The sequence below is a fragment of the Stenotrophomonas sp. TD3 genome (assembly GCF_001939825.1).
Lineage (GTDB): Bacteria > Pseudomonadota > Gammaproteobacteria > Xanthomonadales > Xanthomonadaceae > Stenotrophomonas.
In genome coordinates, this window is the sequence record NZ_MOYM01000001.1 from 3,464,427 (window position 1) to 3,575,708 (window position 111,282).

The 111,282-nt window shown below is 66.0% G+C and carries 109 protein-coding genes and 2 tRNA genes (1 of these 111 cut by a window edge); 77 read left to right on the forward strand and 34 right to left on the reverse strand.

Annotated features, from left to right (window positions below; all coding sequences use genetic code 11):
• Window positions 1-185: 185 nt before the first annotated feature.
• The 4 genes from BKE09_RS16100 to thiS all read right to left on the reverse strand — a co-directional run bounded on the left by BKE09_RS16100 (window position 186) and on the right by thiS (window position 3,943).
• On the reverse strand, window positions 186-2,033 hold the full coding sequence (locus BKE09_RS16100; RefSeq protein WP_075676403.1) for an SLC13 family permease: 1,848 nt from the start codon (window positions 2,031-2,033) through the stop codon (window positions 186-188).
• Window positions 2,034-2,060: 27 nt separating this feature from the next.
• Complete coding sequence (gene trmB / locus BKE09_RS16105) at window positions 2,061-2,795, reverse strand: tRNA (guanosine(46)-N7)-methyltransferase TrmB (RefSeq protein ID WP_008268324.1); 735 nt, start codon at window positions 2,793-2,795, stop codon at window positions 2,061-2,063.
• Window positions 2,795-3,589, reverse strand: coding sequence for a thiazole synthase (locus BKE09_RS16110; protein WP_005418798.1), 795 nt, complete (start codon window positions 3,587-3,589; stop codon window positions 2,795-2,797). Before BKE09_RS16110 ends, trmB begins: the two co-directional genes overlap by 1 nt.
• A gap of 153 nt (window positions 3,590-3,742) precedes the next feature.
• Window positions 3,743-3,943 carry a sulfur carrier protein ThiS gene (gene thiS / locus BKE09_RS16115; RefSeq protein WP_014038278.1) on the reverse strand — a complete coding sequence of 67 codons (201 nt, stop codon included), beginning with the start codon at window positions 3,941-3,943 and terminating at the stop codon, window positions 3,743-3,745.
• A 208-nt stretch (window positions 3,944-4,151) separates the two neighbouring features.
• On the opposite strand from thiS, the gene BKE09_RS16120 reads away from it, so the two are divergent.
• The 12 genes from BKE09_RS16120 (at window position 4,152) to BKE09_RS16180 (ending at window position 14,751) form a co-directional block, all read left to right on the forward strand.
• Window positions 4,152-5,987, forward strand: a complete 1,836-nt coding sequence (locus BKE09_RS16120; protein ID WP_075676404.1) for an autotransporter domain-containing protein — start codon at window positions 4,152-4,154, stop codon at window positions 5,985-5,987.
• 111 nt (window positions 5,988-6,098) lie between these two features.
• Window positions 6,099-6,172, forward strand: a tRNA-Gly gene (locus BKE09_RS16125).
• A gap of 124 nt (window positions 6,173-6,296) precedes the next feature.
• A complete protein-coding gene (locus BKE09_RS16130; RefSeq protein ID WP_075676405.1) occupies window positions 6,297-6,515 on the forward strand; it encodes a hypothetical protein in 219 nt (72 codons plus the stop codon).
• Between the two features lie 178 nt (window positions 6,516-6,693).
• Complete coding sequence (gene rimK / locus BKE09_RS16135; protein ID WP_005418651.1) at window positions 6,694-7,572, forward strand: 30S ribosomal protein S6--L-glutamate ligase; 879 nt, start codon at window positions 6,694-6,696, stop codon at window positions 7,570-7,572.
• 258 nt (window positions 7,573-7,830) lie between these two features.
• Entirely contained in the window at window positions 7,831-8,310 is a 480-nt protein-coding gene (locus BKE09_RS16140; protein WP_075676406.1) for a hypothetical protein, read from the forward strand.
• 95 nt (window positions 8,311-8,405) lie between these two features.
• Window positions 8,406-8,876 (forward strand): hypothetical protein, encoded by a 471-nt coding sequence (locus tag BKE09_RS16145; protein WP_075676407.1) that lies wholly within the window; start codon window positions 8,406-8,408, stop codon window positions 8,874-8,876.
• Between the two features lie 117 nt (window positions 8,877-8,993).
• Window positions 8,994-9,455, forward strand: coding sequence for a hypothetical protein (locus BKE09_RS16150; protein WP_075676408.1), 462 nt, complete (start codon window positions 8,994-8,996; stop codon window positions 9,453-9,455).
• A 163-nt stretch (window positions 9,456-9,618) separates the two neighbouring features.
• Complete coding sequence (locus BKE09_RS16155; RefSeq protein ID WP_005410804.1) at window positions 9,619-10,296, forward strand: response regulator transcription factor; 678 nt, start codon at window positions 9,619-9,621, stop codon at window positions 10,294-10,296.
• The gene (locus tag BKE09_RS16160) at window positions 10,259-11,629 is read left to right on the forward strand and encodes a HAMP domain-containing sensor histidine kinase (RefSeq protein WP_075676409.1); all 1,371 of its coding nucleotides are present in this window, start codon (window positions 10,259-10,261) and stop codon (window positions 11,627-11,629) included. The genes BKE09_RS16155 and BKE09_RS16160 overlap by 38 nt, the downstream gene beginning before the upstream one ends.
• 492 nt (window positions 11,630-12,121) lie before the next feature.
• On the forward strand, window positions 12,122-12,508 hold the full coding sequence (locus tag BKE09_RS16165; RefSeq protein WP_075676410.1) for a hypothetical protein: 387 nt from the start codon (window positions 12,122-12,124) through the stop codon (window positions 12,506-12,508).
• A gap of 786 nt (window positions 12,509-13,294) precedes the next feature.
• Window positions 13,295-13,939 (forward strand): hypothetical protein, encoded by a 645-nt coding sequence (locus BKE09_RS16170; protein WP_075676411.1) that lies wholly within the window; start codon window positions 13,295-13,297, stop codon window positions 13,937-13,939.
• 590 nt (window positions 13,940-14,529) lie between these two features.
• Entirely contained in the window at window positions 14,530-14,751 is a 222-nt protein-coding gene (locus tag BKE09_RS16180) for a hypothetical protein (RefSeq protein WP_139319667.1), read from the forward strand.
• A 4-nt stretch (window positions 14,752-14,755) separates the two neighbouring features.
• Here the strand turns inward: BKE09_RS16180 and coaE are convergent, their stop codons facing one another.
• Genes coaE through BKE09_RS16195 form a run of 3 tightly spaced genes read right to left on the reverse strand, consistent with a single transcriptional unit; the run spans window position 14,756 to window position 17,510 of the window.
• Complete coding sequence (coaE, locus tag BKE09_RS16185; protein ID WP_075676414.1) at window positions 14,756-15,367, reverse strand: dephospho-CoA kinase; 612 nt, start codon at window positions 15,365-15,367, stop codon at window positions 14,756-14,758.
• 11 nt (window positions 15,368-15,378) lie between these two features.
• Window positions 15,379-16,242, reverse strand: coding sequence for an A24 family peptidase (locus BKE09_RS16190; protein ID WP_075676415.1), 864 nt, complete (start codon window positions 16,240-16,242; stop codon window positions 15,379-15,381).
• Between the two features lie 8 nt (window positions 16,243-16,250).
• Window positions 16,251-17,510, reverse strand: coding sequence for a type II secretion system F family protein (locus tag BKE09_RS16195; protein ID WP_075676416.1), 1,260 nt, complete (start codon window positions 17,508-17,510; stop codon window positions 16,251-16,253).
• 354 nt (window positions 17,511-17,864) lie between these two features.
• Here BKE09_RS16195 and BKE09_RS16200 point away from each other — a divergent pair, with 354 nt between their 5' ends.
• The 3 genes from BKE09_RS16200 (at window position 17,865) to pilB (ending at window position 20,624) form a co-directional block, all read left to right on the forward strand.
• On the forward strand, window positions 17,865-18,281 hold the full coding sequence (locus tag BKE09_RS16200; RefSeq protein WP_075676417.1) for a pilin: 417 nt from the start codon (window positions 17,865-17,867) through the stop codon (window positions 18,279-18,281).
• A gap of 128 nt (window positions 18,282-18,409) precedes the next feature.
• A complete protein-coding gene (locus tag BKE09_RS16205; RefSeq protein ID WP_075676790.1) occupies window positions 18,410-18,829 on the forward strand; it encodes a pilin in 420 nt (139 codons plus the stop codon).
• 64 nt (window positions 18,830-18,893) lie between these two features.
• Complete coding sequence (pilB, locus tag BKE09_RS16210) at window positions 18,894-20,624, forward strand: type IV-A pilus assembly ATPase PilB (protein ID WP_075676418.1); 1,731 nt, start codon at window positions 18,894-18,896, stop codon at window positions 20,622-20,624.
• Between the two features lie 119 nt (window positions 20,625-20,743).
• On the opposite strand, the gene BKE09_RS16215 is transcribed toward pilB, so the two are convergent.
• Together BKE09_RS16215 and BKE09_RS16220 are read right to left on the reverse strand one after the other, a co-directional pair.
• Complete coding sequence (locus BKE09_RS16215) at window positions 20,744-22,117, reverse strand: sigma-54 dependent transcriptional regulator (RefSeq protein ID WP_075676419.1); 1,374 nt, start codon at window positions 22,115-22,117, stop codon at window positions 20,744-20,746.
• Window positions 22,118-22,171: 54 nt separating this feature from the next.
• Window positions 22,172-23,785, reverse strand: a complete 1,614-nt coding sequence (locus tag BKE09_RS16220; RefSeq protein ID WP_075676420.1) for an ATP-binding protein — start codon at window positions 23,783-23,785, stop codon at window positions 22,172-22,174.
• Window positions 23,786-24,190: 405 nt separating this feature from the next.
• Here BKE09_RS16220 and sucC point away from each other — a divergent pair, with 405 nt between their 5' ends.
• From sucC to BKE09_RS16235, 3 genes are all read left to right on the forward strand, one after another.
• A complete protein-coding gene (gene sucC, locus BKE09_RS16225) occupies window positions 24,191-25,360 on the forward strand; it encodes an ADP-forming succinate--CoA ligase subunit beta (RefSeq protein ID WP_004154430.1) in 1,170 nt (389 codons plus the stop codon).
• Window positions 25,361-25,380: 20 nt separating this feature from the next.
• A complete protein-coding gene (sucD, locus tag BKE09_RS16230) occupies window positions 25,381-26,256 on the forward strand; it encodes a succinate--CoA ligase subunit alpha (protein WP_005410793.1) in 876 nt (291 codons plus the stop codon).
• Window positions 26,257-26,493: 237 nt separating this feature from the next.
• Window positions 26,494-28,128 carry an NAD+ synthase gene (locus tag BKE09_RS16235; RefSeq protein ID WP_075676421.1) on the forward strand — a complete coding sequence of 545 codons (1,635 nt, stop codon included), beginning with the start codon at window positions 26,494-26,496 and terminating at the stop codon, window positions 28,126-28,128.
• A 142-nt stretch (window positions 28,129-28,270) separates the two neighbouring features.
• On the opposite strand, the gene BKE09_RS16240 is transcribed toward BKE09_RS16235, so the two are convergent.
• Together BKE09_RS16240 and BKE09_RS16245 are read right to left on the reverse strand one after the other, a co-directional pair.
• A complete protein-coding gene (locus BKE09_RS16240; RefSeq protein ID WP_075676422.1) occupies window positions 28,271-29,473 on the reverse strand; it encodes a lipase family protein in 1,203 nt (400 codons plus the stop codon).
• A gap of 190 nt (window positions 29,474-29,663) precedes the next feature.
• Window positions 29,664-30,551, reverse strand: coding sequence for an outer membrane protein assembly factor BamD (locus BKE09_RS16245; RefSeq protein WP_042358918.1), 888 nt, complete (start codon window positions 30,549-30,551; stop codon window positions 29,664-29,666).
• A gap of 113 nt (window positions 30,552-30,664) precedes the next feature.
• Between BKE09_RS16245 and rluD the strand changes: the two genes are divergently transcribed.
• Genes rluD through BKE09_RS16265 form a run of 4 tightly spaced genes read left to right on the forward strand, consistent with a single transcriptional unit; the run spans window position 30,665 to window position 33,363 of the window.
• Window positions 30,665-31,654, forward strand: coding sequence for a 23S rRNA pseudouridine(1911/1915/1917) synthase RluD (gene rluD, locus BKE09_RS16250; RefSeq protein ID WP_014038257.1), 990 nt, complete (start codon window positions 30,665-30,667; stop codon window positions 31,652-31,654).
• Window positions 31,654-32,424, forward strand: a complete 771-nt coding sequence (gene pgeF / locus BKE09_RS16255; protein ID WP_075676423.1) for a peptidoglycan editing factor PgeF — start codon at window positions 31,654-31,656, stop codon at window positions 32,422-32,424. The genes rluD and pgeF overlap by 1 nt, the downstream gene beginning before the upstream one ends.
• 20 nt (window positions 32,425-32,444) lie before the next feature.
• Window positions 32,445-32,951, forward strand: a complete 507-nt coding sequence (locus tag BKE09_RS16260) for a DUF4166 domain-containing protein (RefSeq protein WP_083663103.1) — start codon at window positions 32,445-32,447, stop codon at window positions 32,949-32,951.
• Window positions 32,926-33,363: a thiol-disulfide oxidoreductase DCC family protein gene (locus BKE09_RS16265; RefSeq protein WP_075676425.1), complete on the forward strand. Its 438-nt coding sequence runs from the start codon at window positions 32,926-32,928 to the stop codon at window positions 33,361-33,363. The genes BKE09_RS16260 and BKE09_RS16265 overlap by 26 nt, the downstream gene beginning before the upstream one ends.
• Before the next feature lie 124 nt (window positions 33,364-33,487).
• Here the strand turns inward: BKE09_RS16265 and otsA are convergent, their stop codons facing one another.
• The 4 genes from otsA to BKE09_RS16285 form a co-directional block, all read right to left on the reverse strand.
• Window positions 33,488-34,852, reverse strand: a complete 1,365-nt coding sequence (gene otsA / locus BKE09_RS16270) for an alpha,alpha-trehalose-phosphate synthase (UDP-forming) (RefSeq protein WP_075676426.1) — start codon at window positions 34,850-34,852, stop codon at window positions 33,488-33,490.
• The gene (locus BKE09_RS16275; RefSeq protein WP_075676792.1) at window positions 34,849-36,630 is read right to left on the reverse strand and encodes a glycoside hydrolase family 15 protein; all 1,782 of its coding nucleotides are present in this window, start codon (window positions 36,628-36,630) and stop codon (window positions 34,849-34,851) included. The genes otsA and BKE09_RS16275 overlap by 4 nt, the downstream gene beginning before the upstream one ends.
• Before the next feature lie 39 nt (window positions 36,631-36,669).
• Window positions 36,670-37,428 (reverse strand): trehalose-phosphatase, encoded by a 759-nt coding sequence (otsB, locus tag BKE09_RS16280; RefSeq protein WP_075676428.1) that lies wholly within the window; start codon window positions 37,426-37,428, stop codon window positions 36,670-36,672.
• Between the two features lie 165 nt (window positions 37,429-37,593).
• A complete protein-coding gene (locus BKE09_RS16285; protein WP_075676430.1) occupies window positions 37,594-40,029 on the reverse strand; it encodes a TonB-dependent receptor in 2,436 nt (811 codons plus the stop codon).
• Window positions 40,030-40,243: 214 nt separating this feature from the next.
• On the opposite strand from BKE09_RS16285, the gene BKE09_RS16290 reads away from it, so the two are divergent.
• From BKE09_RS16290 to BKE09_RS16310, 4 genes are all read left to right on the forward strand, one after another.
• Complete coding sequence (locus BKE09_RS16290; RefSeq protein ID WP_075676432.1) at window positions 40,244-40,726, forward strand: DUF3574 domain-containing protein; 483 nt, start codon at window positions 40,244-40,246, stop codon at window positions 40,724-40,726.
• A 36-nt stretch (window positions 40,727-40,762) separates the two neighbouring features.
• A complete protein-coding gene (locus BKE09_RS16295; RefSeq protein WP_075676794.1) occupies window positions 40,763-41,620 on the forward strand; it encodes an SH3 domain-containing protein in 858 nt (285 codons plus the stop codon).
• A 109-nt stretch (window positions 41,621-41,729) separates the two neighbouring features.
• Window positions 41,730-43,448, forward strand: coding sequence for a thiamine pyrophosphate-dependent enzyme (locus BKE09_RS16300; protein WP_075676434.1), 1,719 nt, complete (start codon window positions 41,730-41,732; stop codon window positions 43,446-43,448).
• Window positions 43,449-44,124: 676 nt separating this feature from the next.
• Complete coding sequence (locus BKE09_RS16310) at window positions 44,125-45,729, forward strand: hypothetical protein (RefSeq protein WP_075676438.1); 1,605 nt, start codon at window positions 44,125-44,127, stop codon at window positions 45,727-45,729.
• Window positions 45,730-45,808: 79 nt separating this feature from the next.
• Here the strand turns inward: BKE09_RS16310 and BKE09_RS16315 are convergent, their stop codons facing one another.
• Window positions 45,809-46,519 (reverse strand): glutathione S-transferase, encoded by a 711-nt coding sequence (locus BKE09_RS16315; protein WP_075676440.1) that lies wholly within the window; start codon window positions 46,517-46,519, stop codon window positions 45,809-45,811.
• Window positions 46,520-46,689: 170 nt separating this feature from the next.
• Between BKE09_RS16315 and BKE09_RS16320 the strand changes: the two genes are divergently transcribed.
• Together BKE09_RS16320 and clpB are read left to right on the forward strand one after the other, a co-directional pair.
• Window positions 46,690-47,511, forward strand: coding sequence for a DUF3014 domain-containing protein (locus BKE09_RS16320; protein ID WP_075676442.1), 822 nt, complete (start codon window positions 46,690-46,692; stop codon window positions 47,509-47,511).
• A 181-nt stretch (window positions 47,512-47,692) separates the two neighbouring features.
• The gene (gene clpB, locus BKE09_RS16325; RefSeq protein WP_075676444.1) at window positions 47,693-50,278 is read left to right on the forward strand and encodes an ATP-dependent chaperone ClpB; all 2,586 of its coding nucleotides are present in this window, start codon (window positions 47,693-47,695) and stop codon (window positions 50,276-50,278) included.
• Window positions 50,279-50,350: 72 nt separating this feature from the next.
• Here clpB and BKE09_RS16330 read toward each other — a convergent pair whose 3' ends face one another.
• From BKE09_RS16330 to BKE09_RS16340, 3 genes are all read right to left on the reverse strand, one after another.
• Entirely contained in the window at window positions 50,351-51,151 is an 801-nt protein-coding gene (locus BKE09_RS16330; protein WP_075676446.1) for a MipA/OmpV family protein, read from the reverse strand.
• Between the two features lie 140 nt (window positions 51,152-51,291).
• Complete coding sequence (locus BKE09_RS16335) at window positions 51,292-52,581, reverse strand: ATP-binding protein (RefSeq protein WP_075676448.1); 1,290 nt, start codon at window positions 52,579-52,581, stop codon at window positions 51,292-51,294.
• The gene (locus BKE09_RS16340; RefSeq protein WP_075676450.1) at window positions 52,578-53,315 is read right to left on the reverse strand and encodes a response regulator transcription factor; all 738 of its coding nucleotides are present in this window, start codon (window positions 53,313-53,315) and stop codon (window positions 52,578-52,580) included. Before BKE09_RS16340 ends, BKE09_RS16335 begins: the two co-directional genes overlap by 4 nt.
• Window positions 53,316-53,495: 180 nt before the next feature.
• Here BKE09_RS16340 and BKE09_RS16345 point away from each other — a divergent pair, with 180 nt between their 5' ends.
• Window positions 53,496-54,782: an aminotransferase class V-fold PLP-dependent enzyme gene (locus tag BKE09_RS16345; protein ID WP_075676452.1), complete on the forward strand. Its 1,287-nt coding sequence runs from the start codon at window positions 53,496-53,498 to the stop codon at window positions 54,780-54,782.
• A 420-nt stretch (window positions 54,783-55,202) separates the two neighbouring features.
• On the opposite strand, the gene ybaL is transcribed toward BKE09_RS16345, so the two are convergent.
• Window positions 55,203-56,900, reverse strand: a complete 1,698-nt coding sequence (ybaL, locus tag BKE09_RS16350; protein WP_049443065.1) for a YbaL family putative K(+) efflux transporter — start codon at window positions 56,898-56,900, stop codon at window positions 55,203-55,205.
• Between the two features lie 152 nt (window positions 56,901-57,052).
• The gene (locus BKE09_RS16355) at window positions 57,053-59,440 is read right to left on the reverse strand and encodes a TonB-dependent receptor (protein WP_075676454.1); all 2,388 of its coding nucleotides are present in this window, start codon (window positions 59,438-59,440) and stop codon (window positions 57,053-57,055) included.
• 336 nt (window positions 59,441-59,776) lie between these two features.
• On the opposite strand from BKE09_RS16355, the gene BKE09_RS16360 reads away from it, so the two are divergent.
• Entirely contained in the window at window positions 59,777-61,642 is a 1,866-nt protein-coding gene (locus tag BKE09_RS16360) for an ABC-F family ATP-binding cassette domain-containing protein (protein ID WP_075676456.1), read from the forward strand.
• A 74-nt stretch (window positions 61,643-61,716) separates the two neighbouring features.
• Here BKE09_RS16360 and ampR read toward each other — a convergent pair whose 3' ends face one another.
• Window positions 61,717-62,583, reverse strand: a complete 867-nt coding sequence (ampR, locus tag BKE09_RS16365) for a LysR family transcriptional regulator AmpR (RefSeq protein ID WP_049465574.1) — start codon at window positions 62,581-62,583, stop codon at window positions 61,717-61,719.
• Between the two features lie 175 nt (window positions 62,584-62,758).
• Here ampR and blaL2 point away from each other — a divergent pair, with 175 nt between their 5' ends.
• From blaL2 to BKE09_RS16385, 4 genes are all read left to right on the forward strand, one after another.
• Window positions 62,759-63,664 (forward strand): L2 family extended-spectrum class A beta-lactamase, encoded by a 906-nt coding sequence (gene blaL2, locus BKE09_RS16370; protein ID WP_075676458.1) that lies wholly within the window; start codon window positions 62,759-62,761, stop codon window positions 63,662-63,664.
• An 85-nt stretch (window positions 63,665-63,749) separates the two neighbouring features.
• On the forward strand, window positions 63,750-64,979 hold the full coding sequence (locus BKE09_RS16375) for a cation:proton antiporter (RefSeq protein ID WP_075676460.1): 1,230 nt from the start codon (window positions 63,750-63,752) through the stop codon (window positions 64,977-64,979).
• Window positions 64,980-65,083: 104 nt separating this feature from the next.
• On the forward strand, window positions 65,084-66,640 hold the full coding sequence (locus BKE09_RS16380) for a glycosyltransferase family 39 protein (protein ID WP_075676462.1): 1,557 nt from the start codon (window positions 65,084-65,086) through the stop codon (window positions 66,638-66,640).
• 59 nt (window positions 66,641-66,699) lie between these two features.
• Complete coding sequence (locus tag BKE09_RS16385) at window positions 66,700-67,341, forward strand: hypothetical protein (protein ID WP_075676464.1); 642 nt, start codon at window positions 66,700-66,702, stop codon at window positions 67,339-67,341.
• Window positions 67,342-67,439: 98 nt separating this feature from the next.
• Here BKE09_RS16385 and BKE09_RS16390 read toward each other — a convergent pair whose 3' ends face one another.
• Complete coding sequence (locus tag BKE09_RS16390; protein ID WP_075676466.1) at window positions 67,440-68,189, reverse strand: DUF3011 domain-containing protein; 750 nt, start codon at window positions 68,187-68,189, stop codon at window positions 67,440-67,442.
• A gap of 157 nt (window positions 68,190-68,346) precedes the next feature.
• Between BKE09_RS16390 and aspS the strand changes: the two genes are divergently transcribed.
• From aspS to queC, 18 genes are all read left to right on the forward strand, one after another.
• Window positions 68,347-70,098: an aspartate--tRNA ligase gene (gene aspS / locus BKE09_RS16395; protein ID WP_049442644.1), complete on the forward strand. Its 1,752-nt coding sequence runs from the start codon at window positions 68,347-68,349 to the stop codon at window positions 70,096-70,098.
• A 16-nt stretch (window positions 70,099-70,114) separates the two neighbouring features.
• Window positions 70,115-70,435, forward strand: coding sequence for a hypothetical protein (locus BKE09_RS16400; protein WP_014038230.1), 321 nt, complete (start codon window positions 70,115-70,117; stop codon window positions 70,433-70,435).
• 31 nt (window positions 70,436-70,466) lie between these two features.
• A complete protein-coding gene (locus BKE09_RS16405) occupies window positions 70,467-70,988 on the forward strand; it encodes a GNAT family N-acetyltransferase (RefSeq protein ID WP_014038229.1) in 522 nt (173 codons plus the stop codon).
• Between the two features lie 75 nt (window positions 70,989-71,063).
• Window positions 71,064-71,696, forward strand: a complete 633-nt coding sequence (locus tag BKE09_RS16410; protein ID WP_014038228.1) for an alpha/beta fold hydrolase — start codon at window positions 71,064-71,066, stop codon at window positions 71,694-71,696.
• A gap of 162 nt (window positions 71,697-71,858) precedes the next feature.
• Complete coding sequence (locus BKE09_RS16415; protein ID WP_075676468.1) at window positions 71,859-72,590, forward strand: YebC/PmpR family DNA-binding transcriptional regulator; 732 nt, start codon at window positions 71,859-71,861, stop codon at window positions 72,588-72,590.
• Between the two features lie 105 nt (window positions 72,591-72,695).
• Window positions 72,696-73,217: a crossover junction endodeoxyribonuclease RuvC gene (gene ruvC / locus BKE09_RS16420; protein ID WP_008268142.1), complete on the forward strand. Its 522-nt coding sequence runs from the start codon at window positions 72,696-72,698 to the stop codon at window positions 73,215-73,217.
• A 13-nt stretch (window positions 73,218-73,230) separates the two neighbouring features.
• Complete coding sequence (ruvA, locus tag BKE09_RS16425; RefSeq protein ID WP_005410756.1) at window positions 73,231-73,824, forward strand: Holliday junction branch migration protein RuvA; 594 nt, start codon at window positions 73,231-73,233, stop codon at window positions 73,822-73,824.
• Between the two features lie 118 nt (window positions 73,825-73,942).
• Entirely contained in the window at window positions 73,943-75,793 is a 1,851-nt protein-coding gene (locus tag BKE09_RS16430; protein WP_168356094.1) for a potassium transporter Kup, read from the forward strand.
• 533 nt (window positions 75,794-76,326) lie between these two features.
• Window positions 76,327-77,367, forward strand: a complete 1,041-nt coding sequence (ruvB, locus tag BKE09_RS16435) for a Holliday junction branch migration DNA helicase RuvB (protein WP_075676470.1) — start codon at window positions 76,327-76,329, stop codon at window positions 77,365-77,367.
• The gene (gene ybgC, locus BKE09_RS16440; RefSeq protein ID WP_014038222.1) at window positions 77,357-77,788 is read left to right on the forward strand and encodes a tol-pal system-associated acyl-CoA thioesterase; all 432 of its coding nucleotides are present in this window, start codon (window positions 77,357-77,359) and stop codon (window positions 77,786-77,788) included. The genes ruvB and ybgC overlap by 11 nt, the downstream gene beginning before the upstream one ends.
• A gap of 10 nt (window positions 77,789-77,798) precedes the next feature.
• A complete protein-coding gene (gene tolQ / locus BKE09_RS16445; protein WP_006438802.1) occupies window positions 77,799-78,578 on the forward strand; it encodes a protein TolQ in 780 nt (259 codons plus the stop codon).
• 24 nt (window positions 78,579-78,602) lie between these two features.
• On the forward strand, window positions 78,603-79,031 hold the full coding sequence (tolR, locus tag BKE09_RS16450; protein ID WP_006438804.1) for a protein TolR: 429 nt from the start codon (window positions 78,603-78,605) through the stop codon (window positions 79,029-79,031).
• Window positions 79,021-80,073, forward strand: coding sequence for a cell envelope integrity protein TolA (gene tolA / locus BKE09_RS16455; protein WP_075676472.1), 1,053 nt, complete (start codon window positions 79,021-79,023; stop codon window positions 80,071-80,073). Before tolR ends, tolA begins: the two co-directional genes overlap by 11 nt.
• Window positions 80,074-80,357: 284 nt before the next feature.
• Window positions 80,358-81,677, forward strand: a complete 1,320-nt coding sequence (gene tolB, locus BKE09_RS16460) for a Tol-Pal system beta propeller repeat protein TolB (RefSeq protein ID WP_014038220.1) — start codon at window positions 80,358-80,360, stop codon at window positions 81,675-81,677.
• 64 nt (window positions 81,678-81,741) lie between these two features.
• Window positions 81,742-82,260, forward strand: a complete 519-nt coding sequence (gene pal / locus BKE09_RS16465; RefSeq protein ID WP_005410748.1) for a peptidoglycan-associated lipoprotein Pal — start codon at window positions 81,742-81,744, stop codon at window positions 82,258-82,260.
• A gap of 3 nt (window positions 82,261-82,263) precedes the next feature.
• A complete protein-coding gene (gene ybgF, locus BKE09_RS16470) occupies window positions 82,264-83,082 on the forward strand; it encodes a tol-pal system protein YbgF (RefSeq protein WP_075676474.1) in 819 nt (272 codons plus the stop codon).
• A gap of 300 nt (window positions 83,083-83,382) precedes the next feature.
• Entirely contained in the window at window positions 83,383-84,084 is a 702-nt protein-coding gene (gene queE / locus BKE09_RS16475) for a 7-carboxy-7-deazaguanine synthase QueE (protein WP_014038217.1), read from the forward strand.
• Window positions 84,085-84,162: 78 nt separating this feature from the next.
• Entirely contained in the window at window positions 84,163-84,828 is a 666-nt protein-coding gene (gene queC / locus BKE09_RS16480) for a 7-cyano-7-deazaguanine synthase QueC (protein WP_014038216.1), read from the forward strand.
• A 142-nt stretch (window positions 84,829-84,970) separates the two neighbouring features.
• On the opposite strand, the gene BKE09_RS16485 is transcribed toward queC, so the two are convergent.
• Both BKE09_RS16485 and BKE09_RS16490 read right to left on the reverse strand, forming a co-directional pair.
• On the reverse strand, window positions 84,971-85,927 hold the full coding sequence (locus BKE09_RS16485) for a DUF2268 domain-containing putative Zn-dependent protease (RefSeq protein WP_075676476.1): 957 nt from the start codon (window positions 85,925-85,927) through the stop codon (window positions 84,971-84,973).
• A 70-nt stretch (window positions 85,928-85,997) separates the two neighbouring features.
• Window positions 85,998-87,121, reverse strand: a protein-coding gene (locus BKE09_RS16490; protein ID WP_240502874.1) for an IS3 family transposase whose coding sequence is annotated in 2 segments (ribosomal slippage) — window positions 85,998-86,881 and window positions 86,881-87,121 — 1,125 coding nt in all. Because the reading frame shifts where the segments join, the coding sequence is not laid out codon by codon here.
• A 211-nt stretch (window positions 87,122-87,332) separates the two neighbouring features.
• On the opposite strand from BKE09_RS16490, the gene BKE09_RS16500 reads away from it, so the two are divergent.
• Window positions 87,333-87,408: transfer RNA gene (locus BKE09_RS16500), tRNA-Lys, on the forward strand.
• A gap of 294 nt (window positions 87,409-87,702) precedes the next feature.
• Here the strand turns inward: BKE09_RS16500 and BKE09_RS16505 are convergent.
• The 3 genes from BKE09_RS16505 to BKE09_RS16515 form a co-directional block, all read right to left on the reverse strand.
• Window positions 87,703-87,933 carry a DUF2188 domain-containing protein gene (locus BKE09_RS16505; protein WP_034022813.1) on the reverse strand — a complete coding sequence of 77 codons (231 nt, stop codon included), beginning with the start codon at window positions 87,931-87,933 and terminating at the stop codon, window positions 87,703-87,705.
• Window positions 87,934-88,005: 72 nt separating this feature from the next.
• Window positions 88,006-88,968, reverse strand: coding sequence for a hypothetical protein (locus tag BKE09_RS16510; protein ID WP_034022810.1), 963 nt, complete (start codon window positions 88,966-88,968; stop codon window positions 88,006-88,008).
• A 2-nt stretch (window positions 88,969-88,970) separates the two neighbouring features.
• Window positions 88,971-90,206, reverse strand: coding sequence for a hypothetical protein (locus BKE09_RS16515; protein ID WP_034022807.1), 1,236 nt, complete (start codon window positions 90,204-90,206; stop codon window positions 88,971-88,973).
• 234 nt (window positions 90,207-90,440) lie between these two features.
• Between BKE09_RS16515 and BKE09_RS16520 the strand changes: the two genes are divergently transcribed.
• The 22 genes from BKE09_RS16520 (at window position 90,441) to BKE09_RS16625 (ending at window position 106,633) form a co-directional block, all read left to right on the forward strand.
• A complete protein-coding gene (locus BKE09_RS16520) occupies window positions 90,441-90,782 on the forward strand; it encodes a helix-turn-helix transcriptional regulator (RefSeq protein WP_034022805.1) in 342 nt (113 codons plus the stop codon).
• A gap of 84 nt (window positions 90,783-90,866) precedes the next feature.
• On the forward strand, window positions 90,867-91,715 hold the full coding sequence (locus BKE09_RS16525) for an ImmA/IrrE family metallo-endopeptidase (protein ID WP_034022803.1): 849 nt from the start codon (window positions 90,867-90,869) through the stop codon (window positions 91,713-91,715).
• Window positions 91,654-92,583, forward strand: coding sequence for an OST-HTH/LOTUS domain-containing protein (locus tag BKE09_RS16530; RefSeq protein ID WP_240502921.1), 930 nt, complete (start codon window positions 91,654-91,656; stop codon window positions 92,581-92,583). Before BKE09_RS16525 ends, BKE09_RS16530 begins: the two co-directional genes overlap by 62 nt.
• 88 nt (window positions 92,584-92,671) lie before the next feature.
• Window positions 92,672-92,887: a hypothetical protein gene (locus BKE09_RS16535; RefSeq protein ID WP_034022801.1), complete on the forward strand. Its 216-nt coding sequence runs from the start codon at window positions 92,672-92,674 to the stop codon at window positions 92,885-92,887.
• Window positions 92,884-93,354 (forward strand): DUF2924 domain-containing protein, encoded by a 471-nt coding sequence (locus BKE09_RS16540; RefSeq protein ID WP_034022798.1) that lies wholly within the window; start codon window positions 92,884-92,886, stop codon window positions 93,352-93,354. The genes BKE09_RS16535 and BKE09_RS16540 overlap by 4 nt, the downstream gene beginning before the upstream one ends.
• Window positions 93,351-94,754, forward strand: a complete 1,404-nt coding sequence (locus tag BKE09_RS16545) for a recombinase family protein (protein ID WP_046432152.1) — start codon at window positions 93,351-93,353, stop codon at window positions 94,752-94,754. Before BKE09_RS16540 ends, BKE09_RS16545 begins: the two co-directional genes overlap by 4 nt.
• A complete protein-coding gene (locus BKE09_RS16550) occupies window positions 94,751-95,218 on the forward strand; it encodes a hypothetical protein (protein WP_049244394.1) in 468 nt (155 codons plus the stop codon). The genes BKE09_RS16545 and BKE09_RS16550 overlap by 4 nt, the downstream gene beginning before the upstream one ends.
• A 173-nt stretch (window positions 95,219-95,391) precedes the next feature.
• Complete coding sequence (locus BKE09_RS16555) at window positions 95,392-95,655, forward strand: helix-turn-helix domain-containing protein (RefSeq protein ID WP_075676478.1); 264 nt, start codon at window positions 95,392-95,394, stop codon at window positions 95,653-95,655.
• A gap of 11 nt (window positions 95,656-95,666) precedes the next feature.
• Window positions 95,667-96,143: a hypothetical protein gene (locus tag BKE09_RS16560; protein ID WP_034022794.1), complete on the forward strand. Its 477-nt coding sequence runs from the start codon at window positions 95,667-95,669 to the stop codon at window positions 96,141-96,143.
• Window positions 96,144-96,148: 5 nt separating this feature from the next.
• Entirely contained in the window at window positions 96,149-96,430 is a 282-nt protein-coding gene (locus BKE09_RS16565) for a hypothetical protein (RefSeq protein ID WP_034022791.1), read from the forward strand.
• A 2-nt stretch (window positions 96,431-96,432) separates the two neighbouring features.
• Window positions 96,433-97,194, forward strand: coding sequence for a Bro-N domain-containing protein (locus BKE09_RS16570; protein ID WP_034067943.1), 762 nt, complete (start codon window positions 96,433-96,435; stop codon window positions 97,192-97,194).
• Window positions 97,194-98,039 (forward strand): ATP-binding protein, encoded by an 846-nt coding sequence (locus BKE09_RS16575; protein WP_034022786.1) that lies wholly within the window; start codon window positions 97,194-97,196, stop codon window positions 98,037-98,039. Before BKE09_RS16570 ends, BKE09_RS16575 begins: the two co-directional genes overlap by 1 nt.
• Window positions 98,040-98,044: 5 nt before the next feature.
• Entirely contained in the window at window positions 98,045-98,677 is a 633-nt protein-coding gene (locus tag BKE09_RS16580) for a hypothetical protein (RefSeq protein WP_034022783.1), read from the forward strand.
• A 9-nt stretch (window positions 98,678-98,686) separates the two neighbouring features.
• Entirely contained in the window at window positions 98,687-99,163 is a 477-nt protein-coding gene (locus BKE09_RS16585) for a DUF6511 domain-containing protein (protein WP_075676480.1), read from the forward strand.
• 10 nt (window positions 99,164-99,173) lie between these two features.
• Window positions 99,174-99,911, forward strand: a complete 738-nt coding sequence (locus BKE09_RS16590; RefSeq protein WP_034067946.1) for an isoleucyl-tRNA synthetase — start codon at window positions 99,174-99,176, stop codon at window positions 99,909-99,911.
• Complete coding sequence (locus BKE09_RS16595; RefSeq protein ID WP_034022779.1) at window positions 99,908-100,135, forward strand: helix-turn-helix domain-containing protein; 228 nt, start codon at window positions 99,908-99,910, stop codon at window positions 100,133-100,135. Before BKE09_RS16590 ends, BKE09_RS16595 begins: the two co-directional genes overlap by 4 nt.
• Window positions 100,128-102,413, forward strand: a complete 2,286-nt coding sequence (locus tag BKE09_RS16600; protein WP_034022778.1) for a phage/plasmid primase, P4 family — start codon at window positions 100,128-100,130, stop codon at window positions 102,411-102,413. The genes BKE09_RS16595 and BKE09_RS16600 overlap by 8 nt, the downstream gene beginning before the upstream one ends.
• Window positions 102,414-102,544: 131 nt before the next feature.
• A complete protein-coding gene (locus tag BKE09_RS16605; protein WP_031688306.1) occupies window positions 102,545-103,021 on the forward strand; it encodes a hypothetical protein in 477 nt (158 codons plus the stop codon).
• A 1-nt stretch (window position 103,022) separates the two neighbouring features.
• Window positions 103,023-103,232, forward strand: coding sequence for a hypothetical protein (locus tag BKE09_RS16610; RefSeq protein ID WP_034022775.1), 210 nt, complete (start codon window positions 103,023-103,025; stop codon window positions 103,230-103,232).
• Window positions 103,225-103,623 (forward strand): DUF6362 family protein, encoded by a 399-nt coding sequence (locus tag BKE09_RS16615; protein ID WP_034022774.1) that lies wholly within the window; start codon window positions 103,225-103,227, stop codon window positions 103,621-103,623. The genes BKE09_RS16610 and BKE09_RS16615 overlap by 8 nt, the downstream gene beginning before the upstream one ends.
• A gap of 356 nt (window positions 103,624-103,979) precedes the next feature.
• Window positions 103,980-105,401: a site-specific DNA-methyltransferase gene (locus BKE09_RS16620; protein ID WP_034022772.1), complete on the forward strand. Its 1,422-nt coding sequence runs from the start codon at window positions 103,980-103,982 to the stop codon at window positions 105,399-105,401.
• Window positions 105,398-106,633 carry a site-specific DNA-methyltransferase gene (locus BKE09_RS16625; RefSeq protein WP_034022770.1) on the forward strand — a complete coding sequence of 412 codons (1,236 nt, stop codon included), beginning with the start codon at window positions 105,398-105,400 and terminating at the stop codon, window positions 106,631-106,633. Before BKE09_RS16620 ends, BKE09_RS16625 begins: the two co-directional genes overlap by 4 nt.
• Here BKE09_RS16625 and BKE09_RS16630 read toward each other — a convergent pair.
• The 6 genes from BKE09_RS16630 to BKE09_RS16655 all read right to left on the reverse strand — a co-directional run bounded on the left by BKE09_RS16630 (window position 106,593) and on the right by BKE09_RS16655 (window position 109,010).
• Window positions 106,593-106,817 carry a hypothetical protein gene (locus BKE09_RS16630; protein WP_034022768.1) on the reverse strand — a complete coding sequence of 75 codons (225 nt, stop codon included), beginning with the start codon at window positions 106,815-106,817 and terminating at the stop codon, window positions 106,593-106,595. The two genes, BKE09_RS16625 and BKE09_RS16630, sit on opposite strands and share 41 nt — an antisense overlap.
• Window positions 106,817-107,182 (reverse strand): hypothetical protein, encoded by a 366-nt coding sequence (locus BKE09_RS16635; protein ID WP_034022766.1) that lies wholly within the window; start codon window positions 107,180-107,182, stop codon window positions 106,817-106,819. Before BKE09_RS16635 ends, BKE09_RS16630 begins: the two co-directional genes overlap by 1 nt.
• Before the next feature lie 100 nt (window positions 107,183-107,282).
• The gene (locus tag BKE09_RS16640) at window positions 107,283-107,642 is read right to left on the reverse strand and encodes a hypothetical protein (RefSeq protein ID WP_034022764.1); all 360 of its coding nucleotides are present in this window, start codon (window positions 107,640-107,642) and stop codon (window positions 107,283-107,285) included.
• Window positions 107,643-107,670: 28 nt separating this feature from the next.
• Entirely contained in the window at window positions 107,671-108,009 is a 339-nt protein-coding gene (locus BKE09_RS16645; RefSeq protein WP_065426590.1) for a hypothetical protein, read from the reverse strand.
• A gap of 97 nt (window positions 108,010-108,106) precedes the next feature.
• Window positions 108,107-108,709, reverse strand: coding sequence for a DUF3489 domain-containing protein (locus BKE09_RS16650; RefSeq protein WP_034022762.1), 603 nt, complete (start codon window positions 108,707-108,709; stop codon window positions 108,107-108,109).
• Between the two features lie 94 nt (window positions 108,710-108,803).
• Complete coding sequence (locus BKE09_RS16655) at window positions 108,804-109,010, reverse strand: hypothetical protein (RefSeq protein WP_034022761.1); 207 nt, start codon at window positions 109,008-109,010, stop codon at window positions 108,804-108,806.
• A gap of 107 nt (window positions 109,011-109,117) precedes the next feature.
• Between BKE09_RS16655 and BKE09_RS16660 the strand changes: the two genes are divergently transcribed.
• Complete coding sequence (locus tag BKE09_RS16660) at window positions 109,118-109,684, forward strand: hypothetical protein (RefSeq protein WP_034022760.1); 567 nt, start codon at window positions 109,118-109,120, stop codon at window positions 109,682-109,684.
• 10 nt (window positions 109,685-109,694) lie between these two features.
• Window positions 109,695-111,282, forward strand: partial view of a phage terminase large subunit family protein gene (locus BKE09_RS16665; RefSeq protein WP_170871755.1) — the 5' portion only. It continues 377 nt past the right edge of the window; only the first 1,588 of its 1,965 coding nucleotides appear in the window; it begins with the start codon at window positions 109,695-109,697; its stop codon lies off the right edge, out of view.

The window sequence follows — 111,282 nt, forward strand, 5'->3', positions numbered from 1 at the left end:
TCGAAGGCGGGGCACTGTGGGTTTGCGGGGTGTGAGCGGCATGGATGCCGCGACCAAGCCCCCATGGATGGGTTTACGGCGTCCCCGCAAACCCACAGTGCTTCGCCATCCCACGGAATGCCCGCTGTTGCTGTTGCTTCGGCTTCTGCAGGTGCAGGGCGCAGCCCTGCCAACAAACCTCAACCTCAGAACATCAGGTTGATCATCAGCACCACCACGCAGGTGTAGATCAGCGACAACGGTCCGCCGACCCGCCACATCTCGCGCGGGGTGTAGTTGGCCGGCCCCGTGATCATCGAGATCACCGGGTTGGAGGCCGTCATCAGGTTGTTGGACGCCGACAGCGCCACGATCAGCGCGAACGCGGTCGGGTTGCCACCCGCCGCCAACGCCAGGTTCACCGCGATCGGCACCATCACGATGGTCGCGCCCACATGGCTGATCACCAGCGAGAACGCCGTGGTCAGCAGCGCCAGCGCCACCTCCAGCACCCACACCGGAATGCCGGTCGGCAGCTTGTCGATGGTGTGGCCGGCCACCCACGCCGCCGCGCCACTGGAGTCCATCGCCCAGCCGAGCGGAATCAGCCCGGCCATCATGAATACCGTCTTCCAGTTGATCGAGGCGTAGGCTTCGTCCATGCGCAGCACGCCGGTCAGCAGCATGCCGGCCACGCCGGTCATCAGCGTCAACGCCACCGGCAGCTTGCTGGTCAGCGCGATCAGGATGGTCAGTGCGAAGATCGCCATCGCGATCTTGAACTTGTGCGGGCGCTGCTCGCCGGTCGGGTAGTCGGTCACCACCACGAAGTCGCGGCTGCGGGCGGCCTGCGCCAGGTCGGTCCAGATGCTGTGGAACACCAGCATGTCACCGGCGCGCAGCTGCACGTCGCGTACGTCCTCGCGGATCACCTGCTTGTCGCGGTTGATCGCCAGCAGGCTGATGCCGCGCTCCTTGCGCAGGCGCAGGTCGGCCGCGCTCTTGCCGATCACGTTCGAGGTCGGCGGCACCACCGCCTCGGAAATGCCGGCGCGGCTGGGGTTGAACAGGTCACCCAGATGCTTCAGGCGCGAGGACATACGCAGGAACTGGTTCTGCGCGAAGTCGCTGATCTGTTCGCGCGGGCCCATCGCACCGAGCACGCTGCCGACCCAGATGCGCATCTCCGCCGGTGGTGCCAGGCGGGTGTCGTTGCCGGTCTTCAGGGCCAGCAGCAGCGGTGCATCGTGCAGGGTCTCGGCCTCGCCCAGGGTCATGCCGACCAGCGGGCTTTCGGCGGTCACCACCAGCTCGAACACATCGCCTTCAATGCCATAGGTCTTGGCGAAGTAGCTCTCGGTGCGCGCCGGGGTGACCCCGTCGTTGACCAGGCTTTCCTCTTCGATCAGCTTGCGGTCGCCGTAGTAGCGGAAGTACAGCAGCGAGGCGACCAGCAGCGCCACGCCGATCGGCAGCGGCGCGAACATGCGCAGCGGCTCGATGGTGGCCAGGCCGGAGGGAAGGTTGTTGTTGGCCGAGGCCAGCAGATCGTTCAGCAGGATCAGCGGCGAATTGCCGACCATGGTCAGCGCGCCGCCCATCACGATCGCCGCCGAGATCGGCAGCAGCAGGCGCTGCATCGTCAGCCCGGTGCGCGCCGCCAGTCGCGAGGCGACCGGCAGGTACAACGCCATCACCGACGGGTTCTGCATGAAGGACGAGTTCAGACCGGCGATGGCCGTGGTCATCATCAGCAGCCGCTGCTCGACACCGTGGCCGCGACGCAGCAGCCAGGCGGCCAGCCGGTTCAGCGCCCCGGTGCGGTCCAGGCCCGCACCGAGGATGGTGGTGGCGATGATGCTCATCACCGCGTTACCGGAGAAGCCGCCGAAGATCTCCTCCGGCGCGATCAGGCCGGTGACACCGAGCACCACCAGCACCACCAGCGCGACCACGTCGGCGCGGATGCGCTCGAACAGGAACATCGCCATCGTGAAGCCGACCAGCCCGAGCACGAGCTTCATGTCGTTGGTCAGCGTCAGCGCGGTATCCATGTGGGGCGCGGTGTCCTCAGGTGATCGTCAGGTGCGGTCGTACAGCAGGTCCCAGACGCCGTGGCCGAGCTTCTGGCCGCGGGTCTCGAAGTGGGTCTGCGGGCGCCAGTCCGGGCGCGGCACGCTGCCACGAGGGCCGGCGCGGTTGACCAGGCCGGCGGTGGCATCGAGCACGTCCCACATCTGCTCGGCGTAGTCTTCCCAGTCGGTCGCGCAGTGCAGGCGGCCCCCCGGGCGCAGCTTGCGCACCAGCAGGTCGGCGAACGCCGGCTGCAGCAGGCGGCGCTTGTTGTGGCGCTTCTTGTGCCACGGGTCCGGGAAGTAGATGCGCACTTCATCGAGCGCGCCGTCGGCGATCTCGTTCTGCAGCACTTCCACCGCATCATGGTGGTAAAGGCGCACGTGGTCGGCGTTGTCGTCGGCCAGCGCGTTCAGCAGCCGGCCCACGCCGGGCGCATGCACTTCGATGCCGATGTAGTCCCGCGACGGGTCGTGCTGGGCGGCGAAGCGCAGCGCGGCACCATTGCCGAAGCCGATTTCCAGCACCTTGTGCGCCGGGCGGCCGAAGGTGGCGTCCAGGTCACGCGGCTGGCCGTTGTAGTCGATGCCGAAGCGCGGCCAGCGTTCGTCGAACGCGCGCTGCTGGGCAGGGGTGAAACGGCCCTGGCGCAGCACGAAGCTGCGCACCTCGCGGCGGCCCTCGCTGACAGTGAAGGGCTTGGGCGGGGCCTTGGAACCGGCGCTGTCGAAAGGATTGGTCATCAGCCGATCAGCCCATCCACCGGGGAAGAGGCGCTGGCGTAGCGCTTGCGCGGAATGCGCCCGGCCAGGAAGGCCTCGCGGCCGGCCTCGACCGCCTTGCGCATTGCGCTGGCCATCAGCACCGGGCTGCGTGCGCCGGCGATGGCGGTGTTCATCAGCACACCGTCGCAGCCCAGCTCCATCGCGATCGCCGCGTCCGACGCGGTACCGACGCCTGCGTCGACGATGATCGGCACCTTGGCGTCTTCGATGATCTGCAGCAGGTTGTACTTGTTCTGGATGCCCAGGCCCGAACCGATCGGCGCGGCCAGCGGCATCACCGCAGCGCAGCCGATCTCTTCCAGGCGCTTGGCCAGGATCGGGTCGTCGGAGGTGTAGACCATCACCTCGAAGCCGTCCTTGACCAGCTGCTCGGCCGCCTTGAGGGTCTGCATCACGTCCGGGTACAGGGTCTTCTGGTCGCCCAGCACTTCCAGCTTGGTCAGGTTGTGGCCGTCCAGCAGCTCACGGGCCAGGCGGCAGGTGCGCACCGCGTCCTCGGCGGTGTAGCAGCCGGCGGTGTTGGGCAGGATGGTGAAGCGCTCCGGCGGCAGCACGTCCAGCAGGTTCGGCTCGCCCGGGTTCTGCCCGATGTTGGTGCGGCGGATGGCCACGGTGACGATCTGGGCGCCAGCGGCCTCGGTGGCCAGGCGGGTTTCTTCCAGGTCCTTGAACTTGCCGGTGCCGGTCAGCAGCCGCGAGCCATAGGTCTTGCCGGCGATCACCAGCGAATCGGGGGAGACATGAACGTTCATGGCGCGATTATCGCTTATCCGCCTGAAGATGGGGTCATGCAAGGCGGTGCTGTCCGCAGGAGGGCGAGGGTAGTGCCGGCCGCTGGCCGGCAGATGCAGGGTGCCTCACAGCGTCGGATTGCCGGCCAGGGGCCGGCACTACCAAGGCAGGCCTCAGCCCCCGCCCAGCGCGTGCACGATCTCCACCACGTCGCCTTCGGCCAGGACGTGCTCGCCATGGCGGCTGCGGCTGACGATCTCGCCGTTGACCTCCACCGCCACCCGGCGCTGCAGCAGCTGCTCGGCCAGCAGCAGGTCGTGGAGGGTCGCCGAAGCGGGCAGGGTACGGGGTTCGCCATTGAGCTGGATGTTCATCCGGTCATTGTCGCTGATCGTCGCAATTGCCGTCAGAACCGCTGCAATCCGCCCAGGACGCGACCGCCGGCACACTCCGCAGCGGTGGACCCGGTGACAATCCATGCGGCGGCGCAGCGTGAGCAAAACGCGGCGCAGTGAAACCATTCACCGTGCGCCGGCGTACGTCCGCCGGGTCCTCAACGATTTCCCCACAGGAGTTTCTTACATGCTGCTCAGCAAACGCCCGATCCGCTCCCTGATGGCGGCCGCGATCGCGCTGGCCGCGCTTCCGGCCATGGCAGGCGAATCCCCGTATTCCAAGGCCGTGTTCTTCGGTGACAGCCTCACCGATGCCGGCTATTTCCGCCCGCTGCTGCCGGCCGGCGTGCAGCCGGTCACCGGCCAGTTCACCACCAACCCGGGCTGGGTGTGGTCGCAGCAGGTCGCCAACTACTACGGCGTCAACGGCGCGGCCAACGGCAACGGCCAGAGCGGTGACAACTATGCGGTCGGCGGCGCCCGCGTCGGCGTGGACGTACCGAGCGCGATGGGCACCATCCCGTCGCTGAAGTCGCAGGCGGCACGCTACCTGGCCGCGAATGGCGGCAAGGCTGACGCCAACGTCCTGTACACGGTGTGGGGCGGTGCCAACGACCTGTTCGCCGCCGCCGCTGCGCCGGCGCAGGCACAGGCCATCATCGGCGCGGCCGTCACCGACCAGATCGCGCTGGTGGGCGCGCTGAAGCAGGCCGGTGCCGAATACGTGCTGGTGCCGAACCTGCCGAACGTCGGCCTGACCCCGGCCTTCCGCGGCCCCAATGCCGCCACCGCCACCGCGCTGTCGGCCGGTTACAACAAGGCCCTGTACGGCGGCCTGAAGCAGGCCGGCATCGAGTTCATCCCGCTCGATACCTTCACCGTGCTGGGCGAAGTCGCTGCCAACCCGGGCATGTACGGCTTCACCAACGTCACCAGCACCGGCTGCAAGATCGATCCGGCCAACTCGACGCAGAGCATCCTGACCTGCAACCCGACCAGCTACGTCAGCCCGGATGCGGCCAACACCTACCTGTTCGCCGATGGCGTGCACCCGACCACCGCCGGCCATCAGCTGCTGGGCCAGTACGCGGTCTCGGTGCTGGAAGCACCGCGCCTGCAGCAGGTGCTGAGCCACTCGGCACAGATCATTGGTCGCTCGCGCGCCGACCAGGTCAGCATGCACTTGGGCGGTCGTCCGGCTGACGGCCTGTCCTGGTGGGGCGGCGTGCGTGGTGACCTGCAGCGCTACGACCACGCCGACCTGTATGACGGCTTGGCCCCGGCCGGCCTGTTCGGTATCGACTGGGCACGCGACGGCATGGTGTTCGGCGGCTTCGCCGGCTTCGGCCGCCTCAACGCCGACTTCGGCAACAGCCGTGGCGACTTCACCCAGAAGGACACCACCGCCGGTCTGTTCGCTGGCTGGTATGGCGACCGCATCTGGGTGAACGGCCAGGTCAGCTACACCTGGCTGTCCTACGACGTGAACCGCAAGGTCCAGCTGGGTCCGGCCACCCGTGAGCACGGTGGTTCGCCGGACGGCAGCAACCTGACCGCCGCCCTGAACGCCGGTTACGAGTTCGGCACCGAAGGTGGCTTCCGCCACGGCCCGATCGCCTCGGTGATCTGGCAGAAGGTGAAGATCGACGGCTACACCGAAAGCGCCGCGGCCGGCACCCTGGCCACCGCGCTGGGTTACGACCGCCAGAACGTCGATTCGACCGTCGGCCGCATCGGCTGGCAGGCCCGCTTCGATGGCGGCACCGTCAAGCCGTACGCGCAGGTGACCTACGATCACGAGTTCGAGGACACCAAGCAGGCCAGCGCCTGGCTGCAGACCCTGCCGGAACTGGGCAACTACCGCGTGCCGGGCCTGAACTTTGACAAGAACTACGCCACCGTCGTGCTGGGTGCCCGCACCGAACTGTTCGGCCTGCAGAGCAACTTCGGCCTGAGTGCTTCGACCGGCCAGAAGCGCGCGCAGGACGCCACCCTGTTCGCCAACTTCAGCGGCACGTTCTAAGCAGCAACCGCCGGGGTCGGATCCCTTTCCGCGAGGAAAGGGCTCTGACCCCATTGCGGCACGTTGCCATTGCGCAACACTGGCCCCACCGCATAGACTTTCACCCGCAATGCGGGCGTAGCTCAATGGTAGAGCTGTAGCTTCCCAAGCTACTGACGTGGGTTCGATTCCCATCGCCCGCTCCAATCACGCCACGCGCGTAGACAGAAGGCCGCTCATCAGCGGCCTTCTTCATTTCTGATTAGTTTCATATCCACGGCCATCCGCGCCCGGTTAGCGTTGCCGCATTTTCTACACGGGAAGCAGCGCATGGAAACGAAGGACGACGTCGTCGGCAGTATTCACGAGATCTACAGGAACTCCGGTGCCGGCACCTCCCGGCAGCTGGAAGCACTGCGTGCATTAGGGCGCGCCGGTGGGCCGAAGGCCGCGCAGCTGCTGTGGCAGATCTATGAGGGGACCTCGGCCGGATCGGTCACGCAGATGACCTGCATCGCGGCGCTGGGTGAAGCCGCGCGCGGGTTCTAGAAGAGGAATCAGCCCGCATGCTGAAGCGAGCGTGTGGTGTATCCGGCGGCGGTTGTTCCTTTGCCGGAATCGTCGCCGCAGGAGCCGGCCACCACCGGTGCAGGCAGCGCCGGCCAGGCATCATCCACCCGCCACACGCCCGCGCTATGCTTCGCGCCTGCCGACCGATCCCACCGCGATGAAGCTCGCCATCCTGTCCCGCAACAGCTCTCTGTATTCCACCCGTCGGCTGGTCGAGGCGGCGCGCGCGCGCGGCCACACCGTGCGCATCCTGGACCCGTTGCGCTGCTACATGCGCATCGCCGCCGATGGCTTTTCCATGCACTACAAGGGCCGGCCAATGACCGGCGTGGACATGGTCATCCCGCGCATCGGTGCCTCGATCACCCGCTACGGCACCGCTGTGCTGCGCCAGTTCGAGCTGATGGGCGCACGCACGCCCAATCCGTCCGATGCCATCCTGCGTTCGCGCGACAAGCTGCGCGCGCACCAGCTGCTGGCGGCCAAGGGCATCGACATGCCGGTCACCGTGTTCGGCGACAACCCCGATGACACCGTCGATCTGCTGTCCATGCTTGGCCCGCCGCCACATGTCGTGAAGCTCAATGAAGGCACCCAGGGGCGCGGCGTGATCCTGACCGAAAAGGCCAGTGCCTCGCGCGGCATCGTCGAAGCGCTGCGCGGCCTGTACGCCAACTTCCTGATGCAGGAATTCATCGGCGAGGCCAAGGGGGCCGACCTGCGCTGCTTCGTGGTGGGCGACCAGGTGGTGGCGTCGATGCAGCGGCAGGCACCGGAGGGCGACTTCCGCTCCAACCTGCACGCCGGCGGTACCGCCGTGGCGGCCAAGGCCAGCCGTGCCGAACAGCAGGTGGCGGTGCGCTCGGCCAAGGCGCTGGGCCTGTCGGTGTGCGGCGTGGACCTGATCCGCTCCGCGCGTGGCCCGCTGGTGCTGGAGGTCAACTCCACGCCCGGGCTGGAAGGCATCGAAGCGGCCTGCGGGGTCGACGTGGCCACACGCATCATCGAGCATGTCGAGAAGATCAAAAAGCCCTGATTATTCAGTCGGTTGAGATTCTCATTGGCAAATGATCCGGGGCTTTAACGAGGCTTTAATCGGCCCCGGCGTAGGCTTCAGCGAACCGCAGCTCTGCCTCTCAGCAGGATCGGTATCGGGATACGACTTCAGGCCCAGGCGGGTGCACCGTCTGGGCCTTTTTTATGCCTGTCGGCCCTGTGCCCAAGGTCTCTTGTGGAGGCCGCGTGACGGTCGTAGAGTTGGCCCTTCGTTCCGGGATGGATCGGGAGGTTGGCGATGTACCGCATCATGACGATCGCGTTGCTGCTGGGCCTGTCTGGCGCTGTTGCCGCCAAGCCGGAGAAAGTCGCTGTACAGATGGACCGGCAGGGCTCGGTTGCCGAGCAGATGCGCCAGGTGGAGACCGCCTTGGCCGCCCCCGACTATGCCGAGCTGTCCGCCGAGGATCGCGGCCAGGTACAGCAGTCGCTGTCGCGTATCCGCCAGCACATGGGCGAACGCCAGACCGTGCAGGAGCTGCCGCCGCAGCTGCAGGCCGAGGTCTTCAACGAGCAGGAACGCATCAACACCGTGTTGGCGCGTGGCCATGAAGACAGCCGGCAGATCTGCAAGTACGAACGCACCACCGGCAGCAACATGCCCAAGAGCCGCTGCCTGACCGTAGCCGAACGGCGCCGGATCGAAGAGAAGGGCAAGGCGCTGATCAACGACCAGCGCAGCTACAACACGCTCAGCCCACCGCCCGCCGGGCGTTGACCGCACTGCCTTTCGGCCCACCGAACGTGCCGTAGCGGCGTATCGGTGGCACCGCAGGGTCGATGTTCCACTCATGGAAGAACCTGGAGGTAACGATGCAGCGCATGACCCCCTTCGCCCTGATGCTGGGCCTGGCCCTGGCCACCAGCGCCCACGCCAAGCCCGAGAAAGGGCAGGTGAAGTTCGACGCCAACGCCCCGGTGGCCGAACAGATCCGCAACGTTGAAGCGGCGATCAACACCGAGGACTACAGCGAGATCGGGCTGGAAGACAAAAGCCGCGTGCAGCAGGCGCTCGGCCGCATCAAGATCAAGATGGGCGACCACGAGCGTGTGGAGCAGCTGAGTCCGCACGACCGCACCGAGATATTCAACGACCAGGAAGTGATCAACACGATCATGACCCGCGCACACGCCGACAGCCGCATGGTCTGCCGCCGCGAACGCACCACCGGCAGCAACATGCCGCAGAGCGTCTGCCTGACCGTGGCCCAGCGCCGCAAGGCGCAGGAAGACAGCCGCAAGGCGCTCAATGACAACCAGCGCTTCAACAACTACAAGCCCTGATCGCTGCCGGACCGATCGCATGCGCCGCCATCGGTCACCCTGCCGTGCGTCCCTTGTGGACGCATTGGCAGAATCGTAAAGTCGAGGCCCTATTCATGGACGAACATGGAGCTCGTCATGTACCGCAACACTACGCTCGCCCTGATGCTGTCGCTCGGCCTGGTGGCCACCGTGCAGGCCAAGGCGCAGAAGGACACCGTGCAGATGGATTCCTTCACCCCGGTGTCCGAACAGATCCGCCGCGTTGAAACGGCCATGGGCAGCGAGGACTACAGCGAGATCGGGCTGGAGGACAAGAGCCGCGTGCAGCAGGCCTTGAACCGGATCAGGGTCAAGATGAATGGCCGTGAGAAGGTGGACGAACTGGCCCCGCAGGAGCGCAACGACCTGTTCAACGAGCAGGAGATCGTCAACACCATCATGACCCGTGCCCAGGCCGACAGCCGCATGATCTGCCGCCGCGAGCGCCTCACCGGCAGCAACATGCCGACCAGCGTCTGCCTGACGGTCGCCCAGCGTCGCAAGGCCCAGGAAGAAAGCCGCCAGGCGCTGACCGACCAGCAGCGCATCAGCCGCTGAACCAGCTGACGCGGGGGCTTTTGCCGGTGTCGCCCCTTCGGTACGAAATGTTAAGAATGGAACCTGTATCGTTCAGCAGGTAGACGTCGCGTCCACCCGCACAGGGGCATCCTGAGCGGGTGGGCCTGGCCCCCCGACGACCCTTCAAGAACCAGAGGTCCCAGTGCGCATTCTCGTAATCGAAGACAACAGCGACATCGCCGCCAACCTTGGCGACTACCTTGAGGATCGTGGCCACACCGTGGACTTCGCCGCCGACGGCGTGACCGGGCTGCACCTGGCCGTGGTCCACGAGTTCGACGCCATCGTGCTGGACCTGAACCTGCCGGGCATGGATGGCATCGAAGTGTGCCGCAAGCTGCGCAACGAAGCGCGCAAGCAGACCCCGGTGCTGATGCTGACCGCCCGCGACTCGCTGGACAACAAGCTGGCCGGTTTCGATTCCGGCGCCGATGACTACCTGATCAAGCCGTTCGCGCTGCAGGAAGTGGAAGTGCGCTTGAACGCACTGTCGCGCCGCGGCAAGGGCGTGCAGACCCGCGTGCTGGAAACCGGCGACCTGGAATACAACCTGGACACGCTGGAAGTGCGCCGCCAGGGCAAGCTGCTGCAGCTCAACCCGACCGCGCTGAAGATCCTGCAGGCCCTGATGGAGGCCGCCCCGGCCGTGGTCACCCGCCAGGAGCTGGAAACCCGCGTCTGGGGCGAGGAGCTGCCCGACTCGGATTCGCTGCGTGTCCACATCCACGGCCTGCGTGCGGTGGTCGACAAGCCGTTTGAAGTGCCGCTGATCCAGACCCGCCATGGCATCGGATACCGCATCGCCACCCCGGAAGCCTGATTCCGTGGCAACCAAGGGGGAGCGCCGGCGTTCGCCGTATCGGCGGCGCCTGCGCAGCCGCATCATCGTCTCGTTCGTGTTGTTGGGCTTCTGCCTGACGACACTGTTCGCGTTCGCCACCAACTGGGCCCGCATGCGCGTGGAAAACCAGCTGGTGGAAGACGTGATGAACCGAAACATCAACGAGTACGTGCGGCGGTTCTACGAGAGCCCGGATCGCAACCCCGACCTGCCCGTGCAGCAGATGCGCGCGCGCCTCGTCAAACCCGACAAGTTCGATGCGCTGCGCGAGGAAGAGCCTGATTGGGCAGCGTTGCCTGATGGCAACCACAATATCTCGGGCACTGACGAACGTGGGCAGCCGTACGCCTACAAGCTGGCCGTGCGCAAGACGCCCGACGCCTGGGCGTTCCTGGCCTACGACATGACCGACAGCGTGCGCGGCGGGCAGCAGCTCAACCGCGCACTGGTGCTGTCGGTGCTGGTGTTCAGCCTGTTGTCGCTGGTGCTGGGCTGGTGGTCGGCGTCGAAGGTGATGAAGCCGGTCTCGGACCTGGCCGCGCGGCTGCGTGCCTATCGCGGCGGCACCAGTGATCCCGAGCCGCTGGCGCCGCGCTTCCCCGATGACGAAGTGGGGCAGCTGGCGCAGGCGCTGGATGATTATTCGTCGCGGCTGACCGAAGTGGTACAGCGCGACCGTGAGTTCAATGCCGACGTCAGCCATGAGCTGCGCACGCCGCTGGCGGTGATCCGTGGCGCCACTGAGCTGCTGCTGACCCGGCCCGGCCTGGATGAGAAGGTGCTGCAGCGTCTGCAGCGCATCCAGCGCGCCGAACAACAGTGCAGCGACCTGATCGGCGCACTGCTGCTGCTGTCGCGCAACGAGCGCGGGCAGGGCACCAGCAACGTCGCCCGCGTGGCCGAACAGCTGCTGGACGCCCACCGCGCACAGCTGGGTGGCAAGCCGCTGGAACTGGCACTGGAAGGCGAGCGCAACCTGGTGATCGATGCACCCGAGGCGGCGTTGTCGGTGGCGCTGGGCAACCTGATCGGCAACGCGGTGAAGTACTCGCAGGATGGCGAAGTGCGCGTCTTTGTCGGCAGCAATTCGGTGTCGGTGACTGACAGTGGCCCGGGCCTGAGCGAAGAAGACGCCGCCAAGCTGTTCCAGCGTGGCTATCGCGGCACGCATGCCGGCCATTCGCAGGGCGGTGGCATTGGCCTGTCGATCGTCAGCCGCCTGTGCGATCTGTACGGCTGGCAGGTCAGCGTGCGCCCCGGTGGCGAACGCGGCGTGATCGCTACCCTGACGTTCTCGCCGAAGCCGTTGTAAGGGCCACTGCTTTGGTGGGTGCCGACCTTGGTCGGCACGAACCCTGCCGACCTTGCATCGCGCCCTGTGTCGCTTGTGCCACCGCATCATCCTCGCGGGAATGATCGGCCAGAAGCCCAACACGACATCACCGTGATCGCCGCCACGCCGCGTGCGTGCCCGCATGCACGCATTCGTGCACCCAACTGCGGCTTGAGAATTTCCTTACAGATCACGCTGCTGCGTGATGGCCAGATGGGGCGGCCGGGGCAGGTGCCCTGGCCGGGATTGGCGTCCTGAAAAAAACCAACAATTCAAAAGCTCCAGATGCGCCGCGGCCATCATGGAAAATGCATCGCCTGCCTTGTTTCGGCGGACGGTGCGTGGGGATTCATCAGAATCCGCTGGAGTCTTTTTCCTTAGCTTTTGAGTTGTTGGGTCTCCGGTACGCCAACCCGCACCGTCCGCCACCTTGCATCCGCAGGTGGCCTGCCGACTGCGAGGAGCCTCACCATGTCCGCACGCCCACTGTTCCCCCAACTGCACGCCCTGATCGGCGAAGCCGCCGATCTGCTGCCGGCCGACGTCGCTGAGCGCGTCGAAACCCTGCTCGATGACCCCAAGGATCTGCTGCCCGCGCTGCTGGCCCGCATGGACGGCCGCGATGCCGCCGACGGCCGGCGGCTGGAAGCTGCGGGCCTCAGCCCGGCCCAGGCGGCCACCATGGCCGGCCTCAGCCGCACCCTGGCCGGCTTGAATGCACTCATGCAGGTGCTGCACGCCGCCGAAGCCGCCCGCGAGCAGGGTGGTGCCCACCAGCAGCTCAGCCCGGATGTCGTCGACGGCCTGCTGCTCGGCGCCCGCGAACTGGCCCGCTACGCCCGCCTCCAGCTGGAGTAGATCCACGCCATGCGTGGATGCGCCTCGGTAGTGCCGGCCGCTGGCCGGCAACCAAACCGTCCAGTAGATCCACACCATGCGTGGATTCGCTTCGGTAGTGCCGGCCGCTGGCCGGCAGCCAGGACTCAGCCCCCAGCCAACCCCAGATAGCGCTCATGCAGCGCTCCCACCTGCGCCTGCAGGGCCATCGCTTGTGGCGCAGGTTCATGCACGCGGCTGCTCTTGTGCGAGCGCCTACTATATGAATCCGTATCCGCCACTTCTCTCAAGGCCCGAGGTCGAGTCTGCGGATATCATTGAGGTAGTGCGCGACACGTTAATCAATTGGAAGGGGCGCAGATAAGTGGTGGTCCTAAGGATATTCGGCTTTCTCGTGGGTCTATTGATGGTCGTCTATGGCGTTGCAGTCATGGACGATGCATTGATTGGGACAGGTCCTTGCCGAGCGAACTGTGGTCTCTATAGCGCCTTGATTCGTTTGTTAGGGCAGTCGGTCTATAACAAATTGATGGGCTTTTCCTGGATTGTTGCGGGAGTGATGTTCATTTTTGTTTCCGTTGTGGTTTGGCACGGAAAAGGATCCGCGGAAAGGCGTAGGCGGAAGAAGGGGCGCCTACGTCGATAGAGATGAGTGGATGGAATATCTCAGGAGATCCAAGTCATGCGCGAAAGAGCTTCCGCGCATTGCAAGCGGCTCGGTCCGCAGCGAAGCTTCGATTGCATCATTCTGGTGTTCGTATAATCCTCTGCTCTATTCGTGGAAGTTGCCAATCGTCGGTGGAAGTGATGCATCCTGAGATTGAAGTGAAATTGACGGCTTCGGTAGCTGGCTGTGCGAGCTATGACTTGATGGCGCAGCTTTCGCGCGAAGTGAATGAGCTGGATGCTGCGGATGTTCTGATCAGGAAAGTCGTTGATTGTCGCGGAGCGGCGAGCCTGGCCGACTCGACCCATCAGGCTCTTGAGGTCGATGTGCGAGTTCGGATTGGCGAGGGGGCGAGGGCGTGTCTAAACCTCTCTTCCGTAACCGTTGAAAAGATGGCGTCTATATCCGCTTCATTGAACTTCGATCCCGAGTTGATTGGAGACGACGGCGCAGATGGATTGGAATTGAAGGAGGAAAGTGCCCCATCGACGCGACCTGAGCTGGTTGTCGTTCTCGTTGGTGACTCTCCTGTAAGTGGTGAAGAAGTCATCCTTTCCAGAGTCGAGCGCCAGCAATGCAGAACTGGCGACATCCAGGGGGGAGTTCATGAAGCGTTGCAGCGCGGCCTTGAGAAGGTGGAGGGAGAGGCAAAGCTGTGGGCGCTGCAGGTGGGAGTGCGCCTATCGAGTCAGCGCGGGGTGTGGCCGGGTTTCAATCTTTCTTGTGACGTGATCAGGCTGATGGCGTCTGGTGGAGTCTCATTGGATTTCGATCCGTATGTCTAGCTCGGTCCTGTTGGTGGCCGACAGTTGGAAATCCGAATCGACCACCCCGTATGGCGCTATCCGAAGGTATGCTTGAGCTCGAGGCCCGCTCTGATCTCGTCGACATTCATGGACTTCCCTGAGTGCTTCCTATGAACTACCCGGATGGGGAAAGAGTGCTGCTTGGTGACACCGTTGATCTTGGTGGCGGAACGCGCGGGATCGTGGTTGCCGTGATCGATGATGAGTCTTATGCAGTTGGCTTTTCCGCGGAAGAGTGGCGGTACCTCGGACGAGGTGCGTTGTTGCGAGCGCCTGGATTCGGTCTACTGCATTGTCCAGATACAGAGCACGACTTCACTTTGATCGAGCGCGGTCGATCAGGAAGTCCTGAGTCGTAGAGCTTAAGAGCTTGATTCATCCGCCAAGAGATTGGAGTTATTTGCGCCCGTTGCAGAGTCTTTGGCGCCCACACAGGAAGACAGATGCTTGCCGTGCGTATTTTCGGATGTCTCGTGGGTGTGCTGATGGTCGTCTATGGCGTGGCGGTCATGGACGATGCATTGATTGGAACGGGGCCTTGCTGAGCGAACTGCAGCCTGTACAGCGCCTTGAGTCGTCTGTTCGGGCAGTCGGCCTATAACAAACTGATGGGCTTTTCCTGGGCTGTCGCGGGAGTGATGTTCATTTTTTTTCCGTTGTGGTTTGGCACGGAAAAGGATCGGCGGATAGGCGTAGGCGGAAAAGGCAACGTCAACGTCGATCGAGATGAGGGGGTGGCAATGTCGCAGTGGATCCAAGCCATGCGCGAATGCACTCCCGCGCAACACTAGGGACTCAGCCCCCAGCCAACCCCAGATACCGCGCATGCAACTGTTCCACCTGCGCCTGCAGCTCTTCCGGGTGGCCATCGTTGACCACCACATCATCGGCCAGTGCCAACCGCTGCGTGCGGCTGGCCTGGGCGGCGATCATCTGGTCGGCCAGCGCGGCGTCGATGCCGTCGCGCTGCATCAGCCGGGCGTGCTGCACGGCTTCGGGCGCATCCACCAGCAGTACCCGGTCCAACCACGGGTAGGCTTGCCGCCCACCGACCTCGGTCAGCAGTGGAATGGCGGCAATCGCATAGGGGCTGGCGGCCTGTTCGCACTGCTGTTGCATCAGCAGGCGGATGGCCGGGTGGGTGATCGCTTCCAGCGCGGCCCGTTCGGTCGGGTCGGCGAACACGTGGGTACGCAGGCGCGCCCGGTCCAGGCTGCCGTCCGTCAGCAGCATGTCGGCGCCGAAGCGCTCGGCGATGCGGCCCAGGGCTGGGCTGCCGGCAGCAACCACCGCGCGGGCGGCCAGGTCGGCGTCGGCCACCACGATGCCCAGCGCCTCGAAGCGCCGGGTCACCTCGCTCTTGCCAGCGGCAATGCCGCCGGTCAGGCCAACCACATACCAGCTCATGGGGATTCCCCTCAGCGCAGTCCGCTCAACACCAGGTACTGCTCCACCACGGGAGCGCCCCACATGAAGTACAGCCAGCCCGCGATGGCCAGGTAGGGGCCGAACGGGATCGGCGTGGCGCGATCACGGCCCCGGGTGTACAGCCAGATCGAGCCGATGATGGCGCCCAGCACCGACGACAGCAGGATGATCGGCAGGATGCCCTTCAGCCCGCACCACGCGCCGAGGGCGGCCAGCAGCTTGAAATCTCCGTGGCCCATGCCTTCCTTGCCGGTCAACTGCTTGAACAGCCACCAGACCATCCACAGCGACAGATAGCCCACCGCCGCGCCGACCAAGGCAGGCTTGGCCGGCATGTACAGGTTGTCGATGTTGCCTATCAGGCCCAGCCACATCAGTGGCAGGGTCAACTGGTCGGGTAGCAGCTGGGTGCGCAGGTCGATGCCGGACAAGGCGATCAGGAAGCAGGTCAGCACGATGGCGCCGAAGCCCTGCCAGCCGAAGCCGAACTGCCAGACGCAGGCCAGCACCAGCACCGCGGTCAGGGCCTCGACCAGCGGGTACTGCAGCGAGATCGGCGCCTTGCAGTGGCGGCACTTGCCGCCCTGGATGATCCAGCTGAACAGCGGGATGTTCTCGTACCAGCTCAGCTTGTGCTTGCAATGCGGGCAGTGCGAGGGCTCGACCACGATCCCTGGTGGCGGGGGTTCGTAGAAGTCTGGTTCTTCCAGGACCTCGCGCGCATCGCGCTTCCACTGCCACTCCAGCCGCTTGGGCAGGCGCAGGATGACGACGTTGAGGAAACTGCCCAGCAGCAGCCCCAGGGCGGCCGCGGCGGGGTAGCCGAGGCCGGGATGCTGGTCGAGAAATGCCATTGATGCCTTTAGCCGACGACGGCGCCAAGTTTGAAGATGGGAAGGTACATGCCGATGACCATACTGCCTACAACGACACCGATGAAGACCATGATCATCGGTTCGAGCAGGCTGCTCAGGGCATCCACAGCATTATTGACTTCCTGTTCATAATACTCGGCGACCTTGAACAGCATCGCATCCAGTGCACCGGCTTCCTCGCCAATGCCGGTCATCTGGATGACCATGTGCGGGAACAGTGCGGTCTGCTTCATGGCCATGTTGACGGGGTAGCCCACTGCGACATCGTCGCGCATGCGCAGGACGGCCTCCTCGTAGACCTTGTTGCCCGTGGCGCCCGCGACGATTCCGAGCGCCTCCACGAGCGGCACACCGGCCTTGAACGTTACGGCAGTTGTTCTTGCGAACCGTGCAACGGCACTGTTGTTCATGATCTGGCCGATGACGGGGATCTTGAGCACAAATCGATCAAGTGTGTGCTGCATTTTTAGGGAGCGTTTGTAGCTCATGACAAAGCCGGCGACTGCGCCCACCAGGACGAGGGCCATCAGCCACCACCATGAAACCATGAATCGCGAGAGGTCTACGATCAGCTGGGTGAAGGCAGGCAAGTCCGCACCAAAGCTCTTGAAGACCTCCTCGAACTGCGGCACCACGAAAATCAACATGATCGCACTGACCAGCAGCGCGACAACGACCACCATGGCAGGGTAGAACAAGGCCTTCCTGATTTTTCCTTTTAGCCCTTCGATGTTCTCTTTGTATGTTGCTACTGTGTCCAGCACAGTCTCCAGCACGCCGGCGCCTTCGCCTGCCCGAACCAGGTTCCGATAGAGTTCGTCAAACTGCACGGGATGCTTGCTGACAGACTCGTACAACGACGAGCCACCTTCAATGTCGGTACGGATCCCGTCGACCATCTTCTTCATGCGCGGGTTCTTGTGGCCGCTGCCGATGATGTCCAGCGCCGAAACAATCGGTACGCCAGATTTCATCATCGTCGCCATCTGGCGACTGAAGAACGCGATATCTTTGGGTGTAATTCGACTTCCCGCAGCCCCGAACAGCGGCTTCGGCTTTGGCTTTACCTGGCCTGGGCTTATGCCCTGCCGGCGAAGCTCGGCACGGAGTAGGTTGGCGTTCTTTGCCAACTGCTCTCCCTTCATCTTCACACCCCGCTTGTCGGTCCCCTCCCAGACAAACGGCTGCAGTTCCGTGGTGCTGCGCGCCACGGGCTCCTTCTTGATCGCACTGCGACTGACAGACATATCGGCTCCCCAAGACCCGCCATCCCCAGGCGGGCGTCTAGCCGTTGATGGTAGCCGGTTCACGTCCGTCTGGGCAGTTGCCAGGGGGGCCATGATGCGAATTCGTGCCGGGTGCCGACCAAAGGTGACGCACTGCGTCACATTGCCGCGTCCATCGCAGATTTGCACCCGGGGGGTTCCCATCCGTGAAATAGCTGCCATCATGGGCGCGGGGAAATCCAGGGGGAGGCGTGCCGGGGTTGGCACGCAACCTGCGTTGATCCACCCGCAGGGGGCAGGACCCGCTCAGCTGGCCGCTGGCCAGACCGATCCTGTGCTCTGAAATCAACCACCACTATCTTGGGGATGTACCAAATGAACAACCAGAAGGGCTTCACCCTTATCGAACTGATGATCGTCGTTGCGATCATCGCCATCCTGGCCGCCATCGCGATCCCGCAGTACAACGACTACACCGCCCGCGCCCAGATGTCTGAGGCTTACACGCTGGCCAGTGGTCTGAAGACTCCGGTTGTTGAAGCTTTTGCACAGGACGATGACGCCGCCAAGTCGTGCGTCGTTCCGGCCAGCTCCGTGCAGAAGGGCAAGTACGTCGCCACGGTCGTTGCCAACGGTGCGTCGCCCTGCGTTATCACTGCCACCATGGGTACCACCGGCGTGAACGCCAAGGCTTCGGGTAAGAAGGTTGAACTCACCTTTACCCCGGCGACTGGTGCTTGGACCTGCTCGACCGACGTCGACGCGTCCGTCAAGCCGAAGGCCTGCGTCTAATCGACCAGCTTCGCTGTACAGAAAGGCCCCGGCTCAGCCGGGGCTTTTTTTTACGGAGCCAGATGTGTTCTCGATGAAAGGTAAGTCTCGTCGAACATCGTTGACACTGCGCATTGGGGAGCGCATTTATGAAGAATGAAGCCGGTTTTACCTTGATCGAGTTGATGATCGTCGTGGCGATCATCGCAATTCTTGCAGCGATCGCAATACCTCAATACAACGATTACACGGCACGGACTCAACTGTCTGAGGCTGTCGTATTGATGGGTGGGCTGAAGATTCCAGTGGGGGAGCAATTCGCAAACGCGAATGATGCCAGCTCGTGCGCGTTGCCCAATACCGCCATTACGCAGGGGAAGTACGTGGCCAGCATTTCAGCCGCGGCTGCCACTCCTTGTGTCATCACTGCTCAGATGAAGGCGACTGGTGTAAACGGCAAGGTTGCTTCGGCCTCGGTTGTCATCACCTATGCACCTGCAACCGGTGTATGGGACTGCACCACCAGTGCGCCTGCCGAAGTTGCACCCAAGGGTTGCCCTCACAAGTAAGTGTTGCTGAGGTTCCTGTCGAAGCGGCGGTGGGGTACGCTTCCTGCGGGAGTAGGAGTATTTCATGAACGCAAGTATCACCGCCAATCTCGTAGGCATCACTGGTCTGGCCCGCCGCTTGGTCCAGGATGGTGCGTTGGACGAGGCCACCGCCCGCGACGCCATGGCCAAGGCCGCCGCTGCTCGACAACCGTTGCCCACCTGGTTCGCGCAGAACAAGGTGGTCGGCGCCGCGCAGTTGGCGGCCGCCAATGCGGTCGAGTTCGGCATGCCGCTGTTCGACGTGTCCACGTTCGATGCCAGCCAGAACGCGATGAGCCTGGTCAGCGAGGAGCTGCTGCGCAAGCACAACGTGCTGCCGTTGTTCAAACGCGGTGGCAAGCTGTTCGTGGGCACCAGCAACCCGACCCATTCGCTGGACGAGATCAAGTTCCACACCAATCTGGTGGTGGAGCCGATCCTGGTCGATGAGGACCAGATCCGCCGCACGCTCGAGCAGTGGCATGCCAGCCATGACACGCTGGGCGACGCGCTGGGGGGGGACGACGATGGCATCGGTAATCTGGATGTGTCCGGCGGTGACGAGGACATTTCTGGAGGGGGCGACTCCGGCATCGACGCCAAGGGTGATGACACCCCGGTGGTGAAGTTCGTCAACAAGGTGCTGGTGGACGCGATCCGCAAGGGCGCCTCGGACATCCACTTCGAGCCCTATGAAGACGACTATCGTGTGCGCTTGCGCATCGACGGTCTGCTGAAGATGGTCGCGCGTGCGCCGGTGAAGTTGAACCAGCGTATCGCCGCGCGCCTGAAGGTGATGGCGCAGCTGGATATCGCCGAAAAGCGCGTGCCGCAGGATGGACGCATCAAGCTCAACCTGTCCAAGACCAAGCAGATCGACTTCCGCGTGAGCACGCTGCCGACGCTGTTCGGCGAGAAGGTGGTGCTGCGTATCCTGGACGGCAGCGCGGCCAAGCTGGGCATCGACAAGCTGGGTTACGAACCGGACCAGCAGAAGCTGTTCCTGGAAGCCATCCACAAGCCGTACGGCATGGTGCTGGTGACCGGCCCGACCGGTTCGGGCAAGACGGTGTCGCTGTACACCGCGCTGGGCATCCTCAACGACGAGACGCGCAACATCTCAACCGCCGAAGACCCGGTGGAAATCCGTCTGCCGGGCGTCAACCAGGTGCAGCAGAACAACAAGCGCGGCATGACCTTCGCCGCGGCACTGCGCTCGTTCCTGCGACAGGATCCGGACATCATCATGGTCGGCGAAATCCGCGACCTGGAAACGGCCGAGATCGCGATCAAGGCGGCGCAGACCGGCCACATGGTGCTGTCCACGCTGCACACCAATGATGCGCCGCAGACCATCGCGCGCCTGATGAACATGGGCATCGCGCCGTACAACATCACCAGCTCGGTGACCCTGGTGATCGCCCAGCGCCTGGCGCGCCGGCTGTGCAGCAACTGCAAGCGCCCATCCAACCTGCCCGAGCATGCGCTGCTGGCCGAAGGCTTCACCCAGGCACAGCTGGATGCGGGTATCGAGCTGTATGAGGCGGTCGGCTGTGATGAGTGCACCGAGGGCTACAAGGGCCGTACCGGTCTCTACCAGGTGATGCCGATGACGGACGAGATCGCCACGATCGTGCTGGCCGGTGGCAATGCGTTGCAGATTGCCGAGGCCGCACAGCAGATCGGGGTGAACGATCTGCGCCAGTCGGCGTTGAAGAAGGCGGCTGCGGGTGTGACCAGCCTGGCCGAGATCAATCGCGTTACCAAGGATTGAGGTAGATCCACGCCGTGCGTGGATGCCGCGATGCGTGAGGTTGCCGGCCAGCGGCCGGCACTACCAGGTTCGTCGGTAGATCCACGCCATGCGTGGATGGCGCAGTGCCGACCCCGGGTTTACTCCATCCCCAGCTTCTTCAGCTTGTAGCGCAGCGCGCGGAAGGTGATGCCCAGCTGCGCGGCGGTGCGGGTCTTGTTCCAGCGGTTCTCTTCCAGCGCGCGCTGGATGGCGCTGCGTTCGAGCTGTTCGATGTACGAGGGCAGGGCGGCGCTGCCGGGCTGCAGGTCCACCACGGCTTCGGCATGTGCTGCGCTGCCGGGCGTGCGCGGGGCGTGCTGCGGCAGGCGCAGGTCGTCGGCGCCGATGCGGTCTTCTTCGGCCAGTGCCAGCGCGCGTTCCAGGATGTTTTCCAGTTCACGCACGTTGCCGGGGAAGGCGTACTGCGCCAGTGCGTCCAGTGCCGACGGCGCCAGCAGCGGCGTCGGGCGGCCATGGCTGCGGGCCAGCCGTGCCAGCACCGATGCGGCCAGTTCCGGCAGGTCCTGGCGACGCTCGCGCAGCGGCGGCACCCTCAGTTCGATCACGTTGATGCGGTAGTAGAGGTCGTGGCGGAAGCGCCCGTCCTCGACCAGTTCGGCCAGGTCCTTGTGGGTGGCCGAGAGGATGCGCACGTCCACCGGCTCCTCGTTGGCAGCGCCGACCGCCCGCACCGATTTTTCCTGGATCGCGCGCAGCAGCTTCACCTGCATCTGCAGGGGCAGCTCGGCCACTTCGTCGAGGAACAGGGTGCCGCCATGCGCGGCCTGGAACAGCCCGGGCTTGTCGGCGTGGGCGCCGCTGAAGCTGCCCTTGCGGTGGCCGAAGAATTCGCTCTCCATCAGCTCGCCGGGAATGGCGCCGCAGTTGACCGGCACGAACGGGCCGGCCGCACGGGCGCCCTGGGCATGGATGGTGCGCGCGACCAGTTCCTTGCCCACGCCGGATTCACCGAGGATGTAGACCGGCGCCTGGCTGCGCGCGACCTTGCCGATGGTGGTGCGCAGCACGTCCATGGCCGGCGAGTCGCCAAGCAGGCGCGCACCCTGTTCGGCGGCGGGGCCGGGCGCGGGGCGTTCGGTGTTGTTGAGCTCCAGCGCGTGCTTGACCAGGCCACGCAGCACGGCGATGTCCACCGGCTTGCTGACGAAGTCGAAGGCGCCGGCCTTCAGCGCTTCCACCGCCAGGTCCATGCTGCCGAAGGCGGTGATCATCGCTACCGGCGTGCGCGGGTAGTGCTGGGCGATCTCGCTGACCAGCTCGATGCCATTGCCGTCCGGCAGGCGCATGTCGGTGATGCACAGGTCGTACGGATTACTGGCCAGCAGTTCGCGCGCTTCGGCAAGGTTGGCTGCCGTACTGATGCGCAGCCCCATGCGGCCGAGCGTCAGTACCAGCAGTTCGCGGATGTCGCGTTCGTCGTCGACGACGAGGGCGCTGCGGGTTTCGTTCATGGGCGTGAAAGATAAACGAGAGGGCTGGAAGCGACAAATGTTTGACGCACGGAATCAGCTCGGCAGCAGTGTATGCGGGCCGGGCAGCACCAGGCGGAAGCAGGAGCCACCGGCCGGAACCGGGATGTAGTCGAGCCGTGCCTGATTGGCCCGGCACAGCTCGCGGGCGATGTACAGGCCCAGCCCGGTGCCATGCTCGGACGTGGTGAAGAACGGCCGGAACAACTGCGCGGCGACACTCTCGGGAATGCCGGGGCCACGATCCATCACGTCGATGACCGCACTGCGCTCGTGCTGCGCCACGCGCAGGCGCACCCGTGCCGGTTGCTGGCCGATGCGTCCGTACTTGAGTGCGTTGTGCACCAGCACGGTCAGCACCTGGTAAAGGTGCTTGGTGTCGACCTGGGCCAGCACCGAGGTGTCGTTGATGATCGGCTCGATGCTGTCGGTCTCCAGCGTCTGCCCCTGCTTGTACTCCAGCACGAAGCGGCGCACGAAGGCGGCCAGGTCGACGTTCTCGGGCGTGGCGCGCTCGCGTCGGGCCAGGCCCAGCACGCTTTCGACAATGCCATTGGTGCGCTGGCACTGCTGGCGGATGATCTGCAGCAGGCGGCGGTCGCTTTCGTTGAAGCCGGTCCCTTCTTCCAGCAGCTGCACCGCGTAGTTGATCGCGGCCAGCGGATTGCGGATCTCATGGGCGAGGCTGGCCGAGAAGCGCCCCATCGCCGATAGGGTGAGCGATTCGGCACGGCGCGAGACCACGCTGGAGTCGTCCAGGAACACCAGGGCCAGGTCGCTGCCGGCCAGCAGGCGCGCGAAGCGGGGTTGCACTTCAGGCTGGTCGGGGTTGAGTTGCAGCGGCAGTTCGTCCTGGGCCCAGCCGTTGCGCCAGCGCTGCAGGCGACGGGCGAGTTCCGGGGCGGCGCTGGCCAGGTCCAGGCGGCCGCTTTCGCCACTGCCATCGCTGTCACCGAGCAGCATCGAGGCGGCTTCGTTGGCCAGGGTGACGCGGTTGTCGGCGTCGACCACCAGCACGCCGGTACGCATGCGGCGGATGATCAGCTCGTTGATCTGGAACAGGTTGGCCACTTCATCGCCGCGCTGGTTGGCCAGCTGCTGGTTGCGGCGCGCGCGGCTGCCGACCTGGTAACTGATGAAGGCCAGCGCCAGGTAGCTGGTGGCGAACATCGCCAGTTCGGCCAGCGTACGGGTGGGATCGCCGCCTTCCAGCAGCTTCCAGGTGTACTCCACGCCGGTGGCGAGGCTGGCGGCCAGCGCCAGGCCCAGCCCCAGGCTGAGCGGGAGCAGGGTGGCGGCCGCGGCGATGTTGAACAGCAGCGACATCGAGATGCCGGCGCTGGCACCGGGCAGGGCATGTGACAGCAGGGTGGCGGCGACGATATCCACCAGCACGCCGCTGACCACGATCGGGCGCAGCCAGCGTTCGTTGCGGCCGATCACCAGGGCCAGCAGGGACAGCACCAAGTAGATGGCGGCGACGGTGTCGGCCAGCCGCGGGTGGTGCGCTTCGCCGACCATGGCCGACAGCGGGCTGTAGAGCAGGGCGGCGATGACCGAGGCGATCAGCACCCGGTACAGCGCGAAGAAATACAGCTCACGCCGCGGAATCGATTCGATGCGGTCGATCAATGAAGCACTGGGTGACACGCCGGAACTCCCCTTCTGGCTGCCTGGGTCTGGAATCTGCGGCGGGCCTGCCTGGCGTCCCCTGAAGCCGGGCGGGCACGACGCTTCGATGTGGCCTGCGGTGGAAGCCGTCGAGCTGGCTCGACTCTACACACCTTGGTTGACCAGTATAGGGCGCCCGGCACGGCGCCGCCGGAGCGGGCCGGATCGCGCATTTGGCCCGGGATGGATACCGGTGGCCAGTGGGCCCCCGGGCGCAACTGCCTGAATGACGGCGGAAATCTGGCCGGGTCTGGCGTTTTGTACAGACTTCTTTGCGCCCCGGCGCTGGCTCGGCCACAATAGTGGGCCCGCCGCGGTCCATGCCGGCGCCCCGCCGGGGCCCTGAGGAATTGCGTGCGGTCGTTCCTATTCCCACGGTGACGCATGAATTTCCACGAATACCAGTCAAAACAACTGCTTGCCGAGTACGGCATCCCGGTCCCGGCCGGCAAGGTCGCTGCGACCCCGGACGAAGCGGTTGCCGCTGCCAACTCCCTGGGCCAGGGCCCCTGGATGGTCAAGGCGCAGATCCACGCTGGCGGCCGCGGCAAGGCTGGCGGCGTCAAGTTCTGCAAGACCACCGACGACGTGAAGGCCGCTGCGGCCAAGATGCTCGGCACCAAGATGGCCACCTACCAGACCGCTGGCGTTGAACTGCCGGTCAACCTGGTGCTGGTGACCACCGCCGGCGAGATCGTCAAGGAACTGTACCTGTCGGTGCTGGTCGACCGTGGCACCAAGACCATCACCTACATCGCCTCTTCGGAAGGCGGCGTGGAAATCGAGCAGGTCGCTGCTGAAACCCCGGAGCTGATCCACTCGCTGAACGTCGACTTCGTCGAAGGCGTGCAGGGTTACCACGGCCGTGATTTCGGCTTCAAGCTGGGCCTGACCGCCAAGCAGGCCGGCCAGTTCGCCAGCATCATGGTGAACCTGTACCGCCTGTTCAACGAAAAGGACCTGGCCCTGGTTGAAATCAACCCGCTGGCCATCCTGGACGACGGCAACCTGTACGCGCTGGACGGCAAGTTCGACAGCGACGACAACGCCGCGTTCCGCCAGAAGGCCCTGGTCGCCATGCGCGACAAGACCCAGGAAGATCCGACCGAAGTGATCGCTTCGGAGCTGGACATCAACTACGTCACCATGGACGGCAACATCGGCTGCATGGTGAACGGCGCCGGCCTGGCCATGGCCACCATGGACGTCATCAAGCTCAACGGCGGCGAGCCGGCGAACTTCCTGGACGTGGGCGGCGGTGCCAACAAGCAGCGCGTCATCGAAGCGTTCAAGCTGATCCTGTCCTCGGACAAGGTTGAAGGCATCTTCGTCAACATCTTCGGCGGCATCGTCCGCTGCGACATGATTGCCGAAGGCATCATCGCCGCCGTGAAGGAAGTGGGCGTCAAGGTTCCGGTCGTGGTGCGCCTGGAAGGCACCAACGTGGAAGAAGGCAAGCAGCTGCTGCGCGACAGCGGCATGGCCATCATCCCGGCTGACAACATCAACGATGGCGCCAAGAAGATCGTTGAAGCTGTCAAGAACGCTGCCTGATTCGACACCAAGGAATTCCCATGTCTGTTTTGATTAACAAGAACACCAAGGTGATCGTGCAGGGCTTCACCGGCCAGCAGGGCACCTTCCACGCCACTCAGATGATCGAGTACGGCACCCAGGTTGTTGGCGGCGTGACCCCGGGCAAGGGTGGCACCACCCATATCGACCTGCCGGTCTTCAACACCGTTGCCGACGCCGTGCAGAGCACCGGCGCCAATGCTTCGGTCATCTACGTGCCGCCGCCGTACGCGGCTGACGCGATCCTGGAAGCCGCTGCTGCCGGCATCAAGGTCATCGTCTGCATCACCGAAGGCATCCCGGTGCTGGACATGCTGCGCGTCAAGAACGTGCTGACCCGTTCGCATCCGGACACCGTGCTGATCGGGCCGAACTGCCCGGGCGTCATCACCCCGGGTGAGTGCAAGATCGGCATCATGCCGGGCCACATCCACCAGCCGGGCAAGATCGGCATCGTGTCGCGTTCGGGCACCCTGACCTATGAAGCGGTCAAGCAGACCACCGAAGTCGGCCTGGGCCAGTCCACCTGCATCGGCATCGGCGGTGACCCGATCAACGGCCTGAACTTCGTCGACTGCCTGAAGCTGTTCAACGAAGACCCGCAGACCGAAGGCATCATCATGGTTGGCGAAATCGGCGGTGACGCTGAAGAAGCCGGCGCCGAGTACATCAAGAACCACGTGAAGAAGCCGGTCGTCGGTTTCATCGCCGGTGCGTCGGCTCCGGCCGGCAAGCGCATGGGCCACGCTGGTGCGATTGCTTCGGGCGGCAAGGGCACCGCGGAAGGCAAGTTCGCCGCGATGGAAGCCGCTGGCGTCGTCACCGTCCGTTCGCCGGGCGACCTGGGCGCTGCCATCGCCAAGCTGGTGAAATAAGAGTGTTGCCGGCCCTCGGCCGGCACGCTCTTGTAGAGTCGAGCCATGCTCGACTTGCTCCAACAGAAAGGCCGCCTCCGGGCGGCCTTTCTGCATCTGGCGTCCTGGCCATCCCGGCAAGCCCATCCACGCATGGCGTGGATCTACTGAGCCGGGGCTGTCCACGCAGCGAGCGCGCCGGGCGCGCGCATGGCGCAGCGCTACAATGGCGGCATTGCAACCACAGGCTGGATTCCCATGGCTTCGATCCGCATCGCGATGGCGCAGTTCGACTTCCCGGTCGGCGATGTCGCCGGCAACACCGAGCGCATCATCGAGATGATCGGCCAGGCGCGCGACGAGTACGGCGCCGAGCTGGTGATGTTCCCCGAGCTGGCGGTGAGCGGCTACCCGCCGGAGGACCTTCTGCTGCGCCCGGGCTTTCTGTACGAGTGCGAGCAGGCGATGGCCCGCATCGCCGCCGCCTGCCGTGGCATCACCGCCGTGGTCGGTTGGCCGCAGGCCGCCGGCGCGGTGGTCTACAACGCCGCCAGCGTGCTGCGTGACGGCCTGGTCGAGCAGACCTACCGCAAGCGCGAGCTGCCCAACTACGCGGTGTTCGACGAGCGCCGCTACTTCGACGTCGATCCGGATGGCGGCAGCTGCGTGTTCGAGGTCAATGGCATTCCTGTCGGCCTGCTGATCTGCGAGGACCTGTGGTTTGCCGAGCCGCTGGCCGACACCATGCGCGCCGGTGCGCAGCTGGTGGTGGTGCCGAATGCTTCGCCGTACGAGCGTGGCAAGCACGCCCAGCGCGACGCGGTGCTGGCCGCGCGCACCCGCGAAAGCGGGGCTGCGATCGCCTATCTCAACGTGGTCGGTGGACAGGATGCGCTGGTGTTTGACGGCGCTTCGGTGGTGGCCGACGGTGACGGCACGGTGCACCCGGCTGCCGCCGCCTTCGTCGACCAGTGGCTGGTGGTGGAGTACGACGGTGAAACCCGCCGCTTCATGCCGCACGTGTGGATGGACGATGGCGACGAGAGCATGGACGCGCTGGCCTGGCGTGCGGTGACCCGTGGCATCCAGGACTATTGCCGCAAGAATGGCTTCAAGAAGGTGTGGCTGGGCCTGTCCGGCGGCATCGACTCGGCGATCGTGCTGGCCATGGCGGTGGACGCGATGGGTGCGGAGAACGTGACCGCCGTGCGCCTGCCCTCGCGCTACACCGCGGGCCTGTCCAGCGACCTGGCGGCCGAGCAGTGCCAGGCGCTGGGTGTGAAGCTGGAGGCGGTGTCGATCGAGCCGGCATTCAAGGGCCTGATGGAAGCGTTGGCGCCGATGTTCGAGGGCACCGCGCCGGACGTGACCGAAGAGAACCTGCAGTCGCGCAGTCGTGGCGTGATCCTGATGGCGCTGGCCAACAAGTTCGGTGGCCTGCTGCTGACCACGGGCAACAAGAGCGAGTATGCGGTCGGCTACGCCACCATCTACGGCGACATGTGCGGTGGCTATGCGCCGCTGAAGGACCTGTACAAGACCGAGGTGTTCGGCCTGTCCAAGTGGCGCAACACGGTGGGCGGCGCGCCGGTGATCCCGCCGGCGGTGATCAGCCGCCCGCCGTCAGCCGAGCTGCGCGAGAACCAGCTGGACCAGGATTCGTTGCCGGCCTATGACGTGCTGGACGGTATCCTGTACCGCTACGTCGACCAGGAGCAGTCGCGCACGGAGATCGTGGCCGCCGGCTACGACGCAGCCGTGGTCGACCGCGTGCTGCGGCTGGTGCGCATCAGCGAGTGGAAGCGGCACCAGGCCGCGCCGGGGCCGAAGGTCTCGCGCCGCGCCTTCGGCCGCGAGCGACGTTACCCGATCAGCAACGGCTACAAGGGCTGAGGCAGCGGTTGGCGGGTAGTGCCGGCCGCTGGCCGGCAACCCGTACATCGCGTATCCACGTGTGGCGTGGCTCTACTGTGATCGGTAGTGCCGGCCGCTGGCCGGCAACCCCGTACACCGCGTATCCACGCATGGCGTGGCTCTACCGAACGTCGTCGAGCAGTTGTTCGAGGCCGGCTGTTTCGGTGGCTTCATCGAAGTGGCCGTCCTCCAGCCGCGCACGCACGAAAGCCAGGCCATCGGCCGCCGCTGCGTCCAGCGTACCGCGGTGATCGACCGGGTAGCGCCGGAACGCGACCGGCTCGCCGCGCACGGCCAGGCCTGCGGCGTACAGCAGGGTGGTCAGATAGGGCACGTCGCGGTCCTCGCTGCCATGGGCCAGCATCAGCGGCTGGCTGAAGCCGCGGCGCGGTACACCCAGATAGTCGTACAGCACCGCCCAGATGCCCGGCACGCTGGTCAGTGGTGCAGTAAACATGCTGCCGGTATCGGCGCCGTCCAGCGTGGCGGTCAGTTCGCTCAGGCACTGCTCGCGGGCCACTGCCACACGGGCACGACCTGCGTCGCTGAGGACGCGGTCGATCTGAGGCGCGACCTGCAGCAGGCCGTCGAGCAGATACGCGTGATATGCGTTGGGTGCGCCAGGATTGGCGGTGCGGTTGCCGGGATTCATCACCAGCGCGGTCAGTTCGACTGCGGTGGGCGTTCCGGCGGTGAAACTGCCGCGGTACTGCAGGGATGGGCCGCCATGGGAGGCGGCCAGATGGCCTGCTGTCAATGCGGCCGCGCCCCCCTGCGAATATCCGACCGAGACCCAGCGCGGCGACAATGTTGCCGTACCCAGGTACTGGCGGCTGGCCTTGACCATGTCGATGGCGTTGCGCGCCGCGGTACGCACGTGCAGGTAGGCATGATTGCCTGGGCTGCCCAGGCCCTGGTAGTCGGCGGCGGCGACGGCATAGCCCTGGGCCAGGAACACGTCCAGGAAGCGTCCGTCGCGTTCGGCATGGGTGGGGCCGGAGACCGACGGCGCACAGCGATCCGCGATGCCCTGGGTGCCATGTGCCCAGGACACCACCGGCCACCCGCCCGCAGGTGCCGCGCCGGCGGGCAGGTACAGCAGGCCAGTGCCTTCGGCCAACTGGCCGCGGTGGTCCGGGGTGCGATAGTGCAGCTTATACGCTTGGGCGGCCCTGGACGGCACCCAGGGCGCGCGATAGGGGGCGGCAGACAGCAGATCGCCCGGTGCGTCCCGCGCGGCGGCCGAGGGCGCCAGGGTCAGCGCCAGCAGGGCGCTGGCGAGAAGGCAGGACAGGAAACGGAAACTACAGGGCCGTGTCGGCATGGGGCGCTCCGTGATGGCCGGTGTGGCCGCAGCGCCGCAGTGTGGACACCCCCGCCCAGGCGGGGTGCGACCGCCGTCGCAACTGCCGGGGATTCGTAGCATTCCGAGTGTCGTGGTCCATTGGTGCACGAACCATCCACGCATGGCGTGGATCTACCGACAAAGAAAAGGCCCCTTTCGGGGCCCTCTCTTACTTCTTTTCCAGTCGTGCGTTGCGCTGGCCGGTGCTGGCGGACTTCTCGCCGGCGAACGGGTTCAGCTTGCGGATCATCCACGGGTACTTCGGCCACTTGCCTTCCAGCCACGGGTGGTCCGGCTGGTTCAGCTGCAGGACGCGACGGGCGTCGTCGGCCAGGGTCTTGTTGCCCAGGTGGGTGTAGGAATCGGCCAGCACGGCCACGGCGTCGTACTGGAAGGCGCTCTGCGGGTAGGTTTCCAGCAGGTAGTTGGCGCGGCCCACGGCCGAGACCCAGGCGCCGCGGCGCATGTAGTACAGGGCGTTGTCCAGCTCGTGCTGGGCGAACACGTCACGCAGCTCCAGCATGCGCTGGCGCGCATCGGCGGCGTAGCGGCTGTTCGGGTAACGATCAACCACGATGTTGAAGTCCGAGTACGCCTGGTGCGGCGTGGACAGATCGCGGCGGCTGGCGTCCAGCGACCATACGCGGCGCAGGAAAACCGTACTGCGGTTGGAGTTGGCCAGGCCGCGCAGGTAGTACAGGTAGGCGATGTTGCGGTGCGTCGGGTAGGTACGGATGAAGCGGTCGATGCTGGACACCGCGTCATCGTGCTTGCCGGCCTTGTACTGGGCGTAGGCGGTTTCGATCATCGCCTGCTCGGTGTAGGGGCCGTAGGGGTACTGGGCCACCAGGCGGCGGAAGCTGGCTTCGGCGCCGCTCCAGTTGCCGCCCTGCATCAGCTTGTGGCTTTTCTCGTACAGCTGTTCGACCGGCGTCCCTTCATCGGGGCGATCACCCTTCTTGGCGCCGCGATGGCAGCCGGTTGCGGCGATGACCAGCACCAGCAGCAGGGCGGTGAGGCGGACGGGCGCGGAGAGCATGGCGGAGCGTCGGATCATGGGGTCGAGGCGGGACGCGGCTGGAATACGAAGGGTCGATGATAGCCTAGTGTCCTGTCCAGCGACTGAAACCGGCCGCCGGGACCCCAAAATTTCAAAGAATGCCCCCTGCCATGTCTGAACAACCCTCTGAATCGGCCCGCCAGGCCATCGTCCCCGACACCGCTGCCGGCCGTCGTTTCGACGCCGTCGTGGCCGAACTGTTCCCCGAATACTCGCGTTCGCGCCTGACCGAGTGGATCAAGTCCGGTGACGTCCTGCTGGACGGCGCCCAGGTGCGCCCGCGCGATCCGCTGCGCGGCGGCGAGGTGGTGACCCTCCATGTGGTGCTGGAAACCCAGACCGACGCGCAGCCGGAGGACATCCCGCTGGACGTGCTGTTCGAGGACGAGCACGTGCTGGTGATCAACAAGCCGGTCGGCCTGGTGGTCCACCCCGGCGCCGGCAACCACAGCGGCACCCTGGTGAACGCCCTGCTGTTCCGCGACCCGTCGGTGGCGGTGCTGCCGCGCGCGGGCATCGTGCACCGCCTGGACAAGGACACCAGCGGCGTGATGGTGGTGGCCAAGACCCTGGAAGCGCAGACCGCACTGGTCGAGCAGCTGGCGGCCCGTGACGTGCACCGCCAGTACCTGGCCATCGTGATGGGCGCGCTGGTGGCGGGCGGTACCGCCGATGCCCCGATCGACCGCCACCCGCGCGACCGCCTGAAGATGGCGGTGCGCGAAGACGGCAAGGAAGCGGTGACCCACTACCGCCTGCGCGAGCGCTTCCGTGCGCACACCGCGCTGGAGTGCCGCCTGGAAACCGGCCGTACCCATCAGATCCGCGTGCACATGGCGCACGTGCGCCACCCGATCATCGGCGACCCGCTGTACGGCGGTGCGCTGAAGCTGCCCAAGGGCGCCAGCGACGAGCTGGTGGCCGCGCTTCGCGGCTTCAAGCGCCAGGCCCTGCACGCCGAGACCCTGGAGTTCATGCACCCGATCACCGGTGAGCCGGTGCGCAATACCGCGCCGGTGCCGGAGGACATGCTGCACCTGATGAAGGTGCTGCGCGAAGACAGCGAAGCCTTCGCTGCCCGCGAGCGGGACCGCTGGTGATGGCGGCCGCGCTGCCGTTGCTGCAGGCGGACTGGCCGGCGCCGGCAGGCGTCCATGCGCTGACCACGCGTCGGCATGGCGCGGGCATTTCGCCGGCACCGTTCGCGCAGTTCAACCTGGGCAACCGGCACGCGGCCGATGGTGATACCCCGGCCAACGTGGAGCACAACCGCCAGCTGCTGCAGCAGGGGCTGGCACTGCCCTCGGCCCCGCACTGGCTGCGCCAGGTGCACAGCAGCACCGTGCTGCGCTTCACCGCGCCGCCGGTGCCTGGCACCAGCGAACCGGTGGCCGACGCCGCAGTGACCTCGGTGCCGGGCGTGGTGCTGGCGATCCTGACCGCCGACTGCCTGCCGGTGGTGTTTGCCGCGGCCGATGGCAGCGAGGTGGGCGCGGCCCATGCCGGCTGGCGTGGGCTGGCTGACGGCATGCTGGAGGCCACGGTGGCCGTCATGCAGACGCCGCCGGCGCAGCTGCGGGCCTGGCTGGGCCCGGCCGCCGGACCGGCCGACTACGAGATCGGCGAGGAGGTCTTCCACGCTTTCGTCGGCCATGATCCGGCCGCCGAGGCGGCGTTCGTGGCTACCCGCGCCGGCCACTGGAAGGTGGACCTGTTCGCGCTGGCGCGACAGCGCCTGCAGGCGGCGGGGATGGACCCGGCGCAGGTGTATGGCGGCACGGTGTCGACCATGGCTGATCCTGACCTGTATTCGCACCGGCGCGATCGTCGTACCGGGCGCATGGCGACCCTGGCCTGGATCGCGCCCTGACCCCGCCGCTGTTCGCACGGGTGCTGGGGCCGGCCTTCGCCACCCTGGCAGCGCCGGTACAGGCCCTGCATGTCGCGCCGTTGCCCTGCCGCTACGTGGGGCAGGCGCGCATCGTGAGGGGGCGGCACTGGCTGGTGCCGCTGCTGGCCGCGTTGGCGCGGTTGCCGAAGGACGGCGACGCGCTGCCCACCGAAGTGGCGTTCAGTGCACGCGGGCAGGGCGAGCAATGGGCGCGGCGGTTTGGCCGCTGGCCGATGGTGTCGCGATTGTGGGCGCACGAAGGGTATCTGCGCGAGCAACTGGGCGCAGTGCGCTTCGAGTTCGATCTGCAGGCCCGCGACGGTGGCATCGACTGGTCGGTGCGGCGGGTCTGGGCCTTCGGGCTGCTGCCGCTGCCGACGCGCTGGTTTGGCGGTGTGCGCTGCCGTGAAGCCTGGCAGGGTGAGCGTTACACTTTCCTGGTCGATGTGACGCTGCCCTGGGCTGGAGCCCTGATTCGCTATGAAGGCTGGCTCGAACCGCAGTGATGCTGCCGCCGAGGCGGGCAGCGCGGTGATCGTGTTCGATGGTGTGTGCGCGCTGTGCAACCGCTGGGTGCGCTTCCTGCTGCGTTTCGACCGCACGGGGCGCTACCGCTTTGCGGCGATGCAGGGGCAGCAGGGCAGCGCGATGTTGCGCGCGCACGGGCTGGATCCGCAGGACCCGATGTCGTTCCTGCTGCTGGATGCACAGGGCGCCTGGACCGATACCGATGCCATCCTGCGCGTACTGACGGGCCTGGGCGGCGCCTGGCGCCTGAGCGCTGTGCTCCGGATGGTGCCGCGTCGCTGGCGCGATGCGGCGTATCGGACGCTGGCGCGCAATCGCTATCGCTGGTTCGGGCGGCATGATGCCTGCCATCTGCCTGCACCGGAACAGGCTGCGCGGTTCCTGGATTGATCGCCGGCCTTCTGTAGAGTCGAGCCATGCTCGACTGGGTTTTTTCCCCTGCCGATAGCAGTCGAGCATGGCTCGACTCTACAAGAGCCAGTCGAGCAGGCTCGACGCTACAGGCGCGGCATCGTCAGCCTTCGAGCGCGTCCAGGTAGCTGCGGCGCCAGTGGTTGATGTCGTAGGTGCGCAGGTGTTCCATCATCGCGTGCCAGCGCTCCTTGCGCCTGCGCAGCGACATCGTGGCTGCGGTGGCGATGGCGTCGGCTACGCCATCCAGGTCGTGCGGATTCACCAGCAGTGCCTGCTTGAGTTCGTCGGCGGCGCCGGCCAACAGTGACAGCACCAGCACGCCGGGATCCTCCGGGTCCTGCGAGGCCACGTACTCCTTGGCCACCAGGTTCATGCCATCGCGCAGCGGCGTAACCAGGCCGACCGCCGCCGCCCGGTAGAAGCCGGTGAGGGTGGCATGGGTGAAGTTCTGATTGACGTAGCGCAGTGGCGTCCAGTCCGGTTCGGCGTGGCCACCGTTGATGTGGCCGGCGATCTGCTCCAGCTGGCTGCGCAGCTGCCGGTACTCGGTGACATCGCCGCGCGAGACCGGGGCGATCTGCAGGTAGGTCAGCGAGCCGCGCTGGTCGGGATGGCGCTCAAGATACCGTTCGAAGCCGAGGAAGCGCTCGGGCAGGCCCTTGGAATAATCCAGGCGGTCCACGCCGATCGCCAGCTGGCGATCACGCAGGCTGGCGCGCAGGTTCTTTACGGCGGCCTTGGTGGCGGCGGTACCGGCCTGGCGCGCGATCAGCTCGGTGTCGATGCCGATCGGGAAGGCGGCCGCACTGAAGCGGCGGCCGCCTGGTGCTTCCAGCTCGCCGTTGTCGAGTACGCGACCGCCGCCGAACAGGCGCAGGTAGGTCTGGAAGCGATCCGCATCGCGCTGGGTCTGGAAGCCGACGAGGTCGTAGGCGTACAGCGCCGAGAACAACCGCAGGTGGTCGGGCATGGCCTGCAGCAGGTCGGCCGACGGCATTGGGATATGCAGGAAGAAGCCGATGCGGCAGCCGATACCACGCTCGCGCAGCAGCGCGCCGAGCGGGATCAGGTGGTAGTCGTGGATCCAGACGATGTCATCTTCGCGCAGCAGCGGCGCGAGCTTGTCGGCGAACAGCGCGTTGACCTTGTGGTAGGTCTCGCGGGTGCCCCGGTCGTAGTCGACCAGATCGAGGCGGAAGTGCAGCAGTGGCCATAGCGTGCGGTTGGCGAAGCCGTTGTAGTAGCCATCGACCTCGCGCTTGCTCAGGTCGAGGGTGACGAATTCGATGTCGCCGTCCTTCTGCGTGTGCAGCGTGCCACTGCCGTCGCGCACGCTCTTGCCGCTCCAGCCGAACCACATGCCGCCGCGTTCCTTCAGCGCGGCCAGCAGGCCCACCGCCAGGCCGCCGGCACGGTTCTCGCCCGGCACGGCCACGCGGTTTGAAACCACAACCAGACGACTCACGATGCCTCCTGCCAGGACCGCGACAGGCGCATCGCGGCGGTGATCAGGCCGACGTGCGAATAGGTCTGCGGGAAGTTGCCCCAGGCTTCGCCGCTGTCGAAGGCCAGATCCTCCGACAGCAGGCCCAGATGGTTGCGCTGCTTCAACAGCAGTTCGAACATCCCGCGTGCCTCGTCGAGGCGCCCGATGGCGGCCAGCGCATCGATGTACCAGAACGTGCAGATGGTGAAGCTGGTTTCCGGTTCGCCGAAGTCATCTGGTGCGACATAGCGGTACAGCGAGTTGCCATGCTTGAGGTCGCGGCCGATGGCTTCAACGGTGGCGACGAAGCGGGCATCCAGCGCGTCGATGAAGCCGATGTCGGCCAGCAGCAGCAGCGAGGCGTCCAGCCGATGACCACCGAAGGTATCGGTGAAGTGGCCCAGTTCTTCGCTCCAGGACTCGGCCATGATGCGCGCGTGGATGGTGTCGGCACGCTCGCGCCAGTAGCGGGCGCGGTCATCGCGCTTCAGGCGCACGGCGATCTTGCACAGGCGGTCGCAGGCGGCCCAGCACATCGCGCTGGTGTAGGTATGCACTTCGGTGCGGCCGCGGAATTCCCACAGGCCGGCATCGGGTACGTCGTGCAGGGCGAACGCCTGCTCGCCGAGGGGTTCGAGGCGGGCGAAGGTGTGCGCATCCCCCGGGTCCTGCAGGCGGCGGTCGAAGAACAGCTGGGTGGAGGCTAGCACCACGCTGCCGTAGACATCGTGCTGGCGCTGCACCCAGGCCAGGTTGCCGCGCCGTACCGGGCCCATGCCGCGATAGCCGGACAGGCTGGGTACTTCGTCTTCGTCCAGCCTGGCCTCGAAGCCGATGCCGTACAGCGGCTGCAGCGTGCCATCGGTGGTGGCCAGGTTGAAGATGTAGCCGAGGAACTGTTCCATCGTGCGTGTTGCGCCGAGGCGGTTCAGTGCACGCACCACGAACGCGGCATCACGCAGCCAGCAGTACCGGTAGTCCCAGTTGCGCACGCTGCCGGGGGCTTCCGGTATGGAGGTGGTCATCGCCGCGATGATCGCGCCGCTGTCCTCGTACTGGCACAGCTTCAATGTGATGGCACTGCGGATCACCGCGTCCTGCCATTCCAGCGGAATGGACAGGTAGCGCACCCATTCGCGCCAGTAGTCGCGGGTGCGCTGGAAGGCTTCCTGCACATAGCCACTGATCGAGCGGTTGAGCGATTCATCCACGCCCAGGATCAGGTGGATGGGATGATTGAGCACGAACGGCAGGCCATCGCGGATGAAGCGCACCGGCACGTCGGTGGTCAGCCGCAGCACGTGTTCGGGCAGGATCCAGCGCACATGGTTGCTGCCCCAGGTGGACTCGGGCACGCGCGCGCCCCAGTCCGCCAGCGGACGTGCACGCACGGTGATGCGGGGGCTGCCGGCCAGAGGGCGCACCTGGCGGATCAGGCTGACCGGGCGGTAGAAGCGGTCGTTCTGCCGCCAGCGCGGGGCGAAATCGAGGATTTCCAGTTCGCCGCCGTGCGCGTCGCGCAGCACGGTGCGCAGGATCGCGGTGTTGGTCAGGTATTCCTGCTCGCTGCTGGCGAAGTCCTCCAGCTCGATGGCGAAGTCGCCACCGGTCTGCTGGTTGGGGCCGAGCAGGGCACAGAAGGTGGGGTCGCCGTCGAAGGTGGGCAGGCAGCTCCAGACAACGCGGGCACGTTTGTCGACCAGGGCGCCGAAGCTGCCGTTGCCGACCACGCCCAGATCAAGATCGGGTTGGGTCATCACGCGGTACATCTCGGTTGCGGCCGTGGGGTGGCCGGGTCAATAGGCATTCTCACGCAGCCAGGCGTGCACGCTGCGTATGTCGGGCAGCGCGAATACCGCTTTGCTGGGTTCCCGTTCGCCCACCAGCACGCTCCAGCCATGCTGGCTGTTGGCGGCGTCGAAGCCGAACTCATCGGTGAGGTCGTCGCCGAGGAACACCGGCAGGCGGCCGCGGAACGGCAGGTACTGCATCATCCGCCGCACGGCGCGGCCCTTGTCGGTGCCGACGGGAACGAATTCGACCACATGGTCGCCGGGTTGCAGGCGGTAGCTGGCACGGCCGCGCACATGGCGGTCGGCAAAGGCGCGGACATCACTTGCTGCGTGCGGCGCGCCTCGCCAATGCAGGGCCAGGCCGACGCCCTTGTCTTCCACCAGCACGCCGGGATGGCCGTGGGCGAAGCGCATCGCCTGCTGGTGCAGCGCGTGCAGCCACTCGGCGGTGTCGTCGTCGTGTTCGTCGCGCAGCACACGACCGTCCTCGCCACGCAGTTCGTGCCCATGCAGGCCGGCGGCGGGAAGTTTCAACGGCGCGAACAGCTGGTCCAGCTGTGCAAGCGGGCGACCACTGACGAGTGCTACGGCACCTTCCAGGCGGTCGCTGATGCGGCCGATGGCTTCACGCACATCCGGCAGCAGCTGCACGGCATCCGGGCGTGCAGCGAATTCGATCAGAGTGCCGTCGACATCGAGGAACAACGCGCAGGCGTCGTCCAGCAATGGCGGTGGCGGACGCAGGGGGAGCGGTTCAGCCATGGCGCCCAGCTTGCCAGCGTGGGCGTGTACGTGGGGTCGAGGGCATGCTACGGCCCTGCTTCGGTGGGTGCTGACCGTTGGTCGGCATGGCAGGTCAGCCTGCATCGAGCTCAGGCAGTGCGGACCAACGGTCCGCACCCACCGGGAGTCATTGGTCCAATGCGATCAGAACGTATAGCGGACGCGGCCGTAGTAATACGCGCCGTTGCTGCCGATCGGCGACAGCACGTCATACGGCAGGTTGCCGAAGTAGTGGATATCGCTGTTGGATCGATCCGGGTAGTTGTCGGTCAGGTTCTGGCCGCCGATGGCCACGCTCCAGCGCGGGGTGATGCGGTACTCCACTTCCGCATCCAGCTGCCATTCGGCCTGGTAGGTCTGGCGCGGGATGTAGCCGTCACCGAAGTTGAACACGCGGGTGGCGCTGCCATAGCGGTTCACGCGGGTGCTCAGCGACCAGTGGTCGTTGCTCCAGGCGGCCGAGAAGCTGCCACGCGTACGCGGGGTGGCATCGGTGAGGGTGTTGGTCTCTTCGATGCCGAACAGCACGTAGTCCGGGTTCAGCGCGCGCAGCCGCGCCGGCGTGGCCAGCACGTTCTTCAGCGTGGTCTTGGTGTACGCATAGGTGCCGGTCAGCAGCAGCTGGCCATCGCCCAGCGACTGGCGCCAGTTGCTCACCAGCTCGGCGCCGCGGGTGCGGGTATCGGCCGCGTTGACGAAGAAGCTGGCGCTCTGCAGGCCGCTGACGCCGTAGTTGGCCGCCACGTAGTCGGTCAGCGCATCGCCGGTGATGCTCTCCGACAGCGCGATGCGGTCATCGATGTCGATCTGGAAGAAGTCCAGCGACAGGTCGAAGTGCTCACCGATGCGGCTGGTGAAGCCCAGCGAGGTGTTGATCGATTTTTCCGGCTTCAGGTTCTGCGCACCCAGGCCGCGTGCGATCGGATTGTTGACCGACAGCAGGCGGCCCTGCACCAGCTGGCCGCCAGCGTTGTAGCCGGTGGAGGTGGACTCGTAGCCGATCTGTGCCAGCGACGGTGCGCGGAAGTTGTTGGAGATGGCTCCGCGCAGCGCGAACGCCGGGGTGAATTCATAGCGCAGGCCGAGCTTGCCGGTCAGTTCACCGCCGAAGTCGTCGTTGTGCTCGTAGCGTGCGGCCAGATCGGTGGAGAACTTCTCGCCGAACTGGCTGGACAGGCTGGCGTAGGCACTGGCCACGTCGCGCGACAGGCGGGCCGCATCCTGCGGGGTCAGGCCGCCACCGGCCTGCGAGCCGGTCGGGCGATCGGTGTAGGGGCCGGCGGCGTAGCTGGCCGGGTCACCGGGACGGGTCTGGTAGCGCTCGTGGCGTGCTTCCACGCCCAGGCCCAGGGTGTGGCTGATGCTGTCGCTCTGGGTGAACACGCGGCTCAGGTCGAGGTTGCCCACGGTCTGCGCGTACTCGTAGTCGGCGGTCTTGAAGCGGGTCGGGCTGGTCGGGCCCAGCGACGCGTTGAGCGAATCACGCAGTCGGTAGGTGAAGTCGTTCTCGCCGTAATCCAGGCTGCCGTCGTAGCTCCATTCACCCCACTGGCCGCGCACACCGGCCACGGCCTGCACGTCGCGGTTCTCGCCTTCGGAGATCGGCCGGTAACCGTTCGGATAGACCTGCTTCCAGTTGGCATCGCCATCGGGATAGCGGAAGTAGTTGGCGCCTTCGGTATCCCGCTGGTTGAAGGTACCGAACGCGTAGAACGTCGAGGTCTGGCCTACCGGGATCTCGGTGTTCAGCCACAGATTGATGTCCTTGCTCTTGCCATCGCCCAGCACATAGTTGCGCTTGCCCTGCAGCGCCAGGTTGTCCGGGGTCTGGTCCCACGGCGGAATCTGGTCGAAGCCGGCGCGGTTAGTGCCGTTGCGGTGCTTGTACTCCAGGCCCACGCGCAGGAAGCCACCGTCCTCGCCCAGCGAGGTGCCGACCTTGGCGCTGATGTTGCCGGTCTGGCCGTCGGTGAGAGTGCGCCCGATCGGCTTGAGGTCGGTGTGGTTGGCTCCGTAGCTGGCCTCGATCTCACCGCCGTCGCCGCCGTTGTCGAGGATCACGTTGATCACACCGGCCACCGCATCCGAGCCGTACAGCGCACCGGCGCCGTCGCGCAGCACTTCGATGCGCTTGATCGCGCTGACCGGGATCGAGTTGAAATCGACCGGCGTGGTGCCCTTGCCGATCTTGCTGTCGGTGTTGACCAGCGCGGTGTGGTGGCGGCGCTTGCCATTGACCAGCACCAGCACCTGGTCCGGTGACAGGCCACGCAGCTGTGCCGCGCGCACGTGGTCGGCGCCACCGGAGTTGGACTGGCGCGGGAAGTTGAACGACGGCAACAGCGCCTGCAGCGCACTGCCCAGCTCGCCGTTGACCACGCCGGCCTTGCGGATGTCCTCGGCGGTGAGCACGTCCACCGGCGAGGTGGATTCGAGCACGGTGCGGTCGGCAGCACGGGTGCCGGTGACGATCACCGTGTCCAGGTTGGTGGCGTCCTGGGCCAGGGCCGGGACGGCGGCGGAGGAAAGCGCGAGTGCGATGGCGAGGCCGAGCGGCGACGCGGGCAGGCGGACGGACATGGGGGCTCCAGCAACAACGACGACGGGGAAGGGGTAGATGGTTTCACTTACATCCATCCGGATGAAGCGATATATTATCTTCGCGTGATGACCGGTGCCGATGCAAGCCCCTGCCGGTCCGGCATGAGCTGATGCCCTGTTGGCATCAGCACGCCGGGCCGGTGGCGCTGTACGCTGCCGGCTCGCCTTGTCCCCCTTCCCCGGAGCTGTACCGATGAAACACCTTGGCCTCGTCTTCGCCGTGCTGCTGGCCACCAGCGGCTGCGCCAGCCTGTCCTCGCAGGCGCCCAGCGCCTATGCCACGGCCACCACCGCCGAACTGAAGGGCGATGCCGCACGGCCGTCCGCTGGCCACGGCTGGGTGCGCAGTGAGCTGTACTTCGGCGTGGGCGAGGAGCAGGGCGCCGGCAACCGCCCGCAGGCCGACACCATCAGCGAGACGCAGTGGCGCACCTTCCTGGACAAGGAAGTCACCCCGCGCTTCCCGGATGGCCTGACCGTGTTCGATGCCTACGGCCAGTGGCTGTTCCGCGGCGATGCCTCGCCCAATCGCCTGCGCACCAAGGTGCTGGTGGTGCTGCACGAGGACACCCCGCAGCGCCGCGCCGATATCGAGGCGATCCGCCTGGCGTGGAAGCAGCAGACCAAGCATCAATCGGTGCTGTGGTCGCGGCAGCCGGTCGAGGTATCGTTCTGAGGTGAAGGTGCCAGCGCGGTGCCGCAGGGAGCGATGATGAACTACAGGGAGTGCATGCTGGGCCTGGTGTTGGCAGGCGTGGTGGCACCGGCGGCGCAGGCGCGTGGGGATGACGGCGAAACGCTGCGGTTCCAGGTGGCCGCTCACGTGCAGGCGCACGCCGATCCCCAGCAGGACGGCAGCATCGTGGTGCAGCTGTCACCGTCGGGCAAGCGCCAGACGCTGGCGGGTGCGGCGGATGCCGACGGCAATTCGCAATGGTCGCTGGAAGACGTCGATTTCGATGGCTACCCGGAACTGGTCGCGCGCGCCTCGGTAGGCATGGTCAACGAGGCGGTGGCGGTGTACCGCTTCGATCCGGCCAGTGCCGGGTTCCGCGCGTTGCAGGCCGACACCCATGGCAAGGACAGCTGCGGTGACCTGATGGGGCTGAGTGTCGACCGTCCGAGCCGCACCCTGACCAGCAGCTGCCGCAGCGGCCCGATGTGGTACACCGACCAGTACCGGTTTTCGGGTGCAACGCTCTACCTCTACCGCAGCGAGACTGTGCTGATGCTGGGCGACACGGTGAACGCCGCGCTGCATTGGGAACAGACCGACGAGCAGGGCCCGCTGGCGGTCTGGCGCACCTATGATCCTGCTGGTCGTGTGTTGGAGAGCGCCATCGGCGATGGCCTGGGCGCACCGCCGGATGGACCGCTGCGTGGTCAGCAGGCCACCGTGGTGCCCGCGCGGTTGTTCCTGTTCGATCGGCCCGGTGCTTCCAGTACGAAGCGCTATCTGGTGCAGGGCGACCGCGTGGAGCTGCTGGATGAACAGGACGGCTGGGTGAAGCTTCGGTTTCTCAATCCGAAAAGCGGCGTGGTGGTGGGCTGGATCAACGTTAACGATTGACGAGACGTCTATCCGCAGTTTGCATATCGAGGCGATGGGCAACTTGCCCACGGGGGCATCACTTCACCGGGTCTAGCCTCGGACGTTCCCCCGTTCGAGGATGTATCCGATGAGCAAGCGCGTGGCCGAAATCGTGGTGGACGCCCTGCAGCAGGCCGGTGTCCGCCGTTGCTACGGCATCGTGGGCGATACGCTCAACCATGTGACCGATGCGATGCATGGCAGCGAGATTGCGTGGGTGCATGTGCGCCATGAAGAAGTGGCAGCGTTCGCCGCCGGCGCCGATTCGCTGGTGAGCGGCGAGCTGACCGCGTGCGCCGGTTCCTGCGGCCCCGGCAGCCTGCATTTCATCAACGGCGTGTTCGAGAGCAACCGCAACCGCGCGCCGATGGTACTGATCGCCAGCCAGGTGGTGACCAGCGAACTGGGCATGGAATTCCCGCAGGAAGTGGACTTCAAAGCGGTGTACGCCAGTTGTTCGGTGTTCTGCGAGCAGGTGCACAGCGCCGAACAGGCGCGACGTGTGGTCACGCTGGCCTGCCAGGCCGCGATCAGCCGCCGCGGCGTGGCGGTGGTGATCCTGCCCGCCGATATCAGCCAGGCCGAGGTGAAGCACGATGTGCCGTTCTCGGTGCACTACACCCAGCCGGTGCTGCGCCCGTCGGATGCCGAGCTGCAGCGCATCGCTGAGCTGCTGGGGCAGGGCAAGCGCATCGGCATCTATGCCGGTGCCGGTTGCCAGGGCGCACACCCGCAGCTGCTGGAGCTGGCCCGGCGCCTGCAGGCCCCGATCGCGCACACCTCGCGCGCCAAGGACTTCGTCGAGCCGGACAACCCTTACAACATGGGCATGACCGGCATCTTCGGCATCGAATCCGGCTTCCACACGCTGATGGAGTGCGACACGCTGCTGCTGCTCGGCGCCGATTTCGCGTGGGGCCAGTTCTACCCGGACAAGGCCACGATCATCCAGGTCGACCGCGATGGCAGCCACCTCGGCCGCCGCCATCCGGTGAACCTGGGCGTGGTCGGTGACATCGCACCGACGCTGGACGCCTTGCTGCCGATGCTGCCGCCGCGCGAGGACAGCAGTTTCCTGGACGAGTGCATCGAGCGCCGTGACAAGGCGCTGAAGAAGCGCGAACAGGAAGAACAACCGGGCGAAGGCGAGTTGATCCACCCGCAGCACCTGACTGCGCTGCTGTCGAAGTACGCGACAGACGACGCGCTGTTCACCGCCGACGGCGGCTCGCCGATGGTGTGGGTGCTGCGGCATATCCGGGTGAATGGTCGCCGCCGCACGCTGACCAGCCTGCTGCACGGAACGATGGCCAACGCGATGCCGCAGGCGCTGGGCCTGCAGAAGGCGTTCCCCGGCCGCCAGGTGATTTCGCTGTCCGGTGATGGTGGCCTGGCAATGCTGCTGGGCGACCTGCTGACCGCAGTGCAGGAAAATCTGCCGATCAAGGTGGTGGTGTTCAACAACGGCTCGCTGAATTTCGTCGAGCTGGAACAGAAGGTGGAAGGCCTTCTGGACAACTACACCGACCTGAAGAACCCGGACTTCGGCCGCCTGGCCGAGGTGATCGGCTTCCATGGCCGAACGGTGACACGCAGCGAGGACCTGGAGGAAGCGGTGCAGGATTTCCTGGCGCAGCGTGGCCCGGCGTTGCTGGACGTGCACACGAGTCGCGCCGAGCTGGTGATGCCGCCGCAGATCGAGGCCAAGCAGGTGGCCGGTACAGCGCTGTATGCGGCCAAGGCGGTGTTGAACGGCCGCTTCGACGACGTCAAGCATCTGCTGGTGGACAACTTTCTGAAGAAGTGAGGGGTTGGTCGATGCAGGGCTGCGCCCTGCACCCGCCGAGGCCAATGCAACCGCCGAAGCAAGGTCAAAAGCAGGTTTGCCGTGAGTAGGCGGGGTGGGTCCGGTTGCGGGGGACGCCGTAAATACGTCCCTGTAGGCTCGGTCGCGCCATCCATTGCGCTCACGCCCCCGCAACCGGACCCACCCCGCCTTCAACAGTCTTCCGCTGCTGTTGGTAGGTGTCGACCTTGGTCGACACGGTAGATCCACGTCATGCGTGGATGAACGAAGGAACGATCTGAATGATCTTCTGTAGAGCCGAGCCATGCTCGGCTCAGAGGCTTCGCGTACAGCAGCCGAGCATGGGCTCGGCTCTACAACGAGCGCCTGCCTTTGCTTTTGATCTTTTGATTCTCTTCCGTGGCTGGCATGCGCAGGAAACTGTCAGGGGCCGGGCGGGTAGGCTGCGCAGGATCGTGAGCCGCATGGATGCGGCGACCGAGCTTACATGGATGTACTTGCAGCGCCCCCTGCGCAGGCTACCCGCCCGGCCCACCCCCTGAGGTCCGCTGTCCGAGACCAACTCCCAGCTACGAGGGGCCCCGCCGTTGGCTGGAACCCATCATTCCACGACAGAATTGGCGCGCTGGCCCCGCTGGGCCTACCATCGGCGGTCCCCACCCCCACCGCCCCTTCCATGTCCGCTCCCGCTTCCGCCGCACCGCGTCGCTGGTTCGTCGCCGGCGACTTCAACGGCTTCTTCGGCCTGGTCGTCGACAACCTCTCCATCCTCGGCTTCATCGCCATGGCCCTGGTCGGGATCTTCCAGTTCCCCGCCGACGTGGTATTCGGCCGCATGTTCCCCGGCACAGCCTTTGGCGTGCTGGTCGGCAACCTGCTGTACACCCTGATGGCGCGCCGGCTGGCTGCGCGTACCGGCCGCGACGATGTCACCGCCATGCCGCTCGGCCTGGATGCCCCCACCAGCATCGGCATGGCCCTGCTGGTGCTCGGTCCGGCCTTCATCGCCTTCAAGCAGCAGGGCATGGATCCGCATGCCGCGGGCATCGCTACCTGGCAGCTGGGCATGGCCGCGCTGGTCATCATGGGCGTGCTCAAGTTCGTGCTGTCGTTCTTCGGCGAAGCAGTCACCCGCGCGCTGCCGCGTGCGGCGCTGCTGGGTTCCATTGCCGGCATCGCGCTGGTGCTGATGGGCCTGCTGCCGCTGCTGGAAACGCTGCGCTCGCCGCTGGTCGGCTTCACCACGCTGGGCCTGCTGCTGTATGTGCTGATCGCCAAGGGCAAGCTGCCGGTGCGTGGCCCGGGCGTGCTGCTGGCCTTCGTGTTCGGCACCGTGCTGTATTACGGCCTCGGCCTGGCCGGCTTGGGCGCGCCGGGCTTCCATGTGCCGGCGTGGGTACCGCCGCAGGTGGTGCTGCCGCTGCCGACGCTGGGCTTCCTCGACGGCCTGCCCACCGCGATGACCTACCTGCCGCTGCTGCTGCCATTCGGCCTGCTGATGGTGGTCGGTGGCATCAACGTGTCCGAAAGCGCGCGCGCGGCCGGCGATGACTACCGCACCCGCGACATCCTGCTGGTGGAAGCGGTGGCCACGCTGGTGGCCGGTGTCTGCGGCGGCGTGGCGCAGACCACACCGTACATCGGCCAGCCGGCGTACAAGCACATGGGCGCCCGCAGCGGCTACACGCTGCTGACCGGCCTGTTCGTCGGCATCGGCGGCATGCTCGGCATCATCTCCGGGCTGGTGCAGTGGCTGCCGTTGGCGGTGCTGGCACCGATCATCGTGTACGTGGCCATCGACATCACCACCCAGGCCTTCCAGGCCACGCCGCGCCACCACACCGGCGCGATGGTGTTCGGTTTCCTGCCGTCGGTGGCCTACCTGCTGGCGATCAAGGCGCCGGGCTGGATCGCGCCGGACCAGCTGCCGCAACTGCTGACCAAACTGGATGGCCACGGATTGCCTGAGCTGGCGGTGATCTTCACCCTCGGCAACGGCTTCATCATCACCTCGATGCTGTGGATTTCGGCGGTAGCCGCGATGGTCGATGGCCGCCTGCGCCGTGCCTGCGGTTTCCTGCTGGTGGCCGCGGGTCTGACCCTGTTCGGCCTGATCCATTCGGTGGATCCGCGTGGTGGCATCTACCTGCCGTGGGATCTGGACGGGCTGGCGCGCATCATCAGCTGGCAGTTCGCCGGCGCCTACGTGGCACTGGCGCTGCTGCTGGGCCTGCTGTCACTGCAGAAGCAGGCGGTGAAACCGCTGGGTGAGAACAGCTGACCCCACGGTAGTACCGGCCGCTGGCCGGCATGCTCATGGACCTCGGACGCATCGTGCGATTGCCGGCCAGCGGCCGGCACTACCGTTCCGCATCCAGCTCGGGGTAGTGGCGGAAGATGCCGTTGGTGTTGAACGGCAACCGCCGCGCCGAGGCCAGATAGGCGGCAATGTTGGGTCGTTTCGCCACCCGCTCCTGCAGCGCGCGCAGCCGGGGCAGGGTGGGGCCGAGCGCCTGCATGCGGCGCGGGAACATGTAGTCCAGCCCGCTCAGCAGCTGGAACAGCGACAGATCCACATAGGAATGCTCGCGCAGCGCATGGCGGCCACCGTTGGCGGCCAGCACGTGTTCGAAGTAGCCCAGGAACTTCGGCAGTCGTTCGCTGCGCAGGGACGCGGCACGCGCTTTGGCTTCGGTCTTCTGTTCTTCGTAGTACTTCGACGCGGCGATCGGATGGTGGGTGTCGTGCACCTCGGCCACCAGGTCGGCGATGGTCAGCTGCAGTTGCAGCGCCTGCAGCCGGCGTGAGGCGGCCTGCGGCACCAGGTCCAGCGACGGGCCGAGGAAATCCAGGATGGCCGCGACCTGCGCGATGACCTGGCGGCCCGCTTTGAGGAACGGCGGTGCGAAGGGCTTCGGGCCCTCGCTGCTGCCATCCAGGAATGGCTGCATCACCGCATCGCCGTGCACCCGTGCCATGTCGATGTAGTCGGCGCCGGCATCTTCCAGCGCCAGGCGCACGAACTCGCCACGGCCCTGGATGCCGGTCCAGTAGTACAGCGCGTACTGCATGGGAGTGCCTCCACAGGACAGAACTCATAGCCTCGCGCGGGCAGTGCAAAGCAGGCGTGAGCGCGGTTCTGGTGCAGGCCTGAACCCGAACGGCAGCGGAACAGGCGGGGAACCGGCTGCAATCGATGGGGTCACACCTTTTCCATGCGTGTGAAACGAGGTGCTGCATCATGCAGAGTGGAAAGGCGGTTTGGCCCTGGGTGCTGGGCGTGGTGGTGATCGGTGGCGCGGGTGGTTGGTTGTTCCGCGATCAGCTGAAGAGCCTGGCAGACGGTGTTTCGGTGCCGGTGCAATCGACCCCCGCCAGTACCGGCGCACCGCCACAACCGACGGCAGCCGCAGAGCCCGCGTCGGCACCCCCATCGATCCGGCATCCGCTGGATATCGAGGCCGCCGCCGACCCGGCACTGCCGAAGCTGGCTGACAGCGATGCCGCTGCCTGGGGCGCGCTGAACCAGCTGTTCCAGGGCGAGGGTCCGCTGACCCTGCTGCTGCGCGATCATCTGATCCAGCGCCTGGTTACCCAGGTCGACAACCTGGACAAGCCCAGCGTGCCGCCGACCGCGCTGGCCGCGCGCCCGCTGCCGGGCAACCTGCAGGTCGAGCCGGGCGAAGGCGGTGAACGCATCGCCGCCAGCAATGCGGCGCGCTATGCGCCCTACGTGCAGGCGTTCACTGCGCTGGACCCGGTGGCAACGGCTACCGCTTACAAACGCTTCTATCCGCTGATCCAGCAGGCCTATGTCGACCTTGGGCGGCCCGAGGGCTATTTCAACGACCGCCTGGTCACGGTGATCGACCACCTGCTGGAGACCCCGGAACTGGCCCAGGCGCCGCTGGTGCAGCGCGATGAGCGCGGCCGCTATCGCTTCGTCGATCCCACCCTGCAGTCCCGCTCGATCGGGCAGAAGGCCCTGCTGCGCATGGACCCGGCGCAGGCGCGGGCGGTCAAGCAGCAGCTGCGGGCGATCCGCAGCGCGATCACCCGCTGAGTCCCTCCACCGCACGGAACTGATCGGGATCAACGCGCCGACCACACCCGTTCCGGCATGCTGGCCACAGGCTGACTGGCCTCGGGGTGCAGTCGCAGCCACCCTTGAAACGGGGTGGGGCAACCGCATCTTTCCAGCATCGCCGGCGCGGGCCGGCCCTGATGACCGATGAGGATTCGCAATGCGGATGGACAAGCTCACCTCGCGTTTCCAGCAGGCGCTGGCAGACGCACAGTCGCTGGCCGTGGGCCGCGACAACAGCATCATCGAACCGGTTCACCTGTTCAGCGCACTGCTGGACCAGCAGGGCGGCAGCACGCGCCCGTTGCTGGCCCAGGCCGGGGTGAACGTGCCGGTGCTGCGCGAGCGCCTGACCGAGGCGCTGGACGCACTGCCCAAGGTGTCCGGGCAGGCCGGCAACGTTTCGATGGGCAATGACCTGGGGCGCCTGCTGAACCAGACCGACAAGCTGGCGCAGCAGAATGGCGATGCCTTTATCGCCAGCGAGTGGTTCGTGCTGGCGGCGCTGGACGACGGCGGCACGCTGGGCATGGCGCTGCGCGCCGCCGGTGCCGACAAGGCCCGCCTGCAGGCCGCGATCGACAAGCTGCGTGGCGGCGAGAACGTGCAGTCGGAGAATGCCGAGGAACAGCGGCAGGCGCTGGAGAAGTACACCATCGACCTGACCGCACGTGCCGAGAGCGGCAAGCTCGATCCGGTGATCGGCCGTGACGAGGAAATCCGCCGCACCATCCAGGTGCTGCAGCGCCGGACCAAGAACAACCCGGTGCTTATCGGCGAACCTGGCGTTGGCAAGACCGCGATCGTGGAAGGCCTGGCCCAGCGCATCATCAACGACGAAGTGCCCGAGGGCCTGCGCGGCAAGCGCGTGCTGTCGCTGGACATGGGCGCGCTGATCGCCGGCGCCAAGTTCCGTGGTGAATTCGAGGAACGCCTGAAGGGCGTGCTCAACGACCTCGCCAAGAGCGAAGGGCAGATCATCCTGTTCATCGATGAGCTGCACACCATGGTCGGCGCCGGCAAGGCCGACGGCGCGATGGATGCCGGCAACATGCTCAAGCCGGCGTTGGCACGTGGCGAGCTGCACTGCGTGGGCGCCACCACGCTGGATGAGTACCGCAAGTACATCGAAAAGGACGCTGCGCTGGAGCGCCGTTTCCAGAAGGTGTTCGTGGGTGAGCCGTCGGTGGAGGACACCATCGCCATCCTGCGCGGGCTGAAGGAAAAGTATGCGGTGCACCACGGGGTGGAGATCACCGACCCGGCCATCGTTGCCGCTGCGACGCTGTCCAACCGCTACATCACCGACCGCCAGCTGCCGGACAAGGCCATCGACCTGATGGACGAGGCGGCCTCGCGCCTGCGCATGGAGATCGACTCCAAGCCGGAAGAACTGGACCGCCTGGAACGCCGGGTGATCCAGCTGAAGATCCAGCGCGAGATGCTGAAGAAGGAAAAGGACGAAGCCTCGCGGCAGCGCCTGGCCGACCTGGAGAACGACATCGAGGCGCTGGAGCGCGAGTTCTCCGACCTCAATGAAATCTGGAAGTCGGAGAAGGCCGCGCTGCAGGGTGCAACGAAGATCAAGGAGCAGGTCGAGCAGGCCAAGCTGGAGCTGGAATCGGCGCAGCGCCGCCAGGATTTCGCCAAGATGAGCGAGATCCAGTACGGCCTGCTGCCGCAGCTGGAAAAGCAGCTGGCCGCCGCCCAGGAAGCCGAGCACAAAGACTTCAAGCTGGTGCAGGACCGGGTCACCGACGAGGAGATCGCCGAGGTCGTGTCGCGCTGGACCGGCATCCCGGTCAACAAGATGCTCGAAGGCGAGCGCGACAAGCTGCTGCGGATGGAAGAGGTGCTGCACAACCGCGTGGTCGGCCAGGAGGAAGCGATCAGGGTTGTCTCCGATGCCGTGCGCCGTTCGCGCGCTGGCCTGTCCGATCCGAATCGCCCGGCCGGTTCGTTCCTGTTCCTCGGCCCGACCGGCGTCGGCAAGACCGAACTGTGCAAGTCGCTGGCCGAGTTCCTGTTCGACAGTGCCGACGCGATGATCCGCATCGACATGAGCGAGTTCATGGAGAAGCACAGCGTCGCCCGCCTGATCGGTGCCCCCCCGGGCTACGTCGGCTACGAGGAAGGCGGCTACCTGACCGAGGCGGTGCGTCGCCGTCCGTATTCGCTGATCCTGCTGGACGAAGTGGAGAAGGCGCATCCGGATGTGTTCAACATCCTGCTGCAGGTGCTGGACGACGGTCGCCTGACCGATGGCCAGGGCCGCACCGTGGACTTCCGCAACACCGTCATCGTGATGACCTCGAACCTGGGCTCGCACCAGATCCAGGACATGAGCGCCGACGACAGTCCGGAGGCCTACACGCAGATGAAGGCGGCGGTGATGGGCGTGGTGCAGGCGCACTTCCGCCCGGAGTTCATCAACCGCCTGGACGACATCGTGGTGTTCCACCCATTGGACAAGCAGCAGATCAAGCAGATCGCGCGCATCCAGATGCGTGGCCTGGAAAAGCGCCTGGCCGAGCGTGGCTTGAAGCTGATGGTGTCCGACGCAGCGTTCGACCTGCTCGGCAACGTCGGTTTCGATCCGGTGTATGGCGCGCGCCCGTTGAAGCGCGCGATCCAGGCGCAGCTGGAAAACCCGTTGGCGCAGAAGATCCTGTCCGGCGCCTTCGTCAACGGCGACACCATCGAAGTCGGCAACGACGGCGGCCATCTGGTGTTCGCCAAGGCGTGAGTCCATCGGGGCGCTGCCTGACCGCAGCGCCCCGTTTCCTGTGAGTAACGCCGGGCCCGGCCCGGCGCGCTCTCAGAAGCGGTGTGTGTACCCGCTCATCAGCCCGAACTGGTTGGGTTTCTGCACGATCGGGCTGTCGGCCGCATCGCCGAGCAGGCGCGTGCCTTCGGCCGAGATGTACCAGTTGCCGTTGCGGCCCGCGCGGTGGCTCCACTTCAGGCCGACACCGGCGCTGACCAGGCCGGCCTTCGGTTTGTGTTCGGCGAAGCCCGTGCGTTTGGCCTGTTCCGGGCTGACGCCGTACCAGGTCTGCATGTAGCCACGGTTGCCGTAGTCGGTGGACACGCTGCCGCTGACCACGCCTCCGGCCAGGTCGAACAGCGGCAGGGTCAGGTTCAGGTGGATCTGCTGGGTGGCCAGGCCGTTCTCGGCCTTGTCCTCGTCCTTGCGGGTGAACTGCCAGGAGCCGCTCAGCACGGCTTCGCCCAGCGTATAACCAGCCGAGACACCGACCAGGGGACGGGTATCGATATCGCCCATGCCGCGCAGGAAGTCCGAACCGCCGAGCAGCGAGTCCTTGTCTTTGCGGATGCCGCTGGCGCCGACATAGGCGCGCACGCGGGTGTGCTCGCCGAGGGCGGTGCCCCAGCCGATGCCACTGGTGCCCAGAAACCAGCCTCCCGGCGAGGTGACATCGATAGACAGCGACGGCGTCGCACGATACTCCTCGCTGCCGCTGTAACGCGGGGTCACGCCACCACCGGCGGCGAGCTCGAAGGTCCAGTGGTCATCCCTGGCGTGGGCGATCGGCGTGGCAAACAGCGGCAGCAGGGCCAGGCAGAGCAGGGTGGGGGAACGGCGAAGCTGGGACATGGAAACTCTCGGCAATGGGAGGAAAGCAGCGCGCGCATCCGGCGAGTGCTGCAGGGTCGCCAGCGTGGCCATACGCCGGCGACCGATCCGTCCGCAGTTGTGCGGGAGTTGTAATCAACTGTAATCGCGGCCCAGCGCGTTCAGCTGGCAGCCAGCGGCCAGTGCATTTCCAGGCGTGCGCCGCCCAGCGTGGCGCGACTGATGCGCAGCTCGCCGCCGTGGCGGGCTGCAATGCGGCCGACGATGGCCAGGCCCAGGCCGAAGCCGCCGGTATCACGGCTGCGGCTGTCATCCAGGCGGGTGAACGGGCGCATCACCTTTTCATGGTCGGCCTCGGCGATGCCTGGACCGTCATCGTCCACGCGCAGGCAGGCGCGTCCGCCCACACCCACCAGCGACACTTCCACCTGCGAGCGCGCGTGGCGCAGCGCATTGCCGACCAGATTGCTCAGCGCCAGCTGCAGCAGGCGTGGCTCGGCATCCACGCGCGGCAGGGCGCTGGGCTGCACGCGCAGCACCAGGCCGGCACGTTCGGCATCGCGGCGGGCATCGGCCAGGCAGTCCTGCAACCAGTCATTGGCCTCGATGCGTTGCAGAGGCTCGCCCTCACTGGGATGCTCCAGCCGTTCGTAGGCCAGCAGTTCGCTGACCAGCCGGTTGAGCTCGGCCAGGTCGCCATGCAGGCCCTGAGCCAGCCGCGCGCGGCGTTCGCGATCATCGCTGTCCTGCAGCAGGTCCAGGCCGAAGGCCACGCGCGCGATGGGCGTGCGCAGTTCGTGCGAAATGGCGTGGGTGAGGTCGCGCTGGCGCTGCACCAGCTCGGCCACGCGTGCGGCCATGCGGTTGGAATGGTCGACGATGACGCGTATCTGCGAGCGTGGCGAAACCTGCGCGCGCGCCTGCAGATCGCCGGCACCGATGCGATCGGCGTGCCGGCGCAGGGCTTCCAGATCGCGCCAGAGCAGACGTACCCAGGCATACAGGCTGGCGCCGACCAGCAGCAGGATGCTGAGGTAGGCCGCGATGGTCATGTACATCGTCATCTGTACCGCGCCGGGCAGGCGCAGGTGCAGCCAGCGGCCGCCGATGCCCTCGATGGGCAGCAGCACCTGCTGGTACTGATCGCGGACGATGAAGCCATCGGCCTGCACGGCCGCCTGTTCCTGCGGTGTGAGCGCGGGAGGATTGTCGAGCAGGGTCAGGGTGATGCCGTAGTGTGGTTGCAACTGCTGCAGGCGCTCACGCTGCTGGCCGGCGTCCAGGCCCGCAAGGTCCCTGCGCAGGGCGTACACCTGCCCGCGTACCTGCTCCACGAACACGCGATCCTGCACGGGCGTGTAGATGCCATCCAGGATGTGGTTGAGGAAGAACACCGAGACCAGGAAGCAGGCGCCGGTGACGAACCACAGCCACAGGAACAGCCGCTTCATTCCGACCAGGCCGCAGGATTGAACTGGTAGCCGCGCCCCCACACGGTCTTGATCCGCCGCGGTTCGCGCGCATCATCGCCGAGCTTGCGGCGCAGCTTGCCGATGCAGACGTCAACGCTGCGGTCCAGGCCGTCGAAGCCGATGCCGCGCACCGCCTGCAGGATCTGGTCACGCGACAGGATCTGCCCCGGCTGGCTGGCCAGCAGCCACAGGATCTCGAACTCGGTGGTGCCCACATCCACCGCCGCGCCGTGCAGGTGCACTTCACGCTGCATGCGATCGATCAGCAGTTGCCCGTGCATCAGCCGGCTGGGCGTGCCGGTGTTGCTGCTGCCGTGGCGGCGGCGCAGCAGGGCGCGCAGGCGGGCCAGCAGCAGGCGTGGTTCGATCGGCTTGTGCACATAGTCATCGGCACCCGATTCCAGGCCCAGCACCTGCTCGATGTCGTCCTCGCAGGCGGTCAGCATCAGGATCGGCACATCGGAGAAGCTGCGGATCTGCCGGCACACATCGATGCCCCCGAGACCGGGCAGCATCAGGTCCAGCACCACCAGTTCCGGGGCATGCTGTCGGCAGGCCGCACCGGCAAGGTCACCACGGGGCACGTGCTGCACGGCGAAGCCATGTTCGTGCAGGTAGTCGCTCACCAGTTCGGCCAGGCGACGGTCGTCCTCCACCAGCAGGACCGACGTGGGCGAACTGCTGGCAGGGGGTGTCCAGGGGGATGGCTGCATGCGTGGGGCCTCCGTGCCCGGGCAGGAGCGCCCGGCGGCGAAGCCTAGCAATGGCCCATGACGGCTGCCTGAATCGCGGCCAACCTGATAACCGCGGGTACGGACGTCATCGCCAGCGGCTTTCAGCGGCCGGCCCCGGCTGGCCTATGGTGGCGGTTTCCCCGGATGGAGCCTGGTGCAATGAGCGACCCGCAGTGGCAACTGGAAACCCTGGCCGTGCACGGCGGCTACCGTCCCGACCCGACCACCCGCGCGGTGGCGGTGCCGATCTATCAGACCGTAGCGTATGCGTTCGATGACACCCAGCACGGTGCCGACCTGTTTGATCTGAAGGTGCCGGGCAACATCTACACCCGCATCATGAACCCCACCACCGACGTGCTGGAGCAACGCCTCGCCGCGCTGGAAGGCGGCATCGGCGCGCTGGCGCTGGCCTCGGGACAGGCCGCGATCACCTATGCCATCCAGACCATCGCCGAGGCCGGCGACAACATCGTCGCCTCCAGCGCGCTGTATGGCGGCAGCCTCAACCTGCTGGCGCACACGCTGCCGCAGTACGGCATCCAGGCGCGCTTCGCCGACCCCGCTGATCCGTCTGCGTTCGCCGCGCTGATCGACGACCGCACCAAGGCGGTGTTCGTCGAATCGATCGGCAACCCGCGCGGCAACGTCACCGACATTGCCGCCATCGCCGAGGTCGCGCATGCCGCCGGCGTGCCGCTGATCGTCGACAACACCGTGGCCACGCCGTTCCTGCTGCGTCCGTTCGAGCACGGCGCCGACATCGTGGTGCATTCGCTGACCAAGTACCTGGGCGGCCACGGCAACAGCCTGGGCGGTGCCATCATCGATTCGGGCCGCTTCGACTGGGCCGCACAACCCACGCGCTTCGCCCGCCTCAACCAGCCTGACCCGAGCTACCACGGCGTGGTCTATACCGAAGCGCTGGGGCCGGCGGCCTATATCGGCCGCGCGCGCGTGGTGCCGCTGCGCAATACCGGCGCGGCGCTGTCGCCGTTCAATGCTTTCCTGATCCTGCAGGGCATCGAGACCCTGGCCCTGCGCATGGAACGCATCAACGCCAACGCACTGGCCGTCGCGCAGTTCCTGAAGGCGCATGCCAAGGTGGCCTGGGTGCGCTACGCCGGACTGGCCGACGACCCGGAGCATGCCGCCGCGCAGCGCTACCTGGGCGGGCATGGCTCGGGCGTGTTGACCTTCGGCCTGCCGGGTGGTCGAGAAGCCGGCGCGCGCTTCCTCGATGCACTGAAGCTGTTCACCCGCCTGGTCAACCTGGGCGACGCGAAGTCACTGGCCACCCATCCAGCCTCGACCACCCACCGCCAGCTGGATGCAGCGGAGCTGGCCAGGGCGGGTGTCAGCGAGGACACCGTGCGGCTGTCGATCGGCATCGAACACATCGGCGACCTGCGCGCCGACCTGGAGCAGGCCCTGGCCGGCGCCTGATAGCCACGCGCTTGGTCGTCATCGCCACAGGCGATCACCACCGGCGCCGCGATGCGCTACGGTGGAACTGCCTCTCCAAGGCGTGGCAACGTGGCGATCCAGATCCCCGGTCGATGCGGGTCGACCGGGGATTTTTTTGTTTCCGGGGTCAGATCCGTTTTCCTGTGGAAAACGGATCTGACCCCTCAGCAGAACGCCGTTCCGACAGATCGCCGGAATCTGTCGAAGGCGGGATGGGTCCGGTTGCGGGGGCGTGAGCCGCATGGATGCGGCGACCGAGCTTACATGGACGTACTTGCAGCGGCCCCCGCAACCGGACCCACCCCGCCATCCCACGCAATGCCAGCTTTTGCCGTTGCCGTTGCCGTTGCCGTTGTTTCGGCAGGTGCAGGGCTGCAAGCCCTGCCGCACGCACACCCCTTACACCACCGGAATGCTGTGCTGCCCCAGATTCCGGTACGGCGGTGTGGACATGATCATCTCCGCCAGCGAATACGCCAGCTCGCGCTCGGCCATCACCGTGCCATCGGCGCCGTGCTCCAGCAGATGCTTCACTTCGGCATCGCTGTGCGCACGCGCCAGCAGGGTCAGCTCCGGGTTGATCGCACGCAGCTTGGCCAGCGCCTCGCCGGCTTCCAGCGGCTGCGGAATCGCCAGCACTGCGATCTTCGCGCGCTCGGGATGGGCCTCGGCCAGTACCCGGTCGGCGGCGGCGCTGCCACGGATCGCCGCGATGCCATTGGCATGCGCACGCTCCACGTGGTCCTTGTTGTCATCGATCACCAGCACCGGCACGCCGCGATCACGCAGCACCTGCGCCAGCTCGCTGCCGACCCGGCCGTAGCCGATCACGATGGCGTGCGCGTTCAGGTCACGCGACGGGCCGATGGCTTCTTCCGGCTCGGCCGGCTGCGGCTGCTGTTCCTGCTTGGCCTGCCAACGGTCGAGCAGGCCGAACACCAGCGGGTTGAGCATGATCGACACCAGCGCACCGGCCAGCACCAGCGACTGGCCTTCCTTCGGCAGGATCTGCAGTGCCACGCCGAGGCCGGCGATGATGAAGGCGAATTCGCCGATCTGCGCCAGGCTGGCCGAGATGGTCAGCGCGGTGCTGGTCGGGTGGCCGAATGCACGCACGATGAAGAAGGCGGCGGCCGACTTGCCGAACATGATGATCAGCACGGTGGCCAGCACCTGCCACGGGTGCTGGATGAGGATGTTGGGGTCGAACAGCATGCCGACCGAGACGAAGAACAGCACCGCGAACGCATCGCGCAGCGGCAGCGAATCATGCGCGGCCTTGTGGCTCAGCTCCGATTCGTTGAGCAGCATGCCGGCGAAGAACGCGCCCAGCGCGAACGAGACGCCGAACAGCATCGCCGAGCCGAACGCCACGCCCAGCGCGATTGCCAGCACCGACAGGGTGAACAGTTCGCGCGAACCGGTACCGGCGATGCGCTCGAGGATCCACGGGATGACCCGGCGGCCGACCACCAGCATCACTGCCACGAACAGGCCCAGCTGCACGAAGGTCCAGCCGATGTCGGCCAGCACGCTGCCCAGCGAGTGCGATTCCTTGGCCGCGTCGGGCCCGAACACACCGGCCATCACCGGCATCATCACCAGCGCCAGCACACAGGCCAGGTCTTCCACGATCAGCCAGCCGACCGCGATCTTGCCGCGCATGGTCTCCAGCAGGCGGCGCTCCTCCATCGCCCGCAGCAGCACAACGGTACTGGCGGTGGCCAGCGAGAACCCGAAGATGACGCCATGGATGGCCGGCCAGCCCATCAGCGAGGCCACGCCCCAGCCGAGCAGGGTGGCCACGGCGATCTGGCCGATGGCACCGGGGATGGCGATGGCCTTGACCGCCATCAGGTCCTTCAGCGAGAAGTGCAGGCCGACACCGAACATCAGCAGCATCACGCCCAGCTCGGCCAGCTGGTTGGCCAGCGCCTGGTCGGCAACGAAGCCGGGAGTGAACGGACCTACGCAGATGCCAGCAACCAGGTAACCGACCAGGGGAGACAAGCGGAGCTTGTTGGCCAGCGCGCCGAAGATGAAGGCGAGCCCGAGGCCAACGGCAACGATGTTGATCAGGTCGGTGTCATGGTGCATCGGCACTCGCAGGAAATCGGGGGTATCCCGATTTTCACCGATGAGGCCAGATACGGCAAACCTTAAATGCGAATGGGGTCAGATCCCTTTTCCCGAAGGAAAAGGGATCTGACCCCACCAGGGGATTGCCGGCCAGCGACCGGCGCTACCACTTACCAGGTGTACTTGATGCGGCCGTACACGTACGCGCCGTTGAAGCCGAACGGCGAGTAGTTGCTGTACGGCAGCATGCCGAAGGTGGAGTTCTGCAGGTCTTCGGTGCGGTCCGGGTACTCGTTCAGCAGGTTGTCGGCACCGACGGTCAGCGTCCAGTTGCTGCTCGGCTTGTAGCTGGCCGAGGCATCCAGCACCCACTTGTCACCGTAGGTCTGGTCGCGCAGCGCGGTGGCCGAGTTGCGCACGGTGAACTTGCCGTAGCGGGTGGCGGCCAGGCCCAGTTCCCAGTGGTCCGAACGCCAGGTGCCGCTGAGGATCGCCTTGTCGCGCGGGTAGCTGTCCTCGATGCGGCCGATCTCATCGCGGCCGATCAGCGACTGGTTCAGGCCCAGCGTGCCGAACACCGCCGGGGTGCCGCCAACGCGGCGCACTTCGGTGTCGTTGTAGCTGTACGCCGCGGTCAGTTCCAGGCTGCTGGCACTGAACGGCACCGTGTAGCTGGACACGAAGTCGACACCGCGGGTGCGCGTATCCAGGCCGTTGGTGAAGTACGAGAACGCGGTCACCTGCGGCAGGCCGAGCGTGGTCAGCAGCGCGCTGCTGGCGGCATTGGTGGTGATGCTCGACGAGAGCGCGATGCGGTCGTCGATGTCGATCTGATACGCATCAACGGTGATGTACAGGCGGTCGACCGGCTGCAGCACCAGGCCCAGGCTGTAGGAGGTGGAGGTCTCGGCCTTCAGCGGCGAGGCGCCCAGTGCCTGTGCGGCCTGGCTGGTGGTCGGGAAGGTGCCGCGCTCGACGAACACGCCATTGGTGAACTGGCTGGTGACCGCCTGGTAGCCCTGCTGTGCCAGCGACGGTGCGCGGAAGCCGCTGGAGGCGGTGGCCCGCAGCGCGACCTTGTCGGTGAACGCATAGCGCGCCGACAGCTTGCCGGAGAAGCGGTCGCCGAAGTCCGAGTAGTCCTCATAGCGGCCGGTGATGCCGGCCGAGAACTTCTCGGTCAGGTCTGCTTCCAGGCCGGCGTAGACCGCGTAGTTGTGGCGGTCGGCATGCACTTCATTGGTCGGGGTGAAGCCGCCGAAGCCCTGCGCGCCACTGCCGGTGTACGAGTTCAGCTCGCCCGGTTTCTGGTCCCACTTCTCCTTGCGGTACTCACCGCCGAAGGACAGCGTGACCGGGTAGGCCAGGCCCCAGTCCAGCGACTTGGTCAGGTCGGCATTGAAGATGTCCTGCTGGTACTTCAGCGTACCGTCGTAGAACGAGCGCGGGCTGGTCGCCCCCAGGCTGTAGTTGATGCTGTTGCGGGTGTGGAAGTCGAGGGTGTTCTCGCCATGGTTCAGGCTCAGGTCCCAGGTCCAGCCGTTGTCGGTGCTGCCCTTGACCCCGGCCACCAGCGAGCGGTCCTTGGAGTACTGGTTGATCTCCGGCACGAAGCCGTCCGGATAGGTCTGCGCCAGCAGCGCGGTCTGCCCGTTGTGGTTGCGCGAGCGGTAGAACGCGAACGAGGTGATGTCGCGGTTGCTGAGCAGCGCACTGGCGTAGCCGGTCACGCGGTCGCTGAAGTCGAAGCTGGCATTGACCGAGGCGGCCGTGGCATCCACGCGCGGGTCGCCGACGATGAAGGTCTTCTGGCCGATGCTCGGGTAGTTGCCGGTGTTCGGGGTGGTGCCGCGGTACGGGCCCGCACGGTTGCTCTCGTCCTGCTGGCTGATCTGGCCGGCCACGTGCACGCGGCCACGGCCGTTGCCGAACTCGACGCCGGTATCGCCGGAAAGCTGGTACTTGTTGCCGTCACCGGCCGAGTACTGGCCGTAGTCCACCGCCAGGCTGCCGCCACTGCCGCTGCCCTTGAGCACGATGTTGATGACGCCGGCGATGGCGTCCGAACCGTACTGCGCCGACGCGCCGTCGCGCAGCACTTCCACGCGCTCGATGGCGGCGATCGGAATCGCGTTGATGTCCACCGCCGACGAGCCACGGCCGATGCTGCCGTTGACGTTGATCATCGCCGAGGTATGGCGGCGCTTGCCGTTGACCAGCACCAGCACCTGGTCCGGCGACAGGCCGCGCAGCTGCGCCGGGCGCACGCCGCTGGTACCGTCGGTCAGGGCCGGGCGCGGGAAGTTCAGCGAGGGCAGCGCGCGCGACAGCGCGGTGGCCAGTTCACTGGTGCCGGTGGACTGCAGGGCTTCGGGGGTGATGATGTCGATCGGCGACTGCGATTCGGCGACCGTGCGGTCGGCCACGCGGGTGCCGGTGACGATCACCGTGTCCAGGGTGTTGGCGGCGGTGCCGGTCTGCTGGGCAGCGGCGACGAACGGAGAGCCACCGAGTGCGACAGCGACGGCGGCGGCGATCAGGCTGGTCTTGCGGGTCATCGGGATGGGGCTCCGGTTGGCGGGGGGCGGCACCGGAATCGACATCACGGGGGTGAGGCGGACGGCGGTTGTTGCGGTGCGCAAAGCAGGAATTAACGGGATATTCAGTGGCTGTCAAATGCCGGCCATCGGGAAAAACGTTGCAGCAGCAACCATTTAGCCCGGATCGGCACTTGCGGGGAGGGGGTCCGGGAGGCGCGCGGCGAGGACGTGGGAGAGAGGAACGCCGGCCGCCGCGCATCCCGGGGCGCGTCAAGTATTCGTTAACGCTAGAATTGCGTCGCAGGAACAGTGCTCACCAGCACATTCCATTCGGTTATATGGACGCCTTCCCCCATGATTTCGCTTCGTAATTTCGCCTTGCGCCGCGGCGAGCGGCTGCTGTTGTCCAATGTCGACCTGACCCTGCATGCCGGTTACCGGGTGGGTGTGGTCGGCCGCAACGGTGCTGGCAAGTCCAGCCTGTTCGCGGCGGTGAAGGGCGAGCTGGAGGCGGACAAGGGCGATGTCGACCTGCCCGGCAAGGTACGCATCGCCAGCGTTGCCCAGGAAACCCCGTCGCTGCCCGACCCGGCGCTGAGCTTCGTGCTCGGCGGTGACATCGAGGTGGCCGCGGTGCTGGCCGCCGAGGCTGACGCAACCGCCCGCGAAGACTGGGAAGCGGTGGCCGAGGCGCATACGAAGATGGCCGAGCTCAATGCTTACGACGCCGAAGCGCGCGCCGGCAAGCTGCTGCACGGCCTCGGTTTCCCGGCCGAGACCCACCACCGTGCGGTGTCCTCGTTCTCCGGCGGCTGGCGCGTGCGCCTGAACCTGGCGCGCGCGCTGATGATGCCCAGCGACCTGCTGCTGCTTGACGAACCGACCAACCACCTGGATCTGGACGCGGTGTACTGGCTGGAACAGTGGCTGCTGAAGTACCCGGGCACCCTGCTGCTGATCTCGCATGACCGCGAGTTCCTCGACAACGTGGCCACCCACACCCTGCACCTGCACGGCGGTGGCGCCAAGCTCTACCCGGGCGGCTACACCGACTTCGAGCGCCAGCGCGCCGAACAGCTGCGCCAGCAGCAGATCGCGCACGAGAAGGAGCAGGCCGAGCGCGCCCACCTGCAGAGCTTCATCGACCGCTTCAAGGCGCAGGCCAGCAAGGCGGCGCAGGCGCAGAGCCGCATGAAGCGCCTGGCCAAGCTGGCCGGCACCGAAGCGGTGCGTGCCGAGCGCGAGTTCCGCATCGAGTTCGCGCCGCCGGCCAAGCTGCCGTTCTCGCTGATCCGCCTGAACCACGTCGAGGCTGGCTACGGCAAGGACGCGGTGATCCTGCACAACGTCGGCTTCGGCCTGGAAGCGGGCCAGCGCATCGGCCTGCTCGGCCCGAACGGTGCCGGTAAGACCACCCTGGTGAAGACCCTGGTGGGCGAACTGGCGCCGATCGTCGGCGAGCGCATGGCCCATCCGGACCTGAAGATCGGCTACTTCGCCCAGCACACGGTGGAGTCGCTGCACGAAGGCCAGTCGCCGATGGAGCACTTCCGCGAGATCGCCCCGGACGCACCGAACCAGTCGTTCCGCGATTTCCTCGGCAAGTGGAACTTCCCGGGCGACCGTGCATTCGAGCCGGTCGATGGGTTCTCCGGTGGCGAGCGCGCGCGCCTGGCGCTGGCGCTGATCGCCTGGCAGCAGCCGAACGTGCTGCTGCTGGACGAACCGACCAACCACCTTGACCTGGAAATGCGCGAAGCGCTGGCCGAAGCACTGGCCACCTTCGAAGGCGCGATCGTGATGGTCTCGCATGACCGCCACCTGATCGGCCTGGTCTGCGATACCTACTGGCGCGTGGCCGATGGCGTGGTCGAGCCGTTCGACGGCGACCTGGACGCGTACGCCGCATGGCTGCGCACCCGTCCGCAGGCGCAGGGCACCAAGGCGCGCATGGAGCAGGTGGAAGAGCCGGTGGTGGTCAAGACCGCCCCGGTGGCGCAGGTGGTGCAGAAGAAGCCGGTGAACCCGCACAAGCTGGCTGCCGCCGAGGCCAAGGTGGCCGAGCTGGAAGGCGCAGTGGCCGAGCTGGACCGCCAACTGGCCGACCCGGCCAACTACGCCGACGCCACCCGCATGGCAGTGATCGGCCGCGACCGCGAAACCGCCGCCGCGCAGCTGGAAAAGGCCGAAGCCGCCTGGATGGAGCTGCTGGAGTCCTGACTCCGCGAAAAAGGGGACGGAGGGGATTAAGTCGTATGTGCACATACGACTTAATCCCCTCCGTCCCCTTTTTGTTACGCGCCCTGGGCCTGCAGCCACTCGCGGAAGCGCTTGGCCGGCTCGCGTTCGGCGCGCGAGCGCAGCCGCGTCAGCCAGTAGCGGCCCAGCTCCAGGGTGGTGCCGAAGGGCTGCAGCAGCCGGCCTTCGGCCAGTTCCTGTTCGAACATGCGCAGGGGCAGCAAGGCCACGCCGGCCCCCCCGGCGGCGGCCATCGCCACCGTCAGCGACGAATCAAATACCGGCCCGCGGGCTTCCACGCCGCTGACGCCGGCTGCCTGCAGCCAGCGCGGCCATTCGTCGCTGCGGTAGGAGCGCAACAACGGCAGCGTGGCCAGGTCGCGCGGCTGCTTCAGCCGCCGCGCCAATGCCGGTGCGCACAGTGGTGCGAAAGGCGCATCGAGGATCGCCGTGCAGGCCTGGCCCTGCCAGTCGCCATCGCCGAAGCGGATGGCCAGGTCCAGCCCTTCGCCGGCCAGGTCGATGCGGTTGTTGTGGGTCTGCAGGCGCAGCTCGATGTCCGGGTGCGCGGCCTCGAATGCAGCCAGCCGCGGCAGCAGCCAACCGGTGGCGAAGGTGCCGACCACGCCCAGTGTCAGTACCTCGCGGGCCGGTCCGCCGGTGTAGCGCGCGATGCTGGCCGAGATGCGCTCGAACGATTCGTTGAGTACCGGATACAGCGCCGCGCCCTCGTCGGTCAGCGCCACCCCGCGCGGCAGGCGATGGAACAGGCGGATGCCGAGCCGGTCCTCCAGGCCCCGGATCTGGTGGCTCAGCGCGGCCTGGCTGACGCACAGCTCCAGCGCGGCACGGGTGAAGTTCTGGTGGCGGGCGGCGGCTTCGAAAGCGCGCAGCGCGTTCAGCGGCAGGGTCGGGTGCAGCATCGGAAAGCCGTGAGCCAGGGTGATGGCTGATCCTACCCGTTCAATGAGGAATTTCGTAAATCTCAACAAGTTGATCACGAAAGGCATGAATTCAACTTATGGCTTGCCTTGATTTTTCGCGCTGGTCGGCTACATGGGAGGCGCCAATAATCGAGCGGTCACCAGGAGAACCCCTATGCTCGCCCGTCGCCGATTCCTGCAGTTCAGTGGTGCTGCCGTTGCTTCCTCGCTGCTTGCCCCGGCGTTGGCGCGGGCTGTTGCCCCTTCGTCCGGCACACCCGCCGCCATTGCCGGCGCCGCCGATTTCGCCGCGCTGGAGAAAGCCAGCGGTGGCCGCCTGGGCGTCACCGTGCTGAACACCGGTAATGGCCGTCGCATCGGCGGGCATCGGCAGGACGAGCGCTTCCCGATGTGCAGCACGTTCAAGTCGATGCTGGTTGCCTATGTGCTGAGCCTTGCCGATGCAGGCCGCGTTTCGCTCGACACCCGCGTGCCCATCGCCGAAAAGGATCTGCTGTCCTACGCCCCGGTGGCGCGCCGCCACGTGGGCAAGGACCTGACGGTGCGCGATCTGTGCCGGGGCACGCTGACCACCAGCGACAACACGGCGGCCAACCTGCTGCTGGAGGTGGTGGGCGGGCCGTCGGCGCTGACGGCATTCCTGCGCGGGCAGGGCGACAGCGTTACCCGCAATGACCGCAACGAGCCGGACGTGAATCTGTTCGCGAAGGGAGACCCGCGCGATACCACCAGCCCGGCCGCGATGGCCACCAGCCTGGCCCGCTTCGCGGTGGGCAATGGCCTGCAGCCGGCATCGCGCCAGCAGTTCGCCGATTGGCTCATCGACAACCAGACCGGCGATGCCTGCCTGCGCGCCGGGCTGGGCAAGCGCTGGCGGGTGGGGGACAAGACCGGCAGCAACGGTGAAGACACGCGCAACGACATCGCCGTGCTGTGGCCGCATGCGGGCGGCGCAGCGTGGGTGGTCACCGCTTATCTGCAGGGCGCGTCGGTCGATGAGGACCAACGCGGAGCGGTGCTTGCGCGGGTGGGTGCGCTGGCCGACGCGATGATCGGATGAGGTAACCGGGGTCATTCAAAAATGGCTTGCCGGATCGGTCGGGCACGCGCATCCTGCGCGCGTTCGAACCCCACGGAAGACCCTGATGAGCCATGAGTTGATCTACCTGCTGCTGATCTTCGCGCTGCTGGTGATCCCGCGCGCGCTGCAGCGCTTCAGCCTGCCGGCGCCGTTGACCTGCCTGCTGTTCGGCATCATCGGCATGCTCTGGCTGGGCGACCAGGCACACGATGCGGTGATCGGCCTGCTGGCCACGCTGGGTATTTCCTCGCTGTTCCTGTTTGCCGGCCTGGAAGTGGATCTGCAGGCGCTGCGCCGTGGCATGTGGCCGCTGCTGGCGCACCTGGTGATCCGTACCGGCACGCTGTGCGGCGTGGGCTGGCTGGCCTGGCGCTACGCGGGGCTGCCGTGGCAGGCCGCCGGGCTGCTGGCGCTGGCGCTGCTGACCCCCTCCACCGGCTTCATCATGGATTCGCTGTCGCGGCTGGGCCTGAGCGAAGACGAGCGGTTCTGGGTGACCAGCAAGGCCATCGCCGGCGAACTGCTGGCGCTGGCGGCGTTGTTCATCGTGCTGCAGGCCGGCGACCCGGGGCACATGGCGCTGTCCAGCCTGGCCCTGCTGGCGATGATGGTCGGCCTGCCGCTGCTGTTCATCGCGCTGGGCCGCTGGGTGGCGCCGCACGCGCCGGGTTCGGAGTTCTCGCTGCTGGTGATGGTCGGCATGGTCGCGGCGTACATCACCTATCTGCTGGGTGTGTATTACCTGGTCGGTGCCTTCATCGCCGGCCTGGTCGCGCGCCTGCTCCACCAGCGCATGCCGCTGCTGGCCTCGCACGAGAACCTGCATGCGCTGCGCCTGTTCGCCTCGTTCTTCGTGCCGTTCTACTTCTTCAACGCCGGCACCAAGGTGCCCAGCGAAGCACTGAGCTTCGAGGCGCTGGGGCTGGGCATCGTGATCACCCTGGTGGTGCTGCCGCTGCGCATCGGCGTGGTCTGGCTGCAGCGCCGGGTGATGTTCGGCGAGAGCTTCCGCAGCAGCCTGCGGGTCTCGCTGGCGCTGGCCCCGACCCTGATCTTCACCCTGGTGCTGGCGGCGATCATGCGCGAGCGCTTCCAGATTCCGGCGGTACTGTTCGGCGCGCTGCTGCTGTACGCCGCACTGACCACGCTGCTGCCGTCGCTGGTGTTCCGCACGCCGTTCGACGTCGATCCGGTGGAGCAGGAGCCGGCGGGCGAGGGCGAGTCCGCACCGGTAGCGGCCACCGAAGTCATCCACGCCGCGCCGCTGAAGGCGCCGCTGCCACCGCAGGGCTGAGCCGCAGGCGCATGCCGCGGCTTGCACTCGCGTGCGCCAACGCAGACACTGCGCGCCCGTGAAGCGCGCCCTGTTGTGGGCGGCCACAGTCAGGAGCAACAGGCGTGACCCAGGAAAGCAACCCAGACCGCAGCCTGTTGCCGGGCAAGATCCTGTTGTGGTTCTCGGCGGTCGCGCTGCTGATCCTGTTGGCCTGCAGCTGGTCGATGCCGCCGGTCGATGCCTCCGGATTCCGTCAGACGCAGACCGCGTTGTCGATCGACTGGCTGCTGCGCGGCGGCCCCTGGCTGGACTACGTGACCCCGGTCCTGGGTGCGCCCTGGTCGATTCCGTTCGAGTTCCCGTTCTACCAGTGGTTGGCGGCATTGCTGTCCAGCATCACCGGCATGAGTGCCGACAACAGCGGGCGGCTGGTCTCCACCGTCTTCCATGTCGGCTGCATCTGGCTGGTCTACCGCACGCTGCTGGCGTGGCGCCCTGATCGCACGCTGGCGCTGTGTGTGACCGGCGCATTCGCCGTCTCGCCGTACGCGCAGTTCTGGGGGCGCTCGGTGATGATGGAGTCCAGCGCCGTGTTCTTCGGCCTGCTCTTCGTCTGGGCAATGGCACGCCTGCGCAGCCAGCCGCGCGCATGGGTAGGCCTGGTCGCCATTGTCGCAGCGGTGCTGTCGGCGGCCATCAAGGTCACCTCGTTCTTCGGCTTTGCCGCATTCGTTGCGCTGGCCTTCCTGTGGCTGGCCCTGCGCGAGCATGGCTGGCGTCCGCAGTGGCTGCAGCAGCATTGGCGCTTGATGTTCTGGGGTGGCCTGTCCGCACTTGCCGTGCTGGCCACGCTCAGCCTGTGGCTGCAGCACGCCGACGCGCTGAAGGCGCAGTCGGCGCTGGGCCGGCAGATCACCTCCGATGCGCTGTCCACCTGGAACTACGGCACCCTGCAGCAGCGCCTGGATCCGGCCACCTGGTGGGGCACGGTGTTCAAGAAGCGCTTCTCCGGTGCGATCGGCTCCAACTGGATCTTCCTCATTTTCATCATTGCCGGGCTGTGGCAGAAGCGCACGCGCGTGGCGGTGGGGATCCTGCTGCTGGCCTACCTGGCGCCGTTCCTGGTCTTCACCAACCTGCACATCGCCCATCCCTACTACCAGGCGGCCAACATCGTGTTCGCCACTTCGATCATCGGCCTGGTGCTGTGGTCGACGGTGCTGGCGGCCGAAGCGGCGGGCAAGCCGCGCCGTGGCGTCGCCCTGGCGATCTTCCTGTGCGTCCTGTCGGTGGGCTTTGGCCTGGTGAAGTCGCTGAAGGACATCAAGGAAGCACGCCAGCCGACACCGGTTTCGCAGATCGCCGAGGCCATCCGCGCCGGTACGACGGCGCAGGGCGTGGTGGTCGCATTCGGACAGGACTGGTCCTCCGAACTGCCGTATCTCTCCGGCCGCCGCGCCGTGATGATTCCGGACTGGGCATCGGACGACGTGCTTGCATCGCTGGCTGCAGATGACGCAGCACTGGGTGGATTGCCGTTGGCCGCACTGGTCAACTGCCCCAACCAGCTGGGCAGCAGCCCCGAGCGCGTGCAATGGTTGGCCGAGATCACCCGCCGCTATGCCGCCGATGGCCAGAAGCAGGAGCTGGGTGGCTGCGAGGTCTGGCTGCACCCCTGAGGTGACATGGCCGGTCCGCGCGGTTTGCGTGCTCCGGCCCGGGTGGTTAGGGTTGGGGCATGAGACTGCCTGCCGCTGTTACCGCTTCCGCCCTCCTGCTCAGCCTCGCTGCCTGCTCGCAGCGTTCCGATACGGTCGCGCATGATCTGGCGACCGCACCGGCCGATGCCTTCATGGCCGCCATCGCCGCGCATTGCGGCCAGGCCTATGAAGGCCGGGTGGTGGAGGACACGCCGGCACCGACCGGCAAGGACCCGTTCGCCGGCCAGCGCCTGGTCATGCATGTGCGTGGCTGTGCCGATCCTGCCCATGAACTGCGGATTCCTTTCCATGTGGGGGATGACCACTCGCGCACCTGGGTGCTGACCCGCACCGAAAACGGCCTGCGCCTGAAGCACGATCACCGCCATCAGGATGGCAGCGCGGATGCGATCACCCTCTACGGCGGTGACAGCACGCCACCGGGCACCGCCGAGCGCCAGCAGTTCCCGGCCGACTCCGATTCGGTGGCAATGTTCCGTCGTGCCGACATGCTGGCCTCCACGCACAACACCTGGGCGATGGAGATCGACCCCGACCAGACCTTCGTCTACGAACTGACGCGCCCGGAGGGCCGCCGTTTCCGCGTGAAGTTCGACCTGAGCAAGCCGGTCGACCTGCCACCCGCACCGTGGGGCGACGAGAAGGCGCCAGCACCCTGATCTACGGGTTGGATCCCTCCTGCGGAGGGCTCCGACCGGTCACTGCACGAACCCAAGGGTCAGGACCCTGGCCATCGGCCAGGGATCCGACCCCATGCTCAGCGCGTGCCGAAGCGTGCCCGGCAGCCGTTGCTCACCCACACCTGTCCGCGTGCATAGCCCCAGCTGCGGCCCTCCTGGCAGGCGCTGCCGGACAGCTGCTGCTGCAGCACCGGCCGACCCTGGCGCTCATCCCAGTCGCAGTTCTGCGTGCGGTTGTTGTTGCTGCTGCAGGTGATCGAGTAGTTGCTGTTGCCGCCGCCCCAACCACCACCACCACCGCCACCGCCCCAGCCGCGGGCCTCGGCGAATTCGGCGCGGCAGCCGCCACTGACCCAGATCGCGCCATTGCGCACGCCCCAGGTGCGGCCTTCGTTGCAGGGGCTGCCGGACAGCTGGCGGACCAGGCGGGCATTGCGCCAGCCGACCGGGCAGCTGCGCTCGCGGTTGTTCTGGCTCTCGCAGCGGATGGTTTCGCCGGGCCGGCCGTTGTTGCCACCCCAGCCGCCACCGTTGCCGCCGCCCCAGCCACCACGGGCCTCGACGAATTCGGCACGGCAGCCATTGGTGACCCAGATGCTGCCATTGCGGCTGCCCCAGGTGCGGCCTTCGTCGCAGGCGCTGCCGGACAGCTGGCGGACCAGCTGCGCATTGCGCCAGCCGGTGTTGCAGACCCGTTCGCGGTTGTTCTGGCTCTCGCAGCGGATCACTCCGTCCTGCGCGGCGGCCGGGGGGGAGGGCAGGGCGAGCGTGGCGATGGTGCCCAGGCTCAGGGTCACGGCCAGGCTGGCCAGGGACAGCGGTTTCATGGCGGCATCCCATACGGTGGCGGGTGCCTGACTATAGGGAAGGGGGCGATCAAGCCGGTGTGACTGGCCGGATTTGCCCCGGCCGGGGCCTCGGCCGCAGAATACGAGGCTTTCCGGCCCCCATCCGGTGCCGGCGTTCTCCAGCGGAGCTTCCCCCATGCGTACCCACTTCTGCGGCCTGGTCGACGAGACCCTGATTGGCCAGACTGTCACCCTCGCCGGCTGGACCGACGTGGCCCGTAACCAGGGCGGCGTCTGCTTCATCGATCTCCGGGATCATGAAGGCATCGTGCAGGTGACCGTAGAAGTCGACAACGCCGAAGTGTTCGCCGTGGCCGCGTCGCTGGGCTATGAGGACGTGCTGCAGGTGGAAGGCGTCGTGCGCGCCCGCCACGCGGTGAACGACAAGATGCGCACCGGCAAGGTGGAAGTGATCGCCACCGCCATCACCGTGCTGAACAAGGCCGCGCCGCTGCCGTTCCACGCCCACGAGAACCCGGGCGAGGAAACCCGCCTGAAGTACCGTTACCTGGACCTGCGCCGCCCGGAAATGCAGCGCATGCAGCGCACCCGCATCAAGCTGGTGCAGGCCCTGCGCCGCCATCTGGACGAGAAGGGCTTCCAGGACATCGAGACCCCGATCCTGACCAAGGCCACTCCGGAAGGCGCGCGCGACTTCCTGGTGCCGGCGCGCATGCACCCGGGCGAGTTCTACGCCCTGCCGCAGAGCCCGCAGCTGTTCAAGCAGATCCTGATGGTGGCCGGCTTCGACCGCTACTACCAGATCGCGCGCTGCTTCCGCGATGAAGCCCTGCGTGCCGACCGCCAGCTGGAATTCACCCAGCTGGACATGGAGTTCGCCTTCGTCCGCGAACGCGACGTGCAGGACTTCGTCGAGGACATGATCCGCGCCATCTTCAAGGAAGTGGTGGACGTGCAGCTGGATGCCAGCTTCCCGCGCATGACCTGGGCCGAGGCGATGCGTCGCTACGGTTCGGACAAGCCGGACCTGCGCATCGCGCTGGAACTGGTCGACGTGGCCGAGCTGGTCAAGGACAGCGAGTTCCCGGTGTTCACCGGCCCGGCCAATGATGCCGAAGGCCGCGTCGCCGCGCTGCGCATCCCGGGCGGTGCGTCGCTGAGCCGCAAGCAGATCGACGAGTACGCCGCGCATGCCGCCAAGTACGGCGCCAAGGGCCTGGCCTACATCAAGATCGCCGACAACGGCGAAGTCAGCTCGCCGATCCAGAAGTTCTTCAGCGAGGAATCCTTCGCTGCGCTGGTGGCCCACGTCGGCGCCGGCAACGGCGACATCGTGTTCTTCGGCGCAGGTGGCTACAACAAGGTCTCCGACTTCATGGGCGCGCTGCGCCTGAAGGCCGGCAAGGACTTCGGCCTGGTCGCCGACGGCTGGGCGCCGCTGTGGGTCACCGACTTCCCGATGTTCGAGTGGGACGAGGAAGAACAGCGCTACGTCGCCCTGCATCACCCCTTCACCGCACCTGCCGTGGACGACATCGCCGACCTGCGCGCCAACGCCCGTACCGCCGTCTCGCGCGGCTACGACATGGTGCTCAACGGCAATGAAATCGGCGGCGGTTCCATCCGTATCCACCGTCCGGACATGCAGAGCGCGGTGTTCGAGCTGCTCGGCATCGGTGCCGAGGAAGCCCGCGCCAAGTTCGGCTTCCTGCTCGACGCGCTGAACTACGGCGCGCCGCCGCACGGTGGCATTGCCTTCGGCATCGACCGCATCGCCGCGCTGATGGCCGGCACCGAGTCGATCCGCGACGTCATCCCGTTCCCGAAGACCACCGGTGCACAGGATCTGATGACCGACGCGCCGTCGCCGATCGTCGATACGCAGCTGGCCGAAGTGCACATCCAGGTTCGCCCCAAGACCAACTGATCAGGAGATCCAGGCAATGACCGAGTTTGCGTTTTCGCTGGAGTGGGAAAAGCTGGGCAATGAAGGCTCCGAGGCCACCCTGGTCACCGAGCGTGCACGCGTGTTCGGTGGTTGGCTGGTCCGCGTCGGTACCAATCCGGCGGCGATGGCCCTGACCTTCGTTGCCGACGGCGAAGGCCGTTGGGATGGTGAAGACTTCGGCGTCGAGGATTACGAGGACGACGAAGAGGAAGAGTACGACGAGGACGAGGAAGGCGAGGAAGAAGAGGACGAGGACGAAGAGGAATACGAGGAAGAGGACGAGGAAGAAGAAGCGGAATCGCCTGAAAAGGCTTGACCCGCGCTTCGCCCTGACGTCAACTTCCTGCATGTATTCGATCCGCCGCGCCACTGTGGACGACGCGCCGACCCTGTCGGCGCTGGCCGCACGCACGTTCACCGAAACCTTCGGCCATCTGTATCCGCCGCAGGACCTGCAGGCCTTCCTCGAGGAGGCCTACACGGTCGAGCGCCAGCGCGTGATCCTGGCCCACCCCGACTACGCGGTGTGGCTGCTGGAACTGGATGGGGAGGCGGTCGGCCACGCCGCCGCCGGCCCCTGTGGCCTGCCGCATCCGGATGTGAAACCCGGTGACGGCGAACTCAAGCGCCTGTACCTGATCAAGACGCAGCAGAGCTGCGGCTGGGGCAGCCGCCTGCTGGAAACCGCGCTGGCCTGGCTGGAACACGAAGGCCCGCGCACGTTGTGGCTGGGCGTGTGGTCGGAGAACTTCGGCGCGCAACGCTTCTACGCCCGCTACGGTTTCGAGAAGGCCGGCGAGTACCTGTTCCCGGTCGGTGACACCCAGGACCTCGAATTCATCCTGCGCCGCGCGCCGCGCGCGGCCTGACGTTCACCGCCGCTTGCTGCGCGCGCGTGTTCAATCACCTCACGTTCCTGCCCCGCTGACCGCCAGGCTGTTTGCATGACTCCCCCCGTATTGCTGCTGCATGGCATCTGGAATGCCCGTGCCTGGGTCGGGCCACTGGCCTGGCGCCTGCGCGCGCGTGGTTTCCAGGTGCACGCGTTCGGCTATTCCTCGGTGTTTGGTGGCCCCGACGTAGCCGTGCCGCAGCTGCTGGAACGCCTGGCCGATGCCGGGCCGTTGTCGCTGGTCGGTCACAGCCTGGGCGGATTGCTCGCGCTGGAGGCCTTGCGCCGCCAACCGCAGCTGGACGTGCAGCGCGTGGTCTGCCTGGGCTCGCCGCTGCGCGGCAGCGGCACTGCGCGTTCATTGTCCGAGCACGGGTGGGGCCTGGCGCTGGGCCGCAGCAGCGAACTGTTGCTCGATGGCCTGCCGGACTGGCAGGGCAAGGCCGAAGTCGGGCTGATCGCCGGCTCGGTGCCGCATGGGCTGGGCAGCCTGCTGGGGGCGATCGACGATGCCTCCGACGGCACGGTGGCTCTGGCCGAGACGCGCCTGCCGGGCCTGGCCGACCATTGCGTGGTGCGTACCAGCCACAGTGGCCTGGTGGTGTCGCCCGATGCCGCGCGGCAGACCGCGCATTTCCTGCGCCACGGCCAGTTCGACCACAGCCGCGACGCCGCCGCCGCATGATTGAGTGGGTGCGACCGGCCTGCCTGGGTGGGTGCGAACCGTTGGTTCGCACGCTCTCCGCCGGGCATGACCTGGCAGCATCCCTCCGCCCTAGACACGGTTGCAGCGCCCGATCAGGTAGAATCCGCGCCTTGATCCTGAAGCAGCCAGACGGTAGCACCCATGGGTAGAGGCCCCTCCATCGAAGCCCGCAAGAACGCGTCCGACGCGAAGCGCGGCAAGATTTTCACCAAGATCATCCGCGAGATCGGCGTTGCCGCGCGCGGCGGTGGAGGCGACCCCAACAACAACCCGCGCCTGCGCGTGGCCATGGACAAGGGTCTGGCCGTGAACATGTCCAAGGACGTGATCGAGCGCGCCATCAAGAAGGCCACCGGTGAACTGGAAGGCGTCGATTACGAGGAAATCCGCTACGAGGGCTACGCCCCGGGTGGCGTGGCCGTGATCGTCGACTGCCTGACCGACAATCGCGTGCGCACCGTGGCCGATGTCCGCCATGCGTTCAGCAAGTGCGGCGGCAACATGGGCACTGAAGGCTCGGTTGCCTTCATGTTCAAGCGCCTGGGCGTGCTCAGCTTCGCCCCGGGTGCCGACGAGGAAGCCATCACCGAAGCGGCCATCGAGGCCGGCGCCGATGACATCGTGGTCTACCCGGACGACGCCTCGATCGACGTGGTCACCAGCCCTGACGCGTTCAACGCGGTCAAGGACGCAATGGCCGCCGCCGGCCATGTCGCCGACCACGCCGAGGTCACCTTCCGCGCGGACAACGACATCAAGGTCGAAGGCGACGTCGCACTGCAGGTCAAGAAGCTGCTGGACATGCTCGAAGACCTGGACGACGTGCAGGACGTGTATTCCAACGCCGAACTCGGCGCCGACGCCTACGCCTGAGCCGTCCTCGACGGCCTGGGCACGGGCCGTTGAACGGTCACCGCGGACAGTCATGAGCCCATACGCCTGCCAGCGCACCCCGTTCCGCCCCGCCAGGAGTGCAGCATGACCCGCATCCTCGGCATCGACCCCGGTTCGCAGCGGACCGGGGTCGGCATCATCGATGTCGACGCCGCCGGCCGCGTCAGCCATGTGCACCACCAGCCGCTGGTGCTGCTGGGCGCCGACGACTTCCCGCAGCGCATGAAGCTGCTGGTGCTGGGCCTGGCCGACCTGTGCCGGGAATACCAGCCCAATGAAGTGGCCATCGAAAAGGTGTTCATGGCCCGCAATCCCGATTCGGCGCTGAAGCTGGGCCAGGCCCGGGGCGCGGCGATCTCGGCCGTGGTGCTGCGCGACCTGCCGGTGCACGAATACGCCGCCAGCGAGATCAAGCTCGCGGTGGTCGGGCGCGGTGGCGCCGAAAAGCAACAGGTTCAACACATGGTCGGGCTCATGCTCAACCTGAAAACCAAGCTGCAGGCCGACGCGGCCGACGCGTTGGCGGTGGCGATCACCCATGCCCACGTAAGGGCGACGGCCAACCGCCTGGGGCTCAGTGCCCGCCAGGCGTGGGGCCGCAAATGAGGAGCTGCACGCAATGATCGGTCGACTGCGCGGCATCGTCGCCTACAAGGCGCCGCCGTGGCTGGTGGTGGACGTGAACGGAGTGGGCTACGAACTGGAGGCGCCGATGAGCACCTTCTACGACCTGCCCGAGCTCGGCCGCGAGGTCACCCTGTACACCCATTACTCGCAGAAGGAAGACAGCGTCTCGCTGTACGGCTTCCTGCGCGAGGGTGAGCGGCGCCTGTTCCGCGACGTGCAGAAGGTCAGTGGCATCGGCGCGAAGATCGCGCTGGCCGTGCTGTCCGGTGTCACAGTCGAGGAGTTCGCGCGCATGGTCCAGGCCGGCGACATCACCGCGCTGACCCGCATTCCGGGCATCGGCAAGAAGACCGCCGAGCGCATGGTGCTGGAGCTGCGTGACCGCGCCGCCCAGTTCGGTGCCGGCGGCGCGCTGCCGACCGGCAGTGGCCCGGCGCCGGCCGATCCGCTGTCCGATGCCACCGTGGCCCTGCAGCAGCTGGGCTACAAGCCGGCCGAAGCGGCACGCATGGCCCGCGACGCTTTCAATGAAGGCGACGAAGTGGCCACTGTGATCCGCAAGGCGCTGCAGTCGGCGCTGCGCTGACCCGCCTCCCTTTCCCTCAACGAACCGCCTGAGCTTCGCCAGGAGTCCCATGTCCAGCAGTCAAACCCCGCACGCAGCTGCCCCCGGCGGCCACGGTCACGCCCCTCCCGCCGGAGGCATGGCGCTGATCATCGGTGCGATCGGCGTGGTCTTCGGCGATATCGGTACCAGCCCGCTGTACACCCTGAAGGAGGCGTTCTCGCCGCACTACGGGCTCAACAGTGACCACGACACCGTGCTGGGCGTGCTGTCGCTGGCGTTCTGGGCGCTGAACATCGTGGTCACGCTCAAGTACGTGACCATCATCATGCGCGCCGACAATGACGGCGAGGGCGGCATCATGGCGCTGATGGCGCTGACCCAGCGCACGCTGCGCAACGGGTCGCGCTCGGCTTACGTGGTCGGCATCCTCGGTATCTTCGGTGCCTCGCTGTTCTTCGGTGACGGCGTGATCACCCCGGCGATCTCCGTGCTTGGCGCGGTCGAGGGCCTGGAGGTGGCCGCGCCCGGCCTGCATGCCTTCATCGTGCCGATCACCGTGGTGGTGCTGCTGATGGTGTTTGCCGCGCAGCGCTTCGGTACCGAAAAGATCGGCAAGGCGTTCGGCCCGATCACCTCGGTCTGGTTCATCTCGCTGGCCGCGATCGGCATCTACAACATCGTCGACGCGCCGGAAGTGCTGAAGGCCTTCAACCCGTGGTGGGCGATCCGCTTCTTCATGGAGCACAGCTGGCACGGCATCTTCATTCTTGGTGCGGTGGTGCTGGCGGTGACCGGTGGCGAGGCGCTGTACGCCGACATGGGCCACTTCGGCGCCAAGCCCATCCGCCACGCCTGGTATTTCTTCGTCCTGCCGTGCCTGGTGCTGAACTACCTGGGGCAGGGCGCACTGGTGCTCAACCACCCCGAGGCGCTGAAGAACCCGTTCTTCGAGGCGGTGCCGCCGTGGGCGCTGTACCCGATGATCATCCTGGCCACGATGGCGGCGGTGATCGCGTCGCAGTCGGTCATCACCGGTGCGTTCTCGGTCTCGCGCCAGGCCATGCAGCTGGGTTACATCCCGCGCATGCGCATCAAGCACACCTCGCACGACACCATCGGCCAGATCTACATCCCGGGCATCAACTGGGGTATCGCGGTGATGGTGATCGGCTTGGTACTGGCCTTCCGCAGCTCGTCGAACCTGGCCGTGGCCTACGGCATCTCGGTGTCGGCCACCATGCTGATCGACACCCTGCTGCTGGCACTGGTCGCGCGTTCGCTGTGGCCGAAGGCCCGCAACTGGATCCTGCCGTTGTGCGTGGTGTTCTTCATCATCGACCTCGGCTTCGTCATCGCCAACGGTGCCAAGCTGCTGCAGGGCGCCTGGTTCCCGGTGGTGCTGGGCATCTTCCTGTTCACCATGATGCGTACCTGGCGCCGTGGCCGCGAGCTGCTGCGCGATGAGATCCGCAAGGACGGCATCCGCCTGGATACCTTCCTGCCGGGCCTGATGCTGGCGCCGCCGGTACGCGTGCCGGGCACCGCGGTGTTCCTCACCGCCGACCCGACCGTGGCGCCGCACGCGCTGATGCACAACCTCAAGCACAACAAGGTGCTGCACGAGCGCAACGTGTTCCTGCACGTGGAAACCCTGCCGATCCCGTATGCGATGGAAGGGCAGCGGCTGAAGATCGAATCGGTGGGCGACGAGTTCTACCGCGTCTACGTCCGCTTCGGCTTCATGGAGACCCCGGACGTGCCACTGGCGCTGATGCGCTCGTGCGACCACGGCGGCATCTATTTCGACCCGATGGACACCACCTTCTTCGCCAGTCGCGAGACCATCGTCGCCACCGCCAACCGCGGCATGCCGATCTGGCGTGACAAGCTGTTCGCGCTGATGCACCGGAATGCCGCCCCGGCGACGGGGTTCTTCCGCATACCGGGCAACCGTCTGGTGGAACTGGGCGCGCAGGTGGAGATCTAATCTCCACCTGCGCTACGTCCCACGATTTGCTGCGCAAACCGTGGGCCCCGCACGCATTCCACCTTATCCCCGCGCCTGTCGGCGCACCCCCTTGAAACGCAGGCGCCTTGGGCGCCGGCGTTCCGCGCATTCCACCTTATCCCCGCGCCTGTCGGCGCACCCCCTTGAACAACAAGGGGGCTCCGCTTGCGGAGATGCCGCGTGCTTGAAGCTTGGCCCACTCTGCTCTCCAGTTTCCTCCACGCCTGGATCTACCGTGCCGACCAACGGTCGGCAGCCACCAAAGCAGAACGCCGTTCCGACAGACCGCAGGAAACTGTCGAAGGCGGGGTGGGGCCGGTTGCGGGGGCGTGAGCCGCATGGATGCGGCGACCGAGCTTACATGGACGTACTTGCAGCGTCCCCCGCAAGCGGACCCACCCCGCCATTCCCCAGGAAGCCCGCTTCGGCTGTTGCTCTGGATGTTGCCGTTGCCTCTGCGGGTGCCGGGCGCAGCCCGGCCGAAACCCGCGCTTTTGCCGCATAATCAGCATATGACCGACGACCGCATCATCGGCGCCGGCGCCACCCGCGAGGATGACGCCGCCGACGCCAGCATCCGCCCCAAGCGCTTGGCCGACTACCTCGGCCAGGCCCCGGTGCGCGAGCAGCTGGAGATCTACATCGAAGCGGCCAAAGCCCGTGGCGATGCGCTCGACCATGTGCTGATCTTCGGCCCGCCCGGTCTGGGCAAGACCACCCTCAGCCACGTCATCGCCAACGAGCTGGGCGTGGCCCTGCGGGTGACCTCCGGCCCAGTGATCGAGAAGGCCGGTGACCTCGCCGCGCTGCTGACCAACCTGCAGCCGCACGATGTGCTGTTCATCGACGAAATCCATCGCCTGTCGCCGGTGGTCGAGGAAGTGCTGTACCCGGCGATGGAAGACTTCCAGATCGACATCATGATCGGCGAAGGCCCCGCGGCCCGTTCGATCAAGATCGACCTGCCGCCGTTCACCCTGATCGGCGCCACCACCCGCGCCGGCCTGCTGACCGCGCCGCTGCGCGACCGCTTCGGCATCGTCCAGCGCCTGGAGTTCTACAGCGTTGAAGAGCTGACCCGCATCGTGCGCCGTTCGGCGGCGATCCTGGCCATCGACTGCACCGCCGATGGCGCCGGCGAGATCGCGCGCCGCGCGCGCGGCACCCCGCGTATCGCCAACCGCCTGCTGCGCCGCGTACGCGACTACGCGCAGGTGAAGGCCGGCGGCCACATCGACGAGGCCGTGGCACAGGCTGCGATGAAGATGCTGAAGGTCGACCCGGAAGGCTTCGACGAGCTTGACCGGCGCCTGCTCAAGACCATGGTCGACTACTTCGATGGCGGCCCGGTCGGCATCGAATCGCTGGCCGCGGCGCTGTCTGAAGAGCGCGGCACGCTGGAAGACGTGGTCGAGCCGTACCTGATCCAGCAGGGCTTCCTGGTGCGCACCGCGCGCGGCCGCATGGCCACCCACAAGGCCTACCGGCACATGGGCCTGAAGCCGAAGAACCCGCCGCAGGACCTGTTCGCGGAGGTTCCCGATGTCGGTTGAGCCCCGATTCAGTTGGCCGACACGCATTTACTGGGAAGATACCGACGCAGGTGGCGTGGTCTACCACGCCCGCTACGTGGCCTTCATGGAACGGGCCCGGACCGAATGGATGCGTGCGCTGGGCTATGGCCAGGAACGCATGCGTGCCGAGCACGGGATGGTCTTCGCGGTGCGCTCGATGCAGATGGATTTCATCAGGCCGGCACGGCTGGATGACACCCTGCAGGTGAGCGCCCGTCTGGTCCAGCTGAAGAAGGCCAGCATGGTCTTCGACCAGCAGATCCTGCGCGACGGCGAGCTGCTGCTGTCGGCGCAGGTCCGCATCGCCGCACTGGAAGCGGCCAGTTTCCGCCCGCGTGGCATGGACGACGCCGTCCTTGCCGTGCTGCAACCCCACCTCCACCCCGAATCCGAACACTGAGGAACAACGGATGATCGCAACGCTCCTGGCCCTGCAGGCCACGGTCACCGAGGCACTGCCGGCCGACGTCAGCAACGCCGCGACACAGACCCTTGCCCAGGCCACCACCGGCGGCGGCATCAACTACCTCGAACTGATGGCCAAGGCCAGCCTGCCGGTGAAGATCATCGTGCTGCTGCTGCTGGTCGGCTCGTTCGTCAGCTGGGTGATCATTTTCCGCAAGGCCCGCGTGTTCAAGCAGGCCACCCGCGAAGCCGACGAGTTCGAGAACCGCTTCTGGTCCGGCGCCGACCTGGGCAAGCTGTACAGCTCGGCCACCGACCGCAGCCGCAATGTCGGCGGCCTGGAAGCCATCTTCGAAGCCGGTTTCCGCGAATACACCCGCCTGCGTGACAAGCGCCGCCTGGACGGTCGTGCGCAGCTTGAAGGCGCGCAGCGCGCGATGCGCACCACCTACACCCGCGAAGTGGACCAGCTCGAGCGCAACCTGGAGCTGCTGGCCAACATCGGCTCGACCGCGCCTTACGTGGGCCTGGTCGGTACCGTGTTCGGCATCATGGTGACCATGCACGACATGATCAGCAGCGGTGCGCAGGCCGGTATCGCCGCCGTCGCGCCGGGCATCTCCGAAGCGCTGTTCGCCACCGCCATCGGCCTGTTCGTGGCGATCCCGGCGGTGTGGGCCTACAACCGCTTCACCACCCGCGTGGAGCGCATGTCGGTGCGGTTCGAGACCTTCGCCGAAGAGTTCAGCTCCATCCTGCAGCGCCAGAGCGCTGGCGACGAGTAAGCGCCTGACCCGGGAGTCCAAGCCATGTCCGCTGCCATCGGTCGCCGCAAGCGCCGCAAGCTGAAATCGGAAATCAACGTCGTTCCCTACATCGACGTCATGCTGGTGCTGCTGATCATTTTCATGGTCACCGCACCGCTGCTCACCCTGAGCTTCGACGTCGATCTGCCGCAGTCCAACGCCAAGGCGCTGGAGAGCAAGCAGGACCCGGTGATCGTCTCGGTGCGCCAGGACGGCCAGCTCAGCCTGAAGCTGCCCGACGCCAAGGAACCGGCCGCCGTGTCGGCCGAGGAACTGGAAGGCCGCCTGGCCGGCATCGCCGCCCAGGACAAGGGTGTGCGCGTGATCGTCGCCGCCGACCGCGCCGTGGCCTATGAAAAGGTCATCGCCGCGATGGATGTGATCAAGCGCGCCAAGGTAGACAAGGTAGGCCTGGCCACCGATGCACGCTGACGCCCTGCCACCCCCGCATCAGCGCGAACCCGGCTGGGGCCTGCCCCTGGCGCTGGCGTTGCTGGTGCACCTGCTGGTCGCGCTGGTGTTCATCGTGGCCTGGTTCTGGTCGCCCGAGCGCAACACCGATGCCGCCGCTGGCGATCCTTCGGTCGAGGCCAGCCTGGCGCTGTCCGCGTCCGAGGCCTCCGCGGCGCGCCAGGCCCTGCGCCAGTCGGAGAAGCTGGAAGACCTGCCGCCGCCGGTTGCCGAGCCGATCCCGGTGCCGGAAGACACCATCCCGCCGCCGCAGCCGATTCCCGAGCCGCGCCCGCAGGATGCCCCCACGCCCCAGCAGCAACAGGCGCAGGAGCGTGTCGCGCAGCCGGATACCAAGGACCAGGAGGCGGTGAGTGCGCTGGCCATCTCGCAGGAGAAGGCCAAGCAGGAACAGGAAGCCAAGCGCCGCCAGGAGCAGATCGACCTGACTGAACGCAAGCGCCAGGAAGAAGCGGAGCAGAAGCTGCGCCTGGCCAAGCAGCAGGAAGCGGACGAGAAGAAGAAGCAGGCCGAGCAGGAGCGCGTGGCCGCTGACAAGGCCGAGGCCGAGAAGCAGAAGAAGATCGCCGAGATCCGTGCCCGCCGCGAGCAGGCCGAGAAGGAGGCCAAGCTGGCCGAGCAGAAGCTGCGCCAGGTCGCCGCCGCGCGCAATGCCGCCGGCAGTGCGGCTGCCGGTGCCACTGGCGCCTCCCGGCCGGCCGCCGGTGGGGGTGGCAACAGCGATGATCTGACCGCCAAGTACGCTGCGGCGATCCAGGCCAAGGTGCGTGACACCTGGACCCGCCCGGACAGCGTGCCGCTGGGGCAGAAGTGCCAGGTGACCATCACCCAGATCCCGGGTGGACAGGTGCTGCAGGCCAAGGTCGGTGCAAATTGCCCCTATGACGAGGCCGGCAAGCGCTCGATCGAGGCCGCCGTGCTCAACGCCCAGCCGCTGCCATACCGGGGCTTCGAGTCGGTGTTCAACCGCACGCTCAACCTGACCTTTACAGCGCAGGATTGATCGAGCGGGGCAGGGCGGTCATCAGGCCGCCCGCGCCCACGGCTGTCGCGCTTGCCTCTGGTGCGCTCGGTTTCGACCGGGCAGGCTGGGGCTACCGTCGAACACTGCCCGTCGGGGGCCGTGTGGCCGGGGCAAGCGGGTGCGATGTTAGCCACGACGTTAACGGTGCGTGAGAGGACGGGCTGGAACTGACCCGGAATTCACGTACCCTTGGTTCATGATTGCGAAGCGGTTCACTCCCGCTTTGTTATCCCTCGTTCCGGTTTCCCCCTATTGAGCGCTCCATGAAAAAGATGCCTCGCTGGCTTGCCGTGTTTGCGGCCCTGTTGCTGCCCTTTGCTGCCGTCGCGCAGCAGAAGGGGCTGGATATCGACATCATCGGCGGCAATGCCTCCGCCCTGCCGATCACCATCGTGCCGATGCCCTACCAGGGTTCGTCGGCCGCTCCGCAGACCGACGTCGCCGGCGTGGTCCGCGCCGACCTGGAGCGCTCGGGCCAGTTCCGCACGCTGCCGGAAGCGCAGATCGTCGAGAAGCCCGTGCGTGGCGGTGACATCCAGTTCGCCACCTGGCGCGCGCTGAAGCAGAACTACATTGTGGTCGGCCGCGTGCTCGACGCCGGTGCCGGCGCCTATCGCGTCGAGTACGAACTGTTCGACGTGCCCAAGGGCGAGCGCCTGCTGGGCCTGGCGATGACCGCCCGTGGCAACGCCATGCGCGACGTTGCCCACCAGATGGCCGACGCCATCTACGAAAAGATCACCGGTGTGCGCGGCGCCTTCTGGACCCGCATCGCCTACGTGACCGCCAGCGGCAAGGGCGACGCCATGCGCTATGCGCTGATGGTGGCCGACTCCGACGGCTACAACCCGCAGACCATCGTGCGTTCGGCCGAGCCGCTGCTGTCGCCGTCGTGGAGCCCGGATGGCAGCAAGCTGGCCTACGTCAGCTTCGAGCGTGGCAATTCGGCGATCTACATCCAGAACATCGGCACCGGCGCGCGCGAGCTGGTCACCAGCTTCCGTGGCATCAACAGCGCCCCGGCGTTCTCGCCGGACGGCCGCAAGCTGGCCCTGACCCTGTCGCGTTCGGGCAACCCGGAAATCTACGTCATGGACCTGGGCAGCAAGCAGCTGACCCAGCTGACCAACCACTTCGCCATCGATACCGAGCCGACCTGGGCGCCGGACGGCAGCGCGGTGTACTTCACCTCCGACCGTGGCGGCCGTCCGCAGGTCTACAAGGTCGGTGCAGGTGGCGGCAGCGCCGAGCGCGTGACCTTCCAGGGCAACTACAATGCCAAGCCCTCGGTGTCCTACGACGGCAAGAAGATCGCCGTCGCGCAGGGCTCGGGCAACAGCTACAAGATCGCGATGATGGACAGCTCGCTGGGTTCGCCCCGCTGGAGCACGCTGTCCCCGGGTTCGCTGGATGAATCTCCGAGCTTTGCGCCCAACGCAAGCATGGTGTTGTACGCCGCCCGCGAGGGTGGCCGTGGTGTGCTGTACGCCGTTTCCGCCGATGCGCGCGTGCGCCAGCGGTTGGTTCTGGCTGACGGAGATGTGCGCGAACCGGCATGGTCCCCATACCGTACCCAGCGCTAAAAGAGTGTTAATATTTTCGCTGTCTTGAACCCCTCATCGGCCTAGGAGCCACAAAGGTATCGCCATGAACAAGTCCACCCGCGTTCTGCTTGTTTCCCTGCTGTCTGTGGCCGTCCTGGCCGGTTGCTCGAAGAAGGTGAAGGAAGAGCCGGCAGCCCCGGTTGACACCGGCACCTCGACCACCACCCCGACCGGTCCGTCGACCTCGGGCCTGTACGGCCCGGGCGACCTGGACACCGACGCTTGCCTGCGCCAGCGCGTTGTCTACTTCGACCTGGACAAGGAAGACGTGAAGCCGGAATTCCAGGCCATCATGGCTTGCCACGCCAAGTACCTGCGTGACCGTCCGTCCTCGCGCATCACCCTGCAGGGCCACACCGACGAGCGCGGTTCGCGCGCGTACAACCAGGCCCTGGGTGAGCGTCGTGGCAACGGCGTCAACTCGGCCCTGCAGGCCAACGGTGGCTCGGCTTCGCAGCTGACCGTCGTGTCCTACGGTGAAGAGCGTCCGGTCTGCACCGAGTCGAACGAGTCCTGCTGGTCGCAGAACCGTCGCGTCGAAATCGTCTACACCGCGCAGTAATCCATGCGCATTGGCATCAAATTGATGCTGGTCGTTGCGGCAGCCCTCGTGGCTGCCGCACCGGCGCATGCACAGCGACAGAGCCTGGCCGACCGTGTTGGCGCGCTCGAGCAGCAGATGTACAACAACAGTGCCAACCAGGACCTGTTGAACCAGATCAATCAGCTGCGGCAGCAGGTCACCAGCCTGCAGGCCTCGATCGAGCAGTTGCAGCACGACAACGCCCAGCTCAAGCAGTCCGCCCAGGACCAGTACCTGGATCTGGACAGCCGCCTGAACCGGTTGGAAGGGGGTAATGCCGCCCCGGCCCTGCCGCCCGTTCCGGCGAGCGCGCCGAAGGCCGCCCCGGCCCCGGCAAAACCCGCAGCGGCGGCCACTTCCGAGCGGCCGCCTTCCGTCCATGGTGATGCCGGCAGCCTTGCCGCCACCGGCGACGAGCGCACCTCCTACAACGTCGCCTTCGAATCACTGAAGGCCGGCAAGTACGATGATTCGGCGCAGTTGTTCCTGAGCTTCCTGCAGCTGTACCCGAACGGCGTCTACGCGCCGAACGCGCTGTACTGGCTGGGCGAGAGCTACTACGCCACCCGCAATTTCCCGATGGCCGAGACCCAGTTCCGTGAACTGCTCTCGCGCTATCCGACCCACGACAAGGCCGCAGGCGGCCTGCTCAAGGTCGGCCTCTCGCAGTATGGCGAGGGCAAGGTCGACCAGGCCCAGCAGACGCTGGAGGCCGTCGTGGCGCAGTACCCCGGCTCGGACGCCGCGCGCACCGCGCAGGACCGCCTGCAGTCGATCCGCCTCGGCAAGCAGATCCGCTGAGCCGCTGACCGGGCGTACAATACGTGTCCTGTAGAGCCGAGCCCACGCTCGGCTGCTTTCGTTTCCGGCTCGGCAAACCCGCCCGGATCCGGCAGCGCCGGGCCATGCCCGGCGGCTCGCATTACCGGCTGGGCCACGCCCGACCGGCTGCTGTTGCAGCGCCGAGCCATGCTCGGCTGCTTTCGTTACCGGATGGGTTCACCCGCCCGGTTGCTGTTGTAGAGCCGAGCCATGCTCGGCTGCTTTCGTTACCGGCCACGGTAGCTCCCCCGCCACGTGTCCCTCCAAGAAGTACCCGCCATGACCGCCGTTACCCCGTCCAGCGCCGCCGCCACGCCCAGTGAGATCGTGCAGTCGCCCCTGCCACGCCTGAAGATCACCGAGATCTTCACCTCGCTGCAGGGCGAAGCCGATACCGCCGGCTGGCCGACCGTGTTCGTGCGCCTGACCGGCTGCCCGCTGCGCTGCCAGTACTGCGACACCGCCTATGCCTTCCACGGCGGCACCTGGTGGGATATCGACGACATCGTGGCCGAGGTGCTGGCCCAGGGCGTGCGCCACGTCTGCGTGACCGGTGGCGAGCCGCTGGCACAGAAGCGTTGCCTGGTGCTGCTGCAGAAACTGTGCGACGCCGGCATGGACGTCTCGCTGGAAACCTCCGGCGCGCTGGACGTCAGCGCGGTGGACCCGCGCGTGTCGCGCGTGGTCGACATCAAGACGCCAGGCTCGGCCGAAGCCGCCCGCAACCGCCTGGAAAACCTGCCGCTGCTGACCGCACGCGACCAGATCAAGTTCGTCATCTGCAACCGTGAGGATTACGACTGGGCCAAGGCCATGGTCGCCGAGCACGGCCTGGTGAAGCGCTGCACCGTGTTCTTCTCGCCGAGCAAGGGCGAGATCACCGCGCGGCAGCTGGCCGACTGGATCGTCGAAGACCGGCTGCCGGTGCGCTTCCAGATGCAGTTGCATAAAATCCTGTGGAACGACGAGCCGGGTCGATGAGCCGGCGCAGCGTTCCCTGATGTAGCTCCGGCGCGGGACAGCGTGCTGGCTTTCCCCTCCCAACCGGATGTTTTTCCCATGAAGAAGGCAGTCGTGCTTCTCTCCGGCGGCATGGATTCAGCCGCCGTCATCGCCATGGCCCAGGAACAGGGCTTTGCCGTGCATGCCCTGAGCGTGCGCTATGGCCAGCGTCATACCTCCGAACTGGATGCCGCCGCCCGCGTGGCGAAGGCCCAGGGCGTGGTCGCGCACAAGACCGTGGACGTAGACCTGCGCAGCATTGGTGGCTCGGCGCTGACCGACGACATCGACGTGCCCGAGGCCGGCGGTGCCGGCATCCCGGTCACCTACGTGCCGGCACGCAACACCATCATGCTGTCGCTGGCCCTGGGCTGGGCCGAAGTGCTCGGCGCCAACGACATCTTCTGCGGTGTCAACGCCGTGGACTATTCCGGCTACCCGGACTGCCGCCCCGAGTTCGTGGCGGCGTTCCAGGCGCTGGCCAACCTGGCCACCAAGTCGGGCGTGGAGGGTGCGGGCATCAAGGTGCACGCACCGCTGCAGTTCCTCAGCAAGGGCCAGATCGTCAGCGAAGGCGTGCGCCTGGGCGTGGACTTCGGCCTGACCGTGTCCTGCTACAACGCCGACGCCAACGGCGCCGCCTGCGGCCACTGCGACGCCTGCCGCCTGCGCGCGCAGGGCTTCGCCGAGGCCGGCGTCGCCGACCCGACGCTGTACGCCTGACCGCTTCCGGTAGAGCCGGCCGCTGGCCGGCTTCACCGTAGGTGCGAACCGTCCCCTCCCGGTGGGTGCAAGCCGCTCCCTCCCGATGGGTGCAAGCCGCCCCCACTCGGTGGGTGCGAACCGTTGGTTCGCACTCCTTGACCTACCGGGCCTGCAACCATCCCGATGCCTCGATGAAGCCGCGCACCGCCTTCGGATCGGCATAGTCCAGCTCGATCATCCGCGCGATGCCGGCCTTCTCGTCGGACTGCTGGCGCATGAACTCCTGCGCGATGCGGTAGCCCGCGTAGTAGCCCAGATCACTCACCCCGAACGGACTGCGCGCGCTGTTGTACAGCCAGTTGTCCAGGTTGTCCCCGTGCATCTCCGCAAGGAAGCGCGCGCGGATTTCCCCTTCATGCGCGGGCCCATAGGTGTACAGCGGCAACGCCGGGCGGCGACCGCTGATGCGCTCTGCCACGTATTCGGCCACGCCTTCGCGCACCGCGTACTGGGCCAGGCTGCCGGTGGTCTCGCGCTGCTGGGTATGCACGTACTCGTGCAGGTTGTTCTGCGCGTTGTTCGCACCGGGTCGGCTGTCGTAGAAGATCCGCAGCCGGCTGCGCATCGGCTCGGGCAGCTCGCTCACGTCCACACGCTCGTCGCCCAGCGCCATCTCCGCCCCGATCAGCACCTTGTCGCCCAGCGTGGTGCCGCCGGTACGCAGCACGCCAACCGCATAGGTGATGGTGGCCGGGCGCAGGGCAGGGTAGAGCGCGCGGAAGGCGGTCAGGTCCCGCTCCAACGTGGCGCTGGCCTGCTGCGCGTTGGCGGTCAACGGCCGTACCGAAGACCAGAAGCGTGGCCAGGCGCGCATGGCCTCGGCGTATTCGCGGGCGGTGTAGTTGCGGACCTGCATCAGTGCATGCAGTCCCGGGCTGCCCGGATCGATGTAGCGCTGCTGCACCAGGGCCACCTGTTGGGCTGCATCGGATTCGGCGCGCACCGCGTCATAGGTGGCCCAGAAGCGGGCGATGTCGTCGGTGACGACCTGGGACGGGGCGGCCAGAGCGCTGCAGGGCAACAGCAGGGCAGCGAGCAGGTTGAAGGGCAGGCGCATCCGAAGTTCCGCAGGGGGATCGCTGATGGGATGTGGTGGTCAAGCTTTTCTGGACACTCTCAAGGGGTGTTCAGGCTGCCTGCTCTTCGTGGAGGGCAGGCGGCACCAGGCCGTTGGCGGTGTGCAGCCGACGGTGGTTGTACCAGTCTACGAACCGTTCGATATCGGCCACCGCCTCCTGCCGCGCCGGGTACTTGGAGTAGAGCCATTCTCCCTTGAGGGTGGCAAAGGTCCGTTCCACCACGGCGTTGTCCCAGCAGTTGCCCTTACGGCTCATGCTTTGGATGATCCCGTTGTCGCGCAGGATCTCGGCCATAGCATGGCTGGTGTATTGCCGGCCCTGATCGGAGTGAAACAACAGCCCCGTCTTGGGACGGCGCTGCTTCAACGCCCCCTGAAGCGCCCTGACGGCCAGCCACGCGCCCGCTTCGTGGGAATGAGCCCAACCCACCACCCGGCGAGCAAACAGGTCCACGACAATGGCCAAATAGAGCCAGCCCTGCTGGGTCGGGATGTAGGTGATATCGCCTGCCCAAACCCGATTGGGCGCTGTCGGGTTGAACTGTCGGTCCAATACATTGGGAACCGTCAAAGCCTGTGGCCCAAGGCTGTGATACTTGTGCCGCCGGTGCTGTCGAGCCCTCACTCCAGCCCTGCGCATCAGCGTCCGAGCACGGTAGCGTCCGACTTCCAGGCCCTTGTTGGCCAATTCCTTGACCATCCTGCGGGACCCATAACTGCCGCGACTGGATTCATGAATGCGACGCACCAGTTCAACCTGGTCCAGAAACTGCTGATCGATCTGAGGTTCCCGGCGCAGCCAAGCGTAGTAGCTGCTGCGGGGATAGCCCATCAACTCGCACAGCAGCCGGATTGGAGCAGCCTTCCCCAATTCTTCGATCACTTGTTCCGGTGATCGCTGTCCCGAATGAAGAAGGCGATGGATTTTTTTAGGAGATCCCGCTCCTCCTTGAGCCGGCGGTTCTGGGCTTCCAGTTCGGCGATTCTGACCTGGGGGTCTGGCGGAGGAGCCTGGGCCTGAGGCTCATGTTTGCGGCGCCACTGCTCAATCCAGCGCCTCAATGCCGTGGGACCGACATCCATCAGTTGGCAAACGTCCCTGACGGTCTGCCCCTCCACAACGACAAGGCGAACGGCCTCGTCTCTCATGCCCTGCGTGATCTGATTTGCCATGGGTTGCCTCGATTCTCGAAATTGATCCCTATCGAGTGTCCAGGTTGATTAGACCACCACAGGATGCGTAGAGGGGGCGGAAGGTTTAAGCGGGCTGGCCCGATCGGGTAGTGCCGGCCGCTGGCCGGCAGCTTCGACATACCGTGGTTTCGCGCGACCCATCAAAGTAGGGTAGAATGCGGACCCCGCCGAAAGGCCGGGGCAATGCATCGGGCCGTTAGCTCAGTCGGTAGAGCAGAAGACTTTTAATCTTTTGGTCGAAGGTTCGAATCCTTCACGGCCCACCACTATTCAGCGCCCAACCGTTCTCGGTTGGGCGTTTTCGTTTGTGGGTTCCCCAAGCCGCGCGGGGTTCCGGGCCATTTTGCAAGTGCCAGCCGCTCCGCCCGTGAGCGGCATGACCGGCCCGGTTCGCCCCTGTTTCGCCCTATCTTCTCTCGAAACCTGCGCCAACTTCTTCGCCGTGGCACACGCAGGCGGCGTTTTCCGTCAATGGTTTGTGCGTGTGCCGGTGGGAATGGTTGGCTCGCGGGTTTGCTGTTCCAGATTGCCCGTGCAAACCCGCGAGGCCAGCCCCAACATCAGCCCTTGGGCGGGAACGGATCATGACCGTAGCTGTTGCGCTCACGGATCTGGCCGTCACGACCTTGGATGAACATCTCGCTCTGCTGGTTGATGGCGATGTCCCGCGCACGGTCAATCGCCTGTTGCTGCGTGTCGTGGACGGAGGTGAGGCGGTCGTTGCCTTCACCGCGCACGCCCCACTGATCACCGCCGTTGACGGGTACGACCCATTGGTTTTTTCTGCTCATTTCAAATGCTCCAAAAATTGAAAAGGTCAGGCTCTTGAAATCGCGCGAGCCTCGGCGCGTCGGGTGGTGTGCTCACGTCATGACAACCTCCTTTCTCGCTGCCGCACACGGCATCGCATATAGCCCCGCGCGTTGCTGCGTGACCACGAGTGCGCCGTAGGCCGCAAGCCGTGCCGCATGCAGAGGATTGCCCTTGTCTTTCGCTTTGATCTTGAACAGGTCGATGGGCTTGTCGCTCTTCTGGCCGGCGCGCTGCATGACCCTTTCGCCATCCACCTCGACGCCCTTGAGTTCCCAGAGAGCTTTGAACACGCTGGCCTGACCTTTGGTGAACTGGATCGGCGTGGCCTGAACATCCGGCAGCGTCGCCCACCTGAAGTCCGCCGAGAACGGCCCGTTCACTGGCGTGGCCGGATCGGCGACTGCTTGCGCCACGGGTGACGGCGTGGCGATGAACGTGATCCCGCCGCCATAGAACGCGAAGCGCTCCTCCAGCGCCAACCACTCGACGCCCGCGCCGAAGGGCGCTCCGCGCGTCGTGCTCGGCCTCGGCGTGATCACCCGGATGTCACCGCCCGCCACGCGCACCCGCTCCAGCAGCGCAGGTTCGTGCAGCACCCGCGTCAGATCGCGCGCCAGCAGCACCGGCGAACGCCGGGCATCGCCCAGCCGCCACGCTCCGCCGCCGAGGTCATCGATGCCATCGCGACTTTCAATACCGAGCGCGAGGCGCATCTTCTGGCGCAGCCAATCCTCATCCAAGACCAGCGCCGCACCATCGGCGGCCTCGACGGTCACTGGCCCGCAGTCCGGGCAACGGCACATCCGTCCGCCACGACCATCGCTCCACACCTGCGCCCGATGCTGTTGGCAGTGCGGGCACAGCACGAAGGACTGATCCATGACCGTCGGCTTGACCGCCTTGCCGAGTATGGACAGCGCCACTGCCTCGCGCGGCGACAACATGGCGCGCAGTACAGGCGTGCCACCCGCGAACAGGCGGCAGATCAAGGCCCAAGCGTCGTGCGTCGCCATCGTCAGTCCTCGATCACTGGGGTTGAACCAACGGCATCCGTTTCCGGCGGCATTTCGTGCGCGCTCAGGGTTTGGCCCTTCTGCAAGATGCCGACCGCGACCAGATAGCCTTCCAGTTGCGCCTGCATCTTGGCGTCGAATTTGTTGAGGTTCAGCCGCCCTTTGCTGGTCACTTCGATGCTGACCACCTTGGGCCGTGTGCGTCCTGGCTCTGGCGGGTAGTACAGATTGACCTGCGCCGCCGTCACCGCCCAGTTGCCTTCCAACGGGCCGGGCAGTTGTTCCTTCAGCAACTCATGCACCGAACGCTGCTGACTGGCCTGCATCGCGGTGCACTCGATTTTCAGATCACCGCCCGGGCTGAGGAGAGTGAGCGCCTTGAGTTGCACCAGCGAAAACCCATCCTCGAACACCTCCGGCACGTCGAAGCCGGTGCGCAACATCGACAAATCCAGGGTCGGCGGTTTGATTTTCTGGGCATGGGCTTTGACACCCAGCACATGCTCGGCGAAGGCATCGATCAGCATCTGCTGGTACTTCGCCCCACCACGCACCAGCGCGCGCACGACGCCGGTGGTCTCGGAATATTCCAGCGCCAGCGGGATGTTGGGATTGCCGATGCGGCGCGTCAGCGTCACGCCTTCGAACTCCAGCCGCAACATGGCCGAATCCTTGACGTGAACGATCAGCAAGTGGATGCCGGGCGTGCGCGTCACCAGATAGGCCACGCTGCCGTCCCCGCATTGCAGCTCGCGCTTGTAAAAGGCCGAGATGCTGTGGCGCAATCCGGCCAGCGCAGTGTCGCTACCGATGGGCTTGCGCTTCAACCCCATGTCATAGTGTTGCGCTTGTGAACCGTGGTGTTCCCAATGGTCGAAATCGCAGGCGCGCTCGAACAGCGCCGGGTGGTGAGCATAGAGCCAGAACGAACGGTGCAGATCACTGGAGCACAAGGCCAGACCGGACAAGGCGGCCGCATCATCGACGGCCGCCTCAAACATCGCCTGCTTGCCTGCCGCATCACCCAACTGGACGCTGGCATTGAGGTTGGCTGCCATGCGGTCACGGGCATCAGCATCCGGCCAAACCTTGATTGCCTCCACCAGGAACTGGCTGGTCTCTGGCGTATCGTCCCACGCGAACCCGTTCGGCACGGGCAGGCCATGTGAGGTCAGGAAGTCGCGCAGCGTGGCATCCACCGGCAGCTCGAGCATCACGTCGACAAAGGTTTTCTTCATCTTGTTCGTCCTTTCTGGATCGGCGTCGGAGGTCTGCGACCGGGGATCGGGCTGCACGGGCCAGCGACAGGGTTTCTGAACATGAGTCTCATGAAAGTAAAGCCACGAGATACAAGCGCGATTCTGTTCCCCGCATTCCCGCTTGTCAATCAATGCGGTACATCTGGCGATAACTGGTATCTTGTTGCTATACTTTCGGGCTTGTTGAGAACACCGCACTGACAGGAGGAATCGATGGCTTCGGCATTCGGGGCACGCCTGCGGCGCTTGCGCGAGGCAAAGAATCTGACGCTGCAACAGGTCGCCGACGCGGTCGGCTGCACCAAGGCCTACATCTGGGAACTGGAGATGAAGGACGGGCAGCGTCCCTCCGCCGAGCGGATTCAGAAGATCGCTCAGGTGCTCGGCGTGACGATGGAGGACGTGATGGGCACGCCCATGCAGCAGGCACCGGAGGCCAGCCCCGAGGACGTGGCCTTCTTCCGTGAGTACGCCGGGATGGCCGATGAGGAGAAGGATCGTTACCGGCAGGCGCTCAAGATCATGTTCCCCGATAAGAGCGACGGCGGGGACTGACGATTGAGCACGCCGCAAGCTCTCACTGGTTCGATTGCCGCCAGCCACGTCATCAAGTGGCTGCGGGCGTGGTACAGCACAGGCATGCCCGACGCCATCGACCTCGAGATCGTGCGGCAGATGCTGCCGAGCACGCCCTACGGCAGCGGCGTTCGGGAGATCAAACAGCCGGTGCAGTTCAACGACGATGCTTTCGAGGGGATGCTGGCGCGCGACCCCAATGACCACGAGGTGTGGGGCATCGCTTACAACGGCAAATCGCGCCCGGAACGCCAACGCTTCACCATCGCTCACGAGCTGGGTCACTTCATTCTGCATCGCGGTCAACAGCAGAACTTCAACTGCGACAAGCAGAGCGTTCACACCGGCATCGAGACGCTCCGCGACATCGAGCGGGAAGCCGACGACTTCGCCAGCAACTTGCTGATGCCTGGCGATCTGCTGCGCGCATGGATTTCCAACCAGCGCATCGACTTCCGCGTCCTCGGTGACATCGCCGAGCGTTTCAACGTCTCGCTGGAGGCGCTGTGCATCCGCTACATCAAGTTCACGACGGAACGCGCCATCCTCGTGTATTGGGACAACGGCTACATGAAGTACGAGTGGCGCAGCGGCAGCGCGAGACGGACGCGGGCGCGCATTCGGCGCAACGGCGAGCCGGTGGAACCCATGCCGGGCACGCTGGCCGCTGACGCCAGCATCGCGCAGGAGTGGGACGGTACGGAGATGTCCGCCGCGATCTGGTGCCCGGAAGAAGCGCCGCACATGAGGCTGCGCGAGCTCAAGCACACCTTCGCCGGGCGTGACCGTGTCCTCACGCTGCTTCTGCTCGAAAGCGCCGAACCGCGTTCGTGGGATCGGTCGTGGCACGATGAAGATGCCGAAGACTGCGCCGACAGATTCGCATCCAGCGGTCAGTTCCCGGTTCGATGAAGAGCGGTCTGACATGACGACATTGCCTGCCGATGATGCATTGACAGCGCAGCAACGTGAGGTTCAGCGATTTCTGGGCCGCTGCTTGCTGCGTCTGCAGCAGTACGAAAAGTTGATGAAGGCCATCGTGGCCCACCACGAAATCTCTGCCACTGGATTACCGCTGGCGTCGAATCAGGAGCAGCGCATCGCGGATGCTGCCAGCAAGACACTGGGCACCTTGGTGGGTGCGCTCTTCGGTTCCTATGTCACTACCGACGAGAGCGATGGGGCTACTTCCGAGTCAGATGAGCGCGACGACGTCATTTCGTTCAAATTCAAGATGAACCTGCGCATGTCTGTCGAGGACTACGACAGGACGCAGAGCGATCTCAAGGAGCTGGTGCTGCTACGGAACAACCTGGTGCACCACTTCATTGACCAGCACGACCTGTGGAGCTTGGACGGATGCCGCTGTGCGCAGGACACCCTGACGGCAGCCTACAGCCGCATTGATCAGCACTTCGAACAACTGCGGGGTTGGGCAGAACACATGGATCAGGCCCGGCGACTGGCAGCAGAGTTTGCCCAGTCCGATGCCTTCCGCGATCTGGTGATCCACGGCATCGCTCCGGATGGCTCAGTGGATTGGCCTTCCGCAGGGATTGTGCGCGCACTGCGGGACGCAGCTGCCGAACTGGCCATCGACGGCTGGACGCCGGTCGCTTCGGCGGGACGCTGGATCGCAGAACGGCTCCCCGAACATCTGCCCGCCAAGTACGGCTGCAGCAGTTGGCGGCAGGTCGTACACGAGTCGCGCCTGTTTGAGCTTCGATACCGTGATGTGGGCGGCCAGCGTGCGGCTTGGTATCGGGCCAAGCAGAACTGACGTCAACCCGCGCACACCCGCTAAATCACGTTACGCGAAGCGCCTTCGGTTCCTAGCATGAGCAGTGTTTTCCATCGGAACGCCTGCCATGACAGAACTCGAACCTATCTCCATTTCCCCGTCGCCTGACCAGCCTCGGCATCCGCAGCAGGAAATCGCCGACCTGCTGGCCGCTGCGTTGCTGCGCCTGCGCGCACACCCCGGACGCAACACCATCGAAAACAGCGAGCGCGTTCGCCTTGGCTTCTGCGGCCACCAGCGCGTGAATGCGAACCCCGATCACAAACACGGAGTTCGTCCATGACGGCACACGCACAACCCACCATCACCTCGGTCGCCGCCCGCGTCGCCGGACTTCCCCATTTATCGATGGGCGATCTCTGGAAGCTGTGGGATGAGCATTTCGATGAACGGCCTGCTCATCATCACCGCGTCTGGCTGGAGACTCGACTGGCCTACAAAATTCAGGAGCGCGCCTTCGGCGGCCTGAAACCTTCGCTGCGCAAGAAGCTCGAGGACATCGGCGAAACCGGCCTCCTGCCGAAGCAGTTGCGCAACGATGCTCTGCGCCTGTTACCGGGCACCATCCTGACGCGCATCTACGATGACATTGAGCATCGTGTGCTGGTGCGCGGCGCGAACGACTTCGAGTACCACGGGCAACGCTTCAAGAGCTTGTCCTCGATTGCGGGCCACATCACCGGCAGCCACTGGTCGGGCCCTGTGTTCTTCGGCCTCAAAAAGCCCGCATCGAAGAAGGTGACGACATGAGTTCACCGCGCACCAATCCGCCAGTGACGGTCACGCCGAAGAAGCGCTGCGCCGTCTACACCCGAAAGTCCACCGACGAGGGGCTGGATCAGGAATACAACAGCCTCGAAGCCCAGCGCGACGCAGGCCTCGCCTTCATCGCCAGCCAGCGGCACGAAGGCTGGATTGCCATCGGCGACGGCTACGACGACGGCGGCTACTCCGGCGGCAACATGGAGCGCCCTGGATTGCGCCGTCTCATGGTCGACATCGAAGCCGGAAAGATCGACACCGTGGTGGTCTACAAGATCGACCGCTTGACGCGCAGCCTGCCGGACTTCGCCAAGCTGGTCGAGGTATTCGACCGCAACGGCGTGTCCTTCGTCTCCGTCACGCAGCAGTTCAACACCACCACTTCGATGGGGCGACTGACGCTCAACATTCTGCTGTCCTTCGCGCAGTTCGAGCGCGAGGTCACCGGCGAGCGCATCCGTGACAAGATCGCGGCAAGCAAGGCCAAGGGCATGTGGATGGGCGGTGTCCCGCCCTTGGGCTTCGATGTCGTCGAGCGCAAGCTCATCGTCAACGAAAGTGAGGCGGCGCTGGTGCGCGACATCTTCCGGCGCTACGGCGAGCATGGATCGGCCGCGCGGTTGGTGCGCGAATTGGAGATCGAAGGCCACACCACGAAGGCGTGGCTGACGAAGGCCGGACGGCAACGTCCGGGGCGCACCATCGACCAGCAGTACCTGTTCCTGCTGCTGCGCAACCGCATCTATCTCGGCGAGATCTCCAACAACGGCCAGTGGTACGAAGGCCAGCACGAAGCCATCGTCACACCCAGCCTGTGGAATGCGGCGCATGCTTTCATCGAACGGCGCAAACAGGCACCGCGCGAGCACGCAGCCAAACATCCGGCGCTGCTGACGGGACTGCTGTTCGCGCCTGATGGCCAACGCATGCTGCATTCCTTTGTCAAGAAGAAAAACGGCAAGCAATACCGCTACTACGTTCCCTACCTGCACAAGCGGCGCAACGCGGGCGCGACCCTGTCGCCCGGCGTGGCCGATATCGGCCATCTGCCCGCCGCCGAAATCGAGAACGCGGTGCTGGCGCAAATCCATGCCGTACTGTCTTCGCCGCAGATGCTGATCGCAGTGTGGCGATCCTGCCAGCAGCATCCTACAGGCAGCCAGCTTGACGAAGCGCAGGTGGTCGTGGCCATGCAGCGCATCGGCGATGTGTGGGCGCAGTTGTTCCCCGCCGAGCAGCAACGCATCACGCGGCTGCTCGTCGAGCGCGTGCAATTGCACGACCACGGACTGGACATCGTCTGGCGCGAGGATGGCTGGCTTGGCCTCGGCCCCGACATTGGCGGGCATCCGCTGGTCGAGGAACAGATTGAGGAGACGCTGGCATGACGGGAGCGACCGACAACCCGCGCAAGCGCGCCGTCCGAATCGAAGTCGGTGCCGATGCGCGCAACTATGTCAGCGGCGGCCAGCGCGTGACACTGGTGCCGTTGACCATCAAACGCCGCCAGAACCGCAAGTTGCTGATCCCGCCCACGCCCGATGCCTATGGCGCGGTGGGCGGCTTGGATGCGCCGATGATCAAGACGCTCGGCAAGGCGTTCCACTGGAAGCGGCTGCTCGACGACGGCGAGTACCCGACGATGGTAGATATGGCGCGCGCGCGGAAACTGGAACCGGGCTGGGTATCCGAAGTGCTGCGCCTGACCATGCTTGCACCGGACATCGTCGAAGCGATTGTCGAAGGCCGCCAGCCCCGGCATCTGAACCTGCATGTGCTGCGCGGTCGTCCGGAACTGCTGCCGCGTGACTGGGCAGAGCAGCGCCGGTTCTTGGGCTTTACTGACGCCTGACGCCACCCACCCGAATTCCCGATGACGGCGAGCCATGTGCTCGCCGTTTTCGTTTGCGCGCGCGGATTGGCGAACCCGAAGTTTCAGCAAAGTTCGCCATTGCGTCCCTTCAAGGTTCGCCACCCGAAATTTGGAATGACACCTGTTCCTCAACAACGCAACAGGAGCGTTCCATGCAGACATCAGCGAGCAGAATCCCCCGGTCGTCGCAGCAGGCGATCAACAGCCTTTCACCCGGCGACCGCCGGGTGCTCAACGAAAACGAACTGGCCCAGCGGTGGGGCGTCAGCCCCAAGACACTGCAACGTTGGCGCAGTGAAGGTCGCGGCCCGCGCTACCTGAAGCTGTCCAAGCGCGTCGGCTATCCCGTCGACGCGGTCATCGAGTTCGAGCGCGACGCGCTCCACGACTCGACGTCCGAACGCGCGGCGGTTTGAGGAGCGATGCCATGAACGACATCACCCTCTTTCCCGCCGACATCGCCGCGATGTCCGTCAGCCAGTTGGCCGCACTGCCCGCCGCGCAGAAGGCCGAAATCGATAAGAACCTCGACGAAGCCCTCGACTGGCTCAAGAAGGCGCGCAGCAAGTTCGACGCGGCACTCGACGCCGCCTACGGCGAGCAGGCGCGCACGGCGCTGCGCGATTCAGGCCGCGACTTCGGCACCGCTCATCTCGACGACGGCCCGCTGCACATCAAGTTCGAACTGCCCAAGAAGGTCAGCTGGAACCAGCAGCAACTGGCCGAAATCGCCGAACGCATCGTGGCATCCGGCGAGAAGGTCGAGGGCTACCTCGACATCAAGTTGTCCGTCTCCGAATCCCGCTACACGAACTGGCCTCCGGCGCTGCAACAGCAATTCGCCGCAGCCCGCACCGTGGATTCCGGCAAGCCGTCTTTCACCCTTTCCATCGATTCGGAGTAATCACTATGAGCACCAATCTCATCGCTTCACTGCGTAAGCAACTGCCATCCATCTACGGCGAACACCTTCCCGACGAAATCCGGTATCGCCTCGCCGACGGCCAGGATGTCGTTGTCCCGTTCGATGCCGCCACGGTGGATGAACTGGCCTTCGCTATCCAGACGGCCAATGCGGAATCGCTGGCGCTCGGTCGCCGTCGCACCGCGCTGGAAGAACTCCACACGGAGGTGCGCAAGCGTGCTGCCCGTGGAGCCGACCGTATTGCCGACGTGTCGTGGGAGGGCTGATCATGAGCGCAATCATTCCTTTCCAGTTTGAAGCGCACGCCGTGCGCGTTCAGGTCGATGGCGCTGGCCTGCCGTGGTTCAACGCCAGCGATATCTGCTCCATCCTGGAGTTCGGCAATTCGCGTCAGGCCCTCGAATCCCACGTCGATGCCGATGATGTCCAGAAACTGGACGCCATCGACAACCTCGGCCGCACCCAGCGCGCCAACCACGTCAACGAGTCGGGTCTCTACGCCCTGATCCTCGGCAGCACCAAGGATGCCGCCAAGCGCTTCAAGCGCTGGGTCACCAGCGAGGTGCTGCCCGCGATCCGCAAGACCGGCAGCTACTCCACGTCCGGCGCGCTGGCAACCCTGCCTGCACCGACCCACGACCGCGTGTCCGCGATCCTGCTGATCGGCGAGGCCGTGGCGAAGGTGCCGGGCGTGAAACCGGGCATCGCGGCAGCGGCGACCCTGACCTGCATTCAGGAGAACACCGGCATCACCACCGAGGTGCTGCGCCGCGCGCTGCCGTCGGCCAACGAGCCAATCTGTGCCTTGAACGCCACGCAGTTGGGCAAGCTGCTGAACCGCTCGGCCAAGGCCACAAACCAGATGCTGGCGGCCAGTGGCTTCCAGATCCGCAACGACCGCGACGAATGGGAGCTGACCGAGGCCGGTGAAGCCTGGGCCGAGGCCATGCCGTACTCACGCAATGGCCACAGCGGCTACCAGATTCTCTGGAATCCCGCCGTCGCCGACGAGCTGAAGGAGGCCGCGTGATGAGCCTTCCCATCATCTCCGCGCAACAGCGCATGGCCGAGCGCAAGGGAGTGAAGTTGCTGATGCTCGGCAAGTCCGGCATCGGCAAGACCTCCCGGCTCAAAGACCTCGATCCCACCACCACGCTGTTCCTCGACATCGAAGCCGGTGATCTGGCCGTGGCCGACTGGCCGGGCGACACCATCCGTCCGGCATCGTGGCCGGAGAGCCGCGACTTCTTCGTGTTCCTCGCGGGGCCGGACAAGTCGCTGCCGCCGGAGGCCGCGTTCTCGCAGGCGCACTACGACCACGTCATCGAGAAGTTCGGTGACCCGGCGCAACTGGGCCGCTACCAGACCTTCTTCCTCGACTCGATCACGCAGCTGTCGCGCCAGTGCTTCGCGTGGTGCAAGACGCAGCCGGGTGCCGTCAGTGACCGTTCCGGCAAGCCCGATCTGCGTGCGGCCTACGGTCTGCTCGGGCAGGAAATGATCAGCGCATTGACCCACCTGCAGCACGCACGCGGCAAGAACGTGGTGTTCGTGGCGATCCTCGACGAACGCCTCGATGACTACAACCGCAAGGTGTTCGTGCCGCAGATCGAAGGCAGCAAGACCAGCTTGGAGCTGCCCGGCATCGTCGATGAGGTCGTGACGCTGGCCGAGATCAAGGCCGAGGACGGTAGCGCCTACCGCGCCTTCGTTACCCAAACGCTCAATCCCTACGGCTTCCCGGCCAAAGACCGCAGCGGTCGCCTTGACCTGCTGGAGCCGCCGCATCTCGGCGCGCTGATCGCCAAGTGCGCGGGCACATCCGTCATGCCCACCAGCGCCGCCACCCCGAACACCACCGAATCCAAGGAGTAATCGCCATGTCGTCCAACTATTTCGATTTTCAGGATGCTGACCCCCAACAGCCCGGCTTTGATCTGATCCCCAAGGGCACCACTGTCCCGGTGCGCATGACCATCAAGCCCGGTGGCTATGACGATTCCTCGCAAGGCTGGAGCGGCGGCTATGCCACCGAGTCCTTCGAGACTGGCTCCATCTACCTCGCTGCCGAGTTCGTGGTCACTGCGGGCGACCACGCCAAACGCAAGATGTGGTCGAACATCGGCTTGCACTCCAAGAAGGGCCCGACCTGGGGCCAGATGGGGCGCAGCTTCATCCGCGCCGCGCTCAACAGCGCCCGCAATGTCCACCCGCAGGACAACTCCCCGCAGGCCGCCGCCGCGCGCCGCATCCAGGGCTTTCATGAGCTGGATGGCATCGAGTTCCTCGCCCGCGTCGACATCGAGAAGGACGGTAAGGGCCAGGATCGCAACGTGGTCAAGGTCGCGGTCGAACCCGATCACCCCGACTACGCCCCGTTGATGGGTGTGCCGCCCAAGACCTCGGGCGGCGGCACGTCCGGCGCTCCGGCGCAGGCAGCGCCCGCATCTACGTATCAGGCACCGGCTGCGCAACGCGCACCCGTGACGGGAAAACCGTCGTGGGCGCAGTGAGGGAGGCCGATGAAATGCTGGGTCTGCAAACGACAGGCACGCGGCTACGGCCACACGGATGGTCGCTTCAAGACCGCCGATCCGCGTCGCTACGTACTCGACTGGGTGTTCTGCTCGCGCCGCTGTCAGGACGCGTTTCACGCGCTGTACGGCAACTGGCAGCGCGCCAAGGACGGTCGCATCGACCGGACGGAGGTCGCCATGATCGATCCGTCTAATGTCGAACTGGCCGCGATGCGCCAGTGCCTTAAGGCCTTCGGAGAGGCGGCGGGCGAGATCGGCTTCGGCAAACCGCTCGGCGACTACTCCGAAGCGGAAGCGCTGCGCGTTATCGACGCCATCGTCACCTGCTGGTCGGAGGCGATGGTCGCGCACCACGAAAAAACCAAGTTCCCACCCGTGCGCGGCATGCCGCCAACACCCGACCCGTTGGCTCCCGATGCGGCGAATCCGTTCGCGGATTTCAACGATGACATTCCATTCTGAGGAGGCAGCGATGCTGGATTTCAATTCATCTTCAAGCCTATCTGATCGTGTCACGACGCTGATCCACATCGGCATGCAGCACGTTCGTGGGCAGCAGGCCGCACGCGACTATCTCGGCGCGTCGCGTCTGGGCGTGGCCTGCGAGCGTGCGCTGCAGTTCGAGTACGCCAAAGCGCCGGTCGACCACGGGCGCGACACCCAAGGCCGGATGCTGCGCATCTTCGAGCGTGGCCATGTCATGGAGGACTGCATGGTGGCGTGGCTGTGCGACGCGGGTTTCGATCTGCGCACGCAGAAACCCGACGGCGGTCAGTTCGGCTTCTCCGACGCGCACGGTCGCCTGCGCGGTCACGTCGATGGCGTGATCGTCGGCGGGCCTGACGGCTTTGGCTATCCCGCGCTGTGGGAAAACAAGTGCCTCGGCGCGAAATCGTGGCGTGAACTGGAAGCCAAAGGCCTCGCTGTCGCCAAGCCGGTGTACGCCGCGCAGGTGGCGCTCTATCAGGCCCACCTGCAACTGCACGAGCACCCGGCGCTGTTCACCGCGATCAACGCCGACTCGATGGACATCTACGTCGAGCTGGTGCCCTTCGATGGCGCGCTGGCACAGCGGATGACGGATCGGGCGGTGAAGGTCATCTCCGCGACCGAGGCCGGTGAACTGCTGCCGCGCAGCTTTCAAGACCCCACTCACTTCGAATGCCGCATGTGTGCGTGGCAAGAACGCTGCTGGAGGAAAACAGCATGAGCCATTCTCCAATGAGCCAGTTGCTTGGCGAACAACTGATCGACTCGCGCCAAGCGGCGCTGATGTTCAACCTGCCGACCTACTGGTTCTCCCAAGCCAAGGAACGCCAGCAGCGCCGCATTCCGCATTACCGCGTCGGCAAGCTCGTTCGCTTCAAGCCCAACGAACTGGAAGCGTGGATCGTCGCGCAGCAGCCCTCCGGCGGGGAGTCTGCGGATGCTTGATTTCAACGACACACCGCCTCCTGTTCCTCGTGATCTCGACGCCGAACGCGAAGCGATTCGCGCTGAACTGCTGGCGCGGGTGGAATCCGTTCTGGCCGCGTTGCTCCCGGCAGGCCGCAAGCGTGGTGGCAAGTTCCTCATTGGCGACGTGCTCGGCAGCCCGGGCGACAGCCTGGAGATCGTGCTCGATGGCGAGAAAGCGGGCCTGTGGACGGATCGTGCCACGGGCGACGGTGGCGACATCTTCGCGCTGATCGCCGCACACCTCGGCATCGGCGTGCTGCACGATTTCCCGCGCGTGCTCGACGCAGCCGCCGATCTGCTCGGTCGTGCCAGAGAAAAGCCTGTGCGCAAGGCCAGCAAGAAGGATGCACCCGTCGACGAACTCGGCCCCGCCACCGCCAAGTGGGACTACCTCGACGAGGCAGGCCATCTGATCGCCGTCGTCTACCGCTACGACCCACCGGGGCAGAAGAAGCAGTTCCGCCCTTGGGACGCCAAGCGCCGCAAGATGACACCGCCCGACCCGCGCCCGCTCTACAACCAGCCGGGGATGGCCAGCGCCGCGCAGGCGGTGCTGGTCGAAGGCGAGAAATGCGCGCAGGCATTGATCGACGTGGGCATCGTCGCCACCACGGCGATGCACGGCGCGAATGCCCCGGTGGACAAAACCGACTGGTCGCCGCTGTCCGGCAAGGCCGTGCTGATCTGGCCCGACCGCGACAAGCCGGGCTGGGAGTACGCGACGCTGGCGGCGCAGGCCATTCTGTCGGCGGGCGCGAAGTCATGCCACATCCTGTATCCGCCCGAGGAAGCTGCTGAGGGCTGGGATGCGGCCGACGCCATCGCCGAGGGTTTCGATGTCGCCACCTTCCTCACCCACGGCCCACGCCTGCAGATGCACGACGTTGCTGACGACATCGATCCGGTGGTCAGCAGCGACGAATCCGTTTGGGGCACCGAGGATGCGCTGGCGCTGTCTTTCACCCGCCGCTATCACCGCGACTGGCGCTACGTGGCAGCCTGGGGCCGCTGGCTGGTGTGGGACGGGCAACGCTGGCGCACCGAGGAAACGCTCGCCGCTACCGATCTGATCCGCAGCGTCTGTCGCCAGACCGCCGTGCGCGCCGACAACCCCAAAGTCGCCGCGAAGCTCGCCAGCGCCAGCACGGTCGGTGGCGTGGAACGGTTGGCGCGCGCCGACCGCAGGCACGCGGCCACCACCGACGAGTGGGACGCCGATCCGTGGCTGCTCAACACCCCCGGTGGCGTGGTTGATCTCAAGACAGGCCGGATGCGCCCGCACGAGCGTGCCGACCGGATGACCAAGATCACCACGGCCACGCCCAGCGGCGATTGCCCGACGTGGAAGCAGTTCATCGACGAGGTCACCGGCGGCGACAAGGAACTTCAGGCTTATCTGCAACGGATGGTCGGCTACGCGCTGACCGGCTCGACGCAGGAGCACGCACTGTTCTTCCTGTACGGCACGGGCGCGAACGGCAAGTCGGTGTTCGTGAACACGCTGGCCACCATCCTCGGTGACTACGCGACCAACGCGCCGATGGACACTTTCATGGAAACGCGCACCGACCGCCACCCGACGGACATGGCGGGCCTGCGCGGCGCGCGCTTCGTCGCGGCCATCGAAACCGAACAGGGCAAGCGCTGGGCCGAGTCCAAGCTCAAGAACCTGACCGGTGGCGACAAGATCGCCGCGCGCTTCATGCGCCAGGACTTCTTCGAGTTCTTCCCGCAGTTCAAGTTGTTCGTGGCGGGCAACCACAAGCCCGCTATCCGCAACATCGACGAGGCGATGAAGCGGCGTCTGCACCTGATCCCATTCACGATCACCGTGCCACCCGAGCGCCGCGACAAGAACCTGCAGCACAAGCTGCTCGCCGAACGCGACGGCATCCTCGCGTGGGCCGTGCAGGGATGTTTGAACTGGCAGCGTCACGGTCGGCTCGATCCGCCGCAACGGGTGGTGGACGCCACCGAGGAGTATTTCGAGGCCGAGGACGCGCTGGGTCGCTGGCTCGACGAGCGCTGCGTGCGTACCGCCAACGCCAAGTCGCTGACTGCCGAACTGTTCTCCGACTGGAAGGTGTGGGCCGAGGCAGCGGGTGAATTCACCGGTTCGCAGAAGCGCTTTGCCGACCTGCTGCTCAACCGGGGCTTGGACAAATGGCGCAACGGCATGGGCTTGCGCGGGTTTCAGGGCATTGGCCTCAAGTACCCGCCAGCACCAGCCTACACCCCCTACGCCGATGACTGAAACAACCGCGTCTGACGGATCGGACGGACTACGTCGTAACTCCTACACGTGCGCGTGCGCGCGCGCCTCATGGAGACTTTCGATACGACCCGTCCGATCCGTCAGGCTCGCCAAAAACGAGGACTGACACCATGACCACCACCATTCTTGCCCTCGATCTGGGCACCACCACCGGCTGGGCGCTACGCGGCAGCGATGGCCACATCACCAGCGGCTCCGAGAGCTTCCGGCCACAGCGATTTGAAGGCGGCGGCATGCGCTTTCTGCGCTTCAAGCGCTGGCTCACCGAGATCAAGCAGTCCTGCGACGGCATCGACGCGCTGCACTTCGAGGAAGTGCGCCGCCACGTCTCGACCGACGCGGCACACGCCTACGGCGGATTCCTCGCCACGCTCACCGCGTGGTGCGAGCACCACCAGATTCCGTATCAAGGCGTGCCGGTTGGCACGATCAAGAAGCACGCTACCGGCAAGGGCAACGCGGGCAAAGGGGATGTGATCGCATCCGTCACCGCACGTGGCCACGCCCCGGTCGATGACAACGAAGCCGATGCGCTGGCACTGCTGCACTGGGCTATCGAGCAGCATGCACTGGAACGGGAGGTGTGAGATGAAGATTCCGACACCTCAATACCGCTGCCCGCTCGGACGGCTCCAGCCTGATGTCCAGGATGTGGACGCCATCAAGCAACGCGGCTGGCGCGACCAGCACATCCTGGTCGTGTCGCCCGACGATGAACGACTCGACTGGATGGAGCGCGAACTGGTACGCCAGATCGGCGAGCGCCTCTACGGGGCAGGAGGGCGGCGTCATGGTTGACCGTCACGCCACCTGGACGATTGATGACGTGGCGGCACGCTTCGAGGAAGCCGCCAGTACCGGACGACGCCTGCCACCCGTGCGTGTGCAGGGCTACTTCAACTGCTGGCCTGCCATCGTGCGCCGGGAGTGGGAGACGTTCGCTGCCGAAGAGAAGGTCTACCGCCCATTCCCGCCCGCACCGGACGCCATCGACCGGATGCTGGAGACGATGAAGTGGGTGCAGTGGCTGGAGGTCGAGCAGCGCCATCTGGTGTGGATGCGCGCCAAGCGCTACGGCTGGCGTGATATCACCATCCGCTTTGCCTGCGACCGGACGACGGCGTGGCGGCGCTGGCAGCGCGCCTTGCAGACGGTCGCCGATCAGCTCAACGGTGTCGTCGTCGCGTAGTGATTTGGCGTGATTTGGCGTGCGTGCTCGGTGATGTGCGTGGTTGCGCGTGCATCAGCGGTTTTTGCCCCTGCAACAAATCCGCCGAATCATGCGTAGTATTCATCTATCGTCTGGACAGCGGTGACGGTAAAGGACGCGGGCCATGAATCAATGGGCCCTTCCTGGCTAATAACCCATGCGGGGGGCGCGAGCGCGACGCTTTTTTAGCGTCAGGGCGCGGACAAGGTTACCAGTCGGCAGGTTACCGGCTCGGGTTACCACCCCAGGGCACGGTTACCACCTCTCCAGATTCATCATTCACCCAACCCGCCCGGTGGCAACGCTCGGCGGGTTTTGCTTTTGGGATTTCCACTTTGAACACGCTCAACGTCGAGTACCGCAAGGTCGAGGCGCTGATTCCCTACGCCCGCAATCCGCGCACGCACGCCGAAGGCCAGATCGCCAAGATCGCGGCCAGCATCGTCGAGTACGGCTGGACGAACCCGATCCTGGTCGATGGCGACAACGGCATCATCGCCGGGCACGGGCGTCTGGCCGCTGCTCGCAAGCTGGAGCTGGATCAAGTGCCTGTGATCGAACTGGCGCACCTGAGCGTCGCGCAGAAACGGGCGCTGGTGATCGCCGACAACCGGCTGGCGCTCGATGCCGGTTGGGACGAGGAGATGCTGGCGCTGGAACTGGCCGACCTGTCCGAGGCCGGGTACGACCTTGCGCTGACCGGCTTCGAGGATGCCGAGATCGAGGCACTGCTCGCCGGTGATGTGCTTGACGCCGATCCTGATACCGAGGCGGAACCAGACGCTGACGAGCCGGACGCTGCGGACGATGTGCCGGATGCACCCGTCGTGGCGGTGTCCCGCCCCGGCGATGTCTGGGCCATCGGCCAGCACCGTCTGATCTGTGGCGATGCGACCGACCGGGCCGTGGTCTCCGCGCTGATGGGCGGTGATACCGCGCGGCTGTGCTTCACCTCGCCACCCTACGGCAACCAGCGCGACTACACCTCGGGCGGCATCACCGATTGGGATGGCCTGATGCGCGGCGTGTTCGAGCACCTGCCGATGGCGGACGACGGCCAGGCGCTGGTCAACCTTGGCCTGATCCACCGCGACAACGAGGTGATCCCGTATTGGGATGCGTGGCTCGGCTGGATGCGCCAGCAGGGCTGGCGGCGCTTCGCGTGGTACGTCTGGGATCAGGGGCCGGGGATGCCCGGCGACTGGCAGGGCCGACTGGCTCCGAGCTTCGAGTTCGTTTTTCACTTCAATCGCGAGAGCCGCAAGCCCAACAAGATCGTTCCCTGCAAGCACGCCGGCCAGGAATCGCACCTGCGCGCCGATGGCTCGTCCACGGCGATGCGCGGCAAGGACGGAGAAGTCGGCGGCTGGACGCACAAGGGCCAGCCCACGCAAGACACCCGAATTCCCGACAGCGTGATCCGCGTGATGCGCCACAAGGGCAAGATCGGTCAGGACATCGACCATCCTGCCGTATTCCCGGTGGCGCTGCCGGAGTTCGTGATCGAGGCCTACACCGACGCGGGCGACCTCGTGTTTGAACCCTTCGGCGGCAGCGGCACGACGATGCTGGCTGCGGAACGCACGGGCCGCATCTGCCGCAGCATCGAGATCGCACCGGAGTACGTGGACGTCGCCCTCAAGCGCTTCCAGCAGAACCATCCCGGTGTGCCGATCACGCTGGTCGCCACCGGCCAATCCTTCGAGCAGGTCGTCGCCGAGCGCACCAGCACTGTTGATGCCGAGGTGGCGGCATGAGCTGGTTCGCCGACAAGATCGAACAGTGGCCGACCGCGAAGCTGCTGCCCTATGCCCGCAACGCGCGGACGCACTCGGATGATCAGGTGGCGCAGATCGCTGCCAGCATCGCCGAGTTCGGATTCACCAATCCGATCCTCGCGGGCAGTGACGGCATCATCGTGGCTGGCCACGGTCGGCTCGCCGCCGCCCAGAAGCTCGGGCTGGAGATCGTGCCGGTGGTCGTGCTCGACCACCTGACACCGACGCAGCGTCGCGCACTGGTCATCGCGGACAACCGCATCGCCGAGAACGCAGGCTGGGACGACGCGATGCTGCGTATCGAACTGGAAGCCTTGCAGCTTGAAGGCTTCGATCTGGACATCACCGGCTTCGATGCCGACGCGCTGGCCGAACTGATCGCGGGAGATGAGCCGGACAACGAGGGGCAGACCGATGAGGATGCGGTGCCGGAGCTTGGCGAGACGCCGATTTCCCGCCCGGGCGACATCTGGATCATGGGCAAGCACCGGGTGCTGTGCGGTGACGCCACCGTCGTCGAGGGTTACGACCGGCTGATGCAGGGCGACGCGGCGGACATGGTTTTCACCGACCCGCCATACAACGTGAACTACGCCAACAGTGCCAAGGACAAGATGCGCGGCAAGGATCGCGCGATCCTCAACGACAACTTGGGCGATGGCTTCTACGACTTCCTGCTGGCGGCGCTGACGCCCACCGTGGCGCATTGCAGCGGTGGCATCTACGTGGCGATGTCGTCCAGCGAACTCGACGTGCTGCAGGCCGCGTTCCGCGCCGCCGGTGGCAAGTGGTCGACCTTCATCATCTGGGCAAAAAACACCTTCACGCTGGGCCGCGCCGACTACCAGCGCCAGTACGAGCCGATCCTGTACGGATGGCCCGAGGGCGCGACGCGCCACTGGTGCGGCGACCGCGATCAGGGCGACGTGTGGGCGATCAAAAAGCCGCAGAAGAACGATCTGCACCCGACGATGAAGCCGGTGGAACTGGTCGAGCGGGCCATCCGCAATTCCAGCCGCCCCGGGAACGTGGTGCTCGACCCCTTCGGCGGTTCCGGCACGACGCTGATTGCAGCGGAGAAGTCAGGCCGCATCGCGCGGCTGATCGAACTCGATCCGAAGTACGTGGATGTGATCGTGCGCCGGTGGGAGGAATTCACCGGCAAGCAGGCTATCCGCGAGGCGGCAGACCAGGAGGTGTGCGCCAGTTGAATCCGCGCGCAGGTGCTTTGGCTTCTTCTTCCTCGGCGATGCGCCGCAGCAGTTGCATCGTGGCGAGATCGCGGGGCAGCGCGGCACACATCACGCGCACTGCCTGTTCGATGGAGACATCCGGACGCCGGTTGGCGATCAGCCAACGCAGCGCCTGTTCGCGTTCGGCGGCGAGGGTTTTCATCAGGCGGCTTCTTGTTCTTCGACGATGCCGCAGTGGATCACGTAGCCCGTGAGGTAAGGCAGACCGCGCGGGATGCCGTAGTCCTTGCTGGTCTGGCGACCAATCGTCCAGCCCATCCACTTGGTGGTGGCGGCGTCGATGGCGTCCTTCATGCTCTTGCCTTCAAAGAGGCCGTTGTGGACTTCGTCTGCGAAGTGGCGGCCAAAGCGGCTGTCGAGAAAGGCGCGGACGGTGTCGAGGTCTTCGCCCGTGGCGTCGGTGACGGCGGTCATGGCCAGAGGCCACGCGATGCAGGCGTGTCCGCCCATCGTGCCCCAGAAGCCCCAACCTTCGTTGCGGGTGGCGGGGATGTTGGTGTTGGTCATGGTGGTTTCTCCTTCGGGTTGATCGTTGCGACACCCGTAGTAACGCGCTGTCCGATGGAGAAGCCAAGCTGTTCCTGGCTTCTTTCTCAATCAATTTTGATCACCCGAGACGGGCCACGTAGCGGGCGTAATCACCGCCCTCCGGGTTGATGTACAGGTAGGGGCGGCCGGGCGCTGTGACCTCGACGCAGAGGAAGCCATCGCCGGTTCCGCCGCCCTTGCCACGAAGCCAGTCGCGCGACACCAGCAGCCTGCGCGCGAAGGCGTCAAATTCGGCGGCAGTGAGTTCCTTGGTTTCGGTGACGTAGACCTTGCACTGATCGCCTCTGCCCAATTCTCTTAGGTCGGCAGGCTTGCGGGCGAATGGCAGGCGGGCGCTCAACTCTTCGACTTGCAGGACGGTGTCGCCAAGCTGCAGGGTGCGCGGGCTGCGCTCGATGGTGATGATCATGGTGCTCATGGCGGTTTTCCTTATGTGGCGTCGTCAATCACGACACCAGCATGAACGCGCTGTTCAAGCAGGAAGCCAAGCTATTCCTGGCCTCCTGCTTGATGGCGTTCATTGGGTGGCGCGGGGCGCGCATCAGCTCTGCCTGCGCGGTGGCGATGATGTCCAGACGCACGTTGTTCGGGACGTAGGTGGCAAGGTGCCCAAGCGCCCAGTTGAGCACGTTGGCTTTGTCCTTGATGTCCTCCGCGTCCTCGTATCGGGTGATGTAGCGATCAAGTTCGGCCAGTGCGCGCTCCAGCGTGGCGCGGGCGTTATCCAGTGCATCGTGGCCACTGCGGGTGGCGTATTCGATCTCGTAATCGGCGTGGGATTTCATGGCGTGTTCTCCTCGGGGTGGTTGCTTGCGACACCCACATGAACGCGCTGGTGGCGAGAGAAGCCAAGCTATTCCCGGCCTCTCTCGCCATCTTTTTTCAGGCGATGCGGTAGACCCGTTCACCGCCCTGGGGCTTGTCCGACGTGATGGTCAGGCCGAGTTTTTTCTTGAAGGCTCCGGCGAAGGTGCCGCGCACCGTGTGCGCCTGCCAGCCGGTGGCGGTGCAGATCTGGCCGATGGTTGCGCCCTCGGGGCGTTGCAGCATCCGGATCACTTCGGCCTGCTTGCTGTTGTCGCGGGTGCGCGGTTTGGCCTGTGCCGTTGCGGCGTTCTTGGCCCACACGGCCTCACACGCGGCCACGTCGGCCTCCAACTCGGCGTCGGTGGTCTGCGGTGCTGCGGTGGCGTCGGGCGCGTCCTGCGCCGCTTCGGCGTTGGCAATGATCGCGTCGAGCTTGGCCTCGAATGTCGAGGGGTTGATGTGCGGGCGCTTCATGCCCAAGGCGTCGTAGCCCTCGGCGGCGACGCACCAGCCCTCACCATCGGGCGTGATCAGGGCGCGATTGAACAGGCCGTCGAGCACCTTCTTGCGCGCGCCGCCTTTGATGTTGTCGGGGAACCATTCGATCTTACCGCCGCTGGTGTTGATGGCTTTGGCGAGGATGGCGTGCTGGGCCGGGGTGAGTTGGGTGGTGGTCATTTGCTGTTCCTTCGGGGTGGTTGATGACGATGTGATGAACGCGCTGTTCGGGAGTGAAGCCAAGTGCTTTCTGCTTGGCTTCGTTGCTTCTCGATCAGTCCTTGGCGATCTCTGCTTCCGTGGGCTCGGGCAAAGAAATGCCGACCTCGATGCCCGCCTTGAAGGCCGCTTCCAGCGCGTCCCGGATGCACCAGACGGCCGTGTCGTGGAAGTCCAGGCTGTCGGCGTGGCGGGTTTCCAGGGTGTCGAGGCCCAGATGCTTCTGGGCGATCAGGGTGAGGATGGTGTCGATCTGGCTCATGGCGGGTTCCTTTCAGGATGTGGTTGGCGTGACGTGATGAACGCGCTGTTCCCGATGGAAGCCAAGCTCAATCCGCAGAAGCGACGAACAAATGATTGAAGGTGACGATGGGACTCTCGATTCGCGCCTACGCGCGCCACCGTGGCGTGTCGCACGTGGCCGTGAAGAAGGCCATCGACACCGGGCGGATCACCGCACTGCCAGACGGCACGCTTGATCCGGATGCGGCGGACGCGCAGTGGGCACAAAACACATTGCAGCCACGCCGGGCCGCTGCGCAGGAGCAGGCCAGCAGTCCGAAACCCCGGCGCGCGCCCGCGACTGCCGATGCAACGCCGCAACGTGAGGCACCCGAACCGGGTACGCCGCCGTTGTCAGCGGGCGGCACATCGCTGCTTCAAGCGCGCACAGTCAACGAAGTGCTCAAGGCCCAGCTCAACAAGGTGGAGCTGGCGCACCGCAAGAAGGAACTGGTGGATCGGGCGCAGGCCGTGGCACACGTTTTCAAGCTGGCGCGCATCGAGCGCGATGCGTGGCTCAACTGGCCCGCGCGCATCTCCGGGCAGATGGCCTCTGCGCTCGGCGTCGATGCGCACCAGATGCACGTCGCGCTGGAGGCCGCCGTGCGTGAGCACCTGATTGAACTGGGCGAACTGCGCCCCAGAGTCGATTGATCTGGGATTGATGGCGATGGACGATTACGAAGGCGCACAGGAGATCGAACGCGCGTGGCGCGACGGCTTGACGCCCGATCCGCTACTGACGGTGTCGGAATGGTCGGATCGGCACCGGATGCTTTCCAGCAAGGCGTCTGCCGAACCGGGCCGCTGGCGTACCGCCCGCACGCCGTACCTGAAGGCCATCATGGACTGCCTGTCGCCGACCTCGCCGGTCGAGCGCGTGGTGTTCATGAAGGCCGCGCAGCTCGGCGCGACCGAGATGGGCAGCAACTGGATCGGCTACGTCATCCACCACGCACCAGGGCCGATGATGGCGGTGTGGCCGACGGTGGAAATGGCCAAGCGCAATTCCAAGCAGCGCATCGACCCGCTGATCGAGGAGTCGGCGGCGCTGGCGGAACTGATCGCTCCGGCGCGTTCGCGCGATTCGGGCAACACGATTCTGGCCAAGGAATTCCGGGGCGGCGTGCTGGTGATGACCGGCGCGAACAGCGCCGTCGGCCTGCGCTCGATGCCGGTGCGGTATTTGTTTCTCGACGAAGTCGACGGTTACCCACTGGACGTCGAAGGCGAAGGCGATGCGATCTCGCTGGCCGAGGCGCGCACGCGCACCTTCGCGCGGCGCAAGATATTCATCGTATCGACGCCGACGATCTCGGGTGCGTCGGCCATCGAGCGCGAGTACGAGGCCAGCGACCAGCGTCGCTACTTCGTGCCGTGTCCGCATTGCTCGCACCGGCAATGGCTGCGCTTCGAGCAGTTACGCTGGGACAAGGGCGCGCCGGAAACGGCGGCCTACATCTGCGAGGTCTGTGACACCGCGATTGCCGAGCACCACAAGACGTGGATGCTGGAACACGGCGAGTGGCGGGCGATGGCCCAGGATGGCGGTGTCAAGACGGCGGGCTTTCACCTGTCGTCGCTGTACAGCCCGGTGGGGTGGCGCGCGTGGCGCAACATTGCCGCCGCGTGGGAAGCCGCCGTCAACAAGGAATCGGGATCGGCCGCCGCCATCAAGACCTTCAAGAACACCGAACTGGGTGAGACCTGGGTCGAGGAAGGCGAAGCGCCCGACTGGCAACGGCTGGTCGAGCGCCGCGAGGACTATCGCATCGGCAGTGTGCCACTGGGCGGCCTGCTGCTGGTGGGCGCGGCGGACGTGCAGAAGGATCGCATTGAAGCCTCGGTCTGGGCCTTCGGGCGTGGCAAGGAATCGTGGCTGATCGAACACCGCGTGCTGATGGGCGACACGGCGCGCGACACAGTGTGGAAAGCCTTGGCCGCGGTGCTGGCCGAACAGTGGACGCACGCCTCGGGCATGGCGATGCCACTGGCGCGTTTCGCGCTCGACACCGGCTTTGCCACGCAGGAAGCCTACGCCTTCGTGCGTGCCTGCCACGACCCGCGCGTGATGGCGGTCAAGGGTGTGGCGCGCGGCGCGGCCTTGATCGGCACACCGACCGCCATCGATGTTTCGCAGGGCGGCAAGAAGCTGCGCCGGGGCATCAAGGTGTACTCGGTGGCGGGTGGCATCGCCAAGTTGGAGTTCTACAACAACCTGCGCAAGAGCGCGGATGTTGGCGAGGACGGAC

What these genes read in the sequence shown, in the direction of transcription:
- BKE09_RS16605 (WP_031688306.1), top strand. Translation starts at nt 102,545, where the DNA reads ATGACCACCACCATTCTTGCCCTCGATCTGGGCACCACCACCGGCTGG.
- BKE09_RS16130 (WP_075676405.1), top strand. Translation starts at nt 6,297, where the DNA reads ATGGAAACGAAGGACGACGTCGTCGGCAGTATTCACGAGATCTACAGG.
- ampR (WP_049465574.1), bottom strand. Translation starts at nt 62,583, where the DNA reads ATGCTGCACCCGACCCTGCCGCTGAACGCGCTGCGCGCTTTCGAAGCC.
- tolA (WP_075676472.1), top strand. Translation starts at nt 79,021, where the DNA reads ATGCACGCTGACGCCCTGCCACCCCCGCATCAGCGCGAACCCGGCTGG.
- ruvC (WP_008268142.1), top strand. Translation starts at nt 72,696, where the DNA reads ATGACCCGCATCCTCGGCATCGACCCCGGTTCGCAGCGGACCGGGGTC.
- BKE09_RS16400 (WP_014038230.1), top strand. Translation starts at nt 70,115, where the DNA reads ATGACCGAGTTTGCGTTTTCGCTGGAGTGGGAAAAGCTGGGCAATGAA.
- BKE09_RS16310 (WP_075676438.1), top strand. Translation starts at nt 44,125, where the DNA reads ATGTCCGCTCCCGCTTCCGCCGCACCGCGTCGCTGGTTCGTCGCCGGC.
- BKE09_RS16245 (WP_042358918.1), bottom strand. Translation starts at nt 30,551, where the DNA reads ATGATCCGACGCTCCGCCATGCTCTCCGCGCCCGTCCGCCTCACCGCC.
- BKE09_RS16530 (WP_240502921.1), top strand. Translation starts at nt 91,654, where the DNA reads ATGAAGATGCCGAAGACTGCGCCGACAGATTCGCATCCAGCGGTCAGT.
- BKE09_RS16375 (WP_075676460.1), top strand. Translation starts at nt 63,750, where the DNA reads ATGAGCCATGAGTTGATCTACCTGCTGCTGATCTTCGCGCTGCTGGTG.
- ybgC (WP_014038222.1), top strand. Translation starts at nt 77,357, where the DNA reads ATGTCGGTTGAGCCCCGATTCAGTTGGCCGACACGCATTTACTGGGAA.
- BKE09_RS16140 (WP_075676406.1), top strand. Translation starts at nt 7,831, where the DNA reads ATGTACCGCATCATGACGATCGCGTTGCTGCTGGGCCTGTCTGGCGCT.
- coaE (WP_075676414.1), bottom strand. Translation starts at nt 15,367, where the DNA reads ATGAGCTGGTATGTGGTTGGCCTGACCGGCGGCATTGCCGCTGGCAAG.
- BKE09_RS16290 (WP_075676432.1), top strand. Translation starts at nt 40,244, where the DNA reads ATGAAACACCTTGGCCTCGTCTTCGCCGTGCTGCTGGCCACCAGCGGC.
- BKE09_RS16200 (WP_075676417.1), top strand. Translation starts at nt 17,865, where the DNA reads ATGAACAACCAGAAGGGCTTCACCCTTATCGAACTGATGATCGTCGTT.
- thiS (WP_014038278.1), bottom strand. Translation starts at nt 3,943, where the DNA reads ATGAACATCCAGCTCAATGGCGAACCCCGTACCCTGCCCGCTTCGGCG.
- rluD (WP_014038257.1), top strand. Translation starts at nt 30,665, where the DNA reads ATGTCTGAACAACCCTCTGAATCGGCCCGCCAGGCCATCGTCCCCGAC.
- otsB (WP_075676428.1), bottom strand. Translation starts at nt 37,428, where the DNA reads ATGGCTGAACCGCTCCCCCTGCGTCCGCCACCGCCATTGCTGGACGAC.
- BKE09_RS16595 (WP_034022779.1), top strand. Translation starts at nt 99,908, where the DNA reads ATGAGCCATTCTCCAATGAGCCAGTTGCTTGGCGAACAACTGATCGAC.
- BKE09_RS16300 (WP_075676434.1), top strand. Translation starts at nt 41,730, where the DNA reads ATGAGCAAGCGCGTGGCCGAAATCGTGGTGGACGCCCTGCAGCAGGCC.
- BKE09_RS16625 (WP_034022770.1), top strand. Translation starts at nt 105,398, where the DNA reads ATGAGCTGGTTCGCCGACAAGATCGAACAGTGGCCGACCGCGAAGCTG.
- BKE09_RS16360 (WP_075676456.1), top strand. Translation starts at nt 59,777, where the DNA reads ATGATTTCGCTTCGTAATTTCGCCTTGCGCCGCGGCGAGCGGCTGCTG.
- BKE09_RS16275 (WP_075676792.1), bottom strand. Translation starts at nt 36,630, where the DNA reads ATGACCCAACCCGATCTTGATCTGGGCGTGGTCGGCAACGGCAGCTTC.
- BKE09_RS16565 (WP_034022791.1), top strand. Translation starts at nt 96,149, where the DNA reads ATGAGCACCAATCTCATCGCTTCACTGCGTAAGCAACTGCCATCCATC.
- BKE09_RS16610 (WP_034022775.1), top strand. Translation starts at nt 103,023, where the DNA reads ATGAAGATTCCGACACCTCAATACCGCTGCCCGCTCGGACGGCTCCAG.
- BKE09_RS16315 (WP_075676440.1), bottom strand. Translation starts at nt 46,519, where the DNA reads ATGCAGTACGCGCTGTACTACTGGACCGGCATCCAGGGCCGTGGCGAG.
- pal (WP_005410748.1), top strand. Translation starts at nt 81,742, where the DNA reads ATGAACAAGTCCACCCGCGTTCTGCTTGTTTCCCTGCTGTCTGTGGCC.
- tolQ (WP_006438802.1), top strand. Translation starts at nt 77,799, where the DNA reads ATGATCGCAACGCTCCTGGCCCTGCAGGCCACGGTCACCGAGGCACTG.
- BKE09_RS16285 (WP_075676430.1), bottom strand. Translation starts at nt 40,029, where the DNA reads ATGTCCGTCCGCCTGCCCGCGTCGCCGCTCGGCCTCGCCATCGCACTC.
- BKE09_RS16660 (WP_034022760.1), top strand. Translation starts at nt 109,118, where the DNA reads ATGGGACTCTCGATTCGCGCCTACGCGCGCCACCGTGGCGTGTCGCAC.
- BKE09_RS16515 (WP_034022807.1), bottom strand. Translation starts at nt 90,206, where the DNA reads ATGAAGAAAACCTTTGTCGACGTGATGCTCGAGCTGCCGGTGGATGCC.
- BKE09_RS16170 (WP_075676411.1), top strand. Translation starts at nt 13,295, where the DNA reads ATGCATCCTGAGATTGAAGTGAAATTGACGGCTTCGGTAGCTGGCTGT.
- BKE09_RS16235 (WP_075676421.1), top strand. Translation starts at nt 26,494, where the DNA reads ATGGCTTCGATCCGCATCGCGATGGCGCAGTTCGACTTCCCGGTCGGC.
- BKE09_RS16340 (WP_075676450.1), bottom strand. Translation starts at nt 53,315, where the DNA reads ATGCAGCCATCCCCCTGGACACCCCCTGCCAGCAGTTCGCCCACGTCG.
- BKE09_RS16630 (WP_034022768.1), bottom strand. Translation starts at nt 106,817, where the DNA reads ATGAAAACCCTCGCCGCCGAACGCGAACAGGCGCTGCGTTGGCTGATC.
- trmB (WP_008268324.1), bottom strand. Translation starts at nt 2,795, where the DNA reads ATGACCAATCCTTTCGACAGCGCCGGTTCCAAGGCCCCGCCCAAGCCC.
- BKE09_RS16525 (WP_034022803.1), top strand. Translation starts at nt 90,867, where the DNA reads ATGCCCGACGCCATCGACCTCGAGATCGTGCGGCAGATGCTGCCGAGC.
- BKE09_RS16650 (WP_034022762.1), bottom strand. Translation starts at nt 108,709, where the DNA reads ATGACCACCACCCAACTCACCCCGGCCCAGCACGCCATCCTCGCCAAA.
- BKE09_RS16120 (WP_075676404.1), top strand. Translation starts at nt 4,152, where the DNA reads ATGCTGCTCAGCAAACGCCCGATCCGCTCCCTGATGGCGGCCGCGATC.
- BKE09_RS16330 (WP_075676446.1), bottom strand. Translation starts at nt 51,151, where the DNA reads ATGTCCCAGCTTCGCCGTTCCCCCACCCTGCTCTGCCTGGCCCTGCTG.
- BKE09_RS16640 (WP_034022764.1), bottom strand. Translation starts at nt 107,642, where the DNA reads ATGAGCACCATGATCATCACCATCGAGCGCAGCCCGCGCACCCTGCAG.
- tolB (WP_014038220.1), top strand. Translation starts at nt 80,358, where the DNA reads ATGAAAAAGATGCCTCGCTGGCTTGCCGTGTTTGCGGCCCTGTTGCTG.
- BKE09_RS16545 (WP_046432152.1), top strand. Translation starts at nt 93,351, where the DNA reads ATGAGTTCACCGCGCACCAATCCGCCAGTGACGGTCACGCCGAAGAAG.
- BKE09_RS16335 (WP_075676448.1), bottom strand. Translation starts at nt 52,581, where the DNA reads ATGAAGCGGCTGTTCCTGTGGCTGTGGTTCGTCACCGGCGCCTGCTTC.
- clpB (WP_075676444.1), top strand. Translation starts at nt 47,693, where the DNA reads ATGCGGATGGACAAGCTCACCTCGCGTTTCCAGCAGGCGCTGGCAGAC.
- queC (WP_014038216.1), top strand. Translation starts at nt 84,163, where the DNA reads ATGAAGAAGGCAGTCGTGCTTCTCTCCGGCGGCATGGATTCAGCCGCC.
- BKE09_RS16510 (WP_034022810.1), bottom strand. Translation starts at nt 88,968, where the DNA reads ATGGCGACGCACGACGCTTGGGCCTTGATCTGCCGCCTGTTCGCGGGT.
- ybgF (WP_075676474.1), top strand. Translation starts at nt 82,264, where the DNA reads ATGCGCATTGGCATCAAATTGATGCTGGTCGTTGCGGCAGCCCTCGTG.
- BKE09_RS16390 (WP_075676466.1), bottom strand. Translation starts at nt 68,189, where the DNA reads ATGAAACCGCTGTCCCTGGCCAGCCTGGCCGTGACCCTGAGCCTGGGC.
- BKE09_RS16645 (WP_065426590.1), bottom strand. Translation starts at nt 108,009, where the DNA reads ATGAAATCCCACGCCGATTACGAGATCGAATACGCCACCCGCAGTGGC.
- BKE09_RS16160 (WP_075676409.1), top strand. Translation starts at nt 10,259, where the DNA reads ATGGCATCGGATACCGCATCGCCACCCCGGAAGCCTGATTCCGTGGCA.
- BKE09_RS16320 (WP_075676442.1), top strand. Translation starts at nt 46,690, where the DNA reads ATGCAGAGTGGAAAGGCGGTTTGGCCCTGGGTGCTGGGCGTGGTGGTG.
- BKE09_RS16355 (WP_075676454.1), bottom strand. Translation starts at nt 59,440, where the DNA reads ATGACCCGCAAGACCAGCCTGATCGCCGCCGCCGTCGCTGTCGCACTC.
- BKE09_RS16205 (WP_075676790.1), top strand. Translation starts at nt 18,410, where the DNA reads ATGAAGAATGAAGCCGGTTTTACCTTGATCGAGTTGATGATCGTCGTG.
- BKE09_RS16615 (WP_034022774.1), top strand. Translation starts at nt 103,225, where the DNA reads ATGGTTGACCGTCACGCCACCTGGACGATTGATGACGTGGCGGCACGC.
- BKE09_RS16430 (WP_168356094.1), top strand. Translation starts at nt 73,943, where the DNA reads ATGGCGCTGATCATCGGTGCGATCGGCGTGGTCTTCGGCGATATCGGT.
- BKE09_RS16410 (WP_014038228.1), top strand. Translation starts at nt 71,064, where the DNA reads ATGACTCCCCCCGTATTGCTGCTGCATGGCATCTGGAATGCCCGTGCC.
- BKE09_RS16580 (WP_034022783.1), top strand. Translation starts at nt 98,045, where the DNA reads ATGTCGTCCAACTATTTCGATTTTCAGGATGCTGACCCCCAACAGCCC.
- tolR (WP_006438804.1), top strand. Translation starts at nt 78,603, where the DNA reads ATGTCCGCTGCCATCGGTCGCCGCAAGCGCCGCAAGCTGAAATCGGAA.
- sucD (WP_005410793.1), top strand. Translation starts at nt 25,381, where the DNA reads ATGTCTGTTTTGATTAACAAGAACACCAAGGTGATCGTGCAGGGCTTC.
- ruvB (WP_075676470.1), top strand. Translation starts at nt 76,327, where the DNA reads ATGACCGACGACCGCATCATCGGCGCCGGCGCCACCCGCGAGGATGAC.
- BKE09_RS16635 (WP_034022766.1), bottom strand. Translation starts at nt 107,182, where the DNA reads ATGACCAACACCAACATCCCCGCCACCCGCAACGAAGGTTGGGGCTTC.
- rimK (WP_005418651.1), top strand. Translation starts at nt 6,694, where the DNA reads ATGAAGCTCGCCATCCTGTCCCGCAACAGCTCTCTGTATTCCACCCGT.
- pgeF (WP_075676423.1), top strand. Translation starts at nt 31,654, where the DNA reads ATGGCGGCCGCGCTGCCGTTGCTGCAGGCGGACTGGCCGGCGCCGGCA.
- BKE09_RS16540 (WP_034022798.1), top strand. Translation starts at nt 92,884, where the DNA reads ATGACGGCACACGCACAACCCACCATCACCTCGGTCGCCGCCCGCGTC.
- ruvA (WP_005410756.1), top strand. Translation starts at nt 73,231, where the DNA reads ATGATCGGTCGACTGCGCGGCATCGTCGCCTACAAGGCGCCGCCGTGG.
- sucC (WP_004154430.1), top strand. Translation starts at nt 24,191, where the DNA reads ATGAATTTCCACGAATACCAGTCAAAACAACTGCTTGCCGAGTACGGC.
- BKE09_RS16345 (WP_075676452.1), top strand. Translation starts at nt 53,496, where the DNA reads ATGAGCGACCCGCAGTGGCAACTGGAAACCCTGGCCGTGCACGGCGGC.
- BKE09_RS16585 (WP_075676480.1), top strand. Translation starts at nt 98,687, where the DNA reads ATGAAATGCTGGGTCTGCAAACGACAGGCACGCGGCTACGGCCACACG.
- aspS (WP_049442644.1), top strand. Translation starts at nt 68,347, where the DNA reads ATGCGTACCCACTTCTGCGGCCTGGTCGACGAGACCCTGATTGGCCAG.
- BKE09_RS16110 (WP_005418798.1), bottom strand. Translation starts at nt 3,589, where the DNA reads ATGAACGTTCATGTCTCCCCCGATTCGCTGGTGATCGCCGGCAAGACC.
- BKE09_RS16295 (WP_075676794.1), top strand. Translation starts at nt 40,763, where the DNA reads ATGAACTACAGGGAGTGCATGCTGGGCCTGGTGTTGGCAGGCGTGGTG.
- BKE09_RS16265 (WP_075676425.1), top strand. Translation starts at nt 32,926, where the DNA reads ATGAAGGCTGGCTCGAACCGCAGTGATGCTGCCGCCGAGGCGGGCAGC.
- BKE09_RS16145 (WP_075676407.1), top strand. Translation starts at nt 8,406, where the DNA reads ATGCAGCGCATGACCCCCTTCGCCCTGATGCTGGGCCTGGCCCTGGCC.
- BKE09_RS16190 (WP_075676415.1), bottom strand. Translation starts at nt 16,242, where the DNA reads ATGGCATTTCTCGACCAGCATCCCGGCCTCGGCTACCCCGCCGCGGCC.
- BKE09_RS16575 (WP_034022786.1), top strand. Translation starts at nt 97,194, where the DNA reads ATGAGCCTTCCCATCATCTCCGCGCAACAGCGCATGGCCGAGCGCAAG.
- BKE09_RS16560 (WP_034022794.1), top strand. Translation starts at nt 95,667, where the DNA reads ATGAACGACATCACCCTCTTTCCCGCCGACATCGCCGCGATGTCCGTC.
- BKE09_RS16100 (WP_075676403.1), bottom strand. Translation starts at nt 2,033, where the DNA reads ATGGATACCGCGCTGACGCTGACCAACGACATGAAGCTCGTGCTCGGG.
- queE (WP_014038217.1), top strand. Translation starts at nt 83,383, where the DNA reads ATGACCGCCGTTACCCCGTCCAGCGCCGCCGCCACGCCCAGTGAGATC.
- BKE09_RS16405 (WP_014038229.1), top strand. Translation starts at nt 70,467, where the DNA reads ATGTATTCGATCCGCCGCGCCACTGTGGACGACGCGCCGACCCTGTCG.
- BKE09_RS16195 (WP_075676416.1), bottom strand. Translation starts at nt 17,510, where the DNA reads ATGTCTGTCAGTCGCAGTGCGATCAAGAAGGAGCCCGTGGCGCGCAGC.
- BKE09_RS16415 (WP_075676468.1), top strand. Translation starts at nt 71,859, where the DNA reads ATGGGTAGAGGCCCCTCCATCGAAGCCCGCAAGAACGCGTCCGACGCG.
- BKE09_RS16165 (WP_075676410.1), top strand. Translation starts at nt 12,122, where the DNA reads ATGTCCGCACGCCCACTGTTCCCCCAACTGCACGCCCTGATCGGCGAA.
- BKE09_RS16590 (WP_034067946.1), top strand. Translation starts at nt 99,174, where the DNA reads ATGCTGGATTTCAATTCATCTTCAAGCCTATCTGATCGTGTCACGACG.
- BKE09_RS16215 (WP_075676419.1), bottom strand. Translation starts at nt 22,117, where the DNA reads ATGAACGAAACCCGCAGCGCCCTCGTCGTCGACGACGAACGCGACATC.
- pilB (WP_075676418.1), top strand. Translation starts at nt 18,894, where the DNA reads ATGAACGCAAGTATCACCGCCAATCTCGTAGGCATCACTGGTCTGGCC.
- BKE09_RS16600 (WP_034022778.1), top strand. Translation starts at nt 100,128, where the DNA reads ATGCTTGATTTCAACGACACACCGCCTCCTGTTCCTCGTGATCTCGAC.
- BKE09_RS16555 (WP_075676478.1), top strand. Translation starts at nt 95,392, where the DNA reads ATGCAGACATCAGCGAGCAGAATCCCCCGGTCGTCGCAGCAGGCGATC.
- BKE09_RS16520 (WP_034022805.1), top strand. Translation starts at nt 90,441, where the DNA reads ATGGCTTCGGCATTCGGGGCACGCCTGCGGCGCTTGCGCGAGGCAAAG.
- BKE09_RS16240 (WP_075676422.1), bottom strand. Translation starts at nt 29,473, where the DNA reads ATGCCGACACGGCCCTGTAGTTTCCGTTTCCTGTCCTGCCTTCTCGCC.
- BKE09_RS16550 (WP_049244394.1), top strand. Translation starts at nt 94,751, where the DNA reads ATGACGGGAGCGACCGACAACCCGCGCAAGCGCGCCGTCCGAATCGAA.
- ybaL (WP_049443065.1), bottom strand. Translation starts at nt 56,900, where the DNA reads ATGCACCATGACACCGACCTGATCAACATCGTTGCCGTTGGCCTCGGG.
- BKE09_RS16570 (WP_034067943.1), top strand. Translation starts at nt 96,433, where the DNA reads ATGAGCGCAATCATTCCTTTCCAGTTTGAAGCGCACGCCGTGCGCGTT.
- BKE09_RS16535 (WP_034022801.1), top strand. Translation starts at nt 92,672, where the DNA reads ATGACAGAACTCGAACCTATCTCCATTTCCCCGTCGCCTGACCAGCCT.
- BKE09_RS16505 (WP_034022813.1), bottom strand. Translation starts at nt 87,933, where the DNA reads ATGAGCAGAAAAAACCAATGGGTCGTACCCGTCAACGGCGGTGATCAG.
- BKE09_RS16385 (WP_075676464.1), top strand. Translation starts at nt 66,700, where the DNA reads ATGAGACTGCCTGCCGCTGTTACCGCTTCCGCCCTCCTGCTCAGCCTC.
- BKE09_RS16655 (WP_034022761.1), bottom strand. Translation starts at nt 109,010, where the DNA reads ATGAGCCAGATCGACACCATCCTCACCCTGATCGCCCAGAAGCATCTG.
- BKE09_RS16485 (WP_075676476.1), bottom strand. Translation starts at nt 85,927, where the DNA reads ATGCGCCTGCCCTTCAACCTGCTCGCTGCCCTGCTGTTGCCCTGCAGC.
- blaL2 (WP_075676458.1), top strand. Translation starts at nt 62,759, where the DNA reads ATGCTCGCCCGTCGCCGATTCCTGCAGTTCAGTGGTGCTGCCGTTGCT.
- BKE09_RS16150 (WP_075676408.1), top strand. Translation starts at nt 8,994, where the DNA reads ATGTACCGCAACACTACGCTCGCCCTGATGCTGTCGCTCGGCCTGGTG.